The 111,662-nt window shown below is 65.5% G+C and carries 103 protein-coding genes and 4 pseudogenes (1 of these 107 running past the window's edge); 46 read left to right on the top strand and 61 right to left on the bottom strand.

Features of this window, described 5'->3' with window-relative positions; all coding sequences use genetic code 11:
- From ACSQ22_RS04090 to mnmG, 7 genes are all read right to left on the bottom strand, one after another.
- Positions 1-373, bottom strand: partial view of a ParB/RepB/Spo0J family partition protein gene (locus ACSQ22_RS04090; protein WP_010465109.1) — the beginning only. Its footprint begins 545 nt before the window's first position; the window shows 373 of its 918 coding nt (coding positions 1-373); its start codon is at positions 371-373; the stop codon falls past the left edge of the window.
- Positions 374-412: 39 nt separating this feature from the next.
- Positions 413-709, bottom strand: coding sequence for a cupin domain-containing protein (locus ACSQ22_RS04085; RefSeq protein ID WP_436129509.1), 297 nt, complete (start codon positions 707-709; stop codon positions 413-415).
- A 70-nt stretch (positions 710-779) separates the two neighbouring features.
- Positions 780-1,322 (bottom strand): RBBP9/YdeN family alpha/beta hydrolase, encoded by a 543-nt coding sequence (locus ACSQ22_RS04080; RefSeq protein ID WP_436129508.1) that lies wholly within the window; start codon positions 1,320-1,322, stop codon positions 780-782.
- Between the two features lie 34 nt (positions 1,323-1,356).
- Positions 1,357-2,169 (bottom strand): ParA family protein, encoded by an 813-nt coding sequence (locus tag ACSQ22_RS04075; RefSeq protein ID WP_121421778.1) that lies wholly within the window; start codon positions 2,167-2,169, stop codon positions 1,357-1,359.
- A gap of 36 nt (positions 2,170-2,205) precedes the next feature.
- Entirely contained in the window at positions 2,206-2,820 is a 615-nt protein-coding gene (locus ACSQ22_RS04070; protein ID WP_436129507.1) for a LysE family transporter, read from the bottom strand.
- A gap of 108 nt (positions 2,821-2,928) precedes the next feature.
- Positions 2,929-3,606, bottom strand: coding sequence for a 16S rRNA (guanine(527)-N(7))-methyltransferase RsmG (gene rsmG / locus ACSQ22_RS04065; RefSeq protein WP_436129506.1), 678 nt, complete (start codon positions 3,604-3,606; stop codon positions 2,929-2,931).
- The gene (gene mnmG, locus ACSQ22_RS04060; protein ID WP_436129505.1) at positions 3,603-5,582 is read right to left on the bottom strand and encodes a tRNA uridine-5-carboxymethylaminomethyl(34) synthesis enzyme MnmG; all 1,980 of its coding nucleotides are present in this window, start codon (positions 5,580-5,582) and stop codon (positions 3,603-3,605) included. Before mnmG ends, rsmG begins: the two co-directional genes overlap by 4 nt.
- A gap of 150 nt (positions 5,583-5,732) precedes the next feature.
- On the opposite strand from mnmG, the gene ACSQ22_RS04055 reads away from it, so the two are divergent.
- The 4 genes from ACSQ22_RS04055 (at position 5,733) to ACSQ22_RS04040 (ending at position 7,993) form a co-directional block, all read left to right on the top strand.
- The gene (locus tag ACSQ22_RS04055; RefSeq protein WP_436129504.1) at positions 5,733-6,332 is read left to right on the top strand and encodes a Crp/Fnr family transcriptional regulator; all 600 of its coding nucleotides are present in this window, start codon (positions 5,733-5,735) and stop codon (positions 6,330-6,332) included.
- Positions 6,333-6,385: 53 nt separating this feature from the next.
- Positions 6,386-6,913 (top strand): DUF1772 domain-containing protein, encoded by a 528-nt coding sequence (locus tag ACSQ22_RS04050; protein WP_055402218.1) that lies wholly within the window; start codon positions 6,386-6,388, stop codon positions 6,911-6,913.
- A 110-nt stretch (positions 6,914-7,023) separates the two neighbouring features.
- On the top strand, positions 7,024-7,635 hold the full coding sequence (locus tag ACSQ22_RS04045) for an NADPH-dependent FMN reductase (RefSeq protein WP_055402197.1): 612 nt from the start codon (positions 7,024-7,026) through the stop codon (positions 7,633-7,635).
- A gap of 79 nt (positions 7,636-7,714) precedes the next feature.
- The gene (locus ACSQ22_RS04040) at positions 7,715-7,993 is read left to right on the top strand and encodes a YkgJ family cysteine cluster protein (RefSeq protein ID WP_121421772.1); all 279 of its coding nucleotides are present in this window, start codon (positions 7,715-7,717) and stop codon (positions 7,991-7,993) included.
- 31 nt (positions 7,994-8,024) lie between these two features.
- Here ACSQ22_RS04040 and ACSQ22_RS04035 read toward each other — a convergent pair whose 3' ends face one another.
- The 11 genes from ACSQ22_RS04035 to ACSQ22_RS03985 all read right to left on the bottom strand — a co-directional run bounded on the left by ACSQ22_RS04035 (position 8,025) and on the right by ACSQ22_RS03985 (position 16,633).
- Positions 8,025-8,213, bottom strand: a complete 189-nt coding sequence (locus ACSQ22_RS04035) for a VOC family protein (protein WP_436129646.1) — start codon at positions 8,211-8,213, stop codon at positions 8,025-8,027.
- Positions 8,141-8,392: a hypothetical protein gene (locus tag ACSQ22_RS04030; protein ID WP_436129503.1), complete on the bottom strand. Its 252-nt coding sequence runs from the start codon at positions 8,390-8,392 to the stop codon at positions 8,141-8,143. Before ACSQ22_RS04030 ends, ACSQ22_RS04035 begins: the two co-directional genes overlap by 73 nt.
- 187 nt (positions 8,393-8,579) lie before the next feature.
- Entirely contained in the window at positions 8,580-8,987 is a 408-nt protein-coding gene (locus tag ACSQ22_RS04025; RefSeq protein ID WP_218301393.1) for a VOC family protein, read from the bottom strand.
- Positions 8,988-9,126: 139 nt separating this feature from the next.
- Positions 9,127-9,576 (bottom strand): DUF4087 domain-containing protein, encoded by a 450-nt coding sequence (locus ACSQ22_RS04020; RefSeq protein ID WP_436129502.1) that lies wholly within the window; start codon positions 9,574-9,576, stop codon positions 9,127-9,129.
- Positions 9,577-9,849: 273 nt separating this feature from the next.
- Positions 9,850-11,070, bottom strand: coding sequence for an FAD-dependent oxidoreductase (locus ACSQ22_RS04015; protein WP_436129501.1), 1,221 nt, complete (start codon positions 11,068-11,070; stop codon positions 9,850-9,852).
- A complete protein-coding gene (locus tag ACSQ22_RS04010; protein ID WP_436129500.1) occupies positions 11,067-12,014 on the bottom strand; it encodes an ornithine cyclodeaminase family protein in 948 nt (315 codons plus the stop codon). Before ACSQ22_RS04010 ends, ACSQ22_RS04015 begins: the two co-directional genes overlap by 4 nt.
- 66 nt (positions 12,015-12,080) lie before the next feature.
- On the bottom strand, positions 12,081-12,968 hold the full coding sequence (locus tag ACSQ22_RS04005; protein WP_431151403.1) for an amino acid ABC transporter substrate-binding protein: 888 nt from the start codon (positions 12,966-12,968) through the stop codon (positions 12,081-12,083).
- A 107-nt stretch (positions 12,969-13,075) separates the two neighbouring features.
- Positions 13,076-14,482 carry an amidase gene (locus tag ACSQ22_RS04000; RefSeq protein ID WP_436129499.1) on the bottom strand — a complete coding sequence of 469 codons (1,407 nt, stop codon included), beginning with the start codon at positions 14,480-14,482 and terminating at the stop codon, positions 13,076-13,078.
- 17 nt (positions 14,483-14,499) lie between these two features.
- Positions 14,500-15,186, bottom strand: a complete 687-nt coding sequence (locus ACSQ22_RS03995) for an amino acid ABC transporter permease (protein WP_436129498.1) — start codon at positions 15,184-15,186, stop codon at positions 14,500-14,502.
- On the bottom strand, positions 15,183-15,842 hold the full coding sequence (locus tag ACSQ22_RS03990) for an amino acid ABC transporter permease (RefSeq protein ID WP_436129497.1): 660 nt from the start codon (positions 15,840-15,842) through the stop codon (positions 15,183-15,185). The genes ACSQ22_RS03995 and ACSQ22_RS03990 overlap by 4 nt, the downstream gene beginning before the upstream one ends.
- A gap of 2 nt (positions 15,843-15,844) precedes the next feature.
- Positions 15,845-16,633, bottom strand: coding sequence for an amino acid ABC transporter ATP-binding protein (locus ACSQ22_RS03985; RefSeq protein ID WP_436129496.1), 789 nt, complete (start codon positions 16,631-16,633; stop codon positions 15,845-15,847).
- A gap of 153 nt (positions 16,634-16,786) precedes the next feature.
- Here ACSQ22_RS03985 and ACSQ22_RS03980 point away from each other — a divergent pair, with 153 nt between their 5' ends.
- Positions 16,787-17,932, top strand: a complete 1,146-nt coding sequence (locus ACSQ22_RS03980; RefSeq protein WP_436129495.1) for a GlxA family transcriptional regulator — start codon at positions 16,787-16,789, stop codon at positions 17,930-17,932.
- Here the strand turns inward: ACSQ22_RS03980 and ACSQ22_RS03975 are convergent.
- Both ACSQ22_RS03975 and ACSQ22_RS03970 read right to left on the bottom strand, forming a co-directional pair.
- On the bottom strand, positions 17,908-19,530 hold the full coding sequence (locus ACSQ22_RS03975) for a methyl-accepting chemotaxis protein (RefSeq protein ID WP_436129494.1): 1,623 nt from the start codon (positions 19,528-19,530) through the stop codon (positions 17,908-17,910). The two genes, ACSQ22_RS03980 and ACSQ22_RS03975, sit on opposite strands and share 25 nt — an antisense overlap.
- Before the next feature lie 133 nt (positions 19,531-19,663).
- Positions 19,664-20,539: an ABC transporter substrate-binding protein gene (locus tag ACSQ22_RS03970; protein ID WP_436129493.1), complete on the bottom strand. Its 876-nt coding sequence runs from the start codon at positions 20,537-20,539 to the stop codon at positions 19,664-19,666.
- Between the two features lie 386 nt (positions 20,540-20,925).
- Here ACSQ22_RS03970 and ACSQ22_RS03965 point away from each other — a divergent pair, with 386 nt between their 5' ends.
- The 6 genes from ACSQ22_RS03965 (at position 20,926) to ACSQ22_RS03940 (ending at position 27,998) form a co-directional block, all read left to right on the top strand.
- Positions 20,926-21,840 carry an RNA polymerase sigma-70 factor gene (locus ACSQ22_RS03965; RefSeq protein WP_436129492.1) on the top strand — a complete coding sequence of 305 codons (915 nt, stop codon included), beginning with the start codon at positions 20,926-20,928 and terminating at the stop codon, positions 21,838-21,840.
- Positions 21,841-21,986: 146 nt separating this feature from the next.
- Positions 21,987-22,451, top strand: a complete 465-nt coding sequence (locus tag ACSQ22_RS03960) for a carboxymuconolactone decarboxylase family protein (RefSeq protein WP_121508892.1) — start codon at positions 21,987-21,989, stop codon at positions 22,449-22,451.
- A 164-nt stretch (positions 22,452-22,615) separates the two neighbouring features.
- Positions 22,616-24,235, top strand: coding sequence for a tail fiber domain-containing protein (locus ACSQ22_RS03955; RefSeq protein WP_436129491.1), 1,620 nt, complete (start codon positions 22,616-22,618; stop codon positions 24,233-24,235).
- Positions 24,236-24,246: 11 nt separating this feature from the next.
- Positions 24,247-25,965 (top strand): tail fiber domain-containing protein, encoded by a 1,719-nt coding sequence (locus tag ACSQ22_RS03950; RefSeq protein ID WP_436129490.1) that lies wholly within the window; start codon positions 24,247-24,249, stop codon positions 25,963-25,965.
- Positions 25,962-26,666 (top strand): Ig domain-containing protein, encoded by a 705-nt coding sequence (locus ACSQ22_RS03945; protein ID WP_436129489.1) that lies wholly within the window; start codon positions 25,962-25,964, stop codon positions 26,664-26,666. The genes ACSQ22_RS03950 and ACSQ22_RS03945 overlap by 4 nt, the downstream gene beginning before the upstream one ends.
- 558 nt (positions 26,667-27,224) lie before the next feature.
- On the top strand, positions 27,225-27,998 hold the full coding sequence (locus tag ACSQ22_RS03940; RefSeq protein WP_436129488.1) for a class II aldolase/adducin family protein: 774 nt from the start codon (positions 27,225-27,227) through the stop codon (positions 27,996-27,998).
- A 219-nt stretch (positions 27,999-28,217) separates the two neighbouring features.
- Here ACSQ22_RS03940 and ACSQ22_RS03935 read toward each other — a convergent pair whose 3' ends face one another.
- Positions 28,218-28,619, bottom strand: coding sequence for a hypothetical protein (locus ACSQ22_RS03935; protein WP_436129487.1), 402 nt, complete (start codon positions 28,617-28,619; stop codon positions 28,218-28,220).
- A 9-nt stretch (positions 28,620-28,628) separates the two neighbouring features.
- Positions 28,629-31,343: a hypothetical protein gene (locus ACSQ22_RS03930; RefSeq protein WP_436129486.1), complete on the bottom strand. Its 2,715-nt coding sequence runs from the start codon at positions 31,341-31,343 to the stop codon at positions 28,629-28,631.
- Between the two features lie 355 nt (positions 31,344-31,698).
- On the opposite strand from ACSQ22_RS03930, the gene gstA reads away from it, so the two are divergent.
- Complete coding sequence (gene gstA / locus ACSQ22_RS03925; RefSeq protein ID WP_121421762.1) at positions 31,699-32,307, top strand: glutathione transferase GstA; 609 nt, start codon at positions 31,699-31,701, stop codon at positions 32,305-32,307.
- A gap of 165 nt (positions 32,308-32,472) precedes the next feature.
- On the opposite strand, the gene ACSQ22_RS03920 is transcribed toward gstA, so the two are convergent.
- The gene (locus ACSQ22_RS03920) at positions 32,473-33,699 is read right to left on the bottom strand and encodes a YbfB/YjiJ family MFS transporter (RefSeq protein WP_436129485.1); all 1,227 of its coding nucleotides are present in this window, start codon (positions 33,697-33,699) and stop codon (positions 32,473-32,475) included.
- Between the two features lie 170 nt (positions 33,700-33,869).
- Between ACSQ22_RS03920 and ACSQ22_RS03915 the strand changes: the two genes are divergently transcribed.
- A complete protein-coding gene (locus ACSQ22_RS03915; RefSeq protein WP_436129484.1) occupies positions 33,870-34,976 on the top strand; it encodes an alkene reductase in 1,107 nt (368 codons plus the stop codon).
- Positions 34,977-35,111: 135 nt separating this feature from the next.
- Here the strand turns inward: ACSQ22_RS03915 and ACSQ22_RS03910 are convergent, their stop codons facing one another.
- The 4 genes and pseudogenes from ACSQ22_RS03910 to ACSQ22_RS03895 form a co-directional block, all read right to left on the bottom strand.
- A complete protein-coding gene (locus ACSQ22_RS03910; RefSeq protein WP_218300695.1) occupies positions 35,112-35,699 on the bottom strand; it encodes a hemerythrin domain-containing protein in 588 nt (195 codons plus the stop codon).
- A 171-nt stretch (positions 35,700-35,870) separates the two neighbouring features.
- Positions 35,871-36,179 (bottom strand): annotated as a pseudogene (locus ACSQ22_RS03905) (CZB domain-containing protein); the annotation flags it as partial.
- A 123-nt stretch (positions 36,180-36,302) separates the two neighbouring features.
- A pseudogene (locus ACSQ22_RS03900) lies at positions 36,303-37,865 on the bottom strand (methyl-accepting chemotaxis protein); the annotation flags it as partial.
- Positions 37,866-37,985: 120 nt separating this feature from the next.
- Positions 37,986-40,247: a heavy metal translocating P-type ATPase gene (locus tag ACSQ22_RS03895; protein WP_228897040.1), complete on the bottom strand. Its 2,262-nt coding sequence runs from the start codon at positions 40,245-40,247 to the stop codon at positions 37,986-37,988.
- Positions 40,248-40,414: 167 nt separating this feature from the next.
- On the opposite strand from ACSQ22_RS03895, the gene ACSQ22_RS03890 reads away from it, so the two are divergent.
- Positions 40,415-40,618 carry a heavy-metal-associated domain-containing protein gene (locus ACSQ22_RS03890; RefSeq protein WP_436129483.1) on the top strand — a complete coding sequence of 68 codons (204 nt, stop codon included), beginning with the start codon at positions 40,415-40,417 and terminating at the stop codon, positions 40,616-40,618.
- 36 nt (positions 40,619-40,654) lie between these two features.
- Positions 40,655-41,182: a Cu(I)-responsive transcriptional regulator gene (cueR, locus tag ACSQ22_RS03885; RefSeq protein ID WP_436129482.1), complete on the top strand. Its 528-nt coding sequence runs from the start codon at positions 40,655-40,657 to the stop codon at positions 41,180-41,182.
- A 66-nt stretch (positions 41,183-41,248) separates the two neighbouring features.
- Here the strand turns inward: cueR and ACSQ22_RS03880 are convergent, their stop codons facing one another.
- Complete coding sequence (locus ACSQ22_RS03880) at positions 41,249-42,088, bottom strand: TetR/AcrR family transcriptional regulator (protein ID WP_121421755.1); 840 nt, start codon at positions 42,086-42,088, stop codon at positions 41,249-41,251.
- Between the two features lie 156 nt (positions 42,089-42,244).
- Here ACSQ22_RS03880 and ACSQ22_RS03875 point away from each other — a divergent pair, with 156 nt between their 5' ends.
- The 9 genes from ACSQ22_RS03875 (at position 42,245) to ACSQ22_RS03835 (ending at position 52,693) form a co-directional block, all read left to right on the top strand.
- The gene (locus ACSQ22_RS03875) at positions 42,245-43,087 is read left to right on the top strand and encodes an ABC transporter ATP-binding protein (protein ID WP_436129481.1); all 843 of its coding nucleotides are present in this window, start codon (positions 42,245-42,247) and stop codon (positions 43,085-43,087) included.
- The gene (locus ACSQ22_RS03870) at positions 43,084-43,974 is read left to right on the top strand and encodes a branched-chain amino acid ABC transporter permease (protein WP_056056932.1); all 891 of its coding nucleotides are present in this window, start codon (positions 43,084-43,086) and stop codon (positions 43,972-43,974) included. The genes ACSQ22_RS03875 and ACSQ22_RS03870 overlap by 4 nt, the downstream gene beginning before the upstream one ends.
- Complete coding sequence (locus ACSQ22_RS03865) at positions 43,974-45,011, top strand: branched-chain amino acid ABC transporter permease (protein WP_056056930.1); 1,038 nt, start codon at positions 43,974-43,976, stop codon at positions 45,009-45,011. Before ACSQ22_RS03870 ends, ACSQ22_RS03865 begins: the two co-directional genes overlap by 1 nt.
- A gap of 17 nt (positions 45,012-45,028) precedes the next feature.
- The gene (locus ACSQ22_RS03860; protein ID WP_056742495.1) at positions 45,029-46,207 is read left to right on the top strand and encodes an ABC transporter substrate-binding protein; all 1,179 of its coding nucleotides are present in this window, start codon (positions 45,029-45,031) and stop codon (positions 46,205-46,207) included.
- Between the two features lie 13 nt (positions 46,208-46,220).
- Complete coding sequence (locus tag ACSQ22_RS03855) at positions 46,221-47,039, top strand: ABC transporter ATP-binding protein (RefSeq protein WP_094289924.1); 819 nt, start codon at positions 46,221-46,223, stop codon at positions 47,037-47,039.
- The gene (locus ACSQ22_RS03850; RefSeq protein ID WP_436129480.1) at positions 47,036-48,838 is read left to right on the top strand and encodes an AMP-dependent synthetase/ligase; all 1,803 of its coding nucleotides are present in this window, start codon (positions 47,036-47,038) and stop codon (positions 48,836-48,838) included. The genes ACSQ22_RS03855 and ACSQ22_RS03850 overlap by 4 nt, the downstream gene beginning before the upstream one ends.
- Before the next feature lie 86 nt (positions 48,839-48,924).
- Positions 48,925-49,722, top strand: a complete 798-nt coding sequence (locus ACSQ22_RS03845) for an enoyl-CoA hydratase/isomerase family protein (RefSeq protein ID WP_436129479.1) — start codon at positions 48,925-48,927, stop codon at positions 49,720-49,722.
- Between the two features lie 173 nt (positions 49,723-49,895).
- Positions 49,896-50,630 (top strand): gamma-glutamylcyclotransferase, encoded by a 735-nt coding sequence (locus ACSQ22_RS03840; protein ID WP_436129478.1) that lies wholly within the window; start codon positions 49,896-49,898, stop codon positions 50,628-50,630.
- Between the two features lie 200 nt (positions 50,631-50,830).
- On the top strand, positions 50,831-52,693 hold the full coding sequence (locus tag ACSQ22_RS03835; RefSeq protein ID WP_436129477.1) for a beta-galactosidase: 1,863 nt from the start codon (positions 50,831-50,833) through the stop codon (positions 52,691-52,693).
- A gap of 43 nt (positions 52,694-52,736) precedes the next feature.
- Here ACSQ22_RS03835 and ACSQ22_RS03830 read toward each other — a convergent pair whose 3' ends face one another.
- From ACSQ22_RS03830 to ACSQ22_RS03820, 3 genes are all read right to left on the bottom strand, one after another.
- Positions 52,737-54,668 (bottom strand): acyltransferase family protein, encoded by a 1,932-nt coding sequence (locus ACSQ22_RS03830; RefSeq protein ID WP_228897053.1) that lies wholly within the window; start codon positions 54,666-54,668, stop codon positions 52,737-52,739.
- 17 nt (positions 54,669-54,685) lie between these two features.
- Positions 54,686-55,675: an acyltransferase family protein gene (locus ACSQ22_RS03825; RefSeq protein WP_228897054.1), complete on the bottom strand. Its 990-nt coding sequence runs from the start codon at positions 55,673-55,675 to the stop codon at positions 54,686-54,688.
- A 159-nt stretch (positions 55,676-55,834) separates the two neighbouring features.
- Positions 55,835-56,899, bottom strand: a complete 1,065-nt coding sequence (locus tag ACSQ22_RS03820; RefSeq protein ID WP_436129476.1) for a recombination-associated protein RdgC — start codon at positions 56,897-56,899, stop codon at positions 55,835-55,837.
- A 416-nt stretch (positions 56,900-57,315) separates the two neighbouring features.
- On the opposite strand from ACSQ22_RS03820, the gene ACSQ22_RS03815 reads away from it, so the two are divergent.
- A complete protein-coding gene (locus ACSQ22_RS03815) occupies positions 57,316-57,912 on the top strand; it encodes a Spy/CpxP family protein refolding chaperone (protein ID WP_436129475.1) in 597 nt (198 codons plus the stop codon).
- A gap of 1,012 nt (positions 57,913-58,924) precedes the next feature.
- Here ACSQ22_RS03815 and ACSQ22_RS03810 read toward each other — a convergent pair.
- A complete protein-coding gene (locus ACSQ22_RS03810) occupies positions 58,925-63,811 on the bottom strand; it encodes an EAL domain-containing protein (protein WP_436129474.1) in 4,887 nt (1,628 codons plus the stop codon).
- 333 nt (positions 63,812-64,144) lie between these two features.
- On the opposite strand from ACSQ22_RS03810, the gene ACSQ22_RS03805 reads away from it, so the two are divergent.
- Both ACSQ22_RS03805 and ACSQ22_RS03800 read left to right on the top strand, forming a co-directional pair.
- On the top strand, positions 64,145-64,588 hold the full coding sequence (locus tag ACSQ22_RS03805) for a MerR family DNA-binding transcriptional regulator (RefSeq protein WP_176887661.1): 444 nt from the start codon (positions 64,145-64,147) through the stop codon (positions 64,586-64,588).
- Positions 64,585-65,043 (top strand): PaaI family thioesterase, encoded by a 459-nt coding sequence (locus ACSQ22_RS03800; protein ID WP_176887660.1) that lies wholly within the window; start codon positions 64,585-64,587, stop codon positions 65,041-65,043. The genes ACSQ22_RS03805 and ACSQ22_RS03800 overlap by 4 nt, the downstream gene beginning before the upstream one ends.
- 29 nt (positions 65,044-65,072) lie before the next feature.
- Here the strand turns inward: ACSQ22_RS03800 and ACSQ22_RS03795 are convergent, their stop codons facing one another.
- From ACSQ22_RS03795 to leuA, 3 genes are all read right to left on the bottom strand, one after another.
- Entirely contained in the window at positions 65,073-66,173 is a 1,101-nt protein-coding gene (locus ACSQ22_RS03795) for a 3-deoxy-7-phosphoheptulonate synthase (protein WP_436129473.1), read from the bottom strand.
- Between the two features lie 142 nt (positions 66,174-66,315).
- Entirely contained in the window at positions 66,316-66,819 is a 504-nt protein-coding gene (locus ACSQ22_RS03790; protein ID WP_436129472.1) for a C40 family peptidase, read from the bottom strand.
- A gap of 132 nt (positions 66,820-66,951) precedes the next feature.
- Positions 66,952-68,631, bottom strand: coding sequence for a 2-isopropylmalate synthase (leuA, locus tag ACSQ22_RS03785; RefSeq protein WP_436129471.1), 1,680 nt, complete (start codon positions 68,629-68,631; stop codon positions 66,952-66,954).
- A 412-nt stretch (positions 68,632-69,043) separates the two neighbouring features.
- Here leuA and ACSQ22_RS03780 point away from each other — a divergent pair, with 412 nt between their 5' ends.
- Positions 69,044-69,406, top strand: a complete 363-nt coding sequence (locus tag ACSQ22_RS03780; RefSeq protein WP_055393669.1) for a YciI family protein — start codon at positions 69,044-69,046, stop codon at positions 69,404-69,406.
- Between the two features lie 19 nt (positions 69,407-69,425).
- Here the strand turns inward: ACSQ22_RS03780 and ACSQ22_RS03775 are convergent, their stop codons facing one another.
- The 4 genes from ACSQ22_RS03775 to ACSQ22_RS03760 form a co-directional block, all read right to left on the bottom strand.
- Entirely contained in the window at positions 69,426-71,351 is a 1,926-nt protein-coding gene (locus tag ACSQ22_RS03775) for a putative bifunctional diguanylate cyclase/phosphodiesterase (protein ID WP_436129470.1), read from the bottom strand.
- On the bottom strand, positions 71,348-71,893 hold the full coding sequence (locus ACSQ22_RS03770; protein WP_436129469.1) for a YfiR family protein: 546 nt from the start codon (positions 71,891-71,893) through the stop codon (positions 71,348-71,350). Before ACSQ22_RS03770 ends, ACSQ22_RS03775 begins: the two co-directional genes overlap by 4 nt.
- Before the next feature lie 3 nt (positions 71,894-71,896).
- Positions 71,897-73,921, bottom strand: a complete 2,025-nt coding sequence (locus ACSQ22_RS03765; RefSeq protein WP_436129468.1) for a TonB-dependent receptor plug domain-containing protein — start codon at positions 73,919-73,921, stop codon at positions 71,897-71,899.
- 178 nt (positions 73,922-74,099) lie between these two features.
- Positions 74,100-76,907, bottom strand: a complete 2,808-nt coding sequence (locus ACSQ22_RS03760) for a WG repeat-containing protein (RefSeq protein WP_436129467.1) — start codon at positions 76,905-76,907, stop codon at positions 74,100-74,102.
- 235 nt (positions 76,908-77,142) lie between these two features.
- Between ACSQ22_RS03760 and ACSQ22_RS03755 the strand changes: the two genes are divergently transcribed.
- The 4 genes from ACSQ22_RS03755 (at position 77,143) to ACSQ22_RS03740 (ending at position 80,053) form a co-directional block, all read left to right on the top strand.
- Positions 77,143-77,556, top strand: coding sequence for a YciI family protein (locus ACSQ22_RS03755; protein WP_055393698.1), 414 nt, complete (start codon positions 77,143-77,145; stop codon positions 77,554-77,556).
- A 24-nt stretch (positions 77,557-77,580) separates the two neighbouring features.
- Complete coding sequence (locus ACSQ22_RS03750; RefSeq protein WP_436129466.1) at positions 77,581-78,117, top strand: SRPBCC family protein; 537 nt, start codon at positions 77,581-77,583, stop codon at positions 78,115-78,117.
- 71 nt (positions 78,118-78,188) lie between these two features.
- The gene (locus ACSQ22_RS03745; protein ID WP_121421735.1) at positions 78,189-78,596 is read left to right on the top strand and encodes a VOC family protein; all 408 of its coding nucleotides are present in this window, start codon (positions 78,189-78,191) and stop codon (positions 78,594-78,596) included.
- A gap of 164 nt (positions 78,597-78,760) precedes the next feature.
- Complete coding sequence (locus ACSQ22_RS03740; protein WP_436129465.1) at positions 78,761-80,053, top strand: RNA polymerase sigma factor; 1,293 nt, start codon at positions 78,761-78,763, stop codon at positions 80,051-80,053.
- Positions 80,054-80,107: 54 nt separating this feature from the next.
- On the opposite strand, the gene ACSQ22_RS03735 is transcribed toward ACSQ22_RS03740, so the two are convergent.
- The 3 genes from ACSQ22_RS03735 to ACSQ22_RS03725 form a co-directional block, all read right to left on the bottom strand.
- Positions 80,108-80,578 (bottom strand): ribonuclease HI family protein, encoded by a 471-nt coding sequence (locus ACSQ22_RS03735; protein ID WP_255424244.1) that lies wholly within the window; start codon positions 80,576-80,578, stop codon positions 80,108-80,110.
- A gap of 3 nt (positions 80,579-80,581) precedes the next feature.
- Positions 80,582-80,839: a DUF3297 family protein gene (locus ACSQ22_RS03730; RefSeq protein WP_010464995.1), complete on the bottom strand. Its 258-nt coding sequence runs from the start codon at positions 80,837-80,839 to the stop codon at positions 80,582-80,584.
- Between the two features lie 103 nt (positions 80,840-80,942).
- The gene (locus ACSQ22_RS03725; RefSeq protein ID WP_436129641.1) at positions 80,943-81,524 is read right to left on the bottom strand and encodes an NnrU family protein; all 582 of its coding nucleotides are present in this window, start codon (positions 81,522-81,524) and stop codon (positions 80,943-80,945) included.
- 161 nt (positions 81,525-81,685) lie between these two features.
- On the opposite strand from ACSQ22_RS03725, the gene ACSQ22_RS03720 reads away from it, so the two are divergent.
- Positions 81,686-81,988, top strand: coding sequence for a TfoX/Sxy family protein (locus ACSQ22_RS03720; protein ID WP_436129464.1), 303 nt, complete (start codon positions 81,686-81,688; stop codon positions 81,986-81,988).
- Positions 81,989-82,066: 78 nt separating this feature from the next.
- On the opposite strand, the gene ACSQ22_RS03715 is transcribed toward ACSQ22_RS03720, so the two are convergent.
- On the bottom strand, positions 82,067-82,678 hold the full coding sequence (locus ACSQ22_RS03715; protein ID WP_055393684.1) for a 3'-5' exonuclease: 612 nt from the start codon (positions 82,676-82,678) through the stop codon (positions 82,067-82,069).
- A gap of 176 nt (positions 82,679-82,854) precedes the next feature.
- On the opposite strand from ACSQ22_RS03715, the gene ACSQ22_RS03710 reads away from it, so the two are divergent.
- The 3 genes from ACSQ22_RS03710 to ACSQ22_RS03700 all read left to right on the top strand — a co-directional run bounded on the left by ACSQ22_RS03710 (position 82,855) and on the right by ACSQ22_RS03700 (position 86,094).
- Positions 82,855-83,475, top strand: coding sequence for a LysE/ArgO family amino acid transporter (locus tag ACSQ22_RS03710; protein WP_436129463.1), 621 nt, complete (start codon positions 82,855-82,857; stop codon positions 83,473-83,475).
- Between the two features lie 169 nt (positions 83,476-83,644).
- Positions 83,645-85,072 (top strand): serine hydrolase domain-containing protein, encoded by a 1,428-nt coding sequence (locus ACSQ22_RS03705; RefSeq protein ID WP_436129462.1) that lies wholly within the window; start codon positions 83,645-83,647, stop codon positions 85,070-85,072.
- Positions 85,069-86,094 carry a M28 family peptidase gene (locus ACSQ22_RS03700; protein ID WP_436129461.1) on the top strand — a complete coding sequence of 342 codons (1,026 nt, stop codon included), beginning with the start codon at positions 85,069-85,071 and terminating at the stop codon, positions 86,092-86,094. Before ACSQ22_RS03705 ends, ACSQ22_RS03700 begins: the two co-directional genes overlap by 4 nt.
- Positions 86,095-86,131: 37 nt before the next feature.
- Here ACSQ22_RS03700 and ACSQ22_RS03695 read toward each other — a convergent pair whose 3' ends face one another.
- The 5 genes from ACSQ22_RS03695 to dinG all read right to left on the bottom strand — a co-directional run bounded on the left by ACSQ22_RS03695 (position 86,132) and on the right by dinG (position 91,520).
- Positions 86,132-87,403, bottom strand: a complete 1,272-nt coding sequence (locus ACSQ22_RS03695; protein WP_436129460.1) for an extracellular catalytic domain type 1 short-chain-length polyhydroxyalkanoate depolymerase — start codon at positions 87,401-87,403, stop codon at positions 86,132-86,134.
- A gap of 59 nt (positions 87,404-87,462) precedes the next feature.
- Positions 87,463-87,888, bottom strand: a complete 426-nt coding sequence (locus ACSQ22_RS03690) for a CopG family transcriptional regulator (RefSeq protein WP_436129459.1) — start codon at positions 87,886-87,888, stop codon at positions 87,463-87,465.
- 297 nt (positions 87,889-88,185) lie between these two features.
- The gene (locus ACSQ22_RS03685; protein ID WP_121421727.1) at positions 88,186-88,689 is read right to left on the bottom strand and encodes a pyridoxamine 5'-phosphate oxidase family protein; all 504 of its coding nucleotides are present in this window, start codon (positions 88,687-88,689) and stop codon (positions 88,186-88,188) included.
- Positions 88,690-88,935: 246 nt separating this feature from the next.
- Positions 88,936-89,295 carry a zinc ribbon domain-containing protein YjdM gene (locus tag ACSQ22_RS03680; RefSeq protein WP_121422966.1) on the bottom strand — a complete coding sequence of 120 codons (360 nt, stop codon included), beginning with the start codon at positions 89,293-89,295 and terminating at the stop codon, positions 88,936-88,938.
- 62 nt (positions 89,296-89,357) lie between these two features.
- On the bottom strand, positions 89,358-91,520 hold the full coding sequence (gene dinG / locus ACSQ22_RS03675; RefSeq protein WP_436129458.1) for an ATP-dependent DNA helicase DinG: 2,163 nt from the start codon (positions 91,518-91,520) through the stop codon (positions 89,358-89,360).
- Positions 91,521-91,748: 228 nt separating this feature from the next.
- Here dinG and ACSQ22_RS03670 point away from each other — a divergent pair, with 228 nt between their 5' ends.
- Complete coding sequence (locus tag ACSQ22_RS03670; RefSeq protein WP_436129457.1) at positions 91,749-93,119, top strand: hypothetical protein; 1,371 nt, start codon at positions 91,749-91,751, stop codon at positions 93,117-93,119.
- A 105-nt stretch (positions 93,120-93,224) separates the two neighbouring features.
- Positions 93,225-93,524: a hypothetical protein gene (locus ACSQ22_RS03665; protein WP_121421725.1), complete on the top strand. Its 300-nt coding sequence runs from the start codon at positions 93,225-93,227 to the stop codon at positions 93,522-93,524.
- A gap of 64 nt (positions 93,525-93,588) precedes the next feature.
- Here ACSQ22_RS03665 and ACSQ22_RS03660 read toward each other — a convergent pair whose 3' ends face one another.
- From ACSQ22_RS03660 to ACSQ22_RS03645, 4 genes and pseudogenes are all read right to left on the bottom strand, one after another.
- Positions 93,589-94,284 (bottom strand): HAD family hydrolase, encoded by a 696-nt coding sequence (locus ACSQ22_RS03660; protein WP_436129456.1) that lies wholly within the window; start codon positions 94,282-94,284, stop codon positions 93,589-93,591.
- Between the two features lie 87 nt (positions 94,285-94,371).
- The gene (locus ACSQ22_RS03655) at positions 94,372-96,252 is read right to left on the bottom strand and encodes a B12-binding domain-containing radical SAM protein (protein WP_436129640.1); all 1,881 of its coding nucleotides are present in this window, start codon (positions 96,250-96,252) and stop codon (positions 94,372-94,374) included.
- A gap of 189 nt (positions 96,253-96,441) precedes the next feature.
- A complete protein-coding gene (locus ACSQ22_RS03650) occupies positions 96,442-96,969 on the bottom strand; it encodes a gamma carbonic anhydrase family protein (RefSeq protein ID WP_055401191.1) in 528 nt (175 codons plus the stop codon).
- A 210-nt stretch (positions 96,970-97,179) separates the two neighbouring features.
- Positions 97,180-97,794, bottom strand: a pseudogene (locus ACSQ22_RS03645) (TetR/AcrR family transcriptional regulator); the annotation flags it as partial.
- A gap of 152 nt (positions 97,795-97,946) precedes the next feature.
- Between ACSQ22_RS03645 and ACSQ22_RS03640 the strand changes: the two are divergent.
- Positions 97,947-99,056, top strand: a complete 1,110-nt coding sequence (locus ACSQ22_RS03640; protein ID WP_436129639.1) for an MBL fold metallo-hydrolase — start codon at positions 97,947-97,949, stop codon at positions 99,054-99,056.
- A gap of 1 nt (position 99,057) precedes the next feature.
- On the opposite strand, the gene ACSQ22_RS03635 is transcribed toward ACSQ22_RS03640, so the two are convergent.
- Positions 99,058-100,518, bottom strand: coding sequence for a PLP-dependent aminotransferase family protein (locus ACSQ22_RS03635; RefSeq protein ID WP_436129455.1), 1,461 nt, complete (start codon positions 100,516-100,518; stop codon positions 99,058-99,060).
- A gap of 108 nt (positions 100,519-100,626) precedes the next feature.
- Between ACSQ22_RS03635 and ACSQ22_RS03630 the strand changes: the two genes are divergently transcribed.
- A complete protein-coding gene (locus ACSQ22_RS03630; protein ID WP_218300732.1) occupies positions 100,627-101,106 on the top strand; it encodes an OsmC family protein in 480 nt (159 codons plus the stop codon).
- 1 nt (position 101,107) lies between these two features.
- Positions 101,108-101,734 carry an FMN-binding negative transcriptional regulator gene (locus tag ACSQ22_RS03625; protein WP_436129454.1) on the top strand — a complete coding sequence of 209 codons (627 nt, stop codon included), beginning with the start codon at positions 101,108-101,110 and terminating at the stop codon, positions 101,732-101,734.
- Positions 101,735-101,913: 179 nt separating this feature from the next.
- Here ACSQ22_RS03625 and ACSQ22_RS03620 read toward each other — a convergent pair whose 3' ends face one another.
- The 3 genes from ACSQ22_RS03620 to ACSQ22_RS03610 all read right to left on the bottom strand — a co-directional run bounded on the left by ACSQ22_RS03620 (position 101,914) and on the right by ACSQ22_RS03610 (position 103,895).
- The gene (locus ACSQ22_RS03620; RefSeq protein WP_436129453.1) at positions 101,914-103,305 is read right to left on the bottom strand and encodes a homoserine dehydrogenase; all 1,392 of its coding nucleotides are present in this window, start codon (positions 103,303-103,305) and stop codon (positions 101,914-101,916) included.
- 126 nt (positions 103,306-103,431) lie between these two features.
- Positions 103,432-103,578 (bottom strand): hypothetical protein, encoded by a 147-nt coding sequence (locus tag ACSQ22_RS03615; protein ID WP_158603283.1) that lies wholly within the window; start codon positions 103,576-103,578, stop codon positions 103,432-103,434.
- A gap of 71 nt (positions 103,579-103,649) precedes the next feature.
- Positions 103,650-103,895 (bottom strand): ATP-binding protein, encoded by a 246-nt coding sequence (locus ACSQ22_RS03610; protein WP_121508072.1) that lies wholly within the window; start codon positions 103,893-103,895, stop codon positions 103,650-103,652.
- A 70-nt stretch (positions 103,896-103,965) separates the two neighbouring features.
- Here ACSQ22_RS03610 and ACSQ22_RS03605 point away from each other — a divergent pair, with 70 nt between their 5' ends.
- Positions 103,966-104,268 carry an acylphosphatase gene (locus tag ACSQ22_RS03605; RefSeq protein ID WP_121422963.1) on the top strand — a complete coding sequence of 101 codons (303 nt, stop codon included), beginning with the start codon at positions 103,966-103,968 and terminating at the stop codon, positions 104,266-104,268.
- 11 nt (positions 104,269-104,279) lie between these two features.
- On the opposite strand, the gene ACSQ22_RS03600 is transcribed toward ACSQ22_RS03605, so the two are convergent.
- From ACSQ22_RS03600 to ACSQ22_RS03590, 3 genes are all read right to left on the bottom strand, one after another.
- A complete protein-coding gene (locus ACSQ22_RS03600; RefSeq protein ID WP_436129452.1) occupies positions 104,280-105,077 on the bottom strand; it encodes a DUF72 domain-containing protein in 798 nt (265 codons plus the stop codon).
- A 76-nt stretch (positions 105,078-105,153) separates the two neighbouring features.
- Entirely contained in the window at positions 105,154-106,467 is a 1,314-nt protein-coding gene (locus ACSQ22_RS03595) for an ATP-binding protein (protein ID WP_436129451.1), read from the bottom strand.
- Positions 106,464-107,237 carry a response regulator gene (locus tag ACSQ22_RS03590; protein ID WP_436129450.1) on the bottom strand — a complete coding sequence of 258 codons (774 nt, stop codon included), beginning with the start codon at positions 107,235-107,237 and terminating at the stop codon, positions 106,464-106,466. The genes ACSQ22_RS03595 and ACSQ22_RS03590 overlap by 4 nt, the downstream gene beginning before the upstream one ends.
- Positions 107,238-107,415: 178 nt before the next feature.
- On the opposite strand from ACSQ22_RS03590, the gene ACSQ22_RS03585 reads away from it, so the two are divergent.
- The 4 genes from ACSQ22_RS03585 (at position 107,416) to ACSQ22_RS03570 (ending at position 110,672) form a co-directional block, all read left to right on the top strand.
- Positions 107,416-107,943, top strand: a complete 528-nt coding sequence (locus tag ACSQ22_RS03585) for a DUF2147 domain-containing protein (protein WP_436129449.1) — start codon at positions 107,416-107,418, stop codon at positions 107,941-107,943.
- Positions 107,944-107,945: 2 nt separating this feature from the next.
- Complete coding sequence (locus ACSQ22_RS03580; RefSeq protein WP_436129448.1) at positions 107,946-108,659, top strand: cytochrome c biogenesis CcdA family protein; 714 nt, start codon at positions 107,946-107,948, stop codon at positions 108,657-108,659.
- Positions 108,660-108,684: 25 nt separating this feature from the next.
- Entirely contained in the window at positions 108,685-109,266 is a 582-nt protein-coding gene (locus ACSQ22_RS03575) for a thioredoxin family protein (protein WP_218300740.1), read from the top strand.
- Between the two features lie 83 nt (positions 109,267-109,349).
- The gene (locus tag ACSQ22_RS03570) at positions 109,350-110,672 is read left to right on the top strand and encodes a serine hydrolase domain-containing protein (RefSeq protein ID WP_436129447.1); all 1,323 of its coding nucleotides are present in this window, start codon (positions 109,350-109,352) and stop codon (positions 110,670-110,672) included.
- 55 nt (positions 110,673-110,727) lie between these two features.
- On the opposite strand, the gene ACSQ22_RS03565 is transcribed toward ACSQ22_RS03570, so the two are convergent.
- Together ACSQ22_RS03565 and ACSQ22_RS03560 are read right to left on the bottom strand one after the other, a co-directional pair.
- Complete coding sequence (locus tag ACSQ22_RS03565; protein ID WP_436129446.1) at positions 110,728-111,165, bottom strand: OsmC family protein; 438 nt, start codon at positions 111,163-111,165, stop codon at positions 110,728-110,730.
- A gap of 152 nt (positions 111,166-111,317) precedes the next feature.
- Positions 111,318-111,413, bottom strand: a pseudogene (locus ACSQ22_RS03560) (4Fe-4S binding protein); the annotation flags it as partial.
- Positions 111,414-111,662: the final 249 nt, after the last annotated feature.

Raw genomic sequence — 111,662 nt, 5'->3', positions numbered from 1 at the left:
TGGCGGCCGCCGACTCGTCGGGCACGTCGCGCACCAGCACCGGCACCTCGGCCAGGCCCGCCAGGCGCGAGGCGCGGAACCGCCGCTCGCCCGCGATGATTTCGTACTTGCCCGCGTTGTCCCCACCCGTCAAGCGCCGCACCAGGATGGGCTGCATGATGCCCTGGGCCTTGATGGACTCGGCCAGCTCGTAAAGCGCACCCTCGTCCATGCGCGTGCGGGGCTGGTACACGCCGGGCACCAGCTCGGACAGCGGCAGGCTGCTGGGCAGCCCGGCTTCGGCCGCCTGGGCCTGCTCCACTTTTTCTTCGACCTTGGGGCCCAGCAGGGCTTCCAGGCCACGGCCGAGGCCCTTGGGTTTTTTGGTGACCATGAAATGCGTCTCGCGAAAGGGAAAAAGGAATGGGAAGAATCAGCGGTCGATGATGACCAGCATGCCATGGCTGCCGGGCGCGACGGCGTGGGGCACACCCGCGGGCACGATGAACACCTCGCCCGCATTCACCTCGGTGACCTGCCCTTGCAGGTCCAGGCGCATGCGGCCGTCGAGCACCAGCAGCGCCTCGTCAAAGTCGTGCGACTCGTCGGGGTAGGCGGCGGCGTCCATGCGCAGCACCTTGACGTTGGCGCCTGCGGCCTGGCCCACGATGGTGGAGTTCCAGGCGCGCGGCAATTGGTCGGCGATGGCGGACAGGTTGATTTTGGTCATAGATCGGATCACTGAGAAACTTGGTAGCTGACGGCTACAAGGCGCACCACGCGCCACAAGGCCCAGCGGCTCATGCCGGGTTGGCCAGCTGCATCAGCCAGCCGTGCCCCTCGTCCCAATCGCCCAGGCCCGATTCGGCATTGATGTGGCCGCGCTCGCCGTAGTCGATGAAGCGAGCGCCCCAAGCCTGCGCCAAACCCTCAGCGCGCTCCAGGCTGCAATACGGATCATTGCGGCTGCCCACCAGCAGCGCCGGGAACGGCAGGGGCTTGCGTGCAATGGGCGCCCAGCCGTGGATCTGCGCGGCCAGATCGGGCCGCTCCACATCGCCCGGTGCCACCAGCAACGCACCCAATACGCGGTGCGCGTTGGCCGAATGCGTAGCCCACCACGCGGTGAGAACGCAGCCCAGGCTGTGCGCCACCAGCACCACGGGGCCGTCGGCATCGACCACGGTTTCTTCCAGCCGCGCCGACCAGTCACCGCGCAGCGGGCGCATCCAGTCGTGCTGCTCCACGCGCTGGTAGCCGTGCACAGCCTCCCAGCGGCTTTGCCAGTGGTCGGGGCCGGAGTTCTGCCAGCCGGGCAGCAACAGGATGTTGGATGCCTTCATTACTATCAATTTAATAGCTGTTAGCGCTTTTCCATCAAGCGCCAGGTGCCATTTTTGCCATGGAAGATGCAGCAGCAGGCATGTTTTTCACGCGGTCCACCATCTCTTGCGCAAACTCGACGAAGGCCTGGCTGCCCTTGGCCGCCGGGTCAAACACCACGCCGGGCAAGCCGTAGCTGGGCGCTTCGGCCAGGCGCACGTTGCGCGGGATCACGCTGTTGAACACCTTCTCGCCAAAGTGGCCCTTGAGCTGGTCGCTGACCTGCTGCTGCAGGGTGATGCGCGGGTCGAACATCACGCGCAGCAGGCCGATGATCTGCAGGTCGGCATTGAGGTTGGCGTGCACCTGCTTGATGGTGTTGACCAGGTCGGTCAGCCCTTCGAGCGCGAAGTACTCGCACTGCATGGGCACGATCACGCCATGGGCGCTGCACAGGCCGTTGAGGGTGAGCATGCTCAAGCTGGGCGGACAGTCGATGAGCACGAAATCGAAGTCGGTATCGGCCTCGGCCAGCGCGGCCTTGAGGCGCTTTTCGCGGTGCTCCAGCGCCACCAGCTCCACCTCGGCACCCGCCAGTTCGCGGTTGGCGCCCAGCACCCAGTAGCCACATTTTTCCGACAACACGGCCGCCTCTTTCACCGAGGCGGATTCGAGCAGCACGTCATACACCGTGAGGTCGAGGCTCCGCTTGTCCACGCCCGAGCCCATGGTGGCGTTGCCCTGCGGGTCCAGGTCCACCATCAGCACGCGCTGGCCGATCTTGGCCAGACCCGCAGCAAGGTTGACGGTGGTGGTGGTCTTGCCAACGCCACCCTTTTGGTTGGCAACGCAGAAAATTTTGGCCATGTGGGTGTTGCAGTCCGTGTTGTTGTTGTCGTTGTTTTATTTGGAGATGGCGAGCTTGATGCCAAAGCCGATCAGAAAGACGCCCGCCACCTTTTCCAGCACGCGGCCGATGCGTGGGTTGGCGCGCATGCGCTCGGCCAGGTGGTGCGTGAGCAGCACGGCGACCAGTCCATAGATAAACGTCAGCACCGCCACCGTCGCCGCCATCACGCCAAAGGTCAGCACCCCTTGGTGCCGGGCCGGGTCCACAAACAGAGGGAAGAACGCCATGTAAAACACGATGGCCTTGGGGTTGAGCAAGGTGATCAGGCCGGCCTGTTTAAAGTAGTGGCGCGGCTGGATGTTGAGGATGGGTTGCGCGCCGGGCTTGGCCGTCAGCATCTTGAAGCCCAGCCAAGCCAGGTAGGCCGCGCCCAACCACTGCACTGCATTGAACGCTGTGGGGTACGTGGCCAGCAGCGCCGCCACACCGGCCACCGCGGCCCACATCAACACCTGGTCACCCGCGATCACCCCCATAGTGGCCGCCAGGCCGCCCCGCACGCCGCCCTTGCTGGTGGAGGTGATGAGCGCCAGATTGCCGGGGCCCGGAATGAGCAGGAACAACACAATGGCGGCGACAAAGGCGCCGTAGTCTGCGATGCCGAACATGATCTCTCCCGGTGTGCTGGACGGGTGCGCAGATGGATGCACCCGAAGTGAGGTGCCGAGTTTACGCGACCACCCCGCCCCGGCCGCTGACAAGCTAGCGGCCGACGGTCAGACCGGCTTCATCCAGATGATGCAGCGCTCGGCGTCGAGGCCTGGGACGGTGAGCTGTTCCACGTGAAACACCGACACATCGGTGGGCAGGGCCGTAATTTCATCCTCGGGGTGCTTGCCCTTCATGGCCAGCCAGACCCCGTGCGGCGCTACCAATGCAGCCCGCGACCAGGTCACAAAATCGGGTAGCGAGGCAAAGGCGCGGCAGCTGATGATGTCAAAGGGGGTCGTCAGCGTCTCGACCCGTGCGTGCACGCCATGCAGGTTGCGCAGCTTGAGGGCCACCGCCGCCTGCTGGATGAACGCAGCCTTTTTGCCCACGGTGTCTACGCAGCTCACATCCACATCCGGGCAGCAGATGGCAAACACCACACCGGGCAAACCTCCGCCCGAGCCGACGTCGAGCAAGCGCACAGCGTGGTGGCCCTCCCCTGCAAGCACAGCAACATGGCGGCGCAGCGGCGGCACAGCGGCCAAGCTGTCCAGCAGATGGTGCGTCATCATCTCCTGCGGATCGCGCACCGAGGTCAGGTTGTAGACCTTGTTCCACTTCTGCAGCAGGGCCAGAAAATCCATCAACAGGGTAATCTGGGCGTCGGTCAGACCCAGGGCCAAGGCATCGGCCCCTGCCTGCAGCTGTTGGCGCAAGCTGTCGTTTGTCACTGCCATCGTCATGCCGCCACTTCCCCTTCTGCCTTGGCAGCCGCAGCCACCGCAAACTCCTTGAACCCGCCCTTCTTGAGATGCACCATCAGCAGCGAGATCGCAGCCGGCGTGATGCCCGTGATGCGCGAGGCGTGGCCCAGGGTTTCGGGCCGGTGGCGGCTGAGCACCTGGCGGGCTTCGATGCTCAGGGCGGTGACTTGCATGTAGTCCAGCTCGGCAGGCAGGCGCAGCTTTTCAAAGTGCGCGGCGCGCCCCACCTCATCTCGCTGCCGGTCGATGTAGCCCGAATACTTGGCGGCAATCTCTACCTGCTCCACCACGGGTTCGCTCAAATCGCCCAGCGTTTCACGTGAAACATCGTTGGTCGCGTATTTGCCGCCATCCATGGACATCAGGTTGGTGTAGTTCACGTCCGGACGGCGCAGCAGTTCGAACAGGTTGTATTCATGCTCAATGCTCTTGCCGAGCACCCGTTCAGACTCTGCCGCAGGCAGGCTGCGCGGGTTCACCCAGGTGGCTTTCAGGCGTTCTGTTTCACGTGAAACAGCGTCCCGCTTGCGGCTGAACGCATCCCAGCGGGCGTCATCCACCAGGCCCATTTTGCGACCTGCTTCCGTCAGGCGCATGTCCGCGTTGTCCTCGCGCAGTTGCAGGCGGAACTCGGCCCGACTGGTGAACATGCGGTAGGGCTCGGTCACGCCCTTGGTGATGAGGTCGTCCACCAGCACGCCCAGGTAGGCCTCGTCGCGGCCAGGCAGCCAGGGCGCGTCGCCCCGGCACCGCAGGGCGGCGTTGATGCCAGCGAACAGGCCCTGGGCCGCCGCCTCTTCATAACCGGTGGTGCCGTTGATCTGCCCGGCAAAGAACAGGCCCTGGATCTGCCGCGTCTCGAAGCTGCTCTTGAGCGAGCGGGGGTCGAAGTAGTCGTACTCAATGGCGTAGCCGGGGCGCAGGATGTGCGCGTTCTCCAGCCCCTTCATGCTGCGCACCAGCTCGTACTGGATGTCGAACGGCAGGCTGGTGCTGATACCGTTGGGGTAGAACTCGTGCGTGGTCAGCCCCTCGGGCTCCAGGAAGATCTGGTGGCTGTCCTTGTCGGCAAAGCGGTTGATCTTGTCTTCCACACTCGGGCAGTAGCGCGGGCCCACGCCCTCGATCTTGCCGGTGAACATGGGGCTGCGGTCAAAGCCGCTGCGGATGATCTCGTGCGTGCGTTCGTTGGTGTGAGTCACCCAGCAAGGCATCTGGCGCGGGTGCATTTCTGCGTTGCCCATGAAGCTGAACACGGGCACCGTGCCCTCGTTCACACCACCGGGCATGCCGTCGCCGGGCTGCTCAGTGCACTTCGAGAAGTCGATGCTGCGCCCATCCAGCCGGGGCGGCGTGCCGGTCTTCAGGCGCCCCTGGGGCAGCTTTAGCTCCTTGAGGCGTGCCGACAGCGACACGGCAGGCGGGTCACCCGCCCTGCCCGCCGCGTAGTTGTTCAGCCCCACGTGGATCTTGCCGTCCAGGAACGTCCCGGCGGTGAGCACCACCGTGCGCGAGCGGAACCGGATACCCACCTGCGTGACGGCGCCCACCACGCGGTCGCCCTCCACCATCAGGTCGTCCACAGCCTGCTGGAACAGCCACAGGTTCGGCTGGTTCTCCAGCATCCGGCGGATGGCCGCCTTGTACAGAATGCGGTCGGCCTGCGCCCGCGTGGCCCGCACGGCGGGGCCCTTGGAGCTGTTGAGGATACGGAACTGAATGCCGCCCTCGTCCGTGGCCAAGGCCATGGCACCGCCCAGCGCATCCACTTCTTTCACCAGGTGGCCCTTGCCGATGCCGCCGATGCTGGGGTTGCAGCTCATCTGCCCCAGCGTCTCGATGTTGTGGGTCAGCAGCAGGGTTTTGCTGCCCATGCGCGCAGCGGCCAGCGCGGCCTCGGTGCCTGCATGGCCACCGCCGACAACGATCACATCAAATTCCTGGGGGTACAACATGGGGACACTCCGGGGCCCGGCGGGCCCGATAATCAAAACACCCGGTGCGCTAGGGTGCCCTGTCAAAGGCGCCGCATACCGGCCCTGCTGGTGGTGGGCGCACTTGGCGCCCCAGCAGGCAACCCGCGATTTTCCCACTTTGCGCAGACCGTGTCTGTTTCTACGCCCCTCACCCTCTTCCTGACCCAGGTGCTCGGCTCGCCACCGACAGCCGTAGAGACATGGTGGACCAGCGCTCAGTGCCTGCAACTGCAACGCGGCCAGCCCCTGCTGCGAGCCGGCGAGCAATGGCGGCACCTGTGGTGGGTGGAGCGCGGCGCGCTGCGGCTGTACTACCTGGACCGCGACGGGGCCGAATCCAACAAGAACTTCTTTCTGGACGGCGCCCTGTGCTGGCCCATCACCCTCACACTGCGCCAGCAACCCGTGATGTTTCACGTGGAACCAATGGAAGACAGCGTGGTGTGGGCGCTGCCCTTGCCCACCCATCCCAGTGACCCTCTGCCCAGCGCGGGCTGGGCACCGTGGACTGCGCTGGAGCACCGGGTGCTCTGCGCCCTGCTCGATGGCAAGATGCAGCGCGAACAGGAGTTCTTGCAACTCAGCGCCCGCCAGCGCTACGCCCGTTTGCTGGAGCAACACCCGCAATGGACCGAGCGCATCGCCCTCAAACACCTGGCCTCGTACCTCGGCGTGACCGACGTCTCGCTGTCGCGCCTGCGCAGCGAGATGGGGCTTATCAAAGGATAAGGCGCGGGGTGCGGGGCATCGGCAGACTGCGGGCATCGTTCTACATGCCCGCCATGACCACCATCCCACGCCCACACAACCCGCCGCCTGCCCTGCTCGTCCTCATCCCGCACGCCCTCGCCGTGTTGTGGCTCGGCCTCATGGCCGGGTTCTTCGGCACCTACAGCGCCAACGTCAACCTGGCCATGTTGCAGATGGACGGCGCCACCTACGCCACCGTGCAGTCCGCCTTCAACCGCAACGTCCGGCACGCCCTGTTCTTTGCGCTGTTCTTTGGCCCACCGCTGTGGTGCGCGCTGGCCGTGGCTACGGCCTGGCGTGAACACCGCGCACTGTGGTGGCGCCTGCTGGCCGTGGTCGGCGTGGCCTACCTGCTGGGCATTGTGTTCTTCACCCAGCAGGTCAACCTGCCCCTGAACTACACAACAGAAGCCTGGAACCCCCAGGCCCTGCCCGCCGACTGGGCCAAAGTGCGTGACCAGTGGAATGCCGCCAACCTGTGGCGTGCGCTGCTCAGCCTGGGTTGCTTTGCCACAGCGCTGGGGACGCTGGTGGGGCGGCTTGCCGGTCGCGGCACGTAGATCGCTACATCCGCCCCGAACACCGTGCAGCCACACCACGGAATAACCCTGCCCGGCCTGCCTCGCTTGCAGGATTCCTGCCGCACGCCTGTGATTCAATCGCAGGCACCATGCCACACACCACTCCCTCCCTCCTCATCTTTGCCGGCAGCACGCGCCAGCAATCCTTCAACCGCAAACTGGCCCACGCCACAGCCGCCATCGCACGCGACGCGGGCGCCACCGTCACGCTGCTGGAGCTGTCCGAGTTCGACATCCCGCTGTACAACGCCGACCTCGAAGCCCAGGGCACGCCCGCCAACGTGATCCGGCTCAAGGAAATCCTGTGGCAGCACCCCGCCTGGGTCATCTGCTCGCCCGAGTACAACGGCAGCTACACCGCCCTGCTCAAGAACACCATCGACTGGGCCTCCAGCCCGGTCAAGGGCAACCCTGACTGGCAGGACGGCGGCAAGAGCTTTCGCGGCAAGGTGGTGGGCATGCTCAGCGCGTCGCCGGGGGCACTGGGCGGCCTGCGCTCGCAAAGCCACCTGGCCCCCTTGCTCATCAACGCCGAATGCTGGCTGGCGCCCAAGGCGTTTGCGCTGGGCTCGGCGGGCAGCGCGTTTGACGACAGCGGCGCCCTCATCCAGCAAGCCCACCGCGACCGCGTGCGCGCCGTGGTCGACCAGGTGCTGTGGGCATCCAGCCGCCTGCACGGCGACGCTGCCGCTGGCCAGTGAACACCAAAATTTGAGTCAAATTGGCCTCTAGCGCTTGCCCGACAAGCACCAGAAGCTACAAAAACAATAGCAATCACCCATGAACTGCCGCCCCGGCTGCGGCGCCTGCTGCACCGCCCCCTCCATCAGCTCGCCCATCCCGGGCATGCCGCAGGGCAAACCTGCGGGGGTGCGGTGCGTTCAACTGGGGGACGATGCGCGCTGCCGCATTTTTGGGCAGCCTGAGCGACCGGCGGTGTGCGGCGGGTTGATGCCGTCGGTGGAAATGTGCGGAACCAGCAATGGGCAGGCGCTGGCGTATCTAACGCGGCTGGAGCGCCTCACGCAGCCGGGAAGTGTTGGCGAACGGGTGGCGTAGGCGGTCCTGTTTCCATCGGGCGGGGTACCCACTACTTCATCGAGTGCAGCCCAACCTTGTTGCCCTCGGTGTCCACAAAATGGGCAAAGAAGCCGAAGTCGTTGCCAATCTCCGTCTTGGGCACCACCACCGCCCCACCCGCCTGCGCTACGCGCGCCAGCATCGGGGCCAGGTCCTCTCCGCCATTGAGATACACCATCGTCCCGTTCTGCGACGGCATACCGCCTCGCCCTGCACGATGGCACCGCCCGCGGCAGTGGGGTCGGTGGACAACATACCCATTTTGGTCGGGCCCATTTCCATGGGCGCAATCGTGATGCCCAACACCGTCTCGTAGAAAGTCTTGGCGCGGGTGAAGTCGGTCACGGGAATCTCGAACCAGTTCAACGCGTGGGGCATGGTGCTCTCCTTGGAGTGAGTGAAATAGGAACCAGCACTGTGAACTCTTGCGCACTGCGAAGCAATGATGGGCTGCCAATTTACACCATTGGCTTTTGGTTTCAGTCTTGGGTAACGGCCCCTGCAGCCATCAGATTCGCAATACATTGCGAATCTGATTGATAGTTGGTCCCATAGCCTACGCAAGCTAACTCTGAGGAGTCAGCGGACTGCGCCATGCAGCTCGCTGAATCACCACCCGGTACCCGTCCGCATCCTCAAACGTGCAGCCCTGCTGGCTCCAGTACGGATTGAACGATTCGACCTCCTTGAAGCCAGCGCCACGCATCGCCTGGCAACGTTCCGTCCACGCCTGATGATCGGGAACATAGAAGACAAACAGATCTTCGGGCGTTGGCTGCGGCGTCACTGGGTGCCGGCGGCAGACGGTGAACTCAAAGTGGAAATCCGCGTCGCGGAAACCCAGCATGGTTCCATCGAAGCCATCGTGGTCCGCAAAGTGGGCGAGTTCTTCAAAGCCCAGGCCTTGCTGGTACTGGGCGACAGTGCGGCAAAGATCCAGCACGGGGCGCGCGATTCGCAGATGAATGCTCATAACTGGGGTGGTTGGTGGGAGCGGCCTCACTATAGCCACCGCAACAAGAAGACCCACGTGGAAGGACCGTGTTTTTTGGCCTGGAGTTTGGCTTGATGGCAATGCCACACCCACCGCCACCTGCCACTCCCTTCCTTCTTCAAGGCTTCGGCAGCGCCCGGTCCTCCCGGCACGCCTTCAACGGCTTCGCCGCCGCCGACGCAATGCGCACCACCCGCCTTTCGCTGCGGTCCACCACCACCTTCATGCACGCACACCCGTAGCCATAGTGGCCATTGGTTTTCTTCCACTGCGCGTCGGTGAACACAGGCCAGTCGCCTTCGGCACTGTCTCCACCCTGGATGGAGACCACCCACTCGCCATCACGGTCGGTCAGGGTGGCGTTGTTGGGGGTGGGGTTGTGAAACCAGCCGCAGCGGTTTTCCAGCGGCTGGGCAACTCCGGCAGCAGCTTGCTGTACTTGCGCCTGGGCTTGGGCCACCCACGACAGCAGCGCGAACAATAGCGTTGACACCACCGCGGCCCGGCTCTGTATCCCTACTCCACGCCGGGTTCCCTGCATGTCGGTGGTTGCGCACAACACTGCCATTTCTCGGTCCTTCGATTTAAGCTTCAAAACGGGCTTCCCGCTTTACTGACCATCATCTATAGCTATACAAACAATAGCACAACCTCAAGGACGACTACCCCTGCTGCAGTGACTGTTGCATCGGGCTCGCAGGAGCCCTTGGTACCCGTCTTTCTTGGCGGTCTGCTGCAGCAAGGGGGCGGGCAGCGTCCACGTCCGTTTGTTGCGCCCACTGCCCATTGCTCTCGCCCGGCCAGTGTTTGCGAAGGCTGGGCGCCCTGAAGTTGTTCGAACTCACGCACCATCAACGCGACCCATGTGCCGGCTCAGCGCCACCGCACTGCCCGCCGCCAGCGTCAACCCCAACGCGCCGTGCCCCACGTTGAGGTATACATTGCTGGACCGCCAGCGCCCCACGATGGGCACCGACGTTGGGGTAGCAGGCCTCAGCCCTGCCCAAGACTCTGGCGCACTGACGTCGCAAAGTCCCGGGTAGGTTTGGTCAACAGCCTCCACCATGGCCTGGACCCTGGCGGGCGCGATGTCCAGGCCCTTAGCGCCCACTTCTGCCATGGCGGCCACGCGCAGGCTGTTGTGCAGCGGTGCAAACACGGTCTTGCGCGCCAGATCCGTCACGCTCGCGCAGGGGCGCTGCACACCGGGGAGAAACGGCACCGTGATGCTGTAACCCTTGATGGGGTAGATGGGCAAATAGATGCCCAGCGCAGCGGCCAGCGTGATCGCGCGCGGTCCTGCTGCCAGCACGAAAGCATCGGCTTCGATCTCGCCCTGGTGGGTCATCACGGCGCTGATACGGCTGCGATGCCGCACAAAGCCGCTGGCTTGCACACCCAGCGACACGGTGCCGCCCAGGCGCTGCAGGCTGGCCACCATTTCCTGACACAAAAGGTGGGGGTCGGCCACGCATTCGCTGTGCGTCCACACGCCGCCGACAAAGCGCAGCGCACGCGCGCGGCGCAGGGCGGGTTCCGCTTCCAGGCATTCCTGCACGGTCAATATCTGCTGGTCACAGCCAAGTGCCGCCTGCAAACGCACTTGCCGCTCTTGCTGCCGCAACGCCTCCGCAGTGGGGCAGAGCACCAGCTTCCCGTTTTGCTCGAAACCGAAATTCCAGTCTTCTGCCTGCATCCAGTCGGCCAGCGTGGCCCGGCTGGCCTGCGCCATCTGCAGCAGCATCTCGGTGCCACGCACCGACTGCCGCACCGTGCAGGCCCTGAGGAATTGCAGGCCCCAGGCCCACTGCCGCCAGTCCCAGCGCGGATGAAACCGAACCGCCGACTCTCGCGACAGCAGCATCTTGGGCAGCGCCCAGAGCGTGGCGGGCGATGCAAAGGGCTCCACATAGCTGTAGCTCAGCTGCGCTCCGTTGGCATAACTGGTGGCCAAACCGGGGGCCGCTTCCGAGTCCAGCAGATGCACGTCAAAACCCTGCCGCGCCAGCTGGTAGGCCGTGGCACAACCGATCAGCCCGGCACCGATGACACAGACCTTCATGCCTGCCCTCGACCCGTTGGCGCCCGCCCAGGCAGGATGCGTGACACTGCGAGCTGCGCCACCGCCACATCGGCCAGCCCAACGCCCACCGACTTGAATACGGTGATGGCGGGCTCCACTGGACGCCAGGGTGCCTGGCCTGCGTAGAGTTCGGGCAGATCCACGAAGGGCGATGCGGCGCTGCGCCCTGCCCATAGCACCACCTCGCCTGCCTCAGCCAGGCTCTGCGGCTTCCACTCCACGATGATGCGGCCGGCACGGTCCATGGTGGTGTCGTCCAGTTCGCGCCCCTTGGGCGTGCTGGTTCCGATGGCCGAGACAAAAGCGCCCGGCGCGAGCCATGCGCCATCAAACACGGGCGTGGCCGAGCGCGTAGCCGTGACCACGATATCGGCGTCCCGCACGGCCGCCTCTGGCGTGGTGAAGGCCACGCGGCAGCCCGTGCTGCGGGCCAAGGCCTCGGCCCAGGCTGCGTCTCCCGCCGGGTCCACCAAGGCAATCTCCTCGAACTCAAACCATCCACACAGTGCGGCCACCTGCGCCCGGCCCTGCAACCCTGTGCCAAACAGTGCGAGCTTGCGCGGACGCGCCGCAGCCGCCTTGGATGCCACCAGCGTCGTGATGGCCGCCGTGCGCAGCCGCGTAATCTCGTTGCCGTCCAGCACCGCCAGCGGCTGGTTGCTGGCCAGATCGAACAGCAGGATGGAGAAACTGAACTGCCCCCGCACCGTGGGATAGACCTTGACACCACCCACGGTGCGGTCTGCCCACACGGCCCCCATGGTGCTCAGGCGCAGGTCATGGCAATCCGTGCGCTGGCGGCAGTGGACGGCGGCGCCACCGGTGGCCAGGCTTGCAAACGCTTCGCCCAGCACCGTGGCGACGGAGGGGAAATCAAGGGTTTCGGAAATCTGCTGATCGCTGATGAAGGGAATGCTGTTCATGTGGATAGGCTGGTACCGCCAGAAAAAGAGGGAAAGAAAGGAACAAGGCGTGCAGGGCGCGCGCCTTCAGGGAATGCCGTACTTGTTGGGGTAGCGGATGTTTTCGCGCATGTGCACGCTCATGGGAATGCGCAGCGATGCCGTGTCGAACCATTTGCGGTAGATGGCGGCCAGCTCGCCCGAGTGCATGAGGGAAAGCACCGTACGGTCCACGATCTCGCGCAGCGGCACATCGTCCTTGGGCAACATGAAGGCGTAGGGTTCCACCGTGAGATGTCTTCCCGTCACATGCAGGCGATCCTTTGCGGGTGATGCAGCGATCAGGCCGTACAGCAGAATGTCATCCTGCGCAAACGCGTCCACGCGCCCTTCTTCCACAAGGCGCACACCTTCGGCGTCGGTGGGCACCACCACCACATCCAGCGCCTGCTCCTGGCGCAGGCGCTGCAGCGTGTCCTGCGCCGTGGTGCCGTTGCTCACGGCAATACGCCGCCGCCACAGACTGGATACACCATCAAGCTGCACCGATGGGCGCGCCAGGAACCGCACGCCCGTGGTGAACAGCGTGTGCGAAAAGTCCACATCCCGCTGCCGGCCCACGGTATTGGTGTTGCCACCGCACTCGAGGTCGATGGCACCGGCCTTCAGCAGTGGGATACGCTGCGCCGCCTCCAGCGGCCGAAAATCCACGCGCAGGTCTGGCCGGCCAACGGCCTTGCGAATGCCCTCCACCACCTTCATGCAAACGTCGATCGAGTAACCCACCGTGTTGCCACTCGCATCGCGGAACGCAAACGTACCCGGCGTTGGGATGTAGCCCACATTCACCGTACCGCTGCGCACCATGCGTGCCAAGGCGCTGCCTGCCGTCTGGGCATGACAAGCCGCTGTCCCCCACAGCAATGCCGCAACGAGCGGGGTCAGCAGGGATTTCACATCCAGGATTGCAGACATGGACCACTCCTTAACAAATAGACGCTGCAGACGGACCGTGAGGCGCCGGTGAATCGCACGGACCCCGTCAACACACTGAGGGAAGAAAAACAAGGCTGGAAAGAGGCTTAAGCCTCCAGCCCAGGCGGCACAGCCCGGTGCCAGCGCGTCGCGCGCTCGAAGGCATCGCCTACCCGCAAAATGGTCGCCTCGTCAAACGGCCGCCCGATGACCTGCATGGACACCGGCATGCCCGCCCCCGTGAACCCCGCAGGCACCGCCACAGAGCAAAGATCCAGCAGGTTCACGAAGCGGCCAAAGCGCGACAGCGGCGTGGCCAACTCGTCCACCTCAGAGACCGGGATGGCGGCAATCGCGTTGGTGGGGAACACACAGACATCCACACCCTCCATGGCAATGAGCATGTCGGCCTTGGCCTGCTCCCGCAGCTTGAGCAGGTGGATGTACTGCGCCGAGCCGATATCACGCCCCAGCAGAATGCGCCGGCGCACATGGGGGTCAAATTCAAGCCCATCCTGCTCGAACAAGGGGCCCAGATTGGCGTACCCCTCGGCGCTCATCAGGCTTCCCGCCACGCGCATGGATTCGGAGCTGCTTTGCGGCAGCGCCCGGTTCACCCGCTGCATGCCCAGGGCGTCCAGCACCTCCAGCGCCCGGTCGTACGCAGCGAGCACCTCGGTATCGACATGCTCCCGCTCAGCCTCTGGCAAGGTCCACACCCGCATGCCCGCCACGGAGCGCTGCGCACCGAGCTGCGGCAAGACCTCGCGCACAGGCACCGACAGCGAGACGCCGTCGCGCGGATCCGGGCCGGAAAGAACATCGAGCAGAAGGGCACTGTCTCGCACCGTGCGGGTCAGTGGCCCCACGGTGTCGTGCGTGGGGCACAGCTCGATCAGCCCGTGGCGGCTGATCAGGCCGCGCGTGGTCTTGAGCCCCACCACCCCGCACAGCCCCGCCGGAATGCGCACCGAGCCGCCCGTGTCGGTGCCCACACTGGCCGAACACATGCCGGACGCCAGCGCCACGGCCGAGCCGCTGCTGCTGCCGCCGGGGGTGCGGTGGGTCTGCAGATCCCAGGGGTTCCATGGCGTGCCCATGGCCGAATTGGTGCCCCAGCCGCCAAAGGCGAACTCCACCGTGTGCGTCTTGCCGATCACCACGGCCCCGGCAGCACGCAAGCGCTCCACCACGGCAGCGCTGATCGCCGAAGTGCGCGGCGGGCGCGCTTTCGAGCCCGCCGAGATGGGCTTGTCCTGCACCTCGAACAGGTCCTTCACTGCCACGGTCACACCGTGCAACGGGCCCAGGCGCACACCAGCCCGTGCCATCTGGTCCAGGCCGCGTGCGGTGGCGCGGGCCTCGTCGGCATACACGTCGGTAAAGGCATGCAGCTGGCCGTCATAGCGCGCAATGCGCGCCAGCTGCGCCTCCAGCAGCGCCTCGCTTGAGAGTTCTCCGGCATGAATGGCGGCAGCCAGCCGTTCCAGCGGCGCGTAGGTTATGGATGTCATGGTGTTGTTGTCTCGGTTCATGCCGCACCCACCGTGCGGCGCCCATGGGCCAGGCGGCGTTCCAGCCACCGCGACAACATGGACAGGGGGAATGCGATCGCGAAATACAGCAGCCCTACCAGGATGAAGATGTGCAGCGGCAGGAAGTACTCGCTGGACATGGCCTTGGCCGTCAGCATCAGCTCGTTGGTGGCGATCAGCGCACACAACGAGCTGTCCTTGAGCAGCGCCACATAGCTGTTGAGCAACGGCGGCAGCATCACCCGCAGGGCCTGCGGCAGCGTGACGTAGAGGAATACCTTCCGTGGTGTCAGGCCCGCAGCCAGGCCCGCCTCGCGCTGCCCACCGTGCACCGATTTGAGCCCGCCGCGCAGAACCTCGGCCACGTAAGCCGCGCCATGTACACCGAGGCCAATAGCGCCAGCCCAGTAGCCTGACAACGTGACCCCCGCTGCTGGCAGCGCGAAATAGATGGCCAAGAGCAGCGCCAGCAGGGGCACCGCGCGCAGCAGCTGAATGAAGCCATTAGCCCCGTGCCGCAGCAAGGTCACACCGCTGCGCAGCATCCACACCAGCACGGCGCCCAGCACCAGTGCGATGACGAAGCCGATGGCCGAGAGTTCGGCCGTGACCACCGCCGCCTCCAGCAGCCGAGGCCACCAATCGACCATGTACTCGGCGTAGGTTGCAAAGAACGTTTTCATCGCGCACCCCCTGCCGTGCTGCGTTCGAGGCGCCCAAAAGCCCAGCTGATAGGCAGCACCATCGCCGCATAGAGCAGCATGGCGGTCAGGTAAATGATCGGCGTCTCGAACGTGGATGTGACCAGATTGCGCGCATAGAACATCACCTCAGGCGCCGCAATGGCCGAGGCAATCGAGGTGTCCTTGACCAGCTGGCTTGCGTAGTTGCCCAGCGAAGGCAAGGTCACGCGCAGCATTTGCGGCAGCAGCACATTGCGCAGCGCCTGGGCCGGTGTCAGGCCCACTGCCAGCGCCGCCTCGCGCTGGCCTGCGTGCAGGCAGCGCAGGCCCGCCGCGAACACCTCGCACAGGATGGCCGCGCCCACCAGGCCCAGGCCAATCACCGCAGCCGTGAGCGGCGACAGCCGCACCCCCACGGACGCCAGCCCAAAGTACAGCACGAACAGATGCGCCAGCGCCGGCACATTGCGCATCCACTCGATGTAGACCGCGATGACGGCCTGCAGCACACGGTTGTGCGCAAAGACCACCAGCAGCGCCAGCAAAAGGCCCAGGCTGGAAGCCAGCAGTCCCGCGCCCAGGGCCACCTGCGCTGCGGTCACCGCGCCACGCGCGAGCGTGAGCACAATGAGGATCAGGGTTTCGATGCCGGGCATGGTCACAGCTCCAGCCCGGCTTCCTTGCCAACCTGGCCAAGAAAGCTGCGTGTGCGCTCCGTGCGCGGCTGATTGATCACCTGCGCGGCCGGCCCCTCTTCCACGATGTGCCCGCCGTCCATGAAGATCACGCGATCGGCCACGTCACGCGCAAAGCGGATTTCGTGCGTGACCAGGATCATTGAGCGGCCCTCCTCGGCCAGCTCCCGAATCACGCCCAGCACCTCGCCCACCAGCTCAGGGTCCAACGCCGAAGTGGGCTCGTCGAAAAGAATCAGCTTGGGCTTTTGCGCCAGCGTACGCGCAATCGCCACGCGCTGCTGCTGCCCGCCCGAAAGCTGCTCGGGGTAGGCATCGGCCTTGTGGCGCAGGTGCACCTTGTCGAGCATTTCTTCAGCCAACGCATAGGCCGCATCACGCGGCATGCGCGCAGCCTTGATCGATGCCAGCGCCACGTTGTCGCGCACGGTGAGGTGCGGCCACAGGTAGAACAGCTGAAACACCATGCCGATCTCGCGGCGCTGCGGCGCCATCTCGGTGTCGGTCATAAAGCGCCAGGCGTCCTTCCCTGCAGGCACTTGCCCGATACGCTCGGATTCGAGCAGCACCTCTCCCGCCTGGGGTTTCTCCAGAAAGTTCAGGCAGCGCAGGCAGGTGGACTTGCCCGACCCGCTGGGGCCAATGAGCGAGAGCGTCTCGCCTTTTTGCAGGTTGAACGAAATGCCCTTGAGCACCTCGGCCGGGCCATAGCTCTTCTTGAGGCCGCTCACTTGAAGCAGGGGATGGTTCACATGGTTCTCCAGACAAAACTGCGGGTAGCGCGGCACGGTCTTTGCAACCGCACACGTCGATACCCAGTGCCTCCATGCTAGAAATTTCGTCCATCTGTTCATTGCAGGCCGTCGCCGCTATATTGAACGTATGCGACATACCGGGAAAACCCCATGCCCCCCACCAAAGCCCGTCCCAAAGAGCTTTCTGAAGAGATTGGTGCAAATTTGCACCAGGCCGGTGCACAGAACACAGGCGACATTGGTGCATTGATTGACCGGCTGGACGCCCCACCCCGGGCCACCCCTGCGCGGCGCAGGCCTGCGGCCACCGCGTCGGCGGCGGAGCTGCGCGTGGGCATCCTGCTGTGGCCGCAGTTCCCGCTGCTGTCGCTGGCCGGGCTGTGTGATGGCCTGCGCCATGCTGCCGACGTCGGCGACCAGAGTCGGCAGATCCGCTGCTCGTGGACCATCCTCGGGGTGCCGGGGCAATCGGTGCAGGCCAGTTGCGGAGTGGCGGTGCCGGTACAGGAATCGCTTTCTTCCGAGTGCGACTACGACTACATCGCGGTCATTGGAGGCCTTCTGTCCGCCATTCCCACCGCCAGCCCGCGTTACACCACTTTCCTGCATTTCGCGGCATCGCTGGGCAAGCCGCTGATCGGCATCTGCACAGGCTCATTCGCGCTCGCTCAGGCGGGGCTCATGGCGGGACGCCGCGCTTGCGTGCATCCTTTTCATGTGGAGGACTGGAAGGCCGCCTTCCCCGCACTGGACTACAGCACTGACTGCCACTATGTGTTCGACGGCGACCGCATCAGCTGCGCAGGTGGCATCTCCATCGTGGAGCTCACGGCCGAGCTGGTGCGCCTGCATTGCGGGCCCGACCGGGCGGCCAAGGTCATCCACCAGATGACGGTGAACCCCGCCGCCAGCAGCACCCATGTGGCGCGCCGCCATGCGCTGGGCTACGGCACCGCCGACCACGACAAGTTGCGCCAGGCCATCGTGCTGATGGAAAAGAACATTGGTACGCCGCTGGAGATCGCCGTCATCGCGCGGCTGGTGGATTCAAGCAGCCGCCAGCTCGAACGTGTCTTCCTGGCCGAGACGCGCACCACGCCGTCCGAGTACTACCGCAACGCACGGCTCAAGTACGCGCGCTGGATGCTCACCAGCACCGACCTGCCCATCATCACCATCGCCTACGAATGCGGCTTCTCGGACGCGTCGCATTTCATCCGACACTTCCAGCAGCTCTACGGCATGCCCCCGGGGCGCATGCGCAAGGCGCTTCAGGCGGCCACGGTGGAGGCCTGAAGCAGGCGGCGCCCGCCATCGCCCGGTTCTTCTTCGATGCAAAAACGCGCCACCACCGACACCAGCCGGCCAGACTGCGCATAGAGCGCTTCCGAGGCCCCGCGCGCTTCCTCCACCAGCGCAGCATTGCGCTGTGTGAACTGGTCGATGCGCGAAAGCACCTCAGTCAACTGGCGCACTCCCACATGCTGCTCGGCGCTGGCCGTCTGCACCGCAGCCATCAGTTGGGCAAACGAGTTGACGGCTTCGATCACACTCGCCGTCTGCACATGCGCGCGTTCCACCATGCTCCGGCACGCAGCGATCTGCTCGTTCGATTGCTGAATCAGCTGGCGGATCTCCTTGGCAGAACTCGCGGAGTGCAACGCCAGGCTGCGCACCTCGCTGGCCACCACGGCAAAGCCGCGCCCCTGCTCACCAGCACGGGCCGCTTCCACGGAGGCATTGAGCGCCAGGATGTTGGTCTGGAACGCAATGCCATCGATCACTGCAGTGGTCTCGGCAATGCGTGCACCATGCCCAGCCACCGCCAGCATGCTCTGCATGGCCCCATCGACGATGGACTGGCCCTCGCGCGCCACACTGCAGGCCGATGTGGCAAGCCGGTGCGCATCCAGCACCGATTGTTGCGTGTTGCCCATGGTCGCCGCAAACTGCTCCAGCGCCGCAGCCGCCTGCTGCAGCTCGGCCGACTGCATCTCGGTGCGCTCGGACAGATTCTTGGCCTCGCCAACCAGGCTGCGGCTTTGCGCAGCCACGTCCACCGATGCGCTGCGCACCTGCTGCACCGTGTCACCCAGGCCACCCACCATGGCGCGCAGCGAAGCAATCACCGAACCGGCGGGCGCCACCACGCCCGGTAGTGGTGCAGTCAACAGCCCGTCCGACACCCGGGCCATGGCCTGCGCCACGGCCCCGGGCTCTGCTCCCAGCCGGCGTGTCAGAGTGCGTACCAAGGCCACCGCCACAGCACAGCCCACCAACAACACCAGTGCGAATGACACGGCCATCTGCACCAGCATGCCCTGCAGCGCCGTGATGGATGCAGCGGCCGCCTGCTCCACCTGGCGCGCCTGGGCCTCTCGCAGTTGCGCCAGGGCCTGCAGATAGACCGCCTGCGACTGGCGCAAAGCCCCGGTCAGCATGCCGCGTGCAGGGCCGCGCGCACCGCCCTGCAGATGCGCCAGGAACTGGTCGCGGTCCTGCCGAAAGCGCGTGGCGGCCTGCCCGATCTGTGCCAGCAGCTCGCGCTCAGGGGCCAGCACCACCGCACCCTGCAGCGCAGCCATCCGGCTGTCAATGCGCCGCTGCGCCGCATCAATGCGCTCCACCTCGGTGGGCAGGTCTTCCTGCATCTCCACCAGAACCGCATCGCGCAGCGCACGGGATATAGACGACACCTCCAGCGACACCTCGTAGGCCGCACTCCACAGAGGCAGGCTCTCACTGGCAATCGACGCCACCCGCGCGTTTGCTGCCAGCCCTGCCTGCACGGCCAGCCCCAGCGCCAACGCAAGCAGCGCGCCAATGGCCGAAAAACCGAGGATCAGCGACGCGCGTATAGACAGCCCGCGCCCGGCCCGTTCAAGGAATGCCATGGTGGTTAAAAAGAAGAAAAAAGAAGATGAAGGGCCGGCGGGGCTGGCGGACCCGCAATAAAAAAGCCGCATGCTGCGCGTGGCGGGCATGCGGCGTGTCAAGGCCAGGGGGTCATGGCCTACCCAATTGGGCTCACTTGCAGGAAGGCAGCTTCCAGTCGGCAGAGCGGTCAACACCGGCACGGGCATTCTGGCCCACGGGGATGTACCAGACGTCCTGCACCAGGCCGTAGGTCTTGCCGATCTTGCGCAGGTCGCAGCTGCCCCAGAGCTTGGCGATCTCGGTGTTCACAGCCTTGACCAGCTCAGGGTTGTCCTTGTTCAGGCCAAACACCACCTGGCCCAGGCCTGTCAGTAGCGGGTAGTCGGGCGAGGAATCGGTGAAAGCATTGAATTTGACCTTCCACTGCGGGTTCTGCGAGATGGCGTACTGCATCACCGGCGGGTCGCCGATCACCGCGTCGATGCGGCCCGCCAGCAGGTCGCGCACAGCGGCGTCCGAGGTGTCGTACAGCGCCAGCTGCAGGCCGTTGATCTTGCGCAGCTCGGGGATGAACGAGAAGCCGGTGATGGTGCCGACCTTCTTGCCTTCAAGATCCTTGAGCTTGCTCCAGTCCGTCTTGTCCGACTGGGTGATGCCGTTCTTGAAGTAGTGGATGGGATCACTCAACGCCATGATCTTGGAGCGCTGCTCCGTCCATCCCATGGTGCCTGCCATCACATCCACGCGCTTCGATTGCACCGAGGCAATCGTGCCCGACCATTCCATCAGCGCGGGCTTGACCTTAAGCTTGAGTGCATCGGCAATGCGCTGCAGGATCTCGCCGTCGTAGCCGACCATCTTGCCGTCCTGGTAGCCTGTGCCAGGCATGTCGCCAGAGAAGGCGATGGTGAAGGCGCCTTTGTCCACCGTCTCCAGGGCATGGGCAGAAAGCCCCAGCGCCGACAGGCAGGTTACGGCAGCGAACGAGGCCAGAAGCCTCCTGATTTTCAAGCTTGGATTGAACATGGTGATCTCCAAAAATCCGGTTGTTCCCTCCCACCGACTGATGGGATGGAATGACTTTAGAGACGCTTTTCAGGCGGAGATTGGAGGTTCTCACAGCGCAATTGAACGGCCGCGACATCGAGGGAATTCACCAATCCCGCACCACCACCGACGATCTGTGCACCAGAGAGGGGGGCACCCCACAAGCCCGCCAGCCTGGGTCAGCCTCACCATCACGACCACCCAAGAAAATGCATCCAGATGGGCCCCACCGCTTTACCCATATGCATCAATAGCTATTTAATTTATAGCAGACGCAGCGCTGACACCCTTTCATCAACATGGGTGTCACAAACCCAAGCGCCCGGCCGTCTGGAGATCATCCTCGGACTATTCTTGAGCTGGCCATGACCGACCCTGCACCCACCGCCACCGACCCCTTCACCACCCTGCGCCCCCGCCTGTTCGGCATTGCCTACCGCATGCTCGGCCTGCGCGCCGATGCCGAGGATGTGCTGCAGGACGCCTGGCTGCGCTGGAGTCGCCAGGACCCGGCCGCGCTGCAGTCGGCCGAGGCCTGGCTGGTGACGGTGGTCACGCGCCTGGCCATCGACCGGCTGCGGGCGCTGAAAGCCGAGCGCGAGGCCTATGTGGGCTGGTGGCTGCCCGAGCCGCTGGTGGAGCTGCATGACCACACCACCGGTGATGCGCAACACCACAACACGCCGGAGGCGGCCGCCGAGCTGGCGGGTGAGCTGTCGGTGGCCTTCCTGTACGTGCTGGAGCGCCTGGGGCCCGAAGAGCGCGCGGCCTTTTTGCTGCGCCAGGTGTTCGACTACGACTACCCCGAGATTGCCGCGCAGCTGGGCAAAACCGAGGCCAGCTGTCGCCAGATGGTGCACCGCGCCAGCGAACGTGTGCAGCAGGCGCGCACACGCTTTGAGGTGCCACACGCCGTGCACCACCAGCTGCTCCAGCGTTTCATGCTGGCCGCCAAAAGCGGCGACCGCAACGCCATCGAGGCGCTGCTGAGCGAAGACGCGCAGCTGATTGGCGACGGCGGCGGCAAGGTACCGTCCTTCCCCAAGCCGCTGGTGGGGCCGTTTCGCATTGCCAATCTGTACTGGGCGCTGTTCCGCCGCCTGGGTGCGCAGGTGGCGTACCGCATGGCGCTCATCAATGGCGAGCCGGGGCTGCTGCGCTATGTGGATGGCCACCTTGAATCGGCGCAGGCATTTGTGACGGACGGGGAGCGGATTATGGCGATCTATGCAGTGCGCAACCCGGACAAGCTGGCGGGCATTCCAGCCACGCTGGGGTGAAATCCCTTGAGGATTTTTGGCGCCCAGTGTCACAACGGCAGACCTGGCAACGTCTAAGCAGTATGAAAGGCAGCAACACCACCGCCGCCTTCATGCCCAAGGTTTTTCTACCCCGAACCATTGCCACCTACATCCAAGGAACCGCCATGTCATCGACCACCCAACACACCGCCCGCCTGCCCTATCACAAGCTGTCTTCCAAAGCCTTCATGGGCCTGGTGAGCCTTTCCGAAACCATCAAGAAGGGCCCGCTGGGCGCGCGCCTGGCCGAGCTGGTGTTTCTGCGCGTGTCGCAGATCAACGGCTGCGCATACTGCATGGACATGCACTGGACCTACCTGGTCAAGGACGGCATGGACCCGCGCCACCTGAACGCCGTGGCGGGGTGGCGCGAGGCGCCGTTCTTCGGCGAGCGCGAACGCGCCGCCTTCCGCTGGGCCGAGATCATCACCGCCACGCCCCACAGCGATGCGAGCGACGAGGAATACGCCAAGCTGCAGGCGGTGTTCAACGAAGCGGAAATCTCCGAACTGGGCTTTGCCATTGGCGTGATCAACGCGTGGAACCTCATCAACGCGGGCATGCGGGCGCCGATTCCGCAAGCGGGCTGAGCACAGGCGCGGGGCTTTTCCGCAGCGCGACCCCTGGCATTACTCGATTGACGATCTGGCATCGCTCGGCCAGACTCGTCGCCACTGATGGGCCGCTGGTTCTGCGGGCGGCAATGGCCATATTGGCGCCCTGGGCAGCCCCTGCCCACCTTCGAGAAAGCCCCATGAAACCCCTGTACCGAGCCGCCATCGCCCTGATGGCAACCCTCGCGGCTGCCACCTGCGCTGCCCAATCCCCCGCCCAGGCCATCTCCACCACGCGCCAGGCTGACCGCATCACCTGGACGGCCGCGGCCCCCCACGGCGCTGCCAAGCTGCGGCTGGCGCGCCCGGATGGCACGGTCAGCGACCTGCCGTTTGCGCGCGGCCCCGTGGTGCTGGAGCCCCAGCGTGCAGGGCTGGCCGATGGCCGCTATTTTTATGAGTTGAGCCTGGAGCCCCCTGCGTCCATGGACCCTGCCCAGGCCCAGGCCACGATGCAGCAGCGCATCACAGCGGGCTCGTTCGTGGTCATTCAGGGCCAGTTGGTGGTGGATGCAGTCGAGCCAGGCGCCCCTGTGCTGCCCACCAAGACCGGCACCACCTTCACCACCAAGGACCAGGTGGTGCCCGACGACCTGATCGTGCAGGGCAGCCTGTGCGCGGGCTTAGATTGCGTCAACAACGAATCCTTTGGCTTTGACACGCTCCGGCTCAAGGAGAACAACCTCGGTATCCATTTCGACGACACCAGCGCTGGCGCCTTTCCGGCCAACGACTGGCGGATCCGGGTCAATGAGCCCATCTCGGGCGGGGCATCGTATTTCACGGTCGAGGATGCCACGGCCAACCGCCAGGTCTTCACCGTCAGTGCTGGCGCCCCCAGCAACAGCCTGTACGTCAGCTCGACGGGCCGGCTGGGCCTGCGCACTGCCACGCCGGTACTGGACGTGCACACGCTGACCGGCAACACCCCCGCCATTCGCCTGGAGCAGTCGTCGGCAGGCGGCTTCACGGCGCAGACCTGGGACATTGGGGCCAACGAGGCCAACTTCTTCGTGCGCGACGTCACCAACGGCTCGCGCCTGCCCTTGCGCATTCGCCCCGGCGCGCCCACCAGCAGCCTGGACATTGCGGCCTCGGGCGCAGTGGGCATAGGCACCGCTTCGCCCGGCGCGGCGCTGCACGTCCGGCGCACCGATGGCACGGCCCAGGTGCTGGTGCAGGAAACCAGCGGCACAATGGCCCCGCGCACGCTGCTGAACCTGGCCAACAACGGGCCAGCCGTCTTGCGCTTTACCACGGCACCGGCCACGGGCTGGGACATGACGTCAGGCACCGCGCTCACGCTGGCCACCCAGGGCGCTGGCACCCCCCAGTTCACGCTGGCGGCCAACGGCAACCTGGCAATCACCGGCACGCTGAGCACAGGCTCCAGCCGCACGCTCAAGACCGGCATCGAGCCGGTCAATGGCGCCGCCCTGCTGGAGAAGGTGCTGGCCCTGCCGCTCTACCACTGGCGCTACAAATCCAGCCCCACACAAGAGCGCCACGTCGGCCCCATGGCCGAGGACTTCCGCAAGATCTTCCAGCTGGGGCAGGACGACAAAAGCCTGGCCCCCGGCGATCTGGCCGGCGTGACCCTGGGCGCCGTGCAGGCGCTGGCCCGCAAGGTGAACGAGCGCGAGGCAGACATCGCCGCGATCCGGGCCCGCATCTCCCTGCTCGAAGCGCAGATGGCCCCAACGCGCGCTCCGGGCGCTTCGGGCGTGCCCACCAAGACCGCCACGCCCGCAGCACGCTAGGGATTGCCAACATGCCTGCCCACCATTGCTTGCCCCTCCTGACCAGGCTGCGGCCGCGCGCTGCCGCCCTGGTTGCCGCCACCCTGGCATCCCTGCTGAGCCCACCCCTCGTGCACGCACAAACCGGCAGCGAAGCGCAGCCCCCCGCCATTGCGGCACGGCTTCAGGCCACCCGGCTGGAGTGGACCCCCACCGCACCCCATGGCCGCGCCGTGCTGCGCATCGCCCGCGAGGGCGGCGCGCCCCAGGACCTGGAGCTGTCCGGCCCGCTGGTGTTGTCGCTGCAAGACCATCCCTTGCCCGACGGACGCTACACCTACGAGTTGACGCTGGCCCCCACCACCACCGCCGTGCGGCCCGACGATGCAACTCCCGTGGCGGCCAACCCCGTGGGCGCCTCCAGCGCTGCAGGGCCGAGGGGCGCCATGCTGGCCGGCAACGTGTCGGTGGCGGGCGGCGCGTTTGTGCTGCCACCCGCACTTTTGCCCCCGGGCGAAGGGGATACAGCCGATGGCCCCGCCGCGCAGTCCGCCCTATCTTCAAAGGCCGTCCGCACCCTCGGCCTCGCCACCAAAGACCAGTTGGTCGCCGACGACCAGATCGTGCAAGGCAGCATCTGCATGGGGTTTGACTGCGTCAACAACGAGAGCTTTGGCTTCGACACCCTGCGCCTGAAGGAAAACAACCTGCGCATCAAGTTTGAAGACACCAGTGCGGGCGCGTTTCCCGGTAACGACTGGCAGATCATCGCCAACGACAACGCCAGCGGCGGGGCCAGCTACCTCGGCATCGACGATGTCACAGGCAGCTTGACCCCCGTGCGCTGGCTGGCCGGAGCGCCCGCCAACAGCCTGGTTGTGGACCCGCAAGGGCGCGTGGGGGTGGGCACGGGCGTACCCGTGCTTGATCTGCATGTGCTGTCCTCCAACACCCCGGCGCTGCGGCAAGAGCAGAACAACACCAACGGCTTTACGGCCCAGACCTGGGATGTGGCGGGCAACGAAACCAATTTCTTCGTGCGCGATGTCACCGGGGGCTCCCTCCTTCCCCTGCGCATCCGGCCGGGGGCGCCACATGCCAGTGTTGATATTGCGGGCAACGGCAACGTCGGCCTGGGCACGCCGCGCCCTGCCGCCCCGCTGCACCTGCGGCGCGCGGACGGCAGCGGGGCCCTGCTGGTGGACAACACCGGCGCCGCCGCCCTGCCCCGCGTGCAGATGGAGCTGCAGAACAACGGTGCCATCGCTGCACGGCTTGCGCATGGCACAGGCACCGCGTACTGGACGCAACACGCTACGGCTTCGGCCTTCAGCCTGGCGCCCAGCGGCAGTGGCAGCAATGCGCTGTCGATGCAGGCAGGCGGCGGCCTGATGGTGGCCGGCACGCTCAGCCAGGGCTCCAGCCGCACGCTCAAACACGACATCAGCCCGGCCCCGATCCATGCTGTCCTCGGCGAAGTGTTGAACCTGCCGCTGTATGCCTGGCGCTACCTGAGCGATCTCAACGCCAGCCTGCACCTGGGGCCCATGGCCGAGGATGTACACCAGCGCTTTCAGGTGGGCGCCAGCCCCCGGACGCTTGCGCCCAGCGATGTTGCCGGCCTTGCGGCCGCCACGGTCCAGGCCCTCCACCAGAAGCTGGCCGCCAAGGATGCAGAACTCATGGCCCTGGCAGAACGCCTTTCGGCCCTGGAGCAGCAGCTCGCGCGCAAAAACGGGGGCGCGCGATGACGGCCCGCGCAGCGCAGGCACTGCGCACCGGCTTACGCCGCTTCACCACATGGATCGGCGTTGCCAGCCTGGTGCTGTGGGCCGCCGCCGCCGCCGCGCAGGACATCACCGTTACCCCGTCCAGCATTCCCACCCCCGCGCTGGGTGTGCCCTACAGCGTGACCTTTGTCGGCAACGATGGCGTGGCGCCCTACCAGTTCCTGGTGAGCGCAGGCCTTCTTCCGGCGGGCCTGAGCCTGTCGGGCACGGGCGATCTCACGGGCACGCCCACCAGCTCGGCGCCCTACAGCTTCACCATCACGGTGTCCGACGCCCTGGGGCGCGAGCTGGACCTGCTGGGTGCAGGCACCGTGACAGGTGCGCTGACCATCACCCCACCGCCCGTGCTGGTCGCGAACACCGCCTACAGCGGGCAGATCCAGGTCACCGGAGGCACCGGCCCCTACACCTTCACCGTGAACTCCGGCCCCCTGCCCCCGGGCATGACCTTGGGGCCCAACGGCCTGCTGAGCGGAACACCGACCATACCGGGGCTCTATGTCCTGGTCATCCAGGTCACGGACGCCAACGGCCTGTCCTCCACCATCACACTGAACCTCCAAGTGATGGCCCTCTCCACGGGGATTCCGGTGAACGATCCATGGATGCTGGTGCTGGCGGCGCTGGGAATGGCCTGCATAGCCCTCGCGAGGCGGAGGTAGTGCGGATCGGGATGGGCTACAAGGCGTCTTTTCTTGCCAATAGCCCGGCCATTGGCAAGAAAAGCAACGCAGCAGACCGCCCGAGACCGCGCTATCACCGACCGCAGGGAGTTATGCAGGACATTCCTGGAGGCTGTCGGACTTGGAGGGTCGAAGCGAAAATTGGCCCCAGCGAGGACAGTTTTTGCCGGATTTGCAGCCCCATAGCTCGGCTATGGGGCAAAAAGACGGTGTTCTCGAAGAGCGGCGAAGCCAAAAATGGACCGCTGTGGCCGATTTGCTGCCGACGATTTCCAAGTCCGACAGCCTCTGAGCTGGGCTGGCTGGGGCGGCGCCAGATGCGGCAGCAGCAAGGGCCCGGGCGCTGATGGCCGGGCAGGGCCAGGGCACGAAAATTCAACAAAATTCGGCCTTAGCGTTTTGTGGACGGGCGCAAACAGCTATATTTTTTATAGCAATCCGCAAAAATGCAGCACCTGTAGCCTGCCTGACAGACCAGGGCGCCCCATCGCCCTACAGTGGCGTTTCCCATTCCTCAAAAAACGGAGACACCACCCCATGCTCAACATCCCTTCGCTGCAAGAAAGCGTCAGCCCCGAAGAATGGCAACTGCGCTGCGACCTGGCCGCGTGCTACCGGCTCGTTGCGCTGTACGGCTGGAGCGACCTGGTCTTCACCCACATCAGCGCCAAACTGCCCGAATCGGTGTCGGGTCCGGGCGAGCACCAGTTCCTCATCAACCCCTACGGCCTCATGTTCGACGAGATCACGGCATCGAGCCTGATCAAGGTGGACATGCAGTGCAACAAGCTGCACGACTCGCCCTTCCCCGTGAACCCGGCCGGTTTTGTGATCCACAGCGCGGTGCACGAGGCCCGGCCGGAGGCGGGCTGCGTGCTGCACACCCACACGCGTGCCGGTGTGGCCGTCAGCGCGCAAAAAGGTGGCGTGTTGCCCATCAGCCAGCAAAGCACCTTCGTGCTGGGCTCGCTGGCGTACCACGAATACGAGGGCGTGGCCTTCCGCGACGAAGAAAAGCCACGCCTGCAGGCCGACCTGGGCGAGGCCAATTTCCTCATGCTGCGCAACCACGGCCTGCTCACCGTGGGCAAGACGATTGCCGATGCGTTCCTGTCGATGTACACCTTCGAGAACACCTGCCGCATTCAGATCGACGCGCAGGCAGGTGGCGAGTTGATCGCCGTAAACCCCCAGATCGTGAGCGGCGTGGCCCAGGCCATGCGCGTGCAGACGGGCGGCCTGGGCGGCGCCTTTGCCTGGCCAGCACTGCTGCGCAAGGTGCAGCGCGACCTGCCAGGCTGGAATACCTGAGACGTCCTACAGCCCCCGACAGCCGGTGCACCAGAAGGCCTTAACGGTGTCTACGCTGATGCCGAGGGTGACCACAAGGCCGATCTGGTTGTGCGCGTTGAGCGGGAGGGTGCCCGGAAAGATGGGCCACCCTTTGCCAGTTGGGCCGTTGTGCAGGAGCGACCATATGATCGTCCGGGACGCGACATTTATGCAACAGAGTCGCTCGGAACCGAATGCCTACTGTGCACTTAGTCGAAATACATAAAAGTCATCAGGAAAGTACTGCTTCTCAGGCGTGATATAGAGGATTAGTAACTTCGCAATCTCAGCCTGCTCCTCACGAGAGAGCCCAACAAGGCTTACGTGGCATATAAATCCACCGACATCACTTGACTTGGAAAGTCCAACATAAATGTCGTCATCACCTCGCCACCACTGCACGCCCAAAGGCAATTCAATATCTGCAATTGATTGCACTGCAGATGGATCAATTTCAATCTCTCCGTCACTCCATAAATGAATTTTTCCAGATCGATTGTTCGTTAGAGAGAAGTTCAATTGATCAAAGACAAACCGAAATTGATTAATCAACGCCGGCAAGGAGAGATTGGACCAAATTGTGTAGGTAAACGAAGCCATAACAAAATTTTAGGGAATAGGCTTTACAAAGCCGGGGCCGAGCACTTTGGTCGCCGCATCAATCACCGTCTGAGGCGTATTTGGCGCATAGTAAAAATACGCGCTAACACCCCGAGCGGTGGCGGTTTCAGAATACACCATTAGTCCTCGAACAAAGTTCCCGAGGTTATCTGCTTTGGCTGGCCCTCCCACCGCAATGAGGTTGCCAGCTGGGTCCGTCACATCAACATCTGTCTTTCCGCGTGTGGTTTTAATAATCTCCCCAGAACGAATCCCTCCAACGGCATCAGCTACAGCTTGTTCTCTTGTAGCGCCAAGTGTTTGGACGGCAGCGCCGCCACTTGGACGACCTTCAGCGCCCCCGACCACCTTGTCAACACTGCCCCCCAGCCTGTTGCCAATACCCCGGCCCAGCGCACCGCCTATCGCCACCCCTGTCTGTGCATGCAGCCCTTCTTCCGTTGCAAAGCCGGTGATGTCATTCATCACCTCTTGCCCCCACCCCCCGCCTGCAGCAGCGTCCAACGCTGCGGCTCGGGTCCACAGGCCGTTGTAGATGCTGTCCCGCCGGAAGTCCTCTCCCATGCTCGCTCGGTACTGCGCGGCGGCGTCCCGGTACTCCTGGGCACTGTAGCTGTCGGCGGGGCTGTGAGACATCTCCACCAGTTCCGTGAAGCTGTACTGTGGTGGTTGTACCTCTGTGCTGTTGCGATACTCGATCTCTTGTCTGCGAAAGTCCTCTGGCAGCATCGGCTGCGCAGTCTCCCGCACCTCGGTCTCTGGCAGCATGGGCTCGCCATCGTTGCTTTGTGCCAGCGTGCTGGTGGTGCCGTCAGGCCAGATCAGTTGGGCGGGCTCTATGTAAGCACCACTGTCATCAAAGTAACCCGCATCACCCACTGTTCCGATGGGGGCGGACGCGACCTGGATGCCTTGCGACGATGGCAATGTGGCGGGGTTGGCAAATGCCTCAACCCACTGCGCCGTCTGCGCATCCACCTCACTGGCCCCCAGGTTCCTCACCCAGTCGCTGGAAGGCCTGTCTCCCGGCTGTGCAGCTTGTCCCGGTTGTCCCTCATTCCCTACCTGGCTTTGGCCTTGCCCCTTTCCTTGCGCCCCCTGGAGCCCGTCGCCCAGCACTCCGCTCAGAAACTCGCTCGCAAACCCCGCCGCCGGGTCGTTGGTGCCCGCGATCTTCAAGGCGCTGCTGGCAGCTTTGCTCAGGAGCTTGAGCACGCTGGCCTGCTCGGGGCTGATGTCCTTGAGCTCGCCGATCTGCTGATTCAGATGATCTCCCACCCCTTGCGCGATGCTGGCCAGGGCGCTGTTGATGAAGCCGTCTTTGAATTTGCCGCCCGTGGCTTCTTGCAATAACCCCGTGAGGCCCGCCTTGCCCAGGTGTGCCAGGCTGCTCTTGGCCAGGTCGGCGCTGTCCAGCATGTCCTTCAGGCCTGTGTATTGCATGACGCTGCCTGCAATGCCTCCCGTCAGGGCCGAGCGCAGCAGGTTGCCGAAGTCGATTCCGCCAGTCATCACCGTCTGGGAGATCGCGCTGCCCATGGCCCCCATGGCAGCGCCTTGAACGAAGGTGCCAGCCCCTGCCTGTGACAGCAGGGTGCCCACAGGCGGCAAGGCCACCATGCACATCAGTGCGCTGAATGCGACGGGCAGGGCTTTGTCCAGAAAGCCCGTCGGGGCCTGGATGTTGTCTGCGCTGGTGCTCCAGCCGTTGACGGGGTCAAACCACAGGTATTCCTTGTTGATAAGGTCTGCGCTGTGTTCTGGGCTGAGTTGGGTGTAGTCCCGCAGCAGGCAGGCGTCGGGCAGGCTGGGGTCGCTGCCGTAGGGCTGGCCTTGGGCGAGCCTGAAGGGGCCTAGTGTGTGGTAGCTGGGTTCGCTGTGGGCGTCACCTTCCCTGCCCTCATGGAACACCAGGGGGTCTTGGCCGTGCATGTCGGCAAAGGCGCGTTGGGCCAGGCTGTCGCCATGGGCGTAGTGGCGCGAGAACGCTGCGGGGTCCAGTGTCCAGCGCCCAGGCTCGGCGGTCTCGCCTTGCCCGGTGCCAGGGACCCATTGTCTGCCCGGGGTGTCGGGGCCGGGGCTCTGGGTGGCTTGGTCGAGTGCGTGCAGGTATTGGTTGCGTACGCCATCTTGGGCTTCTTGCAGTTGGGTCAGCCGGGCGCCCAGGTCGGGGCCAAAGCGCGCGAGGATGCCTTGGCCGACGTCGGTGTCGGTGTTCAGGGGGCGCAGGGGCGGGCCGAACTGGGCCACCATCTCCTGGTTGGCGGGCTCGGCCAGCAGCAGTTCCAGGGCGGCGACCTCGGTGGGGCTGGCGTTGGGGGCTGCTGCCTGGGCGCCGGCAGTGCCAATGGCTGGGTTCTCGGGAGTGATCTGCAGGGGTTTGGTCTGCACCAGGTCGATACCGAGACCTGCTGCGTTCTCCGGGGTGACCAGCAGAGGTTTGGTCTGTGCCTGCACCATCAGGGCCAGTGTGGTGCTGGGGGTGTGGTCGGTGGGGGCGAAGAGGGAGGTGCTGGCCAGGGCGGGGTCAGCCTGGGGGTACTGAAGGTCGGGCTGGCCATAGCCGCCTGGGCCGCTGTCGGCAAAGGCGCCTGCGTGGTCCTGGGGCTGGTCTGGGAATAGCCCTGCGCTGCCAGGAGCGGACGGGCTGGCCAGATCGCCAGGGGCTGGCGCGTAGTTGGAGGCTGAGGGGGCGACTTGCATGGCGCGCGACTGTGCCTACAGGCATCAGCGCGCGAAACTGGGAAGGCTCCTAGCTAGGAGTGTTCCTAGCTAGGAATGACCCCTACATGGGACGGGCCGGTGTGGGCGGCGGTGAATGCAAGGAATCGGGTTACAGGGCAATCAGGGATTTCGCGATCAGCTATGAAATCAGGAGCATTCTGCGCGCGGGGAATGCAGGAGGTGGGCTGCGCGGGTTACAGATTTTTACCAGGGTGAGGGCCGCAGAGGAATGACCGAGGCCACCACGCACTGTCGGCCGACATAAAAACAGCGAAGCGCATAGCATCGACAGCTTCACCGTTTGTCACTCCTTCACGAATTCAAGGACCGATCCATGAAGCTCTACTACTCCCCCGGCGCCTGCTCCCTGTCTCCCCACATCGCCCTGCAAGAGGCCGGTTTGGCCTACACCCCCGTGCTGGCCAGCACCAAGAGCCACAAGCTGCAGGATGGCACCGACTACTACACCATCAATGCGCTGGGTTACGTGCCCGTGCTGGAGCTGGACAACGGCGAGCGCCTGCGCGAAGGCCCGGCCATCGTGCAGTACATCGCCGACCAGGTGCCCGACAAGCAACTGGCCCCCGCCAACGGCACCCTGGCGCGCTACCGCCTGCAGGAGTGGCTGACCTTCATCGGCACCGAGCTGCATAAGGGCTTCAGCCCCCTGTTCAACCCCGCCACTCCCGAGGACTACAAACCCATGGTGCGCGAGCGGCTGCTGCAACGCCTGCAGTGGGTGGATGGCCAACTCGCCGGCAAGCAGTACCTGATGGGCGACCAGTTCACCGTGGCCGACGGCTACTTGTTCACCGTGACCAACTGGACCCAACCCACCAAGCTCGACATCTCCGGCCTGGCGAATCTGGCGGCCTACCGCGAGCGTGTGGGTGCACGGCCTGCGGTGCAGGCGGCCATGAAGGCAGAAGGCCTGCTGAAATAGGGACACCCCCCTGAGGCGCTGCGCGCCTTCCCCCCGCTCTCGCTACGCGGGCAGCGGGACAACACCCTCGCTGCGGGGCGGCCCTTGCTCGGCGTTTCTGGCCTAGGCCGCGCCAGTATCGATTGGGAGCGCATAGCACGACACACGGCCAAAACTCCAGATGCGCTAGAGCGGCTTCTGCCGCCACGCCACCAGCGCCCCCACCCACAACGCGCAGGCCGAGAACACCAGCCCGCGCGCCAGGCCTCCAGGGCCATCGGCAATCCAGCCCACCACCGTGGGCCCCACGATCTGCCCCGCCGCAAACACGATGGTGAACGCGCTGATGCCGCTGGCCCACAGCGCCTGCGGCAGGTTGTGCCGCACCAGCGCCGTGGTCGATGCCACCACCGACAGGAACACCCCGCCAAACAGCAGTCCCGAGGCCAGCACCACCGGCCACGCGCCCGTGATGGCGGGCAGGATGGTGGCCACGCCCAGCAGCGCATTGAGCCGCGCCAGTGCCTCTCCGCCCCGGCTGCGGTCCAGCAGCCCGGCCCAGATGCGTGAGGACAGCACCACGGCCAGCCCCAGCAAGGCGTAGAACAGCGTCACCTCGCCCGCACCCCGGCCCTGCTCGCGCAGCAGCGCCACCACAAAGGTCATGTAGCCGATATAGCCCACGCCAAACAGGCCGTAACCCAGCAGCGCAGGGGCCAGCGCCCGCCAGCGCACGCGGTCGGGCACTGCAGCCTCCGGTGTGGTCCCGGGCGCGGCGGCCACGGGTGCAGCCAGCCCGTTCAACGCACGCGCAGGCCACAGCAGCACCGCCGTGGCCGCCATGCAGGCCAGCGCCAGCACCCACCACGCCCAGGTCCAGCTGTGCGGCGCAGGCGCCACGCCCAGCACCGCAGGCACCAGCAAGGCCGACAGGCTGATGCCCCAGCCCGTGCCGCCGTAGTACAGGCCCAGCAGCAAACCGCTGCGCCCCGGCACCTGGGCGCCCAGGCGTGCCGCCAGCAGGCCCCCCGCAATGAACACCAGCGCACTGGCACCACCGGCCAGCAGGCGCTGCACCAGCAGGGGCGCTGCCTGCGTGAAAAATCCGCTCAGGCCCATGAACACCGTGGCCATCACCGCACCTGCCACCAGCACCGTCCCCGGGGCCACGCGCCGCAACAGCAGCGGCGTGGCAAGAGCCCCCAGCAGATAGCCCAGCGCGTTCACCGTGTTCATGCCGCCCGCCAGCGTGTACGACCAGCCCAGGTCCTCCCGCATGGGCGGCAACAACAAGGCATAGGCAAACCGCGTGATACCCAGCGAGATGGCCGCACCCATCGACAAGGTCACGGCCAACCACAGACTGCGCAACGGGGAGACGAACAACGGTGCGGAAGGCGGTGGCAAGGGCATGGCAGTCCATTCTCGTGCAACGGCCCCCGCGCCGCTGGCACGACAGTCTGAGCGACCGGGCTAACACAAAACCTGTGCCCTTGTTGACGCAAGTGTGCTGCACGTTTTGCGCTGCAGCATTAAGCTGGAAGGCTGCTTTTCTTGCACACAGCCCTCAGGACACCCTCACCATGACCTCATTGTTTAAACCCACCCGCGCAGGCGACCTTCAGCTGGCCAACCGCATTGCCATGGCGCCGCTCACGCGCAACCGCTCGCCCGAGGCCATCCCCACCGACCTGGTTGCCACCTACTACGCGCAGCGCGCCAGTGCCGGCCTCATCATTTCCGAGGCCACGGCCATCAGCCCGCAAGCCCAGGGCTATGCCGATGTGCCCGGTCTGTACGGCACCGAGCAGCTGGATGGCTGGAAGAAGGTGACCCGCGCCGTGCATGACGCCGGCGGCAAGATCGTGGTGCAGCTGTGGCACGTGGGCCGTGTCTCGCACACCGACCTGCAACCCGGCAACGCAGCACCCGTGGCGCCCTCGGCCGTGCAGGCCAACACCAAGACCGTGCTCATCAAGGACGGCGTGCCCACCTTCACACCCACCTCCATGCCCCGCGCGCTCGATGCCGAAGAGATCCCCGGCATCGTGCAGGACTACCGCCACGCCGCGCGCAACGCCATTGCGTCGGGCTTTGACGGTGTGGAGATCCACGCGGCCAACGGCTACCTGATCGACCAGTTCCTCAAGACTGGTGCCAACCAGCGCACCGACGACTACGGCGGCAGCATTGCCAACCGCGCCCGTCTGCTGCTGGAAGTGACCCGCGCCATCGTCGAAGAAATCGGCGGTGGCCGCACCGGCATCCGCCTGTCGCCCGTCACCCCCGCCAACGACATCGTGGACGCCGACCCACAGCCCTTGTTCGACCACGTGGTGCGCCACCTCGGCCCGCTGGGCCTGGCCTACATCCACATCATCGAAGGCGCCACCGGCGGCCCGCGCGAGGTGGAAGGCCGCCCGTTTGACTACGCCGCCCTCAAGGCAGCCTACCGCGCCGCCGGTGGCAAGGGCGCCTGGATGGTCAACAACGCCTACACCCGCGAGCTGGCCGATGCCGCACTGGCCCACGGTGCCGACATTGTTGCCTTTGGCCGCCCCTTCATCGCCAACCCCGACCTGGTGGCGCGCCTGGAGAGCAACGCCCCGCTGAACGAAATCAACCGCGCGACGCTGTACGGAGGCGGTGCTGAGGGGTACACCGACTATCCAGCCTTGGCAGCGGGCTGAACAGCCCTGTCCACCAAGCGGCAGTCTCGCCACACAACGGTGGATACCGGCGCGCCCCAAGCCAGGGCCGCCGCGCAAGGGCCGCCCCGCCACGCTGGCGGCGTCCCCCTTGAGGGGGAAGGCGCCGCAGGCGACTCAGGGGGGGCTTCCAAGCCCTATCGGGCTGGGCGCCCGCATCACGATCCGGGTGAACAACCGGTCATACGCCGCATCGCGCGGCTTGCCCGGGGCCAGCGGGTTGGTGTTGCTGGCAAAGGCCGCATCAATGGCCACCCAATCACCGGGCTGCAGGCACTCCTGCGCCGCCGGCAGGACCACGGTTTCCTCGGTGCGCATGTGCTCCAGGTAAAAGCTCACATAGCGCTGCAGCGCGTCGGCAAAGGCCTCGCGGCGGCCATCACCCATCAGCTCCCAGCCCAGCAGCAGGTGCTGCAGCTCCCGCACCGCTGCCTCGCCACCTTCGTGGTCGCGCTCCAGCTGCGCAATGGCCTCAGCGGCCTGGGGCGCGCGCTCGGCCACCTTGGGGAAGAGCCACTGCGACTCTTTGGGGTGGTGCTGCCGTTCGGGAAACTCGTCGATGTAGAACAGCATGGCCCGCATCACGTCAAAGAACGCGGCAGGCGCATCGCCCGGGCCCTGGTCCAGCATCAGGCGCAAGGAATGGAGCACCGCCGCAAGCGACGCATGCTCTTCGCGAATGGTCCGCAGGCTGATCGACGGCATGGTGCACTCCCCAGGGTGATACGGGGTTTCAAGATTGCCACGATGCGCGCCTACACCGCCTGACGCAGATCAAGAGATACAGGGGCCACCCACGCCCCCGGCCCCAAGACGCCTCGCGCACCTGAAGCCAGGATCATCGGGGCCGTCAGCTGCGGCCCGGATACCCGATCCTCAAAGGCTGTTGCGCAACTGGATGATGGCGGCACCGACCGCGCTGGAGGCCTGCGAGAACGGGGTATTGCCCGCCAATGCCTGCTCGGCGTCCGCGTAGTTGCCCCGGTTGATGGTTTGGGCAATGGCGCCTGCCACTTCATGGAAGTCGCGGTGCTTGTCCACCAATGACTGGAAGGCAGGCAAGGCGCCATAAGACCCCTGTCCTTTGCCATGCAGCCAACGACCCAGCTCGCAGCAGTCATCGCGCCTGATCGTGTCGGCATCAAGCTGCTGATGCTTCTTGGCGGCATCGCGCAACTTGGTGCGCCACTGCGCATGGGCCTTGATGGCCGAATCAAGGTCAACACCCTGGACGGATGGAGCCGCCAGCGCCATGGATGTACCGTGCTGTAGGGCGACGGTCTGCCGCACGCCGACGGAGTGCTGGTCGTCGGCCAGATGGAACTGCTGCACCACCTGCGACAGCCGCGCGGCCTGCTCGCGAAGTGATTCGGCGGCAGCAGCGGACTCTTCCACCAACGCCGCGTTCTGCTGCGTCATGCGGTCGATCTCGCCCACCGAGCCATTCACCTGGCCGATGCCGGCCGACTGCTCGGACGCCGCTGCCGTGATCTCGCCAATGATGTCGCCCACGCGCTGCACACTGCTCACGATGTCCTTCATGGCCGTGCCCGCTTCTTCCACGTGGCGCACGCCACCGTCCACGGCCGTCACGCTGTTCTGGATCAACCCCTTGATGTCGCTGGCTGCTGCGGCAGAGCGCTGCGCCAGGCTGCGCACTTCGCTGGCCACCACCGCAAAGCCCCGGCCCTGTTCCCCCGCGCGGGCGGCCTCAACGGCAGCGTTCAGCGCGAGGATGTTGGTCTGGAACGCAATCGAGTCGATCAGGCCGATGATGTCGCCGATCTTGCGGCTGGAGGTGGAGATCTCGTGCATGCTGGCAACGGCCTGCTGCACCACGCCACCGCCGTGCGTGGCCATCTGCGAGGCCGAGGCCGCCAACTGGTTCGCCATCTGCGACGACGACGCCGTCTGCTGCACCGTGGCGGTCAGCTGCGACAGCGAAGACACGGCCTCCTGGGCGTTGCTGGCCGTTTGCTCGGTGCGCTGGGACAGGTCCTGGTTGCCCGTGGCAATCTCCTGGCTGGCTGTGGCGATGTTGCCGCTGGCATCGCGCACCTGCGCCACCAGCGCGCCCAAGCCCTGCTGCATGTCGCGCAGAGCGCGCTGCAGGTCGGCCACTTCGTCCTTGCCCTCGGCCGCAATGTGCTGCGAGAGGTCGCCCCCCGCAATCGCCTGCGCCATCCTGCGGGCGTCTTCCAACGGGCGGCAGATGGAGTTCATGTTCATCAGCGTGGTAGGCACCACCACCACCACGGTGATCAGCACGGCCAGCACAAACAGCCACTTGGTCTGGTCAGACACCTCGCCCTGCTGCTCCACCGACTTGGCCACCTCGGCGCGCAGTACGGAATCAAGCTCGGCCATCAACTTGTCGGCCTCGGCAAACTCGGCCACGGCCTTGCCGCTCATGCGGTTGGCAATCGTGGCCGTGTCATAGCCGCTGGCCTCCAGCTGGCGCGCCACGTGCGCGAACAGCTCGCGGTAGCTGTCCAGGCGCTTGACGATGTTGCGCACCACGGGGTTGTCAGAGTCTTCCTCGCCTTCCAGGAACTTGATGGCAATCTTCTTGGCCTTGTCCTGACTTTCCAGCCATTTGGCGTGCGCCGCTTTCACCGCCTCGGGCTTTTCGTAGCCAATGATCATGTCCTTCTCGAACTGGCGAATGGCCCCCATCTCGCCACGCAGCTCGGCCATGTAGCCCACCTCGGCAAACGAGTGGTCCATGAAGTCCTGACTCATGTTGTGGATGCGGAACATGCCCAGCATGCCCGCGCCCCCCAGCAGCCCCAGCAGCCCCAGCACCACGCCAATGGCCCCCAGCATGCGCAAACGTATGGTGAACTGCCGCATGAGCGAGAAGAGATTCATGATCTGTCGTCCTTCATATATTGGTATGCCTGTGCGCCCGTCGCACCTCCCCCGAGGCCACGGATTCGCAACAAATCGTTGCAGTTTGCCAGACATCGATGACCGTGTTGTACGTATTTATCACATGCGCCACCGCTTGAGTAAGAGGGCATTCGCCATCACGCTCACCGAACTCAGCGCCATCGCAGCCCCCGCCACCACCGGGCTCAGAAAGCCCAGGGCCGCCAGCGGGATGCCCGCCACGTTGTATGCAAACGCCCAGAACAGGTTCTGCCGGATCTTCATCACCGTGCGGTGCGAGATATCGAGCGCCGCTGCCACCAGCATCGGGTCGCCCCGCATCAGCGTGATGCCCGCCGCGTGCATGGCCACGTCGGTCCCATTGCCCATGGCCATGCCCACATCCGCAGCCGCGAGGGCTGGGGCATCGTTAACGCCGTCGCCCACCATCGCCACTTGATGGCGCTTGCCATCAGGCCCTTGTTGCAATGCCACCACCTTCGCGGCCTTGTCACCCGGCAGCACCTCGGCCATCACCTCGCCCGCGTCGGGGTCCAGCCCCAGGCGCCGGGCCATGGCCTCGGCCGCGCCGCGGTTGTCACCCGAAATCATCACGGTGCGGATGCCACGCGCCTTCAGTGCCGCCAGCGCCTCGCGCGCACCGGGCTTGGGTTCATCACCAAAAGCCATCAGGGCCCGAAGCGCTAACCCTTCCGTCACGCGCTGGGCCACAGCCGATACGGTGGCCCCCTCGTTCTGCAGCTGCTGTGCCCGCACCGCGAGCGCACCCAGGTCCACCCCCAGCTCCTGCATCCAGCGGAGGCTGCCCACCAGGTAGCTCTGGCCTTCCACCTCACCCTCAGTGCCGCGCCCAGGCACGGCGCGCACGTCCTGCGCGGTGGCCACGCGGATCTGCCGCTCGCCCGCAGCCGCCACCACTGCACGCGCCAGCGGGTGTTCGCTGCCGCTTTGCACCGCAGCCACCGCCGCCATCACGGCCGCATCGTCGAAGCCTGGGACCACCTCAAACGCCGTGAGCCGAGGCTGACCCACGGTCAGCGTGCCGGTCTTGTCAAAAGCCACCACATCCACCTTGTGCGCCAGTTCCAGCGCCTGCACATCCTTGATCAAAATGCCGTGTTTGGCCGCCACGCCCGTGCCCGCCATGATGGCCGCCGGCGTGGCCAATCCCAGCGCACAGGGGCAGGCAATCACCATCACGGCCACGGCGTGGATCAGCGCGGCCTCCATGCCCACGCCCATCCACAGCCAGCCCAGCAGCGTGACCACCGCCACCACCAGCACCACGGGCACAAACACGGCCGACACCTGGTCCACCAGCCTCTGAATCGGCGCCTTGGCCGCCTGCGCGTCTTCCACCAGCCGGATGATCTGGGCCAGCACCGTCTCGGCGCCCACGGCCGTCACCGCCATCACGATGCGGCCATCGCCGTTGATCGAGCCCCCCGTCAGCGCCGCGCCCACATCACGCGCCACGGGCAAGGGCTCGCCCGTCAGCATGGATTCGTCCACCTGCGTGTGGCCCTCGTGCACCGTGCCATCCACGGGGATGCGCTCCCCCGGCCGCACCACCAGCTGGTCGCCCACCAGCACCTCGGACACTGGCACATCCACCTCGCCCTGCTGGGTCAGCAAATGCACTACATCCGGCCGCAACGCATGCAGCGCACGGATGGCCGCCGTGGTCTGGCGCTTGGCGCGCGCCTCCAGCCACTTGCCCAGCAGCACCAGCGTGACCACCACGGCCGAGGCCTCGAAGTACAGGTGCGGCACATGCCCCGGGTGGTCCGTGGGGGCCGTGAGCCACAGCCACATCGACAGGCCCCAGCCCGCGCTGGTGCCCAGCGCCACCAGCAAATCCATGTTGCCGCTGAGCGCCTTGGCCGCATGCCAGCCCGCCTTGTAAAACCGCGCCCCCAGGATGAACTGCACCGGCGTGGCCAGCACAAACTGCACCCAGGCGGGCAGCATCCAGTGCTGGCCGAACAGGTCACCGATCATGGGCAGCACCAGCGGCGCCGACAGCAGCAGGCCAATGCCCACGGGTAAAAAGCCGGCCCAGGGCGACAAGTCCTCCGGAGCATCCTCCTGCCCCGCCGCACGCGGCTCGTAGCCCGCATTGCGCACCGCGCGGCGCAGCACGGCCTCCATGGCAGCGGCGTCGGCGCCCACCTGCGTGACAAAGGCAATGCGCGCAGACTCGGTCGCCAGGTTGACCGAGGCCTCCTGCACGCCCGGCACCTTGCGCAGTGCACGCTCCACACGGCCCACGCAGCTTGCGCAGGTCATGCCAGAAATGCCCAGGTCCAGCGAGTGCACAGACCCGGGCGCGGTGTTGGGGGGGGTGGTGATGGTGTTCATGGCCGGGATGCTGATCCTTGACGTGATGGCAAGGTCAAGCATTGATCTTGATCAACCCTCACACCATGAGTGTCTTGAGCGGTGTTTGACTCTGCCACGATGTCAAGCTTCAACATTCACTTGGGTCGCTTCAACGGCCCTCTTGAAAACCAACCCGAGGACACCCCATGACAACCACCACTACTTTCCAAGTTCAAGGCATGACCTGTGGCCACTGCGAACGCGCCGTCACCCAGGCCGTGCAGCAGGTAGACCCCGACGCCCAGGTCCGCATCGACCGCGCCAGCGGCAAGGTGGACGTGGACAGCAGCGCCCCACGCGAAGCCCTGGCCGCCGCCATTGCCGAAGAAGGCTACTCCGTCGCGGCCTGAGCGCCGCGCCACCATGCACCCAGCGAGGGCCACACCATGACCACGCCCCACTCCCCCCATGCCTCGCATGTGGCGCCGACCGCGCGCGCCAAGGCCGCGGCACCCCGCGCCACCACCTGGCCCGTGCCCATCGGTGTCGCTGCCCGGCGCGCAGGCATCTCGGCGCGCATGGTGCGGCACTACGAATCGCTGGGCCTCATCAACGGCGTGGCGCGCACCGACAGCGGCTACCGCCAGTACACCGAGGCCGACGTGCACGCCCTGCACTTCATCCGCCGCAGCCGCGACCTGGGCTTTTCGATGGAAGAGATCGCCGAGCTGCTGGGCCTGTGGCACGACCGCAGCCGCGCCAGCAGCCAGGTCAAGCGCATCGCGCAGCAGCACATCGACGACCTGAGCGAACGCATCGCCCAGATGCAGGCCATGCAGCGCAGTCTGAAAACCCTGGTGTCCTGCTGCAAGGGCAACGACCGGCCAGACTGCCCGATATTGGATGACCTGGCGGCAGGGCAGTCGGAACACCACGCCCCCAGGGCACCGCGCAAAACGCTACCAAATCAATAGCATTTAGCGCTTATCCATAAAGCGCTAGAGGCCAGTTTTGCTTAAAATCCGACCCACCGAGACACATCAGCCCCCGCTGGGCCGAACAGCGGTCTTGGCTTTGCTGCTCGCCGCCCTGCGTTTGGGGGTGGGCACGGCGGCGGTGTTCAGCGCAGTGCTGTCAGCTGGCCGCCGCAACACCCCGTCACACAGCGTCGCAATGCACTGCTGTGCCACCTGCTCGGCCGTGTACTCGCCGCCGGGCTGGTACCAGCGGCCGATCCAGCTGAGCGCACCTGCAATCACAAAGGCCGTGATCTTGGGGTCGCAGGGCTGGATCGAGCCCTCGGCCACGCCCTCAGCCACTAGGCGGCGGAACTCCTGGTCGATGGCGGACTTGAGGCGGCGCAGCTCCTTGCGGCTTTCGGGGGGCACCTGCTCGTCGCCCACGCGGATCAGGCACATGCCGAAGTCCATGGTGACGATGCGCGCATACACCTGCATGCAGGTCATGAGCTGGTCGATGGCCTTGCCGCCTGCGGCGCGGGATGCGTCGATGCCTTCGAGCATCATCGCCAGCCCCTTGCCCACGCACTGCAACAGGATCTCGTCCTTGTTCTTCACGTAGTAGTACAGCGTGGGCTTGGTCACGTTCAGGCGCGCGGCGATGTCGTCGAGCGAGGTGGCGTGAAAGCCGCGTTCATTGAACAGCTGGGCCGCCGCCTGCAGCACGGCGTTGCGCTTGGCCTCACGCTGTCGTTCGCGGTGCGAGACAGGAGCCCAGGGCGAAGCGGCGTCGGGCGCGTCTTCGGGCCCGGGGGCCGGGGCTGCGGATGAGGGCTTGGGGGCCGCGCGCTGGGGGCTGCTGCCGCTGCTCGTGCTGCTTTTGCTGCTGCGTCGGGTCGATGCCGCTTTGGCCTGGGGCATGGGGGGCGATTCCTCGGGAAAGTACGGATGCTGAACGGGGTGGCGGCTTCCAGAATCTACTCACGAGTAAACAGTTTACGCACAAGTAGGAAATTTCTGCAGGGGCTGCAAGAAATTTCTGTTCAGAAGCTGCGAACAACCCGTATTAGAAAGCCAATGGAGACAACCCCTTCCGGCCCCGCTGCTGCTACGCCCCTGCTCCAGGTGCAGGGGGTGACCCTGGCGTTCGGTGGCGTGAAGGCGCTGACCGGCGTAGGGTTCGATGTGCAGCCCGGCTCCATCACCGCCGTCATCGGCCCCAACGGCGCAGGCAAGACCTCGCTGTTCAACACCATCTCAGGCTTCTACCGGCCCAGCCAGGGCTCCATCCGGTTTCAGGGGCAGGACATCACGCGCATCCCGGCGCCGCAACGCGCCAAGCTGGGCCTGGGACGCAGCTTTCAGAACATTGCGCTGTTTCGGGGCATGACCGTGCTCGACAACATCAAGCTCGGCCGCCACGCGCACCTCCAAACCAACGTACTCGACGCACTGTTCTACCTGGGCCGCGCCCGCCGCGAAGAGGCCGAGCTGCGCCGCGACATCGAGGAGCGCATCATCGACTTCCTCGAAATCGACCACATACGCCACGCGCCTGTTTCCGCCCTGCCCTACGGCCTGCAAAAGCGTGTGGAAATGGCCCGGGCGCTGGCCATGCAGCCGCAGATCCTGATGCTGGACGAACCCGTCGCCGGCATGAACCGCGAAGAGACGGAAGACATGGCGCGCTTCATCCTGGACGTGCGCGAGGAGTGGGGCGTGACGGTGCTGATGGTCGAACACGACATGGGCATGGTGATGGACCTGTCGGACCACGTGGTGGTGCTCAACTTCGGCCAGGTCATCGCACAGGGCACGCCTGCGCAGGTGCAGGCAGACCCCGAGGTCATCCGCGCCTACCTGGGCGCGGGCGACGTGGGCGACCTGCGTGCCAAGCTGCAGGGAGTGACCACCGCATGACCGGCAACTTCGACTGGGCCTACCTGTTTGAGATCAGCCTCACCGGCATCGCCGGTGGCGGTCTCTACGCGCTGGCCGCACTGGCTTTCGTCATGGTCTACAAGGCCACCCGCGTGGTCAACATCGCCATTGGCGAACTGCTGATGGTGGGGGCCTACCTGTTCTTCACCTTTGCATCGATGTTCGCGCTGCCGCTGTGGCTGGCCATCCCCGCCGCGGTGCTGGGCACGGGCCTGCTGGGCGCGGTGATCGAGCGCACCATGATCCGCCCGCTGCTGGGCGAGCCGCCGATCTCCGTCTTCATGGTCACCGTGGGCCTGGCCTCGGTGCTCGTGGGCCTGGTGGAAATGATCTGGACGGCCGACCAGCGCCGCCTACCCGACTTCATGCCCACGCAGCCCATCATGGTGGGGGATGCCTTCCTCGCACCCAAGGTGTTCTGGGGCGCCGTGATTGCCATCGTGTTCATCGCGGCGGTGCTGGTGGTGTTCCGCTTCTGGCGCGGCGGCGTGGCCCTGCGCGCCACGGCCAGCGACCAGGCGGCCGCGTATTCGGTGGGCATCAATGTGCCGCGCGTTTTCTCGCTGGCCTGGGTGGCCTCGGCCATGCTGGCCGCCATCTCCGGGATCATTGTGGGGTCCATTGGTGGCATCTCGTCCAGCATGGGCGTGTTCGGTCTGTCGGTGCTGGTGGTCGTCATCGTGGGCGGGCTCGACAGCGTGCTGGGCGCACTCGTCGGCGGCATCCTCATCGGCCTGATCGAGGCGCTGGCCGGGGCCTACCTGGGTGGCGAATACAAGCTGCTGGCCACCTTCATCGTGCTGGTGGCGGTGCTGCTGGTGCGGCCGTACGGCCTGTTCGGCACCCATGAGATAGAGAGACTCTGATGCGCATCGGAACCCTCAAGGAAACCTACATCGCCGACGCGGCGCTGTTCGACTCGCGCACGCAAAAAGTGTGGCTGGCCGTGGGCGCTGCGCTGCTGGTGCTTTTCCCCTTCATGGCCAGCGACTACTGGCTCTACCTGGCCTGCCTGGTCAGCATCAATGTGGCCAGTGCCACGGGGCTCAACATCCTCACAGGCTACACGGGCCTCGTCAGCCTGGGGCAGGCGGCCTTCATGGGCCTGGGGGCTTACACGGTGGCCGTGCTGGAAACCAAGGTGGGCACGCCCTTTGTGCTCAACCTGCTGGCAGGTGGCTTTGTCGCCATGCTGGGCGGCATCGTGGTGGGCATTCCTTCGCTGCGCGTGAAAGGGCTGTACCTGGCGATTGCCACCATTGCCGCATCGTTCATCGCGCACTTCATCTTTGCCAACTGGAAGTTCACCGGCGGCACCGGTGGCCTGAGCGTGCCGCCCGCCAAGCTGTTCGGCATGGCGCTCGACACCTCGTTCCGGCTGTACTGGCTCATCGTGCCAGTCACCATCCTCATGCTCCTGGGCGCGGCCAACCTGTTTCGCACGCGCGTGGGCCGTGCCTTCATCGCGATTCGCGACCGCGACATCTCGGCCGAGGTGCTGGGCATACCGCTGCTGCGCTACAAGCTGCTGTCGTTTGGGCTGTCGTCGTTCTATGCGGGCGTGGCCGGGGGCCTGTGGGCGTATTTCTTTCGCGTGGTCACGCCCGAGAGCTTTCCTCTGCTCATGTCCATCTTCTTCCTCGCGGCCATCATCGTCGGCGGCATGGGCTCCATCCTGGGCGGCATCCTGGGCGCGGTGTTCATGACCATGGTGCCCGAGCTGCTCAAGCTCGTGGTGGACCTGATGCCCGGCGGCAGCGAACTCACCGTGTTCCTCTCGCCCGTGCGCACGGTCATCTTTGGCCTGCTCATCATCGGTTTTCTCGTCTTCGAGCCCCATGGCCTGGCCGAAGTGTGGCGGCGCGTCCGTCGTTTCTTCCATCTCTGGCCGTTCAGAAACTAACCCCCAAGGAGACACGCATGCAGCCCACCCCCACCTCCCCACGCCGTCGCACCCTACTGGCAGCCGCTGGCGCCGCCGCCCTCACCAGCCCGCTGTCGGTGCTGGCGCAAGGCGCTGAAGAGATCGTGATCGGCGGCTCCATCCCGCTCACCGGCGTGTTCGCGTTTGCGGGCGTGGGCATCAACGCGGGCATGGGCGACTACGTGAAGATGCTCAACGACGCGGGCGGCATCAAGGGCCGCAAGGTCAAGTACGTGCCCGAGGACACGGGCTACAAGGTCGATGTGTCGGTGGCTGCGTTCAAGAAGATCACCAGCCAGAACAAGGTCAACCTCTACTACGGCGACTCCACGGGCTTCTCCAAAACCATCAACCCCGAGCTGGACCGCAACGGCAACATCCTGATGGCCGGCGCATCGTTTGCCACCGAACTCAACGACCCCAAGAAATACCCCAACCAGTTCCTCGTGGGCCCCGACTACACCGAGATGTTCGGCATCCTGCTCAAGCACATCGCCAAGGAAAAGCCCGGTGCCAAGGTGGCCTTCGTGTACTCCGATTCGGAATTCGGCCGCGACCCCATCGAGTCCAGCGAAGCCATGGCCAAGCAGCTGGGCCTGTCGGTGCCCATCAAGATCATGACGCCCGCCGGCAGCGTGGACGTGTCCACCGAGGTCATCAAGCTGCGCCGCGCGGCGCCCGACTACACCATCTTTCACGGCTACATCCTCGCGCCCATCCCCGAGTTCATCACCCAGGGCAAGCAGCAGGGCATGACCAGCAAGTGGATGGGCACCTTCTGGACCATGGACAGCTCCACCGTCATGAAGATGGGCGAGGCCGCCGACGGCTTCATGGGTGTGATGCCCTACCGCTACTACTACGACACTGAGAAGGCGCCCATGCTGGAGAAGATCCGCGCGCTGCGGCCCGAGTACCAGAGCACGGCCTACATCCAGGGCTTCCTGGCCGCGATGCTGTTCACCGAGGCAGCCAAGCGCACGCTGGATGCGGGCAAGCCCCTCACAGGCCCCAACCTGAAGGCCGCGCTCAACTCCATCAAGGACTTCGACACCGGCGGGCTGATCGGCGTGCCGATCACCATCAGCGGCAATTCGATCCCCGTGGGCCGTGTGTACCGCGCCGATATGAAGGCGCAAAAAATGGTCGCGGCATCGGACTGGATCAAACTCTGAAACTGCCTGCGCCATGACCCAGCCAACCCCGGCCCACGTCCTCGAAGTCAACAACATCGAGGTCATCTACAACAAGGTGGTGCAGGCCCTGCGTGGCCTGTCGCTGGCCGTGCCACGTGGGCAGATCGTGGCGCTGCTGGGCAGCAATGGGGCGGGCAAGAGCACCACGCTCAAGGCCATCTCGGGCCTGCTGGCGCTGGAGGATGGTGTGGTGGAAAGCGGCAGCATCCACTTCAACGGCCAGCCCACGGCCGCCGTGGCCCCGCAGCAGCTGGTGCGCAACGGCCTGAGCCATGTGATGGAAGGCCGCCGCGTGTTTGAGGACCTCACGGTCGAAGAGAACCTGGTGGCGGCGACTTATGCGCTCACAGGGCGCAAGGATGCGACGCCGGACTTCGACCTGGTCTACAGCTACTTCCCGCGCCTGCATGAGCGGCGCAAGGGCCTGGCCGGGTACCTGTCGGGCGGCGAGCAGCAGATGCTGGCGATTGGCCGCGCGCTGATTGCGCAGCCCCAGCTCATCCTGCTCGACGAGCCCTCGCTGGGCTTATCTCCCAAGCTCGTCGAAGACATCTTCACCATCATTGCGCGCATCAACGCCGAGCGGGGCACCAGCATGCTGCTGGTGGAGCAGAACGCCACCGTGGCGCTGGCTGTAGCGCACCGGGGCTACATCATGGAGAACGGCAAGATCGTGATCGACGGCACGGCCGAGCGCCTGGCCAACGACCCGGATGTGCGCGAGTTCTATCTGGGCATGGGCGGTGGCGGCGAGGCCAAGAGCTTCAAGGACATCAAGCACTACAAGCGCCGCAAACGCTGGCTGTCATGAGCACACTTCCCGACCTCACTCTGCCCCAGATGCTGCGCGAGCGCGCACGCACCGACGCGCAGCGCATCGCCATCCGGCAAAAGGACTTCGGTATCTGGAAGCCCTTCACCTGGGCGCAGTACCACCAGCGTGCCAGCCACTTCGGCCTGGGCCTGCGGGCACTGGGCCTGCCTGCGGGTGGGCATGTGGGCGTGATCTCCGAAAACCGCATCGAATGGGTGCTGGCACAGATGGGCGCGGGCCTGGTGGGCGCGGTGACGGTGGGTGTGTACCCCACCAGCCCCACCAACGAGGTGGCCTATGTGGTGGGCCATGCCGACATCGAGATCATGGTCTGCGAGGACCAGGAACAGACCGACAAGCTGCTGGCCGCGCTGCCCGAGCTGCCACGCCTGAAAAAGATCGTGGTCATGGAGACCAAGGGCCTGCGCAGTTTTGCGCCCGAGGTGCGGCAGTTCATCACCACCTTTGACGAGGTCGAGCAGCTGGGCGCAGCGTCGGGCCAACAAGCCATTATCGACGAAGCCCTCGCACGCCAGCGGCTCGACGATGTGGGCCTGATGATCTACACCTCGGGCTCCACCGGCAAACCCAAGGGCGCGATGATTTCGTACCGCAACATCCGGGGCGTGGTGCCCGGCATCGTGGACCGGCTGGAGCTGTCGCGCGAGACCACCCACCTGTCGTACCTGCCGCTGTGCCATGTGGCCGAGCAGATGCTGACGAGCTTTGTGCCCGTGTACATCGGCTCGCAAGTGAACTTTGGCGAGTCCATCCGCACCGTGCAGGAGGACCTGCGCGAAGTCGCGCCCACCATGTTCCTGGGCGTGCCGCGCATCTGGGAAAAGCTGCACGCCGCCATCCACATCAAGCTGCAGGAAACGGGCAGCCTGCGCCGCGCGCTGTTCCACAAGGCCTACAACGCCTGCAAACCGCTGGCCGAGAAGCCGCGCAGCGCCTGGAGCGCTGCCGACAAGCTGAACTTTGCTGCCAGCTACTGGCTCGTCTTCCGAGCGCTGCAGAACTTCATCGGCCTGCGCAATGCCCATGTGGCGCTCACCGGCGCTGCGCCCATTCCGCCCGATGTGGTGCGCTTCTTCCGCGTGCTGGGCGTGCCACTCATCGAGGTGTACGGCCTGACCGAATCCACCGGCATGGTCACAGGCCACCGGTTGGACCACGTGGTGGTGGGCACCGTGGGCGTGCCCACGCAAGGCGTGGAACACCGCATTGCCGACAACGGCGAGCTGCATTTGCGGGGCGACATGGTGTTTGCGGGCTACTACAAGAACCCCGAGGTCACGGCCAGCAGCATCGTGGACGGTTGGTTGCACACCGGCGATGTGGTGCGCGAATCGCAAGGCCAGATCCAGATCGTGGACCGCCTCAAGGACATCATGATCACGGCCGGCGGCAAGAACCTCACGCCGTCCGAGATCGAGAACACGATGAAGGGCAGCCCCTTCATCAAGGAATGCATCATCGTGGCCGAGGCGCGCAAGTTTGTGGGCGCGCTGGTGATGATCGACTACGACACCGTGGGCAAATGGGCCGAGGCGCGGCGCATTCCGTTCACGCACTTTCGCTCGCTGGTGGAGCACCCCGAGGTGCGTGTCCTCATCGATGCCGAAATCAACCAGGGCAACCAGCGCCTCGCGCAGGTATCGCAGATCCGCAAGTTCCACCTGCTCACCAAGGAGCTGGACCACGACGACGGCGAGGTGACCGCAACCATGAAGGTGCGCCGCTCCAGCATCTACAAGACCTATGCGGCCGAGATCGAGGCGCTGTACCACTAGCCCGGGGCTCACCGCTTGCTGCCTAAATTACTATCAAAACAGGAGCTGTCAGCGCTTATCCATCAAGCGCTAGAGGCCAATTTGACATGAAAACCGCCGCCGCCGACCCGACCGCCCCCCTGCTGCTGGAACGCAACGGCGCCATCGCCACGCTGCGTTTCAACCGGCCCGATGCGCTCAACGCCATCGACGTGCCCATGGCCAACGCCGTCCTCGCCGCCGTGCAGACCATTGCCGCCGACCCTGGCGTGCGCGCCGTGGTGTTGTGTGGCAACGGCCGGGGTTTCATGGCCGGTGGCGACCTGGCCACGCTGCACGCCGACCCGGTGCAGGGTGCCATCGACATTCTCACGCCGCTCAACGCAGCACTGCTCCTGCTGGCGCAGATGAACGCGCCCGTCATTGCGCAAGTGCACGGTGTGGCCGCTGGCGCGGGCCTGAGCCTGCTGCTCATGGCCGACTACGTGATCGCCGCCGAAGGCACACGCCTGAACCTGGCCTACATCAACCTGGGCACCAGCTGCGACGTGGGCGCCTCGTGGGCGCTGCCGCGCACCGTCGGCCTGCGCAAGGCGCTGGAGATCGCGCTGCTGGGCGAAGCCTTCACCGCCGACGACGCGCTGCGCCTGGGCCTCATCAACCGCATCGTGCCTGCCGCTGAACTGGACAGTGCCACCACCAACCTTGCCCAGCGCCTGGCCGCCGGACCTACCGTGGCCTACGGCGCGATGAAGCGCCTCATGCGCGCATCGATGGACCGCACTCTGCCCGAACAACTGGCGGCCGAAAAAGACGCCTTTGTGCATTGCGCGGGCACCGAAGACTTCCGTGCGGGGGTGGAGGCTTTTCACCAACGCCAAAGCGCGCAATTTGTGGGCCGCTGACGGCCCTCGCCACGGCGGCGCCCCCTTCTTTCATGGCCTCTGCCGTAACACGTCACCGCGCGCCGCCATCAACACCATGGCTGGAACACTGAGTTGTCAGTCGGCCCATTGATCCAACCGTTCTCGGACCACTACAGTAGAGCTTGCCCCACGATCTCCTGCAGTCCCAGCACATGACGCCCCCTGCCTTTGTGCACCTTCCCGAACTTCAAGGACGGCTCATCCCCGCCCACGCCTGCGGACTGCGGTTGACCGACGAGGTCCTGGCGGAATGGGACGCGCAGGCGCGCAGCCAGGGCCTGCCCATCGATTGGCGCCTGCCCGACGGCGACGTCGAGCGCTCGCGCCGCCAGGTGCTGGCGGGCGTGTCCGAACGCCGGGACGACCTGTGGGTGTTTGCATATGGCTCGCTGATGTGGAACCCCGGCCTGGAGTTTGCCGAAGTCCGCAGGGCGCACCTGCCGGGATTCGCCCGGCGCTTTGCGCTGAGCACCACCATCGGCCGGGGCACACCGGATTGCCCCGGCCTCGTGCTCACGCTGCAGCGCGACGCAGCGCAGTCTTGCGACGGGCTGGTGTTCCGCATTCCGGCCTGTGCGGTTGAAGAGGAGTCACGCCTGCTCTGGCGTCGCGAGATGATCACCGGCGCCTACAGCCCCGCCCTGCTGCCGTTGCAGACGCCACAGGGTGCTGTCAACCAGGCGCTGGTGCTGACAGCCAATACAGCCCATCCACACTACCGGGGCGACCTGTCCATGCAGGCCACCGCCGCCACCATAGCCAACGCCTGTGGCCGCATCGGCAGCAACCGCGAATACCTTGATCAGCTGGTCGCACAATTCGGCGTGCTGGGCATCAAAGACCCGTATGTGCATGCGCTGGCGGAGATGGTGCAGACGGCCTGCTGAAAGGGCTTCCGAGCGGGTGGTGGCGCACTACTTACCCGTGCCGGTGTCGCGCAGCACAAGATCAAAGTACCCCTGTTGTTCATGGAACAATGGAATGGAAATCCCTCTTGTTGCCAGTGCTTCGACCGCCCAGCGAGGGGCGCATTTTGTGAATCCAGGCCGCCCAACGCCTCCTACGGAACCTTTCTTCCAGCGCTTTCATGAAAAAAATTCTTCGCATTGCCGCCGTTCTTGTTTCGCTGGTTGCGCTGGCCAGCCAAGCAGCCCCACCTCCACCCGCTCCCGTGTCCAGCATCATCGTCATGCCCTGGGATCTGAATCAGAACCAGAACCTGCCCCGTGAACTCAAGGCCCAGGGCTTCAGCCACGCCACCGTCTATCTCAACTGGTCCGATATCGAAAGTCGCAAGGGCCAGTACGAATTTGCCCAGTACCACCGCCATCTGGATGCCATCGTCAACGGCGGCCTGTCGCTGCTGCTGGTCATTGACATGGGTGGACGCCCCTACAAGGACGAGACGGGCCAGCTCGTGCCCAACATGTCCACCGTGCCGCAATGGATCACCACGGCACATCCAGACATGGCCATGCGCAATTTCTCGGGCGACCCCAGCTGGCAGCCCGACTTCACCGATGCGTCGATCAGGAAGTATGCAGACCCATTCATTGCACAGACGGTCGATCACTTCTCCAAGCGCTACCCCGGCAAGGTCCTGGGCTACGCCATCGGCCTGCAGGAAGAGCACGAAATCAAGTACGGGCAGATGGGCTACCAGTGGCGGGACTACAAGGAGTCCACCCAGGATGCGTTTGCCAAAAAGTACAACGCCAAACAGCCCATCATCAACTACAACAACCACATCGCAGCAGGTGTTCCTAAGGCAGAGCCCCTGCTGCACGCCCACAAGGAATTCCGGGAAACCCGGCTCCAGGAAGCCACCTGTGCCTACGCCAATGTGATCCGGAGCAAGGGGGCAGAGGCGATTGGCTACTTTGCAGAAACCTTTACCTCCCACGACGCCATCTACGCCACGGGTGTCGTCGAAAAGCTGGCCCCGTGCATTGACATCGCAGTCATCGACTTCAATTTCTACGATGGCTATGGGCTGGTGGCAGACCCCGATGTGTTGCCCACGCTGGCCAACTACATGGGTTCACTGGGCTACAAGAAAGTCATGGTGGGCGCATATGGTGAGCGGTGGGAAGCAGCCAAGAAGACGCCAGAGCTGATCCCCGTCATCCAGCAGGCGGTGGCCCAGTCGCTGGCCCAGCCCCATGTGATGGGCTACGAGATCGGAGGCTTCCACCACCAGGCAGGTGGGGGGCCGCTGGCTGGCCTGCAGCTGAACAAGCTTCACGCCCGCATTGCCAAGCCGGGCCCCGCCGTCACAGCGGGCACGGAACGCAGGGTCAGAATTGGCATCCTGGGCTCCACCACCAACTTCCACGTGTGGCACGGTGAGAAAAGCGCGGACAGGAACACCCACCGCGATGCGCTGTTCGCGTCTTACAAGATCCTGAGCAGCGAGCCCGGCATGCAGGTCCACGTCATCGGCGAAAAGAACCTTCTCGCGGACGACCCCATCATCGGGCAGCTGGATGCCATCCTGGTGCCCCACCAAGTGGCCATGCCGCAAGGCATCAAGACCAAGTTGACCGCCTACTGGAAAAACGGCGGCGCGCTCATTCAAGACATGCGCCTGGGTGAATTCGACGAAAACGGCAAACCCACCTTTGACTGGATGCACGAGGTATTCGGCATAGCCAATGTCGAGTGGAAGAAGAATGGCGGCATCTTCCTGATCGACGGCAAGGTCTACCGGCTCAAGCCTTCAAAACACTTGTACGCGGGCTACGCGTCGATCACGCCCCGCACCGGGTACCAGGTGCTGGCCACAGAACTGCTTCAACGGGAACAAGGCATCTTGGTGAAAGGCGAACGCACTTTGGCATTCGGGTTCATGCCGCAACTGGTCGCCGATTCAACCCAGGATGCGTGGAAGAAACTGTTTGTGCGCGAGATTGCAAAAGTGGCCACCAAACGGCCTGCATTGCAAAACTGAAAACCCGCCAGACTAGGGCCCGGAGGCCCTGGGACCACAGGCTTCATGGCGCCAGCGCGTCTTCAATCTTCCGAGCAAGAGCGGCCGCCATGAGCTGGCTCCCAGCCGTAGTGAAATGGCCTGGGTCGATGTACATCTGTACCCCCTTGTGGTTGATATAGCAGTACTGAGCATCGCAAAGCTCATCCAGCGTGTTCAACACATGCACGCCTTGCAGCCCGCCAATCACCCGTTCCACCATGGCGTCGTATTCCCGTCTTTCCGCATCGACAGCATCCCTGGCCCGCAAACATTCAGCGGGCTCGCGGCGCAAGGCGGGCCGGACATCACCAGCGCAGCCTGTCACATTCAGCAACACCGAATGAATAGGAATGGACTTCACCAACACCACTTTCTTCTGTTTGGCCACCAGCCGCTCCAGGGTGCGCCGCAGGCCGCGCTCATACGCCTGGGTCGATGTCTCGTCGGGCCCAGCACCCCGGATACTGCGCAGGCTATTGCCCGTGAAGTAAATCAAGTACACATTGGACAGGACAACCAAGCGGACGTCTGAATCTGACTCCAGGCGGCGCAATACCTGTTCCGTCATCTCCGGGGTACCCACATGTTCTGGATGCGGCATATAGCCCGGCCGGTATCTGACACCATCAAGATAAGGCCAACCCGGCGTGGACGCGACCTCCAGCCGATTCCCATACAGCAGCGAAAGGCCGTAGAACAAGTGCCCTGCATTGCTGTCACCCACCAAGGCTATCTTCCCCTGGCTTTTTATCTCTGGCTTGTCGTAGGCAGTCAGTGCCGCATTGGGGTAGGGCACGCCTGTCAACGGAACCTTGCCTGCAAGCCCAAGCCAAGCGATCCCCCCTGCCACCACCATCAGTGCCAAGAGCAGGACCGCAAGAAGCCTCTTGTTTTTCACATGTCTGGCCAACGGTCTTTCAATGCCGTGGTAGGTAAGCACGGCCAGAAGGATCGAAGCCAGAACCGCCAGATTTCGATGGGATGACGACCAACGCCCATCCCCCAGCAGGCGTACAAAAACCAACAGCGGCCAATGCCACAGGTACAGCGGGTAGCTCAGTTTGCCCACATAGACCAATGCGGGGTGCGAAAGCACCTTGCGATTGAACCAGGCGCCAGGCCCAGCTTGCACCAGCATTGCGGTGGCCATTACCACTGCCAGGGTGTAGAAGCCTGGAAACGCGTTGGCATCCATGAATACAACCTGGGTAGTGACCAGTAAAGCAATGCCGGACCATCCTGCAACATTCAAGACATCCTGCCGCAGCTTTTCACTAGAAGCACTTGCGGACACCCTGCTTCCAGCTTGCCATTGAATACAGGCCATCACTCCGCCGCAGGCCAACTCCCAAAGACGCCCGAACGGCAGGTAGAAACCCGCAGCCTGGCTTTTGTTGGTGAGGATCAGATTCACCGCCATCGAGCCAAAAACCACGGCAAGAGAGACCGTCACCATGGAACGCTTCGTACGATGCGCCCATAACAGAATCAATGGCCACAACAGGTAAAACTGCTCTTCCACCCCAAGCGACCAAAGATGCAGCAACGGTTTTAGCTTGCTGGCCACATCCCAGTAGCCAGACTCCAGATAAAAATGAATATTGGCTGAAAACAATGCACTGAACAGCGCCGACTTGCCCATTTGGGCATATTCGCCTGGATACATCAGCGCAGGGCCCAGAAGCAGGCAGCCCAGAAGCACCAGGATCAGAGCGGGGAAGATACGGTTGATCCGGCGAACGTAAAAATCCCGAATGGAAAAATCCCCCTGAGCCAACTCTCTGCACAGAATGGATGTAATGAGGTAACCCGAAATCACAAAAAATAGGTCCACTCCAACATACCCATTGGGAAGGCTGGCAGGCGATGCGTGAACCGCAAGGACCATCAATACGGCAATGGCGCGCAATCCATCGATATCAGGACGATATTCAATTTTTTTATCTGTATTCACTGAGCCGCCAAAATTAATTATGATTTTTGTCTAGCCATGTTCATGAACGGCTTTTCAATCAGCTTATAGCTCAAATAAGAAATTGCAACCGTTGCAAAGAAAGACAAAAACATTTGATGGTACTTGTTTTGAACAACAGAAGTTGTCAAAACAATGACTGGATAGTGAATCAAATAGAATGAATAAGAAATATCCGACATCAATTTCACCGATTTCGGATTTTCATACTCAGAATTTTTCAAAATAAGAAATAATGCCGCCACTCCAAGACCTGTGAGGAATATCGGTGACGGAAATATTGGCTCCCATGATTTAAAAAGAACCACGGTCGATACAAATACGGCTAACAATGCTGCTTTGTCATACCTTGGATTTTTGACCGCAATCCACGCACCAAAAAGAAAAAATGGCATCTGGGAAATCGCATTATTTTGAATAAAGAAATACACATATATTCCTTCCATGCTTTTTACCAACGGATGCCATTTGGTACCACCAAACACCCAAACGCATGCAGCGACTACAAAAATCGCTGTAATTTTGGTTGGGCTTTTAAAAAACTTGGCGGCGATGAGAAATGCAATCACATACCATACCACTTCGATGGTCAATGTCCAGCTCACGCTCAAGGCATTATATTTTAAATAAGCTTCTGGAAAAAAATGCTGAAGAAAAAACAAATGAATCAATAGACTTCCAAAGTCCATTGATTCCAATTGAAAATGACCAAAAACCAGAGAAAATAAAACAAACCAGAACAGGTATGCCGGATATATTCTAAAAAATCGATGTTTAATATATTCAATCGCAGAGTATCTAATTGCGCTTTGAATAATCAAATATCCGCTGATAACAAAAAAAATCTGTACCCCAATCCATCCCCCTACAATTCCAAAATATGGAATAGAAACAACCTTCAAGGTATGGAGATGATTCGCAAAAACAAGGAGCACGGCCAGTGCTCTCAAGGTTTCAATGGAGTGATTTTTTGAAGAAATAATACTCATCCAAATATTTTATAGCGAGACAATTAAATATTAACTACCAGAATTGGTAGGTAGGTGTCGCATGCCGGCCAAACCACGGGCAAAACAACCGGCATCTGTTAGGCCAGACACCTCGGCATTCAGGAGAAAGCACCTTCTCAGCTCTCTCACACTCTCCGCTCAAAACGGCGCCGACTCCGGATCCGTATCCACCGGGACTTGCGCAGGGCCCGTCACCACGCCACCAGCGCCACTCTTTCGCGCAGGCGCTGAATTCGTGGGGGCGCGTGATTCCACAGAAGGAGCTGGCATGCTGGCCCCCTCTGAAGCCACCGCAGCTGCCGCACTGGCCACGCCACTCTCCGCCTCTCCGCCCAGCGCCTCGATCAAGTCCGGGATCAGCTTGACCAGCTCGCCGGTGGCAATCGCCACATCGGTGTCAAAACCACCGTCATCGGCCTTGGTGCCCTCGAACACGGCGTCCAGGAACGACACTTTTTTGATCTGCAGCCCCTCTGTGAGCATGAAGGACACGCGGTCGTCCCAGGTCAGTGCCAGCTTGGTGGGCAGCTTGCCGGCGTCGATGTGGGCCTGCACCTCCTCGATATCCAGCGGGTGGCGGGCGTAGCGCACCACGGCTTTTTCCTCGTTGGCGCTTTTGAGTTCGCACTCGCGGTCCACCGTGAAGCCAACGGGCGGCTCCTGTTCCTTGAGCCAGTGGGCCATGGCGGCCTGCGGGCTGGTCTGGGTGTTCAGCAGCGACACCGACAGGCCGGGCAGCGCCTCGATCAGCAGGGTGACCACTTCGTCCGCGCGGCCCTGGCTGGAGGTGTCAAGCACCAGCAGGCGCGAGGTGGTGTCGATCCACACCCATATCGAGCCCTGCTTGGTGAAGGCCATGGGTAGCAGGTCCAGCTTGGCCTCGTCTTTGAGCTCCTTGCTTTCCTTCTTGCCGGGCTTGCGGCCGGTTTCCTGCTCGATGCGCTCGGCCTTTTCTTTTACGCGGCGGGCCAGCACGCTGCCGGGCAGCACTTTGGATTCGACCATGAAGCGCAGGATCCATTGGCCCCCGACCGACTCGGCCAGCGGGCCGTGTGCATCACCGCGCGGGGGCACCCATCCCAGGGACTTTTCCTGGGTGGCACCACATTCCATGAAGGGCGCCTTTGCCAGGGCTTCTTCTACTTGCGTCAATTCAACCTGCCATTGCGGGGCAATGCGGTACACGATCATGTTCTTGAACACAGATAACCTTTTGTTCGGGAGCGTTGGTGGTGAAGCGCTTTCAGCGAGAGCACTTTCTCTATCGGTGAAGCTATTGCCAACGGATGATCGAGCGATCGAACCCGTGAGCAAAAAAGCCCACCCGACACGGGACATGCCATTGTCGGTGGTCGTCGGCACGCAGCCTGCCGCCGGAGCGCACAAGCAACGATGGCCGCCTGAATTAGCTATAAATATAATAGCTATTAACGATTGATGGATAGCCGCTAGCGGCCAATTTTTATAAAAACCTTGATCGCGCAGGCCTGCAGCTTCTTGGCACAACTTTACACAGCGTCATCCAACGCGCACGGCCGCGATACATGCGGGGCGGACACTGACTCTCAATCGCCGGAACGGTCGTTCCAGCGAGCCACCCCCGTAAAAGGACCCACACCATGGCTTTCCGCTTCCAACACCGCCTTGCCACCACCGCTGTTCTGGCCGCGCTGGCCCTGCCTGTTCTGGCCCAGCCAGCCCCAGCCACCCCACCCGCTGCTGGCGCCCCCACAACCGAAGCCGCCCCGCGCTACAAGGCCGGAGAACGGCACGAACGCCACCATGGCGACCGTGCAGAAAAACGTGCCGAGCACCATGCCAAACGCCTGGCCGCCCTCAAGGGCCAGCTCAAGCTGACCGCCGCGCAAGAACCCGCGTGGACAACGTTCACTGCGGCCATGCAACCGGGCGAACGCCCTGCCCGTCTGGACCGCCAGAACATGGACAAACTGACCACCCCCGAGCGCATCGACCGCATGCGGGCCATGCGCGCCCAGCACGCCGCCGAGGCCGACCGCCGCGGCGAGGCCACCAAGGCCTTCTACGCGGCGCTGACGCCCGAGCAGCAAAAAACCTTTGACGCCCAGGCCCACCACGGCCACCGCATGGGAGGCATGGCAGGCATGAGGGGCGACGGCGAAGGTCGACACGGGCACCACGGCATGCGGGGTGGCGAAGGCCGCCATCAGCAACCTCAGGCAGTACCCGCGAAGTAAATCCCCCTGCTGGGACCGCCCTGACGCAGGGGGCGGCTCAGAGGTAGGCGGCGGTTCCCCTCTCTTCTTGCCTGACAAAGCCCGGAGTCCTCCACGGACCCCGGGCTTTGTGCTTTGTGGGATGGAAAAGATTGTCGACGGGCACCCGTTGTGGATAACACTGGGAACAGTTCTGGCACAACTGGACAGTTATCCACACAAAACGGCGATGGCCCGAAGTTGTTGTCTGCGAGCCCCGCCCTTTGTGCAGACCGCCACACAGACTTTGCAGCTGCGCAACCCCGCGCCAACATTGAACAAATTGGCCTTGTCCACAGAAAGTGGCTTGCTCTACTACTACTGCTATTTATATATAGAACTATAGAAGAATAACCAGAACCCTTCGAAATACCATTCCGCGGCGCACGCGCGTTCTGGTGGGCTGCCCCAGAAAGGGGGGATGAACAAGACCTGGGTGCGGACCTCCGTTTTTTGGGCACCGCTTTGCTGAGGTGGAGGTGGAGCGGCACTTGCTGCACGGCTCCTGCAATTCATGTTTGCTATCAATAAAATAGCTAATAGCGCTTATGCAGAATGCGCTAGAGCCAATTTTTTGCAAAAATTTATGACGAACCAGGGTCGGTGCGTAAGACTGGGGATAGTTCTGGCACAACCACGTGGTTATCCACAGAAAAAGACAGCCGCTGTGTTTTGTCCCCGTTCCCGTGACAACGGCAAGAGGGATCGGTGCACAGGGTTGGCGCACCTGCAAGTGCGCGCTGCCGTTGGGAAAAATGCGGTTGTCCACATTCCGTGCCGCCTTCTACTACTACGACTATGTATTTATAGACAACATAAGAAGAAGACAGAGGGACAACTTGGGGCACACCCGAGGGCAGGGGTGGTCATCTGGACGGGGCGATGTTTGGGGGCGCACGAGACACAATCCCAGGGAGAAAACCGCAGCCGACCACCGTGCACGGGGCCGGTTGCGGCAAGGCGATCGGGGAAAACGCGGGGCCGTGCAGGCCGTCTACGCAGCCGCAGGGCGCAGGAAGGCCCCCAGGAGGTCCGCAGACAGGGGGCGGCTGAAGAGGTAGCCCTGGTAGAGCTGGCAGCCCGCGCGGGCCAGCAGCTCGCGTTGCTCGGGGGTTTCCACGCCTTCGGCGATGACTTCCAGGCCCAGGCTGCGCGATAGGCCGATGATGGTGTCCACAATGGCGGCGTCGTTGGGGTCGGTCAGCAGGTCGCGCACAAAGCTCTGGTCGATCTTGAGCTGGTCCAGCGGCATCCGCTTCAAGTAGCTCAGCGACGAATACCCGGTGCCGAAGTCGTCCAGCGAGAAGCCCACGCCGTGCGAACGCAGCGCGGCCATGGTGGCGATGGTGGTCTCCATGTCTTCCACCAGCAGGCTTTCGGTCAGCTCCAGCTTGAGCAGGTGGGCCGGTGCCCCGGTGATGGCCAGCACCCGGGCCACGTCGTCCACAAAACTGGCGTGGCGGAACTGGCGCGAACTCACGTTCACCGCCATGGTCAGGTGGGCCAGCTGCGGGTCGGCCTGCCAGGTGGCCAGGAGCTTGCACGCCGTGTGCAGCACCCAGCGGCCCAGTGGCAGGATGAGCCCGGTTTCCTCGGCCAGCGGTATGAATACGGCAGGGGGCACCATGCCGCGCTGCGGGTGGGCCCAGCGCACCAGGGCCTCTACGCCCACACAGCGGCCCGACTGGTGCATCTGCGGCTGGAAGTGCAGCAAAAATTCCTCCTGCGCCAGTGCGGCACGCAGGTCGGTTTCCAGCCCGGCGCGGGCCGTCACCACGGCCTGCATGTCGGGGTCGAAAAAGCGCAAGGTGTTGCGCCCTGCCGTCTTGGCCTGGTACATGGCCAGGTCGGCCTGCTTGAGCAGCTCGCCCACGCTGGTCAACTCGCCGGTGAAGGGCGCGATGCCGATGCTCGGTGTGCTTCGGTATTGGTAGCCTGCCAGCGCGTAGGGCACGGCCAGCATGGCCAGGATCTTCTCGCCCACCCCCCGCGCGTGCAGGGCCAGTTCGTGGGATTTGGGGCTCAGCTCTTCCAGCATCACCACAAACTCGTCGCCGCCCAGCCGGGCCACCGTGTCCACGCTGCGCACGCAGGTGTTCAGGCGCTGCGCCACCTGCTGCAGCAGCAGGTCACCCTGGTCATGGCCCAGGGTGTCGTTCAGGGTCTTGAAGTTGTCGAGGTCGATGAACAGCAGCGCCCCGCCCTGCTGGCGCCGCTGGGCATTGGCCAGCGCATGGGCCATGCGGTCCATGAGCAGCATGCGGTTGGGCAGGCCGGTGAGCGCGTCGTAGAACGCCAGGCGCTGGATTTCGCGCTCGCTGGCCTTGCGTTGCCGGATGTCGGTGTTGATGGCCAGGATGGATTGCGGCTGGCCGTCATCACCGCGCACCAGGGTCCAGCGGCCCTCGACCTCGATGGTGCTGCCATCGCGGTGGCGCTGCACGATCTCGCCAGTCCACTCGCCTTGCTCCAGCACCGACTGGGTGGCATGGCGAAAGTGGGCGGGGTCGTCGTAAAGCAGGGTCTCGATGGACTGGCCCAGCGCCTGCAGCTGCGACCAGCCGTACAGGCGCTCGGCGCTTTTGTTCCAGAAGATGATGCGGTGTTCCAGGTCACGCACCAGGATGGCGTCCTGCGCCTTGTCCAGCAGCGAGGCCTGGTGGCGGATGCGGGCGTCGGCCAGTTGTCGGTCGATCTCGGACGAAGCGCGCGCGGCAAAGATCTGCAGCGTGGAGGCGATGAAATCCGTCTCCGCAATGGCCTGGCGGAACAGCACGAACACAATGCCCACCACCTCGCCGTCGGCATTGCACAGCTGTTGTCCTGCGTACGCCTGCGCGCCCACGTAACGGAGCACGGGCGCATCCGGATAGCGCTGCTGCACCTTGTCGGCCACCACGTACTCGCGCTGCGTCAGCAGCATGAGGCTGGGCGTGCCCTCGAGACTGTATTCGTCGTTGGGCAGCATCTGGCCGTCCAGCACCGCCGCCAGCGTGACCACCCGGGGTGGTTGCCCTTGCGCATGGGGCAGCAACCGCACCACGCAGCCGCCCTGGGCCCCCAGGGCATCGGCCATGTTGCGCACCAGCTGCACAAAAAACTCGGTGCCCGTGCTGGCCGACACGGCCGCCGCCACCTTGAGCACCGAGGCCTGCAGCCGCTGCTGCGCCTTGTGCGCGCGCAGGCTGGTGATGCCAAAGGCCAGGTCGTTGGAGAGTTCCTGCAGCAGGGCGGCCTCTTCAGGGCTGATCTGCAGAATGTCCGGCGCGTAGAGGTACAGCAGGCCAAAGGTACGGTCGCGGTTGCGATCACGGTCTTGCAAAGGCAGGCAGATCACACCGTGGAAGCCGTGGTCCAGCATGCGCTCGGTCCAGTCGGCAAAGTCGCCTTCGGTGCGGATGTCCTGCACGATCACGGGCTTGCCCGAACGCACGGCCATGCCCGCCGGCCCCCGGCCGTAGGGGTCATCGGCCGACCAGGAAAGCTGCAGGTTTTCGAGGTAGTTCTGGTTGTAGCCCGCGTGGGCTACAGGCTGGATGGACTTGCGTTCGTCGTCCAGCGCAAACCCCACCCAGCCCATGCGGTAGCCGCCAATGTCCACGGCAATCTGGCAGATGGCCTGCAGCAGCGCGGTTTCGGAGGTGGCGCGCACCAGGGTTTCGTTGCAGGCGCTCAGAAGGCGCTGCGCACGGCCCATGCGGGCCAGTTCGCGCTCGGTGCGCAGGCGTTCGGTCACGTCGGTGGCCAGCACCTGGCGTGCCGGGCGGCCATTGAAGCTGATGCTGCCAGCCGTGATCTCCACATCCATGAAGCTGCCGTCCTTCTTGACGTGGCGGCTGATCACTGGCTTGTTGCGCTGGTCGATCGCAATCGCATGCAGGGCCTCCCGGATGGTTGCGTGCCGCTCGGCGGGCCACAGTTCGGTCATGTCCATGGCCAGCAGCTCGGCCTCGGTGTAGCCGTAGTGGGTTTCCATCGACTGGTTCACAGCCTGCAGGCGCAGCGTTTCCTTGTCGTACACCCACATGGGATGGGGATGCTCGTTGAACAGCATGCGGTACTGCTGCTCCGACGCCTTGAGCTGCCCGGCCACATGCCGCAGCTGCACCATGGCCCCAAGGGATTCGGTAAGGATCTCCAGGTGCGCCACGTCGCGCCGCGAGAACGCGTTGGGCTTGTCAGACGTCACCTTGAGCGAGCCCACCACCCCCTGCGCCGTGCGCAGCGGCACCGCCATCACGGAGCGCACGCCATGGCGGTGGGGCAGCGAAGCCATGTCCCAGCCCTCGGCCTCGGTGTCGTTGCACACCACGGTGCGCCCTTCACGCAGTGCGGGCCAGAGCAGGCTCTGGTCCACGGCCAGCAGGTGCCCCACGGGCCGCACATGGTCGCCTGCCGAGGCCTGCGCCACCAGCTGGTGGCCCTGCAACAGCTCCACCAGCGCGCCCCGGGCCAGCGTCTGGCGCAGCACCGTGTCGGCCACCAGTTGCAGCACGTCGGGCAGGGGCATGTCCAGCGACGAGATGCGCTGCTGCACATGCAGCAGCTCGGCATGGTTCTGCGCATCACGCTGCGCGTCGAGCTCGGTCAGCTTCTGTACGCTGATGTCGGTCATGCCGCCCACCATGCGCACGGCCTTGCCGGAGGAGTCGCGGATCAGGAAGCCCCGGTCCAGCACCCAGGCATACGTGCCGTCCTTCCGAAGAAAGCGGTACTCGGCCGACCAGTGGTTGTCGGTGCCATCAATGGCTGCGTGGATGCTGTGGAGGATTTCCTGGCTGTCGTCGGGGTGCAGCCGCAGGGTCCAGGAGGTGCTGTCGGGGGGCAGCTCGTCCAGCGGCACGCCGAACAGGTTCTGCATGCCCTCGTTCCACCACATGGCATCGGTGTGCAGGTTCCAGTCCCACACAGCATCGGCCGTGGCACGCGAGACCAGGTGAAAGCGTTCTTCGCTCTCGCGGCGTGCCTGCCGCGCCTGGTGCTGGACCGAGATGTCCTGGAAGGCGCCCTGGATGCGGATGATCTGGCCATGGGCATCACGCGCCGCCTGTCCTGCTGTGCGCACCCAGAATCGCCCGCCGCCAGGCATGGCCACCTCAGCCTCGACGTCGAAGGGGGTGCCATGGTGCATGCATTCATCAAAGGCCTTTTGCAGGTGCACCCGGTAGGGCGGGGTGTACAGCTGCAGCACCTGGGCCAGGCTGCCTACGCGGTGGGTGAGCCCGTAGGCGGCAGCGATCTCCTGTGACCAGGTCAGTTGGAGGCTGGGGAGCTCTACCGTCCATCCCCCGATGCGCGCAATCTGTCCTGCCACGCGCAGCGCATCGCTCTGGGCCAGCATCTCCGCATGCATCTGGTCGCGCTCTTGCACCAGCTGGGCCAGCAGGCGCTTCTGGCGGCGCAGCTCCAGCTGTACCATGGCCTGGCCTGCCAGGATCTTCAGACCGTCGAGCTGCTCGTCCCCCAGCGTGCGGGGCACGGTGTCCAGCACCGCCAGCGTTCCCAGTGCAAAGCCCTCCGGAGTAACAAGGGGCACGCAGGCGTAAAAACGAACACGGGGTTCGCCCACCACCAGCGGATTGCCCGCAAATGCGGGGTGCTGGCGGGCGTCCGGCACCACCACGGCATCGCGGTTGCCATCCAGCGCATGGACGCAAAAGGCAATGGCACGGTCGGTCTGCGCGAAAGGCACGCCCACAGCTGCCTTGAACCACTGGCGCTCGCTGTCTACAAAGTTGACCACGGCCATGGGGCAGCCGCAGACGCGCGCGGCCAGTGTGGCCAACTGGTCAAACGCGTCTTCCGGGGGGGTATCCAGGATGGCGTAGGACTGCAGTGCGTGGAGCCGCGCGGCCTCTTGGGGTGCGTGCGCAGGCGGCATGGTGGTTACGCTGGGGCCAGGCCCAGGGGCACGCATCCGACCTCCAGGCGCCTTGCTGCCTGGGGAGGGTTGTAGGAGGGCCGGAGTTGCGTCAACAAGGAAGTGGGGCGGTAAGGCGGCACATGCCGGACGGCCCAGCCGCTGCAGGAAGTCGCAAACGCCGGGGCCACAACTTGTAATAAAGCAGCAATGCTACACCGCACAGACCCATGTTGACGCACCGCAGCATGCGGGTTTGCCCCAAAGGGGAAACCGGCCCAGCGTCCACGGGCAGCGCGGAAACAGTCGCCAAGGCAACCTTCGCGCAGCATCAGGCTTGCTAGCCTGTGTGCCATGCAGATCTCCGAACTTGCCCGCCAGGCCTCTGTGTCCGTCCACGCCCTGCGCCACTATGAACGGCTGGGGCTGATTCGCCCGCACCGCCGGGCCAACGGATACCGGGACTATCCCGCCAGCATCAAGCGCGAGGTGGTGTTCATCGCCATGTCCCGCCAGCTGGGCTTTGCGCTGCCGCACATTGCCCGGCGGCTTGACGACTACCGTGCCGGCACGCTGGGCATCGACGACATGGTGCTGGCCCTGCAGGAACGCGTGGCCGCGCTGGAGCAGCAGATCGGCCAGTTGCAGGCCCAAAAGCAAGTGGTGCTCGACCACCAGGCGTGGCTGCAGGCGCAACAGACACGCAAGCGAGAGACACCCCGCGCCTGGCCGCGCGTGCGGCCCAGCACATCCACCAAGTCCCCCTCCCAAACCCCAACCTCCAGGAAAACGCCATGACTTTGTCTTCGCCATCCCCTTTGCCCACGGCCTCCATCGCCGCATTGCAGGCCTTTGTGCTGGCCATGCCCATGGCCCGCACGCTCGGGCTGCGCTTCGTCCACGCCGAACCGGGCCGGGTCGAGATGGAGATTCCGGTGAGTGAGGCCTTCAGTTTTCGCCCCGGCCAGTTACAGGCCACGGCTGTGTTTGCCGTGGCCGACTTTGCGGCGGTGGCGGCAGCGGGCAGCGTGTTGCCGCCGGGGTGGACCAATGCCACGGTGGACGCGACCGTGAAACTCGTGGCGCCTGCCCGGGGCGTTTGCCTGCGCGCGCGCGGGCGTGTGGTGGATGCGGGGCGGTTACTCACCGTCTGCGCGTCCGACGTTTTTGCGGTGGACGGGAACGGCCAGGAAACCCTGTGCGCCACGCTCCTGGCCACGGCGCGCAATATCGATCCCGCCGCTGCGCGGTAGGTGGCGGGCCGTCCCGTTCTGCGGTGGGATTACGCCCGCGAGCGCCGCGCCCGCACGGCGGCCGCCAACCTTTCAAGCACCGGCACGGTCTGCGCCAGGCTGATGCAGGCGTCAGTCACCGACACACCGTGTTGCAGCGGCTGGCCGGGCACGATGTCCTGTCGGCCTTCGTTCAGATGGCTTTCGATCATCAGGCCGGTGATGCGCGCATCACCGGCTGCAATCTGCTCGGCCACTTCTGCCGCCACCGTGATCTGACGCTGGTGCTGCTTGCTGCTGTTGGCATGGCTCACGTCGATCATCACCTGCTCGCGCAGGCCCGCCGCCGTGAGCATGGCGCAGGCAGCATCCACATCGGCAGCGCTGTAGTTAGGCTGCTTGCCGCCGCGCAGGATCACATGGCAGTCCTGGTTGCCGCGCGTCTCAAAAATGGCGGCCTGGCCCATCTTGGTCATGCCCATGAACGCGTGCGATGCCTGCGCGGCCTGGATGGCGTCGCTGGCCACCTTCACGCCGCCATCCGTGCCGTTCTTGAAGCCCACGGGGCACGACAGGCCACTGGCCAGCTGGCGGTGGCTCTGGCTCTCGGTGGTGCGCGCGCCTATCGCGCCCCAGCTCACCAGGTCGCTGATGAACTGTGGCGAGAGCAGGTCCAGAAATTCGGTGCCCACCGGCAGGCCCGTGGCCAGCACATCGAGCAGCAACTGGCGCGCCAGCTCCAGCCCTTCGTTGATGGCAAAACTTCCATCCAAGTGCGGATCGTTGATGTAGCCCTTCCAACCCACCGTGGTGCGCGGCTTTTCAAAGTACACGCGCATGACGACGAGCAGATCGGCCTGCAGCGCATCCGCCTGTTGCTTGAGCTGGCGCGCGTAGTCCATGGCCTGGTCGTGGTCGTGGATGGAGCAGGGCCCCACCACCACGATGAGCCGGTCGTCCTGCCCGTGCAGGACGCGTGAGATGGCGGCGCGGCTCGATTCGACCAGCGCCTGAGCCGCATCGGGTGCGGGCAGCCACTCCTGCAGCAGCGCAGGCGTAATCAGCGGGCGCACGGCCTTGATGCGCGTGTCATCAATGCGGGTGGTGTCGTGGGTGGAAATGGGGTTGGCGGAGCGGTGTGCGTGGGTCATGGTGGCCCCGATTGTCGCGGAGCCGCCGTTGCCTACTGGTCAAGGAGGTGGTCACACGGCTCGGAACTGGCGCGGCCCAGGCCAGTGACGCAGAGCAAGGGCCGCCCCGCAGCGAGTGCGTCGTCCCCCTCAGGGGGAGCCTCTACGGCCTGCGGAACGCCGCATTCTGCCGCGCCCAATGGCGCGACTGCAGGTGATCCAGCCGCACCGTTCCGCCCGTGGAGGGCGCGTGCACAAAACGCCCTTCCCCCACATAGATGCCCGCATGGTTGGGCTGGCGGCCGGTGCCAAACACCACCAGGTCTCCGGCGCGCAACTCGCCACCGTCGATTCGGTATCCCCAGTTGTTGAGCTGCGCCACCGTGCGCGGCGGCGGTGTGCCGACCTGGTTGCGGTACACGTAACCAATCAGCCCGCTGCAGTCGAAACCCGAGTCGGGCGTGTTGCCGCCGTAACGGTACGGCGTGCCCACCAGGCCCAGTGCGTGGATGGCGATGTCGTGTGCCTGCTCGGCGGTCAGGGGCGGCGTGGTGCGGATCGGGGCGGACGAAGAAGAAGTCGAAGGCGGCCGTGAGGTGCCACAGCCGCCCAGGGCCAGCAGGGCGGCGGTGCAGGCGGCAAAGGCCAGACTGTGAAAAACGCGCATGGACCGAAGGGTAACGGATGGAGCCTGGCGCATGCGCTGACCCCGTTCCTGCCTTGGGGATATTGGTCAAAAATGCCGCCAACGCTTGTGCATCAAGCGTTGGCAGCTATCTTTTTTACAACACTTGGGAGCTCATGCCGTCGCAGTGATTTTGGCCGTCTGGCGCCGCAGCAGCAACCGGTTGGCTACGCTCACGATGGCCTGTACCGACGCCGTCACGATGTTGTGGCTGGCCCCCGCGCCAAAGGTGGAGCCCGCCACGCCGTCCATGGCCGCTTCCACAATCGCCAGCGCCTGGGCGTTAGCGCCCGTGCCGGTGGCGCGCTCTTCATAGTGGTCCACGCGCAGCGGCAGGCCGAGGGCATCCACCGTGGCGGCAATCGGCCCGTTGCCCTGGCCGCGCAAATGCTGGCGCGTGCCGTCGATGGTCACGTCCAGCTCGATGCCCTGCCCGTCTTCATCCAGCTTGTGGCTGTGGCAGGTGATGGTGGCGTGCGCAGGCGCTTTCAGGTACGTGGTCTGGAACAAGTCCCACAGCGCCTCGCCGCTCATTTCGCCCTCGCTCGCGTCCGTCTGCCGTTGCACTACCGCGCTGAATTCGACCTGCATGCGGCGCGGCATCACCACGCCGTGTTCGCGTTCGAGCAGGAAAGCAATGCCGCCCTTGCCCGATTGGCTGTTCACGCGGATCACGCTGTCGTAGGTGCGGCCGAGGTCCGCCGGGTCGATGGGCAGGTACGGCACTTCCCACAAGGCGTTCGGGTCCTGCGCGGCAAAGCCCTTTTTGATCGCATCCTGGTGCGAGCCCGAGAATGCGGTGAACACCAGGTCGCCAGCGTACGGGTGGCGCGGGTGCACGGGCAGCGAGGTGCATTCCTCGGCAATGCGCGCGACCGAGGTGATGTCCGAGAAGTCGAGGTTCGGGTGCACGCCCTGCGTGTACATGTTGAGCGCCAGCGTCACGATGTCCACGTTGCCGCAGCGCTCGCCGTTGCCGAAGAGGCAGCCTTCCACGCGGTCGGCGCCGGCCATCATCGCGAGTTCTGCCGCCGCCACGCCGGTGCCCCGGTCGTTGTGCGGGTGCACCGAGAGCGTGATGTGCTCGCGCGGGCTGAGGTGCCGGTCCATCCACTCGATCTGGTCGGCGAACACGTTGGGCGTGGCGTTCTCCACCGTGGTGGGCAGGTTGATGATGATGGGACGGCCGGGGCCCGCGTTCCATGCGGCAATCGCGGTCTGGCAGGCCTTGAGGGAAACGCTGAGCTCGGTGGCGCTGAAGGTTTCGGGTGAATACTGCAAGGTCCACTGCGTTTCGGGCTGTGCATCGGTAAGCTGCTTGAGGTAGCCCACGTGGTGCGCGATGAGCTGCATCACCTGCGTCACGTTCATGCCGAACACGATGCGCCGCCATGCGGGGGCCGTGGCGTTGTAGAGGTGCACGATGGCGCGGGGGGCTCCTTTCACGGCCTCCACGGTGCGCGCAATGAGGTCTTCGCGCGACTGGGTCATGACCATGATGGTCACGTCATCGGGGATGAGGTTCTCGTCGATGAGGCGGCGCACAAAGTCGAAGTCCGTCTGCGATGCTGCCGGAAAACCGACCTCGATCTCCTTGAAGCCGATGCGCACCAGCTCTTCAAAGAGCTTCATTTTGCGCTCGCCGTTCATGGGCTCGAACAAGGCCTGGTTGCCGTCGCGCAAATCGGTGGACAGCCACACGGGCGCGTGGGTGATGCTGCGAGTGGGCCACTGGCGGTCGGTCAACGCGACCGGGGCAATGGGCTGGTACTTGGTGGCGGGTTTGGAAATCATGACAAAGGCTCCACGAACGGTGTGTGCGGTGTGAAAGACACGGTGCACAGGTCAAACGAATCTAGAAACGAATGACATCCCCTGCAGCCCTTTGCATGTGCAAAGGCTGGTTCGCGGGCCGGGGTCAGGGGGAGATCAGGTGTTGCGCTGAGCGGATCAGGCAACGGTGGCGAACGCAGGCAGACCCCGGCCAGGCACTAGGCCTAGCGATAGGGTGGATAGGAGCATGCTGCGTTGCATAGGGGGCAAAGATAGCACAGGCTTGCTGCGGTGCGCAATAATTTTGATGAAAATTGCCGATAGCGCTTGATGGATAAGCGCTGATAGCTATCAAAATAATAGTGAATACTGCTGATAGGATGGCGCCTTTCGCTGCGTGCCCTCCCCATCTGTTTCGTCAGGAGATCTTTTTATGGCCTACATGCTGCTCATCATGGAACCCCACGGCCAACGGGCCGAGCGGGGGCTGGCGGGGGGCCAGGAGGCCTACGCGCGCATGCTGCGTTTTGGCGAAGGCCTGCAGGCCCGGGGCCTGCTGCGTGCCTCCGAATCGCTGGCCTCCACCGAGCAGGCCGTGCGCCTGCAGGTGCGCGAAGGCCAGGCCCGCATGGTCGATGGACCCTTTGCCGAGACGAAAGAAATGGTGGGTGGCTTTTACCTGCTCGACTGCGCCACGCGCGAGGAGGCTGTGGCCATTGCCCGCGAATGCCCGGCCGCCGAATGGGCCACTGTCGAGGTGCGCGAAGTGGCGCCGTGTTACCACGGGGCTTTGTGATCCGGGGCACTGACGCTTTTCACACTCCCCGGCGCGCAGTGCCTTCCTGCAGCTGTGCCTGAAACTCCCCCACCGGCATGGGCCGCGCAAACAGGTAGCCCTGCAGCACATCGCAGCCCTGGCGCACCAGGTAGTCGGCCTGCTCGGGCGTTTCCACCCCTTCGGCTGTGATCTGCAGCCCCAGCCCGTGGGCCAGCGCCACGATGGCGGTGACGATGGTGCGGCTGTGTTCCTGGCCGGGAAGGTCCTTGACAAAGCTGCGGTCGATCTTGAGGCGCCGCATCGGCAACTGCCGCAGGTAGGCCAGGGAGGAGTAGCCGGTGCCAAAGTCGTCAATGGCCAGGTGGATGCCCAGCTGGCTCAGGCGGTGAAGGGTGTGCGCACCGGCCTCCATGTTGTCCATCAGCACGGTTTCGGTGAGTTCGATTTCGAGCAGGTGGGCGGGCAGGCCCTCTTCGCGCAGGATGTCCATCACGCGCTCCAGAAACTGCGGGTCGCCCAACTGCCGTGCCGAGATGTTGACCGACACCCGGAGCGGCCCGCCCGCCTGCCACCGGGCGGCATCGCGGCAGGCCGTGCGCATCACCCAGTAGCCCAGCGGCACGATGAGGCCGCAGTCCTCGGCCACCATCACGGCCTCCAGCGGCGAAACGTTGCCCAGCTCCGCATGCGACCAGCGCAGCAGCGCCTCGGCGCCCACCAGCGCGCGGTCGGTGGCGGCAAAAAGCGGCTGGTAGTGCAGCGCGAGGCCCTCGCCCTGCTGGAGCGCGGCGCGCAGTGCATGCTCGATGGCCTGGCGCCGGACCACCGCCTGGTTCATCGACGCGTCAAACCGCACACAGCGGTTCTTGCCCATTTCCTTGGCGCGGTACATGGCCGTATCGGCATTGCTGACCAGGCCGTCCATGTCGGCCGCATCACCCGGAAAGGTGGCGATGCCCGCGCTGCAGGTCATGGTCATCTGCTGGCCGACTTCGGTGAACGAATGGTGGAAGGTGCCAACAATCCGCTGGCCATAGGTGTTGAGCGCTGCGTCGTCCATGTCCAGCGGCAGGATCACGGCGAACTCGTCGCCCCCCAGGCGCGAGATCGCATCGGTGCTGCGCACCACGGACTGCAGGCGCCGCGCCACCTGGCGCAGCAAACCGTCCCCGGCCGCATGCCCGAAGGTGTCGTTGAGCGTCTTGAAATTGTCGAGATCGATGTACACCAGGGCCACGCGGGTGCCCTGGTCCCGGGCGGCTTCGATCGCTGCGGCCAGGCGTTCATTGAAGGCGTGCCGGTTGCCCGTGCCCGTGACGGCATCGGTATGGGCGAGCGCGTGCAGCCGGTTCTCGGCGTTGCGCACGGCCGCCTGGCTGCGCAGCACCATGGCGGCGGCCATGGCCATCACACACCCGGCAATCAGCAACGCGCTGACAAAACGAATGGCCAGGCGCGAGTACACCGCGCGCATGGACTTGCGAAAGTACAGGGTTCCCTCTGCCACGCCCGACGTTTCAACCGGCCGGGCAATCTCCAGCACGCTCACCCCCGCACGCTCGGTCAACCCGCCCATGCCAGCGGCCGCCAGCGTGGCGGGGAAGCTGTCGCCAGGCCCGCGTGTGTAGTGCGCCAGCAGCAGGCCCTGCGCGTCGTACACCCCGGCGCCCAGCACCATGGGCGACGACTTCAGCGCCGCGAGCATCTCGTTGGCCGTGCGCGCATCTCGGAACATGACAGCGGCCGCCATGTTGTCCGCGACGATGGCGGCCTCCACGCGGCTGTCCTGCAGCATGGACTGGCGCGTGCTCCAGTAGTCCAACCCCGTGAGTGCCAGCACCACCGTCAAAAGCGCCAGGCCCGCCGCCAGGATGCCCGTTACCACCAGCCTGGACGACAGCAGCACGGGCGGCAGCGGTGGCGCCGGGATGGCAATCTGGGGTTCGGGGGCCTGGGTTCTCATCGGTACACCTTGGCCAGCCGCAGCAGTCGGGAGCTGATCGTGAGACCCGCCTTGGCGGCGGCGTCGGGGCTGATGCCGAACACGATACGCCCTTCCTGCTGGGTGAGAGCGATGACGATCTCCGGGTTGACGAAGGTCAGCTCATCCGAGACCGTCAGCACGCCATGGCCCTGAGACAGGGTTCGAAGCGCTCGCAATGCCTGCTCCACGTCTGCGTTTTGCAGGATGAGCACCCTGCAGTCGCGCAGGCTGGCCATCTCCAGCAGCCTGATCCGCACGGTACGGCCTTTGGCGGCCTGTTTGCCTTCCAGGGCGGTCAGGGGGCGCTTGAGTGGACTGAAGGGCGAGACGCAGACGGTCAGTTCGCTGCCCATGGCGCTGTCGTTGTCAGGCCATTCGATGAACTGGATGAAGTTGAAGATATAGGCGGCCTTGAGGTCGGGTTCTTCCACGGGGTTGGTGGCATGCGCCAGGCCGACCAACCCGCCCAGCAAACACAGGCCGAACCACAGTATCTTGCCCAGGTGGATGGCGTGGTACATGGCTCAGAACGCGTAGGTGAGCTTGAGCCGGTAGGTCCGTCCATCCTGCCGGATCGATTCTTCGCGGATCTCGTACGAGGCGGGGTCTGCATGCCGGTGGTTGAACAGGTTGTAGACGCCCATCGACACGTCCACATCCGCAAAGCGTTGTGTGTAGACGAGATTGGTGACGATGGTCCCCGGCAGGCGTGCGCCCGAACGGGTTGCACGCGCGCCCACGCCGATGGCCTCCACGGCATATTGGCCCGGCCTGCCAGCGCCTTGCGTTCCCCACGCGCCCAGCGCCAGGGTGTCCGACCACTGGACCTTGAGCAAGTGCCGGGGAGAGTTCGTCAGCGGCTGGGGGGTGCTGGTGTTGCGTGCCTTTTGCCAGCCATAGGCCACACGCAGGCGCGAGCCGCCTTGCCAGCGCTGTTCCACCTCGGCTTCCAGCCCGTGAACGCGCACGCTGCCGGTGTTGCCGAAGGTCAGTCTTTCCGCTGCGTTCGCATCGCCCAGCGCGATCAGGTCGGTCACCTGCGACCGGAACGCCGTCAGCAGCATGCGGGTGGCGCCGGTGGGGGCATGTTCGAGGGCCAGCTCTGTGGTGCGCACCTTTTCCGACCGAAGCCCCTCCGAGCTGACGATGCCGCCGGGCAGGTCCACGCGGTAGTCGCGTTCGTAGGCATTGGGGGGCCGGTAGGCCGTGCCGTGCAGCAGCTTGAGGGCGGTGGAGGGGTTCCACCAATACACCAGGCCCAGCCGGGGATGGAAGCTGCCCGCACTGCCGGACTGCTTGCCCCAGCGCAGCCCGGTGTGCAGCGTGAGTGTGGGCGCCAGCGCAAATTCATCCTGCATGTAGATGCCCAGCGCATCGCCCGAGCGGCGGGTGTCCAGGTACTGGGCGGGTGGGTCCAGATCGACGTTGAGCTGCTGGATGCGGGTGTCGCGCCGGTAGTCTATGCCCCAGGCGAGCTTGTGGCGTGCAAACGCCGTGCTGACCCACTGCCAGTCGGTGCCCCACCACTGCCCGGTGCCGACGTCGCGGTTGACCGTGAGGGGTGGGTAGTCGTACACATAGTCGCCCACGAAGCGGTAGCGCCCGGCGTGTACGCGGCCGGTGAGCGCCAGTGAGGACGAAATCTGGTGCGTGGTTTCGGCCGCCAGGCGGGTGGTGGTGTCGATGTAGCGCGAGCGTGGGTCGTTGAAGGCCTGCGAGAACGAAGCCGTGGGCGTGCCCTTGGTGCGCTCGCCATGGGCCAGGGTGAGCGTGAGCCCCTCCCGCTGCATGCGGGCAAACAGCTGCGTGTTGCGGTCGAAATCCAGGCGGTGCGCTACACCATGGTGGGTCTCGGGCGCGTCAAACGCCGAAAAGTACTGATCTGCCCCCCGGCTGCTGGAGCGCGTCACCGCGACGAGCCAGTCGCTGCCCTGGGCATCCACCGTGCCCAGCGAGAAGCGTGCCTTGGCGCTGCCTTGGCTGCCCGCCTCCACGCTGATCTGCGGCCCGGCCAGCTGGCGGCCGTTGCGCGTGATGACATTGACCACGCCAAAGAACGCATTGGCGCCATACACCGCAGAGCCCGGCCCGGGAACGAACTCCACGCGGTCCACCAGGTCCAGGTCGAGCGGGAAATCCGTGCCTATGGTGGCCTGGTCGTAGAGGTTGTCGTTAAAGCGCACGCCGTTGACCAGCAGCAGCACCCGGGTGTTGTAGTCGCCCGGTGTGGCAAAGCCGCGTGTGCCAAGGTAGTGGTAAGAGCGGTCGTACGAGACATACAGCCCGCGCATGCTGCCCAGCACTTCCGCCAGCGTGCGATAGCCAAAAAGCCGGATGTCGTCTGCGGTCACCACGCTCACCACGGCGGGCGCTTCCAGGGCGGTTTGCGCATACCGGCTGGCCGTCCGGACCTCCATCTGCATGAGCTGTTCCAGCGGCAGCTGGGCAATGTCCGCCTGCGCGGCAGCGTGGGATGCAAAGCCACACAGCAGCGCCAGCACCAGCTGCTGTGTCCGCTGGGTTGTATTGGGTTCCGATCCTCTTTGCATGGGTGGTGCACCCGCTGTGGTGAGGGCCCGCGCATGCAGGCCAGGTTCGTGAATCAGTGGGGCGAAAGGTTTACAAAGTGTATCCATCGCCGGGACCGAACAGTCCCTCCGGGGATCGGTGATGACCCCTAGAAAACTGTAAAAAGTGGAGCGGCCGCCCGTGAACCCTTGCCGGAGCTCACTCCACGGGCGTGATGCCCTCACGTGCCGCGTAGGCCAGCCCCACGCGGCGGTACAGGCGGCGCCAGCCGAACACGTACACCACCACCAGGGTGGCTGCAAGCGCCAGCCAGGGGCTCCAGGGGCTGGAGGCCACAAAACGCCACGCCCAGTACAGCTCCGCAAACCCCATCAGTGCGAAGGTGCCCAGCCCGATCCACGGGCCCTCGGCCCGCCAGGCCGCGACCGAGACGAATGCATGGCCCACCAAGGCTGCGAGGCCCAGCAGCAGGTGGGCCGCCAGCGCCAGCACTGGCCGCTGCTCGAACCACCCCGCCATCCCCCGGAGGGTGGGGGGCGTGTCTGACTTGGCGGTCAGTGCTGCCTGCATCACAAACGCTGCCAAAAATCCCTTGTGCTGGAGCCTGCGTGCCGTGGTGTCCTGGCCTCGCAGGGCCGAGCCCACCACGCGGCGCGACAACCAGTCGCCCAGGTCGCCACCCGCGCGTGGCGGGTCTTCTTCCTGTGCATCCGGGGGTAGCTGGGCCATCGCTTCGCGCGCCTGTGCACGCAGGGATTCGGGCACGTGTTCCAGCGCACTGGGGCTGCGGCGCAGCGCGTGCGCACAGACAGCGACGGTTCGCAAGGTCTCGGGCACCTGTTCCAGGCGCCAGCCACCGTCCTGCACGTGGGCGATGCAGGCGTCCTCGCTGAGCATCCCGGCCGGTATTTGCGCAAAGCTTTTCACACCCTGCCGCAGTGCGGTGGCGTAGCGTGCGGGTGTCATGAGCCGCCTGGGCACAAAGCGCACGGTGTCTTCATCGGTGGCCAGCGCGGCGTCCACCATGGCGTGGGTGATGTGTTCACGCGGCACATCGGCCAGCGTACGTGGGTGCGACTGCAGCTGTGCCATCAGCGTGGTCTCGTCGGCGGCTTGGGCCTGGGGTGCTGGCTGTGCAGAACGCGCACGTTGCGCAAGCTGCAGCGCATCCACGCTGGGCGCTGCCATCAGCCACAGCTCCCACCATGCGTCGCCATCGCCGGAATCCGCATGTTGGTACAGCGTGAGCCACTGCTCGCGCGATTCGCGCAGCACTCCGCCATCACCGGGCAGGGGTCTGGCCAGCGGCGAGGCCCAGGCCTGGGTGTGGTCGCCGCTGCGGTGCCAGGGGGCGGCGTGTTCGGGGTCCGGGTCGGCCGGGCCAAAGCGCGCTGACAGGCGCTGCACCATGGCCTCGCGGGCTTCGTTCACCGCGCGGTGGAGGTCGGCAGACAGGAATTCATACGGGCCGTTGTGCGACTCGCTCAGGTAGGCGCGCATGACCCGGCGCACGACCACGGTGCGGTCGGCCTGCACCTGGTCTGGGTCGTCCGCATCTTCCTCGTCGTCGGTGCCGTCATCGTCCTTTTCCGTGCCCGCGCGGTCAGCTTGCAGCATGTCGCCCGCAGCCAGTTGGTGCAGGCGTGTCTCGGCCTGGGCCAGCAGGCGGCTGGCCAGGGGCACGATGCCGTCGAGCGTGTCCAGGCCTTCCAGGTGGTCGGTCAGGGGGGCATGGAAAAAGGGCCGGGGCGGCCAGCAGTTCTCGCGCACGCCGCTGCGCCACAGGGGCGCACCTTCGGCGCCGAGCAAGGCCACCTGCTGGCCGTCATAGTGCGCGCGCCAGATCACAACCCCTTCGCCGTCGATGTACGCCAGCTGACCATCGCGGGTGAGGAACGGCACCAGCGCGGTATCGGGCGTGTTGCCCACCAGCCAGCCATCGCCGTTGGTCAGCGGCTCCAGCAGATGCGCTGGTGCCGGCACGAAACGGCCATCGGGATGCAGCAGGCCCCAGGTGGCGCAGGCCGACGGACCTTGCGCGGCGGTGCGCACCACGGCAAAGCCGCTCTCGGCAGAAAAGTCCGAGCCATAGCTCAGGCGCGGGCCGGGCAAGGGCTTGCCTTCGGCCGTGAGAAAGACCGTGCCGTCGTAGCTGTTGGCCACCACGCCGCAGACCATGCGCCGAGACAGGTGGCGGCCACCCTTGACCACCACCTTGCCCCGGGCGTCGAGATAGCCGTGGCCGTTGTCCCAGGCGTTGGGTTCGTCAAAATAGGCCAGGCCATCGCTGTTGAAAGCGTCGATGCTGGGGTAATGCGGCTTCAGCACCCAATCGCCCCGGGCATTGATCAGCCCGTAGCGTTCTCCATCGAGCGATGCGGCCGTGGTGGGGGACTCGCCAAACGGCTTGGCATCGCGAAAGCGGGGATCAATCACCCAGTGGCCCGCGCGGTCCACAAAGCCCTGGGTATGCTGGTTGCTATCCTTTTTCCACAGCGTGGCGCGGGCCAGGCCGTTCGCGCCGAACAGGCCCAGTTCATGAAAAACTTCGTCGCTGGTGGGCTGGCCCTGGCGGTCGATGGGGCGCCATGCATCCTGGCCCACCTGCACGGCGCTCACCCCGTTGCGGAATGGGTGGGCGTTGTCGAAGGTCGGGGGGATGACCACCGCACCCGCCAGGTCCACAAAGCCCCAGCGGCCCCCGTCGCAAAAGCGCGCCAGTCCGTCTTCTGAAAAGTTGCGTGCGTTCTGCAGCGTGGGCGGCACACGCCAGCAGCCTTCACCATCGATATAGCCCCACAGCGAGTTGTCGGCCTGGGCAGCGCTGACCCAGCCGCCGCGCCCATCGGCGTTGAAGCGCAATACCGCCTTCAAGCCTTCTGGTGGCACCACGGCCCGCCCGGGGTGGACGATGACCAGGGCCGGGCTCTGGCAGCTGGGTTCCAGCGGAATGCTGGCCAGCCAGGGAGGGGCCGGTTCGGTGGTGATGTCGCTGTCTTCGTTCATTGTGCTCGGGGGCTCTCCGCGCGGCATCCTACCGAGGGTGTCTGGCCGGGCGCGTAACCATTTGCACGCCTTGGCAAATGCCCCACACCTTGGGCTGCACCTGACACCTTGGCGACTTTTTTCTACGTAGTTACCCTGATTTTTGAACCGTCCTGTCGATCTGCCCGGCCTTCGTTCGTCGTGCAGGTGAAGGTCCACCCATGGGCCCTCAACCCATCACTTTCTGGAGAACCCCATGCGATTCATGATCATCGTCAAAGCCACTGCCGAATCCGAACAAGGCTGCATGCCCAGCGCTGCCCTGATGGCCGAGATGGCCCGCTACCACGAAGAACTGGCCCGTGCGGGCGTGCTGCTGGACGGCAGCGGCCTCAAGCCCAGCGCGCAGGGCTGGCGCGTGCGCTACACCGCCAGCGGCCGCACCGTGACCGACGGACCGTTCACCGAAACCAAGGAACTCATCGCCGGCTACACCCTGATCCAGGTGCGCAGCAAGGGCGAGGCGCTGGAATGGACGCGCCGCTTTCCCAATCCGCGGGGTGAGGGGCTCGATGCCGAGATCGAAGTGCGCCAGCTCTTTGAGATGGAGGACTTTGCCGGCGTCGAAGGCGTGGAGAAATTCCACGACCTCGAAGCGATGCGCGGCTGAAACCAACCGGGAGGACCCTCTACCATGATCAAGACCATTGCCCTTGTGCTGCTGGCGGCGCTGGGACTTTTCCTGGCGTTTGCTGCCACCCGCCCCGACACCTTCCGCGTGGAGCGCAGCCGCGTCATCTCCGCCCCGCCCGAGCGTGTGTACGGCCTCATCCACGACCTGCGCCAGTTCAACACCTGGAACCCGTACGAACGCAAGGACCCCGCCGCCAAGGGCGAGTACAGCGCCAACACCATCGGCCCCGGCGCGCGCTATGCGTGGCAGGGCGACAAGGTGGGCACCGGCAGCATGGAGATCGTCGATGCCACGGCCCCGGCGCGCGTGGCAATGAAGCTCGACTTTGTGGCCCCGTTCGAAGCCCACAACCAGGTCGAGTTCACGCTGCAGCCCGAAGGGGCAGGCACCACCCGCGTCACCTGGGCCATGCATGGCCCTGTGCCCTACCTGGCCAAGATTGCGCACCTGGTTTTCAACATGGACCGCATGGTGGGCCAGGACTTTGAAGACGGCCTGGTCAACCTGCAGGCTGTGGTGCAAAAGCCTGCCGGCTGAGCCCCATCCCCTGTTGCGCTTTGCAAAACCTTTCGTTTCGCTTTACCTTCCTTACTCCTCAGGAGCACCTCATGCACCAACAAATCTTCGTGAACCTGCCCATCGAGAACATGGCCCGCTCGCAGGCGTTCTTCCGCGCACTGGGCTATGACTTCAACCCCCAGTTCACCAACGACCAGGGCGCCTGCCTGGTGGTGGGCGAAAACCTCTTCGTGATGCTGCTGGTCAAGGACTTCTACCAGACCTTCACCAGCAAGACGATTGCCGATGCGCGCACCACCTCCGAGGTGCTGGTGTGCTTCTCTTGCCAAAGCCGTGCAGAAGTCGATGCGCTGGTGGACAAGGCCGTGGCTGCGGGCGGCACCACCCCCCGCCCTGCGCAGGACCTGGGCTTCATGTACTCGCGCAGCTTTGACGACCTGGATGGGCACACCTGGGAGTTTGTGCACATGGTGGACGCCAGCAAGGCGCTGGGATGAGAAGGTGTGAAGGAGCCTGCCATGCCCGCTCGTCCCGCAAAAACGCACCCCCTCGGCGTTGCAAATGCTCGCCATAGCCCGAGCTATGGCTGCGCTTTGCGCCTTGATGGCGCACGTTTGTGCGGCCCGCTCGGGTACGCCAGACTCTTTCACACCTTCATCGCGTGAAACCCTCTACCCTTCCCGACCGCGATGCCCTGCACCGCACCATCGACTCGGTGTGGCGTATCGAGGCCGCGCGCATCATCGCCAGCGTGGCGCGCATGACGCGGGACGTGGGCCGGGCCGAGGAGCTGGCGCAGGACGCCCTGGTGGCCGCGCTGGAGCACTGGCCTACCACCGGCCTGCCCGCCAATCCGGCGGCGTGGCTGATGACCACGGCCAAGCGCCGCGCCATCGACCACCTGCGCCAGCAGGCGCTGCACACGCGCGAGAACGAAGCCCTGGGCCACGACCTCGAAGCGCTCGAAGCGCAGTACGCGCCCGACGTGGTGGACACCCTGATGCACGTGCAGAAGGACGACATTGGTGACGACCTGCTGCGCCTCATCTTCACCGCCTGCCACCCCGTGCTGCCCACCGAGGCGCGTGTGGCGCTCACCTTGCGGCTGTTGGGCGGGCTCACCACGGCTGAGATCGCGCGCGCGTTTCTCGTGCCCGAGCCCACCGTGGCCCAGCGCATTGTTCGCGCCAAGCGAAGCCTGTCTGCGGCCCACGTTCCGTTTGAAGTGCCCGGCCCCGCGGAGCGCGCGCCGCGACTGGCCTCGGTGCTGGAGGTGATCTACCTCATCTTCAACGAAGGTTATGCCGCCACGGCGGGCGATGACTGGATGCGCCCCGCTTTGTGTGGCGAGGCGCAGCGACTGGTGCGCGTGCTGGCCAGCCTGGTGCCCGATGAGCCCGAGGTGCAGGGGCTGGTGGCACTGCTCGAAATCCAGGCCTCGCGCCTGCCCGCACGCACCAACGCACAGGGCCAGCCCGTGCTGCTGATGGACCAGGACCGTGCGCGCTGGGACCACCTGCTGGTGCGCCGGGGGCTGGCCGCCCTCGACAAGGCCGAGCAGCTGGCACGCGTGGGCCATGCCTGGGGGCCCTATGCGCTGCAGGGTGCGATTGCGGCCTGCCATGCGCGCGCGCACCGCGCCCAAGACACCGACTGGCACCACATCGTGGCGCTGTATGACGCACTGCTGCAGGTGGCGCCCTCGCCTGTGGTCGCTCTCAATCGCGCCGTGTCGGTGGGCATGGCCCTGGGTCCGGCCGCAGCACTGGCCCTGGTGGATGAACTGGCCGCAGAACCCAGCCTGCGCCACTACCACTGGCTGCCCAGTGTGCGGGGCGACCTGCTGGCCAAGCTGGGGCGCCAGACGGAAGCTTGTGCAGAGTTTGAACGGGCCGCCAGCCTGACGCGCAATGCGCAGGAGAAGGCACTGCTGCTGGCGCGAGCGCGAGCGTGATGGACATGCACTCCAGCCGGCGCGCTGCGTGAAGCAGGTCGGAGCAGGGCAGGATCAGCGTCGACGCTTCTGGGTGCGGCCGTGTGGCGTGGCCACCTTGGGCGCCAGACCCAGCGCGGCACGCGCCAGCGCATCGGCCGCCCCATTGCGGTGGCGGGGAACCCATTGCAGGTCCACCTGTGCAAACCGCTGCAGCACACGGCGCGCCTCGTCAAACAGCGGTGCCAGCCGCTCGATAGGCGCTACGGCCTGCTTGCCCAGTTGCTCCACCAGCACGCTGCTGTCGCTGAGCACCTGCACGGTGGTTGCCGTCGCCACCACCTGGGGTTCCAGCCACTGCAGCGCCCGCAGCAGCGCGCGCAGTTCGGCCTCGTTGTTGCAACCGGTGAAGGTCGTGGCTTCAGAAATGGTGTGTTGCGTGGCCCCACCGGGCCCCACCAGCACTGCCCCCAGCCCCATGCGCCCGGGGTTGGGCACGGCGCTGCCGTCGCAGTGCACCACCCAGTGGGCGGGTTCGGTGGCCACGGCCTATTTGTAGAACGCTTCTACCTTGCCCTTGAGCTTGATCATCAATGGCTGGCCCTTGCGGTCCACCGTCTTGCCTGCGGGCACTTTCACCCAGCCTTCGCTGACGCAGTATTCCTCGACATCGCTGCGGTCCTTGCCGTTGAAGCGGATGCCGATGTCGTGCTTGAACACCTCCGCCACATGGTGCGGGCTGCGGGGGTCCACCGACAGGTGATCGGGCAAGGGGGGTGGCGTGGTGGAGGTGGTTGCGTCGGTCATGCAGAAGGCTCAGTGTGAAAAGGCAGTGGGAAAGAAAACAAAAACGGAAAGCGCGGATTCTCCGGGATTTGGTCCTGCAGTGCTGCGCCAAGCCCCTGCCGCCCTACCGCGCGAGAGGCGCAACGCCGATCAGCCATGCATGCGCCCAGAACGCAAAGCCCACCCAGGCCACAGCGCCCACCACCACGGCCACGCCCGTGCCCGCCGCAGTGCCGGGCGCGTAGCCGGTGTTCATCGCCCGGTCGCGCTGCCGTGCGGCCCGAAAGCTCAGCACGGCCCACAGCAAAAAGCTGCCAAACAGCAATACATCGGCCAGGTTGCCGTTGGACAGCAAATGTGCCAGCGCCCACACCTTCACGCCCAGCACCATGGGGTGGTGCAGCCGGGCCTTGATGGCATTGCGCGGCACGTAGGTGGCGGCCAGCAGGATGAAGGCAATGAGCGTCAGCAGCGACGCAGCATGCCGTATGCCAATGGGCGGCACCCACAGCACCACCGGCTGCTGCCGCGCCAAGCCATAGCCCCACACGATGAGTGCCAGGCCCACGGCGGAGACCAGTGAATACAACCCCTTCCACGGCATCTCACCCATGCGTGCCAGGGTCTGCGTGCGCCAGCCATCGGCCACGATGCGCACCGAATGCACACCCAGAAACAGCACCAGTCCAAGTACCAGATACGCCATGGAAAAGCCTTTCATGTCATCGTGAATCTGCGTGCAGGGAGTGCGATGTCAGCAGGCTGCATCGCCCCCGCATTTGTTGCTGCGGATTATGGGCAGGGCGCCCGATGTACTCGCTGTGTGGGGGCTTGCGATGATTGCCACGCGCCGCCATCATGCCGCCCATGACCGCCAGCCCACCCGAAGATCCACCGCTGCGAGCCTTGCCCAACCTGGGCCCAGCGTCTGAGCGCATGCTCCACGCGGCGGGCATTTGCACCCCCGCAGCATTGCGTGCGCTGGGCGCCGTGCCCGCCTTTGTGGCCGTGCGCCAGGCCGGGCAGCAACCCAGCCTCAACCTGCTTTGGGCCCTGGAAGGTGCGCTCAGCGGACGCGACTGGAAAGCCGTGGCACTGCATGAACGCACCGCACTGCTCATGCAGCTGGACGACCTCAGCACACGGAATGTGCCCGGGGTTTACAAGTAAAAAGTGACCCTGTCGCTTTCCCATCAAGCGCTTGTAGCTATAAATTAAGTAGCAAATTGGTGCGCGGGCCGCGCCCCATCATTCCACCGCATGCTGCGCCAGCAGCGCCCCCACCTTGGGCTTGGCGCAGCGCTGCAGCGTTTGCAGCAGCGTGTAGCTGGGCTCCGCCACCCTCCAACGCGTGCGCAGGTCGTGCTGCATGCGCGCCAGCAGCGCAGCGGCCATCTCGGCATCGGCCAGCGCCCGGTGCGCCTGGCCCGTGCGCGGCAGGCCGTGGTAGTCCACCAGCGAGCCCAGCTTGTGGCTGGGCGCCTGCGGGTACAGCCGCCGCGACAGCAGCACCGTGCACGCAAACGGCTGCGGCGCGGGCAGCCCGGCCAGGGCCAGCTCGGCCTGCCAGAACTTGCTGTCAAACGAAGCGTTGTGCGCCACCATGGGCGCATCGCCCACAAAACGCGCCGCGTCCTGCATCACCCCCGCCGCATCGGGCGCGGCGTTCACCATCGCGTTGGTAATGCCGGTGAGCTGGGTGATGAACGACGGTATCCACACCCCCGTTTTCATCAGGCTTTGAAAACGGTCCACCACCTGCCCTTTTTCCAGCAGCACGATCGCCACCTCGGTCGCACGCGCGCCCTGGCCGGGCGAGATGCCGGTGGTTTCAAAGTCGATGACGGCGATGGGGGGCATGGGTGGGGCGGGTGGCGTGAGGGACATATTGTCCGTGGTGTGGGTTGGGCCGCCTCTCGTTGGCACCAGGGCACCAAGATACAGGACAGGCTCGGGGCCATTGCTGCGAGGACCTTATGATCAACGCTCTTCAAATCGTCCGGTTCAGCTTGAGAGGTTGTCGGTAAGGCGCCGACATGATTGACCTCTCTACCTGGTTACAGGGCTTTGTACTCGGCTTGGGCGTGTTCATTTGCCCAGGACCGAAGGATGTCCTGATCCTTCGCGAAGCACTGCGTGGACGCTCTCCGGCCCAGTTGATTGCTGTGGGCTGCGGCAGCGATGCGGTGCTGATTGCCTTGGGGCTTCTCGGGCTGTCTGCCGCGCTACAGGCGGAACCTGCATTGCGGTTGGCCGCGCAGGTGCTTGGCATTGCGCTTTTGGTCCTGCACGGCGGGTTGGCAGTGCGCAACGCCATGCGTGCCTGTCCTGCCGCGTCATTGAATGACGTTGCCGCAGCGGCCCCCGGATCGCACGGATTCCACCAGCTCCTGTTGGTGTCGTTGCTCAATCCAGCGGCTTGGCTGGACACGGTACTGATCATCGGAGCAGTGGGCGCAGCGCTGCCGGTCGATACCCGCTGGAGCTATGCCCTGGGCGCGGTGAATGCGTCGCTGATGTGGTTTTCGGTATGGGTTTTGGGTGCACGCCAAGCGCAGCGATTCATGGGAGCCTCCAGCGCATGCCGAGCGTTGGATGCCAGCATTGCCCTGGCGATGTGGGGGATGGCCCTCTGGATGTCCTGGGATCTGTGGTGAAACACCTGGGGATGGCCCGCATGATTCCCTGCGGTCTGTGATCGCGCGGCGTTGGGCATCTCGGCGTCGGCCGATGCCCGGTGGGCCTGGCCCGTGTGCGGCAGCCCTGCGGGAACGCGTGCCCTACACTGCCCATCCCTTTTTCTCGACGGATCGAGCGGAGCAACGCATGAAGAAGAACGGTACCGATTCAGCCTGGCTCAAGGCGGCACTGGACTATGTGCCGCAATGGCTGGGCCTGCAGCTGGAGCGCTTCCGCCAGCCCGGGTGTTCCGTGGCCATCGCACGCGGCGGCGAGACCCTGGCAGAGCTGGCGCTGGGCGTGGCCGATATGCGAACTGGCAAACCCCTCACGCCCCGGCACCGCCTGCGCATCGCGTCGCACTCCAAGAGCTTCACGGCCACTGGGGTCATGCTGCTGCGCGAGCAAGGAAAGATCGGCCTGGACGACCCCATTGGCCGCTATGTCGATGGCCTGCACAAAGACCTGGCCCGGGCGCGCGTTGGCGAGCTGCTGTCGCACGCCGCAGGCGTCACGCGCGACGGCCCCGATGCGGGCCAGTTCCTGGACCGGCGGGCCTTTCTCTCCCGTGCAGAACTGCTGGCGGACCTGCGCGACAAGCCACCGCTGGAGGCGGGGGTGCAGCTCAAATATTCCAACCACGGCTATGGCCTGCTCGGGCTGATGATGGAGCAGGTCACGGGCACGGAGTACGCGAGCTGGATGGTGCGCCATGTGATTGATGCTGCAGGCCTGCAGGAAACGGTGCCCGACATGCCGCGCCTTGCGCGGGGTGCCCCGATGGCTGTGGGCCACAGCAGTGAGTTTCCGTTCGGCCAGCGCCTGATCGTGCTTGGCGACAACGTGTGCGACGCCATGGCCCCGGCGGCCGGGTTTGTGTCTACCGCGTCGGATGTGGCCCGCTTCTTTTCGCAGCTGGCGCCAGACAGCAAGCACAGCATCCTTTCGCCCGCCAGCCGCCGCGAGATGGCGCAGCGCCGCTGGCGCGACCCCTGCAACGTGTTCGAGTCCCACTACGGGCTGGGCACCATGCTCAGCGCGCCGGGCCCGCGTGAATGGACGGGCCACACCGGCGGGCTGCAGGGGTTTCTGTCGCGCACGGCGCGCTACCCCGCGCTGGACCTGACGGTGACCGCGCTTACCAACGCGCAGGATGGCCTGTCCACCGAGTGGGTGGAAGGCATTGCCAGCATCCTGTTTGCGTTCCAGCAGCACGGCGCGCCTGCCAAGAAAGAGGCCGCCTGGGCGGGGCGCTGGTGGAGCCTGTGGGGCGCCACTGATCTGGTGCCCATGGGCAATGTGGTCTGCCAAGTGGTGCCTGCCATGTTCGTGCCCTTCAACGCAGCAACCACCGAGCTGGCCATCACCGGGCGCGACACCGGGGTGGTCCAGAAAGCCTCGGCCTACGCCAGCCCGGGCCAGGCGGTGCGCCGCGTGCGCGATGCCCACGGCGTGCCGACCGAACTGTGGGTGGGCGGCTCCAAGTTTCTGCCCAAGGACGCGATGCTGGCAGAGGCCACCCAGCGCTATCGCAAGAGCAAGACGCGCCCGGGCCGCAGCGCCACATCGGCGTGAGCGACGTAGCCCTGCGTGTGGGGCAAAGTCTCCTGCGCATCACAGGCGCCCTCGCCGCCGTGTTTGGCCTGATTCTGGCGGCCATACTGGTGTTCACTACCATGCCGGGCAGCTCGCACCGTGGCGCGCTCCCAGTCGCCAGTGCTGCGCAGCAGGCGCTGGCGCAGCAGTTGCAGCGGCATGTGGCCGTGATTGCAGCGCAGGAGCACAACGCCCAGCACCCTGCTGCGATGGAGGCCGTGGCGACTTACCTGGAGTCAGAGCTGGTCTCGTATGGTTACAAGGTTCGGCGCGACGAGTTCAAGGCGCGGGGCGTGGCGGTGCGCAACCTGGAGGTCACGGTGCCCAGCCAGAGCGCGCCGGGGCGGCGCCTGGTGGTGATCGGCGCGCACTACGATTCGGCGCACGAAACACCCGGCGCCAACGACAACGCCACGGGCACCGCCGCCGTGCTGGCCCTGGCCAAAAGCCTCAAGCACCTGGGCGCCACCGCGCAGGCGGACGTGATGTTTGTGCTCTACACCAACGAAGAGCCGCCTTTTTTCAAGACCCCGCAGATGGGCAGCCAGGTGCACGCCCAGGCCTTGCGGGCCCGTGGTGCGCCGGTGGTGGCGATGCTGTCGCTGGAGACCATGGGGTATTTTTCGAACGCCGAAGGGTCGCAGAAGTACCCCTGGCCGCTGAACCAGTTCTACCCCACGCAGGGTGATTTCATCGCCTTCGTAGCAACCACGCCTGATCTGGGGTTCGCGCGCCGGGTGGTCCGGTCTTTCCGTTCGCATGCGGCGTTCCCGTCCGAGGGCATCGCGGCGCCGCGTTTCATTCCTGGCGTGGACTATTCGGACCACGCGGCCTACATCGACGCGGGCTACCCCGCGCTGATGGTGACCGACACCGCCCCCTACCGCTACCCGCACTACCACACCCGCGAGGACACATCCGATAAGGTGGACTACGACCGATTGGCCCGCGTGGTTCAGGGGCTCGAAGGTGTTGTACGCGATCTTGCACACCGGCCTTAGCGCATCGAAGACCGAGTGAGGAGACGCGTGTGGGGAGTCAATGCCTCGGAGCGCGCGGATGTTCCAGAAAAAACCTCAGCATCTCCTGCGTGGCAGCCACGCCGCGTGGGTCGGTGTGGCTGCCGCCCGCGTGCCCACCAGCCCACGCGTGCCCTGCGCCGTGCAGCACCCATTGTTCTGCCACGACCGTGCTGTGCAGTGTGCTGGCCGACAGGGCGCTACCCGCCACGGTGTACACCTTGCGGGTATAGCTCTGGCCACCACGGGACTGGCCCTGGTGCACCGTCTCCACCGTCGTCTGGCCGCCATCTGGGGCCGTGGCCAGTGCTGACAGCGTTGCCTCGATGAGTTGTTCACCGTTGTGGGCGTGCACGGTGGTGTCGGCGTCGCCATGGAACACGATCATCGGCGGGGGCGCCAGGGCTGGTGCATCAGCGGCGTGGTGGGCTGCCGCACTGGGTTTGGCCCCGTTTTTCATCGCCGACAGCGCGCCCATCACGTTGTGCGCTGCACCCGCCTGCAGGCCGGAGTGCACGCCCACGGCGGCAAACAGCTCGGGGTATTCGCGGCCCAGCAGTGCGGCCATGGCGCCGCCAGCCGACAGGCCCGCCACGTAGACGCGTTGCGCATCCACCGGGTGGCGCGCCATCACGTCCTGCAGCATGGCGACGAGCAGCGCGGGCTCGCCGCTGCCCCGGTGCTGGTCGCCAGGGCGAAACCAGTTCCAGCAGCCGTTGGGGTTGGCGCTGTGGGGTTGCTCGGGATACAGCACCAGGGCGTTGGCGGGGGCGGCTGCGTCGTTCATGCCTGTGCCGGTGGCAAAGTCCACGGGGTTCTGCGTGCAGCCGTGCAGCATCAGCACCAGCGGCATGGGGGTGCCTGCCGTGGCGCCCGGGGGCACGTACAGGTGGTAGTGGTGCGGGTGGCGCCGTGCATCGGCGTGGGTGAAGACCACGCGGGTGAAGCTGCCGGGCGGCTCAGCCAGCGGGTGATTGTTGGCGGCGGGGCGTGGTGCTGTGGGGGCCTTTGGCTCGGCCTGGGGGGTGGGGGCGCTGCGGTCGATGACCACGGCGTCTTCCACATCTTGCGCGGCGGCGGCGCTGCGCCAGCGTGGGGCCTCGTCGCCTGCGGGTGATGGCGCTTGCAACGGCGTAGCCCCTGCGCTGGCAGGTGTCGGTTCGTTGCTGTGGCGCGCCACGGCTGCGCCCAGGGTCTGCTGGATGGCCCGCGTGGCGTCGGCCAGCTGGCCACTGCGCACCAGCTGGGTGGCTTCGCCCATCAGGCGCTTGAGATTGAGGTTCCAGTCCATGGGGACTCCTTGTGTGGGTGGGCGCGCCAGCGGTGCGCTGCGGTCCGGGTCGGTGGTGTTCAATGCATGCGCCCGGCCAGGGCGGTCTTGACGGCCGCACTGGCATGGAACGCGCCCAGTACCGTCACCGAGGCAACCGTGGCCTGCGCCAGGGCGGGCGGCACGTCGTCGTCGATGCTGGCCAGGCCCAGCACGCGGATCTCCAGCGTCTCGCCCGCCGCCAACACGGCCTCCAGCTCGGCCCGGCCAAAACGCTGCAGCCCCAGCACAAGCATCTTGCGGGCCACCACCTGGCGCACGGCGTCGTTCTGGGCGGTCAGCTGGTTGCGGATGGCGGTGCGGATGAAGTCGGTGCGGTTGGCGTAAAAGCCTTCGGAGACCAGCAGATCAATGTGGCCCAGGTCCACGAAGCCCAGGTTGATCGTGACCTTCTCGGACTCGGGCACCTTGCCGCGCGACGGGGCGATGGGAACGATATTGTTCATCGGGGGAACTCCATAAAACATCCAATGGGATGGTGTATGGATGGCATGTGGATGCCTTGGCGCGCTGTTTCAAGAGCCGTGGCCCAAAGAAAAAGGAGCCCGTGGGCTCCATGGCTCGGTGGTTTTGCTATGAAATATGTAGCTATTAGCGCTTGATAGAAAAGCGCTGGAGCCCGTTTTTTCTTGAATTTCTGTGCAAGACGCTGACGCTCTTCCTGGCATTGCGGCAGGGTGCGGCGTGCCTCCGGCCCCTGCCCCACCTTGGGGAAACAGCCGCCCGGGGGCCTGCCGCTCAGCTCAATACAAGGTCAGTTCCTTGTGCTCGCCCAGGCTGCGCGGTGGTTCGCCCGTGATGGCGGCCTTGGCCATCTTGAAGAGCTGCACCATCTTGCTTTCATCCACATCCCAGTATTCGGCATGGCGGATGCGCACGGCCAGCAACGCCAGGTTGGGGTCGGACACGCCACCCGGGAACCACGCCTGGGCCATGGGGGACCACAGGGCTTGTTTTTGCGCATGGTCGTCCACAGCGCGGGCCTGGCCCGACAGCGACACGTAGCTGTCGTCGTCAGGGTTGGCATACGAGACGTTGACTTCGCCATCGGTCAGCAGGCGTTCGTACAGCTCGCCCGACTTGGGAATGAAGAAATACAACTCGCCGTGTTCGTCAAACTGGCGGTTTTGCGTGGTGAGCGGGTGCGCGTGCAGCATGCCTGTGGAGGTGCGGTGCGTGAGCATGCCAAACCGAATGTCCTTGATGAGCTTCCACAAGGTTTCGTGGCCGGGGGTGTCGTGGTGCATGGGGGGCTTCCGTGAAATGGAGGGGGTGTTACGACTCTAGGCCGCCCGCGCCATGCGCCGCGTCGTCCCCCTGCCCGCCTGTGCGTGGGCGCTTGTCCGACATCCCGTCCGACCCGCCCAGACAGGATGGGTCAGGACCGGGCGTTACCTATGCTGCCCGTGCGGCTGCACCGGTGCCTCCGCCTTGCGCAGCACCTGCCGAGCTGTCACGGTAAAGCGTGGTGCGCCAGGTGGAGGGAAGGCGCTTCACGCCTTCTTCAAAAACTCCGACTTCAGCAGCATGCTGCCCAGGTCGGTCTTGCAGTCCACGTTGTGGCCATCGGCGCCATCCACCAGGCGGATGCTCTTGATCTTGGTGCCCTTCTTGAGGGTGGACGATGAGCCCTTGACCTTGAGGTCTTTCACGAGGATCACCGCGTCGCCATCGGCCAGCGGGTTGCCGTTGGCATCGCGCACCACGCCATCGCCTGCTTCTGCGGCATCGGACTCGGCAGTATCGGCCACCTGCGGCCATTCAAACGCGCAGTCGGGGCACACATAGTTGCTGCCATCGGGGTAAGTGTTCTCCAGGCCGCATTGGGGGCAGGCAGGGGTGGTGTGGGGCATGGTGGGGTCCTCTATGTCGTTGTTGTAGTGGTTGTGAAATCGGTGCGCAAAGTGTCGCCGCTTCACAGCGGCGCGCGTTGCTCCAGCGCAAACGGTGGCAGCCCTTTGAGCAGCCGCTGGCCGTAGCTGGTGCGCGTCAGGCGCTTGTCGTAGCAGTACACATGCGCCATGTCTTCTTCGGTGCGAATCGCGCGGCCCACCCATTGCGCCAAGCGGATGGCGGTGGCGGGCACCACCAGCTCGCTGAACGGGTCGCGCCCCACGGCGCGCAGCCACTCGGCGCGGGCCTCGCCCACGGGGTCGTCGGGCGGGGCGAAGGGCAGCTTGGTGATGAAGACCGACTCGCACAGCCGCCCCGGCAGGTCCAGCCCTTCGCCGAAGGACTGCATGCCGAAGATGACCGAGGGCTCGCCGTTCTCCACCCGCTCGCGGTGGCGGCGCAGCAGCTGCGTGCGCGGCAGTGCGTTCTGCACCAGCACCACGCTGCGCATGGCGGTGGGCAATGCGTCCACCGCCTGTCGCATCTGCTCGCGCGAGGTGAACAGAACCAGCGCGCCGTATTCCACGCGGGCAATGTCGTGCAGCAGCGCGTCCACCATCTCGGTGGTGAACTGCGCGGCGTTCTTGGGGTCGGCGCGGGTTTCGGCCGCAATCAACGTGCCCTGCGCGGCGTAGTTGAAGGGGCTGGGCACTTCGAGCGTGGTGGTGGCCTCGTCACCATGCAGGCCCGCCTCGCGCAGGAAGAAATCAAAGTGCCCGCAGCTGGTGAGCGTTGCCGAGGTCAGGACCGCACCGCGCACCGCGCTCCACAGGTGGTTGCGCAGCGTGGTGCCGGGCAGGATGGGGCTGGCGTGCGCCTTGACCACGATGAAGTCGCCATCCACCTCCAGCGTGAACCATTTGGCTGCCGGCACCGCGCCTTCGGGCGCATCCTGCAGCAGCAGTTGCGCGGTGGCATGCAGCTCTTCCAGGCGCGGGGCCAACATGCCGATCTGAGCGTACAGCGTGGACAGGCGCTTGGCCTCGTCGGGCTTGTCGCGCATCTCGGCGCGCAGGGCTTTGCTGATGGCGCGCAGGGCGTCGAGAAAGCCCTCGGCGCTGGCGGCCAGCAGGCCCAGTGGCGCAATGAGCTGTTCAGGCAGCTCGCCCCGTGGCACGCGCACGCGGGCCGGGCCCCAGGCACTGGGCTGGCTCTTGAGCTGGGCGCCATACACATCCATCACGATGCGCGCCAGGTCTTGCAGTGTCTGCCGCAGCTGGGCCGAGTGTTTGGGGATGTCGGCAATCTCTTCGACCTCCAGCAGCGCACCAATGCGCAGGCCCCGGCTGGACAGGCGCTCGATCCAGGTGATGCGCGACAGGTCCATGCTGCACGCGAATTGATCCAGTGCCGTGGCGGGCAGGTGGTGGGCTTCGTCCAGCACCAGCAGGCAGTTGTCCAGCTCAGGCAGCACGCGCGCGCCCAGCGATGACAGCAGCAAATCGTGGTTGGCCACGATCACCTGCGCACCCACCAGCTCCTTGCGCTTGTCGTAGTAGGTGCACTGGCTGAAGGCCGGGCAGTGTTTGCCGGTGCACGATGCGCCCTCGGCTGCCACGGGGCTCCACACCTCGGGCTCGGGGGGCGTGTCCAGGCTGTCGCGGTCGCCATCCCAGGCGCCTTTCGACAAGGTTTGCGCCATCGTCGAATAGAACTGGATGCGCGCCTCGGTCTCATGCCGGGGGCGCTTGGCGCGGGCGGCGGCTTCCTCTTCGGCAAACAGGTCGTCTTCGCCCTCTTCTTCCGCCTCGCCCGTGCCCGCCAGGCGGTCGAGTTTGAGCTTGCACACATAGCGGCCGCGCCCCTTGGCCAGCGCAAACTTGAAGGGCTGGGGCAGCAGCGCGGCCAGCGCGGGCAGGTCTTTGTTGACCAGCTGCTCTTGCAGCGCCACCGTGGCCGTGGATATCAACACCCGCGTACCGCGCGACAGCGCCAGCGCAATGGCCGGTGCGCAGTACGCCAGCGACTTGCCCACGCCCGTACCCGCCTGGATCACGGCGATGGACCGCGTGGGCGCGTCTTCACCGCTTTCTTCATCCACCTTGCCCAGCGTGGCGCTGCTGAACGTGCGCGCCACCTGCTCGGCCATCAGCCGCTGGCCGGCACGGCTGCGAAAACCCTCGGTGGCTGACACCACCGCATCGAAAGATTCAAGGGCCTGCGCGGCCCAAACCTGTTGAGACATACAGTAGTGTCGCATGCCGAAGACAGGTTGACGCTGGGCAGTGCCTTGTGGCGGATGGGCGGGCTGTCCCCCTGCTGCTGCCTTGAAAGAAAATCCCCGCACAGCTACAGGAGAGCAAAGATGCAGGGGGGAAATGCGTGGGGATTTGCGCTGAACTGCGGTTCGCTGCTGCGCTGCAGGCCATGGGCAATGGCAAGCGCAAGCTGTGTTCCGGGTGGGGCGAAAGGTGTGCAAGGCACCCTGCTTCGGACGCTGGGGTTCGTGCTGCTGCTGTGCATGGTGAGTGCATCGGGCGCATGGGCACAGCAACCCGCATCGTCGGCTGCCCAGGCAGGCAGCCCTGCGCGCCAGCGGTTGCTGGCGCAGGAGCTGGTGCCGCAGCAGCCCACCCGGTACGCATGGATGCGTGCGGCAGAGGCCCAGGGGCAAGTGGCCGATGCGCTCTATCTGCGGCTTGCATTGCTCGACGAATGGCTGCTCGCCCTGGAAGGGCGGCCGGCGCAGGCCAGTCGCACCATCGAAGTTGCCATCGCTCACGGGCGCGAGGTCGATGCGGACGATCTGCAGCGCCGAGCACGTGCGGTCTGGCCCTCCCTCCTCAAAGCCCAGCTGCGGCCGCTATGGGACATGAACGGCCCCGATGTTCCGCTGCCGTCCGAGCTGGATGCCCTGGGCGCGGACAGCATTGCCCAAGAAGGCCCTGGCCTCTGGGTGCACCGGGCCAAAGATGGCCGGCCTCGGGGCCTTTACCTTTGGCTGGGCGTGCGCAATGGGCTGGGCGAGCCCGTGCCTTTGCCGGAGTTTGCGCTGCGCCTGGGCCGCCCCGGCCAGCAGGCGGCTGCGCCGTTAATGCAATGCTATTTGCCCCGCTACAGCACGCGGCAGCTCATCCCGCCGCAAAGCACGCAGCATTACCTGTGCCGCGCGGGCGAGGGTGGCCTTGGGCTGCCGCCGCCCGGCGTCGGGTGGCTGGCGCAGATGGGTGAGTGGTTCAGCCAGGGGGCGTCCCTGCAAACCGAACTGCCCCAGCACGACCAGGCCTTGTCGCGCACGGGCCGGATCCTGGGCCAGGTGGACAACCCGGCGGTAGACGACTTCCTGCGTGGTGCCCGTGAATCCAACGAGAAGCAGCAACAACTGCAAAAAGAACGAGCCCAGGCTGCGGCCGCAGCGGCCGCAGCGACCAAGAAGGCCCGTGACGCCACGCCAGCGCGCCGCTCTGGCGAGTCGCTACCGCTCTGGCTCAAGCGGGTGGCGTTCTTGGGCGGGGTGGTGGGCGCATTGGTGCTTTATGTCCTGCTCGCGCACCACGTCAGCGTGGCAGTGGCGTCCGGGGTGCTGTGGTTGGGCCTGGCCATTCCGAGCGCGATCTACTTGCGTTCGATCTGGACCATGGGCGGGACCGACGGCTGGGGCAAGCTCGTGGCCATCGTCCTGTCAGGTGCAGCCATCGCGGCGCCTTTTGTGGGAACGCTCGCCGCGTACACGGTCTACAAGCTGGTGGTGAGCGCGCGGGCGCGCCGCAAGGCGATCCTCTTTTTGCTCGGCGTGATCGTGGTCATCGTGCTCCATGCGCTGGAGCGGTGGTTGTTCTGGTGACAGCAGGCTCCGCACGCCCGCAGCGGCGCAGGGCCTGGGCCTACAGAGCGGGGAGGCCAGCGGCGCTAGGGTGAAGGGACTCCACGTTGCATACCAAGGCCCCGCATGAAAACGACCCCCACAGCCCCCCGCAAGGAAGAGGAGATCATCCCCTCCGCTCCTGTGCCCGCCCGCACCGAGCGGCGCGTGAACACCACCCAGCCCCAGCCGCACCCCGGCAGCGGACCCGAAGACCTGAGCGGGCCCGAACCCCGCCTGCCCCACGAGCGCGACGAGGCGGTCAACATGACCGACGGCGAACCCGACGCCAAGATGGAGCAGGCCTACCGTGATGTGAAACGTGGCCTGCAGGACACCGACCGGGGGCCACCGGCCGACAAGGCGTACCAGAAGCAGAAACGGTAATGCTACAAATTTGATAGCTATTTACGCTTGATGGATAAGCGCTAGAGGCCAATTCTTGTCAGTTTTACTGCACCCGCGCCGCCCTGAACCAGCGCGGCAGGTGGTCATGGGCGTGCACCAGCGATTCGAGCACGCCGTGGCTGCGCTCCACCACCTCAGTGCCCGGCGCTTTGAGGTCCGGCACGATCACTACCGCGACCCCTGCGGCTTGCGCCGCGCGTGCGCCGTTCTCGCTGTCTTCAAACGCCAGGCACTGTGCGGGGTCCACGCCCAGGCGCACAGCCGCCAGCTGGTACAGGGCGGGGTCGGGTTTGCCGCGCGGCACCTCGTTGCCGCCAGCCCAGGCGTGAAAGTGCTGCAGCACGCCCGCCCTGCCCAGGCGGTGCTCGATCTCGTCGCGCCGCGACGATGAGGCCACCGCGCAGGGCACGCCTGCTTGCCCCAAGGCGTGCAGCAGCGAGGCGGCGCCGGGTTTGAGGGGAAACAGGGGCTCTGGCCCCGCGTCCCACAGGCGCGCAGCCACATCGGATTGCACCTGTTCGAACATCTGCGGACCACCCAGCAAAGCCGTGAGCATGGCATCAGAGTCGGCAGACGCACGCCCTACCACCTGCAGGTAGTCGACCTCTGCCAGCGCGATCCCCCGCGCCTGTGCGGCGTCAATCCAGGCGCGCTGGGTCACACGCTCGGAATCCACCAGCAGTCCGTCCATGTCGAAGATGGCGGCGGTGAAGCGAAACTGGCGGAGAGTCTTGGGCATGCAAATGCTCTGATATTGATAGCTTCTATCGCTTGATAATTTAGCGCTTGCAGGCAATTTCATTCAGTTGTTCGCCACCGCCAACGCTTACCCCCGCTCGCGCAGCGCGCGCTCGATCCGGTCACGTCGCACCGTCGTCTTGGGCACCTTGAACGGGAACCACGTGCGTACGTCCTCTTCGAGCCCGATGCCGTGCATGTAGTTGTAGATGGCCTTCTTGAGCGCGCCGCCCAGCGCGTCGTGGTCGACGCCCGTAGGGTCGATAAAGGCCACATCGTTCTTGGCAAAGTCACCGGGGGGCAGCGGCGCCAGCGTCACGCCGTATTCCTCGGGGTTCTGGCCGACGGGTGAGTGCACGGTGCAGGCAAAGCGGTGGAAGAACCCGCTCTGAATGCAGCCGTTGGCGAACAGCTGGCGCACGTATTCGAGTGCGTCCACGGTGTCCTGCACGGTCTGCGTGGGAAAGCCGTACATCAGGTACGCATGCACCAAGATGCCCGCGTCGGTGAACGCCCGCGTCACGCGCGCCACCTGGTCGACCGATACGCCTTTTTTCATGAGCTCCAGCAGCCTGTCCGATGCAACCTCCAGCCCGCCCGAGATCGCGATGCAGCCGCTGTCGGCCAGCAGCTCGGCCAGGTCGGGCGTGAAGGTTTTCTCGAACCGCACATTGCCCCACCAGCTGATGCCTGCGTTGCGCGCGATCAGCTCGGTGGCCAGTGCCTTGAGCGCCTTGGGCGGTGCGGCCTCGTCCACGAAATGAAAGCCGGTCTGCCCCGTCTCGCGCACGATCTGCTCGATGCGGTCGGCCAGCACGGCGGCGCTGGCGCCTTCGTAGCGGCTGATGTAGTCCAGGCTCACATCGCAAAAGCTGCACTTCTTCCAGTAGCAGCCGTGCGCCACGGTGAGCTTGTTCCAGCGCCCATCGCTCCACAGGCGGTGCATGGGGTTGAGCATGTCCAGGAGCGATAGATAGCGGTCCAGCGGCAGGCCGTCCCAGGTGGGCGTTCCCACCTCGGCAAAGGCGATGTCGGCTTCCATCATGTTGATGTACTGCACCGCGCCATCGCCGCCTTCTCCATCATTGCGCACAAAGGTCCGCACCAATCGCTGGCGGCTGCGCTCGCCGCGCAGGTGCTCCAGCAGCGCCAGCAGCGGGCGCTCGCCCGCGTCCAGCGTCACGTAATCAAAGAAGTCGAACACACGCGGGTCGGCCAGTTCGCGCAGCTCGGTGTTCACAAAGCCGCCGCCCAGCACGGTGGCGATGTGTGGGTAGCGCGCCTTGATGGCCTGGGCGATGCGGAACGCCGCATACACGGACCCCGGGAACGGCACGGACAGCAGCACCACGGTGGGCTGGTGCTTGGCAATCGCTTCGTGCGTGAGCTGCTCCAGCAGCGCGTCCACCAGCGTGGGCGGCGCAGCGAGTGCTTGGGCCAGCGGGTCAAACGTGGGCTGGCTGCCCGCCAGTGATTCGGCGTAGCGCACGAACTCAAAGCGCTCGTCCACCGCGTCGCGCAGCACGTCGGCCAGGTCGTTCAGGTACAGCGTGGCCAGGTGCTTGGCCTTGTCCGTCAGGCCGAGCGCGCCAAAAGCCCAGCCCAGCGGGTCGCCGCCTTCGTCATCCACATACACATCCAGTGTGGCAAAGCGCGGGCCCTCGGGCAGGTAGTTCCGTCCCACGATGCGGTGCGCCAGCGTGCTGTCGCGGCCTTGCAAGAAGGCAATGGCGGGGCCGATGGTGACGAGGTAGCGGTCCTTTTGCGCCGCAAAACTTTGCACGGCGGGGCTCTGCTTTTTGGCGGGCAGCGCATCCACCTGGGCGGCCACCGCGCGCAGCCCTTCGGGCGAGAGCAGGCGCAGCACCAGCGCCAATGCCAGGTCTTCCTGGAACGCCGTCACCCCCCGCGAGCGCAGAAAGCCCGTGAGGTAGGCGGTGGAGGGGTATGGCGTGTTCAGCTGCGTCATCGGGGGGATGACGGAGAGGACGCGCTGGGCGGGTGAGGCGGGGGCGACGGCAGACATGGTGGAAACAGGCAATGGGGCGATGCGGTGCCGCCGCAGGGGTCGTGGAACCCCCGATTATCCCGGCCCGGCTTTATCCCTGGTGGGCGGGGGGCGCCGGGGGCACCGCAGCCGCGTGGGGTGTGCCGCAGGTCATCCCTGGTAGTTGTTCTTCACCCGCACATAGTGCTCGGCCGAATATTTCAGGTACGCAATCTCTGCATCGGTGAGCGCGCGCTGGCGCACCGCCGGGCGGCCGATGTAGAGGTACCCGCTCTCCAGCACCTTGCCGGGCGAGACCAGGCTGCCTGCGCCCAGCATCACGCGGTCTTCGATGATGGCGTCATCCATCACGATGGAGCCCATGCCGATGAGGCATTCGTTGCCGATGCGGCAGCCGTGCAGGATCACCGAGTGGCCCACCGTGACGTAGTCGCCGATGACCAGCGGCGAGCCTTCGGGCTTGCTGGCGTTGCGGTGCGACACATGGCCCATGGTCAGGTCCTGCACGTTGCTGCACACGCCCACGGTGATGCGGTTCACATCGCCGCGCAGCACGGCGTTGCACCACACCGAGCTGTCGCGGCCCAGCGTGACGTCGCCGATGACCTGGGCAGAGTCGTGGATGAAAACGCCGGTGTCCAGGACCGGGGCGGTGTCGAGGTAGGGAGCGAGGGGCATCTTGGTGTCAGGCTGCGTGGAAAGAACGGGCGAGCGTAGTGCAAATCGCACCTCACGCTGGTTTGCTGGCCAGGGTGGTGGCGTGGGTCAGCGCGCTGGGGCGCGGCGAGGGGCAGGTTTCGCAGAGGTTGCAACAGGGGCTGCCGCTGCCTTGCCCGTGCTTCCAGCCTGGGATTTTTTTACGGGGGACTTGGCCTCCTGGGTGGGCGCGGCGTAGAACCCCAGAAACATGTCCACCGCATCCCCTACCACTTGCGCTTGCTGTGCGGCGCTCAAGGGCGGCTGGCCCATGGCCAGCTGGGGCCAGAACGCAAATGCCTTGACCATGCCCTGCAGTTGCTGCGCGGCGTAGGGAACATCCATGGTGGCGCGCAGGCGGCCATCCTGCTGGGCCGCGCGCAGCCAGCGCGGCAGGCCCTCTTCCTTGGCCGAGAGCTTGGCGGTGATGCCGCGCGCGCGCTCGGGGGTGTGCATCATGTCGGCCATGGCCACGCGGCTCAGGTCGATGAAGCTCGCGTCGTTGAGCAGGCGCATCTTTTGCGCCAGCAGCTCCAGCAGCTGGTCGCGCAGCGGGCGCGTGGGGGTGTAGGCCAGTTCGTCGGGTGACTGGCTGCGCTCCCACATCAGCAGCAGGATGGCTTCGAACAGTTCTTCCTTGCTTGGGAAGTGGTTGTACACCGTGCGTTTGGACACATCCGCCGCTGCGGCCACGCGGTCCATGCTGGTGCCGTTGAAGCCGTGTTCGCGGAACTCGCCGATGGCCGCCTGCACGATGGCATCGCGCTTGCGGTCGGTCAGGCGAGGGGTGGGCTGGGAGGCGATCATGCGCAAATTTTACACCGGGTAGTTTACTTTTCTAAAAAGTGAACTACACTGTGCAGTGTAATTTCTATGTCGCAGATCCGGTGTCACTCTCCATCGCCCGCCGCCGCCGTCTGCTCCCGGCACTTTGTGTCGCCTTCGTTGTACTGATCGCCATGGCCTACAGCCTCTTTTCCCGCGCCGCCCAGCCGGTGGCCGCCTATGAACAGTCGCCGCAGTTTGCGGGTGGCAAGTTTCGCAACGTGGCACCCCGCCATGCGCTGGGCGCCCTCAAGACGCTGCAGGTGATGTGGCGCTTTGCCACCGGCAAGCCCGACGACTCGGTGCCGCGCCAGCCCGTGCCGGTGTACGCGGTGATGCGGTCAGACCTGCTGGCCGCGCCCGACCTGAGCCTGTGGCGCCTGGGGCACTCCACCCTGCTCTTCAAGATCAACGGCCAGTTCTGGCTGACCGACCCGGTGTTTTCAGAGCGCGCCTCGCCGTTCCAGTTCCTGGGCCCCAAGCGCTTTCACGCGCCGCCCATCACGATTGACGAGCTGCCGCCCATCACCGGCGTGATCCTGTCGCACGACCATTACGACCACCTGGACTACGCTGCCATCCAGAAGCTTGCGCCCAAGGTGGAGCACTTCATCACGCCGCTGGGCGTGGGCGACCGGCTGATTGGCTGGGGCGTGCCTGCGGCCAAGGTGCAGCAGTTTGACTGGTGGCAGGGCACCACCATCGGCGGGCTGCAGCTGGTGGCCACGCCTGCGCAGCATTTCTCGGGTCGGGGTTTGCAAGACGGCAACAGCACCCTGTGGGCGTCATGGGTGCTGATGGCAGGGCACGGCGACGAGCAAACGCGCATCTTCTTCAGTGGCGACACGGGCTACTTCGACGGCTTCAAGGCCATTGGCGAGCGGTTCGGCCCGTTCGATCTGACGCTGATCGAAACGGGTGCCTACAACGCCGACTGGCCCGACATCCACATGCACCCCGAGGAGAGCCTGCAGGCCCATCTGGACGTGAAGGGGCGCCATCTGTTCCCCATCCACAACGGCACGTTCGACCTGTCGCTGCACCCCTGGGTAGAGCCGTTCGAGCGCATCACCGCGCTCGCAGCGGCAGCGCAGGTGCCGCTGGTGGCGCCCATCATGGGCGAGCGGCTGGACATCCGCGCGCCCGCGCTGTCCACGCACTGGTGGCGCAAGGTAGAGCCGCAGGCCGAGGCCACGGCAGTGGACCGCAGCGTGGCCCTGGCCCCGCAGCCCGGCGCGTGGTGATTTACCGCATGCGCGCCAGCCCGCCCACCACGCGCGCGGCGGCCACGATCTCGGCTTCGCTATAGCCTGCATACCCCAACAGCCAGCCACGCCGCGTGGACTGCATCGCATAGCGCGATAGTGGCGCCAGCATCACCCCGGCGGTGAGCGCCTTGCGGCTCAGGGTCTCGTCGTCACTGCCTGGGGCGGCTTCGTACAGCAGGTGCATGCCCCGGTCGCTGGGCGCCGGCTGAAGGGCCCCGCCGCTCGTATCGGCCAGCGCGTCAACCAGCACCCGCTGGCGCGCCTGGTACAGCTCGCGCATCTGCCGCAGGTGGCGCAGCAGGTGGCCTTCTGCAATGAAGCGCGCCAGCACCGCCTGGGTGTCGCCCGGTGCATGCCGGTCGGTGATGGCGCGGGCCATGGCAAAGGCCTCCACCAGTGCGGGCGGCACCACCACAAAGCCCAGGCGCAGGCCGGGGTGCAGTGTCTTGCTGAAGGTGCCCACGTACAACACCCGCTCCGAGCCCGGCAGGCTGCACAAGGCGGGTACGCGCTGGGCAGCGCCGCCGTACTGAAACTCGCCGTCGTAGTCGTCTTCCACCACCCAGGCGTCGTGCGTGCGCGCCCATTGCAGCAGCGCCTGCCGCCGCGCCAGGCCCATGCACACGCCGGTGGGGAACTGGTGCGTGGGCGTGACCACCGCCATGCGCGCGCCGGGCCACTGGGCCGCACCCTCGTCGATGCGAAGGCCCTGCGCATCCAGCGCCACGGGCCGCGCCAGCACGCCGTGGCCCAGCAGGCTGGCGCGGATGCCCGGGTAGCCGGGGTCTTCCACCAGCACCTCGTCGCCCACGTCCAGCAGCAGCCGCGCGATCAGGTCGATGCCCTGCTGCGAACCCGAGCACACCACCACCTGCGCCGCATCGCAGCGGATGCCGCGCGACGCCCACAGCCACAGGGCTACGGCCTGGCGCAGGTCGGGGTCGCCGGCAGGGTCCAGGTACTGCGCGCGGGCGCTGCGCTGACGGGGGCTGGCCTGGCGTGCCAGGCGGTCCCACAGGGCAAACGGAAACGTGTCCACTTCGGGCGCGCCGATGCGGAACGCGCGTGCCGCCACATGCGGCGGCCGCCAGCGGGCAGCCGTTTCGGCAATGAGCTGCCCGCGCCGCGAGAGCCCACGCGGCGGCGCCACCAGCCCTTGCGGAGGCGGTGCGCCTGCGGCCTGCGAGACATAGGTGCCGTCGCCCACACGCGCCTCCACATACCCTTCGGCCTGCAGGCGCTGCACGGCCCACAGCACGGTGTTGCGTGACACGCCCAGGCTGGCTGCGTGCTCGCGCGACGGCGGCAGGCGCGTGCCCGCCGGCAGGCGGCCCTGTTCGATGGCGCTGCGCAGCTGCTCGTACACCTGCTGGCGCAACTGGCCCAGGCGCCCGTCCCGGGGGGCTGTGGTCTTGGGATTGGCTCCGGCAACTGGCATGAATTGGCCCCTTGGTTGTGGTGATGCAACCATAAACTGAAGAGCCATTTTAGAAATCCCGGGCTTGTGTTTCCTCCAAGGCCCGGCCACCGCAAGAAAGACCTATCCATGGCCGAGCACACCGCCACTATCACCTGGTCCCGTGGCAACGATGACTTTCTGGACAAGCGCTACCACCGCACCCACACCTGGCAGTTCGATGGCGGCGCCACCGTGGCCGCGTCGTCGTCACCCCATGTCGTGCCGCTGCCGTATTCCGACGCGGCAGCGGTGGACCCGGAAGAAGCCTACGTCGCGGCCCTGTCGAGCTGCCACATGCTGTGGTTCATGGACTTCGCCAGCCGCGCGGGCTATCGGCTCAACAGCTACGCCGACGCCGCCGTGGGCACCATGGCCAAGAACGCGCAGGGGCAGCTTGTCGTCACCCACGTGCAGTTGCGCCCCGTCACGCGCTTTGATGGGGCCCACGCGCCCAGCGCTGCCCAGCTGGACGACCTGCACCACCGCGCCCACACATCGTGCTTTCTGGCCAACTCGGTCAAGACGCAGATCGACTGCGCGCCCGTGCTCGAAGTGGATGGAGCCTGACATGACCATTGCCAACCGCCAGTTTCAAGTCACCGACCCGGCCGCGCAGCAGGGACTGGTGCAGGCCCAGCCCCTGGCCACCCTGGTCGTGTCGCACGAGGGCACGCTGCACGTGAACCATGTGCCTTTGTATCTGGACCCCTCGCGCGGACCGCACGGCACGCTGGTGGGCCATGTGGGGCGCGGCAACGGCGTGTGGCCGCTGCTGCCGCAGCAGGCCGTGGCCGTGTTCCACGGCCCCCAGGCCTATGTGTCGCCCTCGTGGTATCCGTCCAAGGCCATCGACGGCAAGCAGGTGCCCACCTGGAACTACGCCACCGTGCACGCCCACGGCACGCTCAGCGCGGTGGACGATCCAGTGCAGTTGCGCGCCATCCTGCACATTCTGAGCGAGCGGCACGAGGCGCACCGCCCCGACCCTTGGCGCATTGACGATGCCCCGCCCGACTACATCCACAAGCTGCTGGGCGCCATCGTGGGCATCGAGCTGGCGGTGGAGCGTTGGGAAGGCGTCTGGAAGGTGAGCCAGAACCGCACCGACACCGACCGCGCGGGCGTGGTGCAGGGCCTGATGGCCGAGGGCACATCTGCAGCACAAGACATGGCCGCGCTGGTGCGGGTGGCTTGATGCCTTGAGTACACGCAATCATCAAAATTGATAGCTTGTGGCGCTTGATAGATAAGCGCTAGAGCCTGTTTTGACCATATTTTTTAGGTGGCTGAAATCGTTCATCACTGTTCGGGCTGAGCCTGGCGAAGCCGTGCGCGGCGCTTCGACAGCCTCAGTGTGAACGGGTTATGGACGAATCATCCCTCCAGCAGCTCCACCCGCAGCGCCACCACTGGCCCGGCCACCGCAGGGTGGGCGGCCAGTGCGTGCACGGCCAGGTCTACCGTGGCTTGGGCAACGGCATCGGTCAGCACCAGCACTTGGGGCTCGCTGCCCGTGGGCAGCGCTTTGTCGCAGGCCAGCTCCACACGCTGCACGGGCACGTGCTGCGCCGCCAGCCAGGCAGCCACGGCTTCGATCTGCTGGGCGCTGTGCACAGGCACGCGCAGGTAGTGGCGGGTGTGCACGGCTGCGCGGGGCAGCACGGCCAGTTGCTCGTCCACGGCCTCGGGATGAAACCCCAGGTGCGGCACGCGCTGCTGTGCACGGGTGCCATCCAGGCGCGCCACGTCCACCAGGTCGGCAATCACGGCCGATGCGGTTTGCTCGGACCCCGCACCCGCGCCGTAGAACATCGTCACACCCGACGCATCGCCCTTGACCATCACCGCGTTCATCGAGCCGTTCACTTGCGCCAGCAAATGTGCGGCAGGCACCAGCGCAGGTTGCACGCGCAGCTCCACGCCGTCCACATCGCTCTCTTTGCGCCGCTTGGCCACGCCCAGCAGCTTGATGCGAAAGCCCAGTTGCTCGGCGCAGGCCACGTCCAGCCCCTGCAAGCGGGTGATGCCCTCCACCTGCGCATCGGCAAAGCGCACCGGCATGCCGAACGCATTGGCCGCCAGCAGCGAGATCTTGTGCGCAGCGTCGACGCCCTCGATGTCAAACGTCGGATCGGCCTCGGCATAGCCCAGCGCCTGGGCCTGCGCCAGCGCTTCGGCAAAGCCAACACCCTCATCGCGCATCTTGCTCAGGATGAAGTTGGTGGTGCCGTTGATGATGCCCGCCACCCATTCGATGCGGTTGGCCGTGAGGCCCTCGCGCAGCGCCTTCACGATGGGGATGCTCACCGCCACCGCGCCTTCATAGGCCACGGCCACGCCGTGCTGGCGGGCGGCGGCAAAGATCTCGTTGCCGTGCGTGGCCAGCAGCGCCTTGTTGGCCGTGACCACATGCTTGCCCGCGCGGATGGCGGCCAGCACCCAGTCGCGCGCAGGGCCGGTGCCGCCAGCGGCTTCCACCAGCACATCCACATCGGGGTGTGTGGCCACCTGCATGGGGTCGTTGGTCAGGGCCACATCTTTGCCCACCACCCTCATGGCGCGGGCGAGGCTGCGGGCGCAGACCACCACCAGCTTGATGTCCCGCCCTGCGCGGCCTGCGATGAGCGCCTGGTTGCGTGCCAGCACGCGAAAGGTGCCCGCGCCCACGGTACCAATGCCGATCATGCCCACACGCAGGGGGCGCATGGCCGCAGTGGGCGACTGCAACGACGGGGCTTCGAGGGACTGGACGGGATCTCGGTACATGGACTTCTCCGGCTAACGAACGAACAAACAAAAAAACCCAGCTGCCAGAGCTGGGTTTCGTGCATTCGTCTTGGGGGAGAAGAGAGCGATCACCAGGTGGCTGCCGAAACGGCCACCTGCGCGTGCTCAGGTGGCCGCGGTGGTAATGGTGGTAATCATTCGTGCATCCAGTGCCCGCTGTTCACCATTGGCCCGCGTGAGTGCGGGCGGCATCATGCCCATGCCTTGGAAGGCAGCGGCGCGTGCGGTGAAGGGGATGGAGGTGTACGACATGAAGGGCGCAGTGTACCGGATGCGTGCCGGGGCCCGTCAACCCGTTTCTGTGGGCCTGTGGCGCGAAGGACTCACCGACCTTCGGTGGCTGCCACGCGCACCATGCGGATCGCATCGAACGGGCAGCGCACCGCACACAGCGCGCACCCGGTGCAGCCCGGCGCATCGTGCAGGGTGGAACACTTGGGACCCCAGGGCCCCGTGCCTTGCACCTGCAGCGACAGCACATGCGGCGGGCACACCGCAATGCACCAGCCGCAGCCGGTGCAGCGCTGGGGGTCGATGGTGGGCAGTGCCTTGGGGGTGGTCGTGGTCATGGGGTGCGGTGGTGCTGGCAGTGTGCCCCTGGAGCGGGCTCCCCACAAGGAGCGCGCTACAGTGCCCCCCATGAACGCAGAACCCCACTCCACCATCACCCGCCATCTGTTGATCACCGGCCATGTGCAGGGCGTGGGCTACCGCTGGTCCATGGTGCAGGCCGCCGAACGCCTGGGCGTAAAGGGCTGGGTGCGCAACCGCCAGGATGGCCGCGTGGAGGCCTGCGCATGGGGCACCGAGCAGGCCGTGCTGGCCCTCATCGACTGGGCGCATCAGGGGCCTGTGCATGCGCGGGTGGAACGTGTGGTGGTGGGCAATGTGCCCGATGGTGGCGAGGCCCCGCAGGGGTTTGTGCAGCGAGAGACGCTGTAGCTGCGCCGCTGCTAAGCGCGCAGGCCCAGTTGCCTCAGCAACTCCATCGCGCCCGCAGGCGCCCGCTCCTTCGCCCCGTTGATGAAGTAGACGAACACATCGCGCGGCCGCTCGCCGCCGGTCCAGGTGCGCACGCCATCGGCCCACTGTGCAATCGCCTCGGGCGTGTAGCCGGTGGGCACATCGGCCTGGCTGCGCATCAGCCGCAGGTAGGCAAAATCGGCCTCTGCATCTGCGATGGCGGGAAACTTTTCGGAGTCCGTGTAGACAGGCACGCAGCCGTATTGGCGGGCCAGCGCCACGAACTCTGGCGTGGCAAAACTCGGGTGGCGCACATCCAGGGCGTGGCGCAGCCGCAGGCCATCCACCTGTTGTGGCAGCAGGGCCAGAAAGGCCTCGAAGTCCCGTGGCTCAAACACCTTGGTCGGCATGAACTGCCACACGATGGGCCCGAGCTTGTGCTTGAGTTCCGAGATGCCGCTCTCCACAAACCGCGTGATCGACTCGCCTGCCTGCGCCAGCACGCGCCGGTGCGTGGCAAAACGGTTGGCTTTGAGCGAGAACAGGAAACCTTCGGGCGTTTCATCCCGCCACCTGGCGAAGGTGGGCGGCTTGAAGGTGCTGTAGTACGTGCCGTTGACCTCGATGGAGGTGAGCTGGCGGCTGGCGTACTGCAGCTCCTTGCTGTGCGCGAGGCCTGCGGGGTAGAAGTTGTCGCGCCAGGGCTCGAAGGTCCAGCCGCCGATGCCGATGCGGATGTTTTGGCTTCTGCTGCTACTGCCTGCGTTGGTGCTACCAGTGCTGTCCACGGTGTTCCCCTCATGAATCCACGGAAGGGCCACTGTAGCAGCGGCCTGCTGCGCCTGGAGAGCCTACAGAGCGGTGCTATGGCTGCGGGCCGGGCAGCTCGACCCGCGCCTCCAGCCCCGCACCATCCTCACGCGGCCCCAGCACTAGCCGGCCGCCCAGCGCCTGCGCCAGCTCGTTCGCAATGGCCAGGCCTAGCCCCGTGCCGCCTGTGCCGCGGTTGCGCGAGTCTTCCAGCCGCACATAGGGTTGGAGCACGGCGGCCAGGTCAGCTTCCGGTATACCCGGCCCACGGTCCAGCACGCGCAGCAGCCGCTGGCCGTGATCTCCAGCCTCCAGACTCACCTCAGCCGCGCCCGCGAACTTGAGCGCGTTGTCCACCAGGTTGCACACCAGGCGGCGCAGGGCCTGCGGGCGCGTGTCGCAGGCGCCCGGGTCTGCGTGCAGCAGCAATACCGGTAGGCCCGCATCGGCGTAGTCGAACGCAATGCTCTGCAGCAGCGCGCGCAGGTCCACGCGCTGCAGCGGCTCCTGCACGGCCTGGGACGAGCGCGCGTAGGCAATGCCCTCTTCCACCAGCGACTGCATCTCGGCCAGGTCTGCGTGCAGCTTGCCCTGCAGCGCGGTGTCGTCGAGCAGGTCCGCGCGCAGGCGCAAGCGGGTGATGGGCGTTTGCAGGTCGTGCGAGACGGCGGCCAGGATGCGCATGCGCTCCTCCAGGTGCGCCTGGATGCGGTGCTGCATGCGGTTGAAAGCTTGGGCAGCGCGCTGCACCTCGCGCGGGCCGTCCTCGGCCAGGGGCACGGCGGGGCGGTCGGCGCCCAGCGCATCGGCCGCGTCGGCCAGCGTTCGCAAGGGCCGCGTGGCCGCGCGTACGGCCCAGGCGCACAGGCCTACCAGCAGCGCCAGCTGTAGCGCCAGCGCGCCCAGCACCCAGGGCGAGACCTGCAGCCGGGGCTCGTCCATGTCCACGGCCAGCGGCGTGCCGTCGCTCAACTGGAGCTGCAGGCGCAGCTCGGTGCCGGGCACGAGGGGGTCGACCACCCGCACCGTCTGGCCGGGGGGCAGCGTCGCGCCCACGGCGCCTGCAATCAGGCGGGCCAGGTCGGACGGGTCTTCGGGTGCGTCCAGCGGCGCGGTCAGCGCAAACCGGTAGTTTCGACGCGCCAGCCGGTCCACCCACTGCGCACGCTCCGCGGCGGGCAGGCGGTCCAGCATGGCCATGGAGCTGGCCACGTCGCTCGCCAGGTACGACACCATGGCGCGGCGCATGGTCATGCTGCGCTCAGTGATCGCCAGCACGAAGGTCAGCGCATGCGCCAGCGCCAGGCCCAGTGCCAGCACCAGCAGGATGCGACCGAACAGCGAGCGGGGCCACCAGCGCAGCGTCATGCGGCGGCTCCTCCCGGCGCGGGTGCGGTTGCCGGTGCGGGCAATACGTCGGCGCAGAACACATAGCCCTCGTTGCGCACGGTCTTGATATAGCGTGAGCCGCGTACCCCGTCGCCCAGCCGCTGGCGCACGCGGCTGACCAAGAGGTCGATGGAGCGGTCGAACACATCGGCATCGCGACCCTGCGTGAGCTGCAGCAGCTGGTCGCGCGTGAGGATGCGCTGGGGGTGGTCCAGCAGCACGCGCAGCAGCCGGTATTCGGCGCCCGACAGCGCCACCACCGCGCCCGTGGCATCGAGCAGGTGGCGCGCCGTGGTGTCCAGCCGCCAGTCGCCGAACGCAAGGTGGCGCGCGGGCTCGGCCACGGCCAGGTTGGGCGGCAGCATGCGCGTGCGCCGCAGCACGGCGTGGATGCGCGCGAGCAGCTCGCGCGCGGCAAAGGGCTTGGTCAGGTAGTCGTCCGCGCCCAGCTCCAGGCCCAGGATGCGATCCGCCTCGTCGCTGCGCGCGGTGAGCATGATGATGGGCAGGGGCGGCGCGCCGGGGCTGCGCAGCTCGCGGCACAGCGCAATGCCGTCGGTGCCGGGGAGCATCAGGTCCAGCACCAAGAGGTCGATGCGTTGCGTGGCCAGCACCTCGCGCATCTGCCGGCCGTCGGCCGCCACGCTCACCTGCAGGCCCTGGCGCTGCAGGTACTCGGCCGCCAGTTCGCGGATGCCGGCGTCGTCATCGACGATGAGGATGTGGTCGGGCGGGGTCGTCGTCGTCATGGGCGCTGATTGTCCAGGCTTTGGCGCCTTGCGGTGAGGCCAGTACGGGCCCGCATGTATCTGAACTTGTCTGCCGGTGCCGCCGACACGCGCGCATACCAAAAGGCCTGTGCAGGACAAACCGCCGATACGTGCGCTGGCTTGAATGCAGTCTTCCTGAACTTCACGAGGACTTGCTATGAAACCATCCTTCGCCCTGGCCGCCGCTGCGCTGGCCCTGGGCCTGGCGCACACCGCCAGCGCGCAAGAGGCTGCCACCCAGCCCGCCACGGCGCCGCACCCCAAGGCCCCGCTGGGCCGCTGGATCACCGAAAGCGGAAACCTGGAGGTGGAGATTGCTCCCTGCCCCACTAACGCCAATGGCACTGCCAGTGCGAACACCGGTGGCAGCAGCGGCACCAACACCCTCTGCGGCAAGGTGGTGCGCGTGCTGGCCAACCGGTCGATGAGTGCACCCGGCACCGAGATGGCCGCGGCCGACGCGCGGCCCGCGCTGGGCATGACGATGCTGTCCGGCCTGCGCGACAGCGGCAGCGGCGAGTACCAAGGCGAGATTTACAACCGCGAGAACGCCAAGACCTACCGCTCCACCCTCACCCCCGCTGAGCCCGACCAGCTGCTGGTGCGCGCGTATGTAGGTATCCCGCTGTTCGGCAAGACGCAGGTGTGGCGTCGCCCGGCCGCAGAGCGTGGGGCCGTGCAATGAGCATGGCCACCACCTCGCCCTGGCTGGCTGTGGCCGCTGGCATGCTGACTGTGGGCGCGCCCTGCGTGCTGCCCATGTTGCCGGTGGTGCTGGGGGCGTCGGTGGCGGGCGGCCCAGCGCAGCGCACGCGTCCGCTGTTCATCGCGCTGGGGTTTGCGCTGTCGTTCGCAGCCGTGGCGCTGCTGTTCAGCAGCTTCACGCAGGTGCTGGGCGTGTCGCCCGAGGGCTTGCGCCGGTTCGCCGCCGTATTGCTGCTGGTGTTTGGCGTGCTCACGGTGTGGCCCAGGCCATTCCAGTGGCTGAGCCAACAGGCGGGTGGCGTGCTCAACCGAGCGGCCAGCCTGGGGATGGGCGCATCGGCGGGCAACTGGGGCGGGCTGCTGCTGGGTCTGAGCCTGGGTGCGGTGTGGACGCCCTGCGCCGGGCCGGTGCTGGCCTCCATCCTCGCGCTCATCGCCACGGAGCCGCCCGGGGTCAGCACGGCGGTGCTGTTGCTGGCCTATTCCACCGGCGCCGCGCTGCCCATGCTGGCCATCGCCTACGGCGGTCAGGCCGCGGCCAGTCATGTGCGCCGCATCTCGCGCCATGCACACCGCGTGCAGCAGGTTTTTGGGGTGGTGGTCATCGCCGTCGCGCTGGCCATGCTGCTGGAGGTGGATGGCCAGGTCACAGCGTGGCTGTCGCAGTTCTATCCCTCAAGTTTTGGAGGGCTGTAAGCGGCCCTCAGCAAGGAGTTTCACCATGACATCGCGCATTTCTTCACCCATCTCGTTTCAGCGCCGCACGTTCCTGGCGTCTGCAGCATCTGTGGCTGCCGCCGTAGCGGCACCCGCCCTCACCCACGCAGCAGGGCCCGCCGTCCAGGCGGCCACGCTGCCCGACTTTGGCGCGGCACCCGAGTTCACGGGCATCGAGCGCTGGCTCAACTCCGAGCCGCTCAGCCTGGCCCAGCTGCGCGGCCGCGTGGTGCTGGTGGACTTCTGGACGTATGCCTGCATCAACTGCATCCGCACGCTGCCCCACGTGAACCGCTGGGCCGAGCTGTACACGCCCCAGGGCCTCACCGTGGTGGGTGTGCACACGCCGGAGTTTCCGTTTGAGCGCACCACCAGCAACGTCGAGGTGGCCATGCGCCGCCATGGCGTGAAGCACCCCGTCGCGCAGGACAACCGCTACGGCACCTGGAAGGCCTACAGCAACCAGTACTGGCCCGCAGCCTACCTCATCGATGCGCAGGGCCGCATTCGCTACAAGCACTTTGGCGAAGGCGAATACGAGCGCACCGAGGCCGTGATCCGCGCGCTGCTCGCGGCGCGGAGCTAGGCGTTCTGGCTCCACCGTCCACTCATTTTTATCCCGTCATTTCTCTGCCCGCTCTCCACTCACCTTTGCAGGACTCTTGCACCATGCCGTACCCTCGCCTTCAATTTGCCCTGGTCACACTCGCCGCGGCCGCTGCTGCTCTCTGCATGGCCGCTACCAGCCATGCCCAGGCACCGCAACTGCCCCCGCCCGACGCCACCCACCCCGCCACGCTGCAGCTGATGCAGGGCTTTCCGCCGCCGCCCGACAAGGTCGTGCGCCTGGCCAACATCCTCAAATACCCCAACGTGCGCTGGGCCGCGCACCACCTGCGCGAGCTGGGGCCCACGGCGGCCGTGTGGCGCGGCGCAGGGGCACCCAGTGCGCTGCCCACCGCAGCCCGCGCGCTGGACGATGCACTGCCGGTACCCGACGGCAAGGGCGGCACCACCACGCTGGCTGACTGGCAAAAGGCCACCTACACCGATGGCCTGCTGGTGCTGCACCGAGGCCGTGTCGTGTACGAGCGCCACCACATCGGCATGCAGCCGCACCAGCCCCACGTGCTGTGGTCCATGAGCAAATCGCTCACCGGCCTGCTGGCCACTGAACTCATCCAGGAAGGCGTGATCGACCCGAAAGCGCTGATTCCCCGCTACCTGCCCGAGCTGACCACCAGCGCCTGGGCCGATGCCACCGTGCAGCAGACCCTGGACATGACGACCGGCGTGCAATACGCCGAGAACTTTGTCGACCCTGCGTCCGGCGTTTTCCAGTACCTGGCCGCCGCAGGCCTGCAGCCCGCGCCGCCCGGCAGCAACGCCGCCAAAAGCATGGCCGAGTTCCTGCCCACGTTGAAGAAAGAAGGGGAGCACGGCACCGCGTTTGCGTACAAGTCGGTGGACACGGAAGTACTGGGCTGGCTGCTGCAGCGCGTGACGGGCAAGAGCTACGCCACGCTGCTGTCTGAACGCATCTGGTCGCGCCTGGGCGCGCAGGATGATGGGTATGTGTTTGCCGATGCGAACGGTGGTCAGTCCACTAGCGTGGGCGTGAACGCCACGCTGCGCGACTTGGGGCGCTTTGGAGAAATGCTCCGTGCCAATGGCAGCTTCAACGGCCAGCAGATCATCTCGGCCGCCACCATTGCCGAGCTGCGCAAGGGTGCCGATCCCACGAAATTCAGCAAGGCCCCCGGCACGGCCATGCGCGCGGGCTACTCGTACCACAACCAGTGGTGGGTGCCGCACGATGCGGACGGTACGCTGGAAGCCAAGGGCCTGATGGGCCAGCACATCCACATCAACCCGGCGGCAGAACTGGTGGTGGTGAAGCTATCAACACACCCGGTGCCCAACACGGCCTTCACCCACGCGCTGGACCGGCAGGCGTTTGCTGCGCTGGCAGCGGCGGTGCGGGCTCGCTGAGGGTGAAGAAGAATCGGCCAAGGCGGCGCCCCCGGCGCTGCGCCTGTACCGTTAGCTACTTCACGAGCGTGGCGGTCAGCGTGATCTCTGGCACCGAGGCCAACGCCTTGGACAGCGGGCAGTTGGCCTTGGCATCGGCCGCTAGCTTCTGAAAGGCAGCATCGTCCATGCCCGGCACCTTGGCCGTGAGCGTGAGGGCGATGCGGTCAATCACAAAACCATCGCCTTCCTTGCTGAGCCGTACGCTGGCCGTGGTGTCGATGGTCTCGGTGGCGATGCCAGCCTTCTCGGCGGCAAAAGAAAACGCCATGGTGAAGCAGGCTGCATGGGCAGCGCCCACGATCTCCTCGGGATTGGTGCCCTTGCGGTCTTCGCCGAAGCGGCTGGCAAAGCCGTAGGGGTACTTGTCCAGCGCGCCGGTCTCGGTGCTGATCTGGCCCTGGCCGGACTTGCCGGCACCTTCCCAGTGAACGCTGGCTTTCTTTTCAGACATGGTGTGCTCCTTGTGGTGAATGGGGTGAACCGCCCATGTCACCACGCCCCGCCGCTCGGGCGTGTGGGACACCGTCGCGTCGTGCTGTCCATCTTGAACGTGCATCGCGGCGGGCATGGGTGCCCGTTGCAGTGCTAGCGTGCAACACCACACTAGACGTCTTCAATGAGGGGCTGGGTCCGCACCATGCGGATCGCATCAAACGGACACCGCACCGCGCACAAGGCGCACCCCGTGCAGGCCGCAGCAGCAGGATAGAGCTAGGAGCCAGGCGACCACGACAGCATTGCAGCTCAGCGCACGCAGCACCGCTGGTCAAGCGCTGCCGTGGTGGGCGGGCTTGTAAACAACACCGAAGGCGGGTGCGCTGGCGATACTGTGCGTGCACGCCCCCTGCAGCAGCAACAGTGCCTCCACCATCACCCGGCACCTTCTCATCCGTGGACACGTCCAGGGCGTCAGCTACCGCTGGTCCATGATGCATGGCTGCCCAGCAG

Origin of the sequence: Acidovorax sp. LjRoot38 (assembly GCF_964252975.1) — a bacterium.
GTDB lineage: Bacteria > Pseudomonadota > Gammaproteobacteria > Burkholderiales > Burkholderiaceae_C > Acidovorax > Acidovorax facilis.
The sequence above is the reverse complement of the archived record's forward strand: the minus strand, read 5'-3'. Positions and strand labels throughout refer to the sequence as shown.

What these genes read in the sequence shown, in the direction of transcription:
- ACSQ22_RS04085 (WP_436129509.1), bottom strand. Translation starts at nt 709, where the DNA reads ATGACCAAAATCAACCTGTCCGCCATCGCCGACCAATTGCCGCGCGCC.
- ACSQ22_RS04080 (WP_436129508.1), bottom strand. Translation starts at nt 1,322, where the DNA reads ATGAAGGCATCCAACATCCTGTTGCTGCCCGGCTGGCAGAACTCCGGC.
- ACSQ22_RS04075 (WP_121421778.1), bottom strand. Translation starts at nt 2,169, where the DNA reads ATGGCCAAAATTTTCTGCGTTGCCAACCAAAAGGGTGGCGTTGGCAAG.
- ACSQ22_RS04070 (WP_436129507.1), bottom strand. Translation starts at nt 2,820, where the DNA reads ATGTTCGGCATCGCAGACTACGGCGCCTTTGTCGCCGCCATTGTGTTG.
- rsmG (WP_436129506.1), bottom strand. Translation starts at nt 3,606, where the DNA reads ATGACGATGGCAGTGACAAACGACAGCTTGCGCCAACAGCTGCAGGCA.
- mnmG (WP_436129505.1), bottom strand. Translation starts at nt 5,582, where the DNA reads ATGTTGTACCCCCAGGAATTTGATGTGATCGTTGTCGGCGGTGGCCAT.
- ACSQ22_RS04050 (WP_055402218.1), top strand. Translation starts at nt 6,386, where the DNA reads ATGACCACCATCCCACGCCCACACAACCCGCCGCCTGCCCTGCTCGTC.
- ACSQ22_RS04045 (WP_055402197.1), top strand. Translation starts at nt 7,024, where the DNA reads ATGCCACACACCACTCCCTCCCTCCTCATCTTTGCCGGCAGCACGCGC.
- ACSQ22_RS04040 (WP_121421772.1), top strand. Translation starts at nt 7,715, where the DNA reads ATGAACTGCCGCCCCGGCTGCGGCGCCTGCTGCACCGCCCCCTCCATC.
- ACSQ22_RS04035 (WP_436129646.1), bottom strand. Translation starts at nt 8,213, where the DNA reads ATGCCGTCGCAGAACGGGACGATGGTGTATCTCAATGGCGGAGAGGAC.
- ACSQ22_RS04030 (WP_436129503.1), bottom strand. Translation starts at nt 8,392, where the DNA reads ATGCCCCACGCGTTGAACTGGTTCGAGATTCCCGTGACCGACTTCACC.
- ACSQ22_RS04025 (WP_218301393.1), bottom strand. Translation starts at nt 8,987, where the DNA reads ATGAGCATTCATCTGCGAATCGCGCGCCCCGTGCTGGATCTTTGCCGC.
- ACSQ22_RS04020 (WP_436129502.1), bottom strand. Translation starts at nt 9,576, where the DNA reads ATGGCAGTGTTGTGCGCAACCACCGACATGCAGGGAACCCGGCGTGGA.
- ACSQ22_RS04015 (WP_436129501.1), bottom strand. Translation starts at nt 11,070, where the DNA reads ATGAAGGTCTGTGTCATCGGTGCCGGGCTGATCGGTTGTGCCACGGCC.
- ACSQ22_RS04010 (WP_436129500.1), bottom strand. Translation starts at nt 12,014, where the DNA reads ATGAACAGCATTCCCTTCATCAGCGATCAGCAGATTTCCGAAACCCTT.
- ACSQ22_RS04005 (WP_431151403.1), bottom strand. Translation starts at nt 12,968, where the DNA reads ATGTCTGCAATCCTGGATGTGAAATCCCTGCTGACCCCGCTCGTTGCG.
- ACSQ22_RS04000 (WP_436129499.1), bottom strand. Translation starts at nt 14,482, where the DNA reads ATGACATCCATAACCTACGCGCCGCTGGAACGGCTGGCTGCCGCCATT.
- ACSQ22_RS03995 (WP_436129498.1), bottom strand. Translation starts at nt 15,186, where the DNA reads ATGAAAACGTTCTTTGCAACCTACGCCGAGTACATGGTCGATTGGTGG.
- ACSQ22_RS03990 (WP_436129497.1), bottom strand. Translation starts at nt 15,842, where the DNA reads ATGCCCGGCATCGAAACCCTGATCCTCATTGTGCTCACGCTCGCGCGT.
- ACSQ22_RS03980 (WP_436129495.1), top strand. Translation starts at nt 16,787, where the DNA reads ATGCCCCCCACCAAAGCCCGTCCCAAAGAGCTTTCTGAAGAGATTGGT.
- ACSQ22_RS03975 (WP_436129494.1), bottom strand. Translation starts at nt 19,530, where the DNA reads ATGGCATTCCTTGAACGGGCCGGGCGCGGGCTGTCTATACGCGCGTCG.
- ACSQ22_RS03970 (WP_436129493.1), bottom strand. Translation starts at nt 20,539, where the DNA reads ATGTTCAATCCAAGCTTGAAAATCAGGAGGCTTCTGGCCTCGTTCGCT.
- ACSQ22_RS03965 (WP_436129492.1), top strand. Translation starts at nt 20,926, where the DNA reads ATGACCGACCCTGCACCCACCGCCACCGACCCCTTCACCACCCTGCGC.
- ACSQ22_RS03960 (WP_121508892.1), top strand. Translation starts at nt 21,987, where the DNA reads ATGTCATCGACCACCCAACACACCGCCCGCCTGCCCTATCACAAGCTG.
- ACSQ22_RS03955 (WP_436129491.1), top strand. Translation starts at nt 22,616, where the DNA reads ATGAAACCCCTGTACCGAGCCGCCATCGCCCTGATGGCAACCCTCGCG.
- ACSQ22_RS03950 (WP_436129490.1), top strand. Translation starts at nt 24,247, where the DNA reads ATGCCTGCCCACCATTGCTTGCCCCTCCTGACCAGGCTGCGGCCGCGC.
- ACSQ22_RS03945 (WP_436129489.1), top strand. Translation starts at nt 25,962, where the DNA reads ATGACGGCCCGCGCAGCGCAGGCACTGCGCACCGGCTTACGCCGCTTC.
- ACSQ22_RS03940 (WP_436129488.1), top strand. Translation starts at nt 27,225, where the DNA reads ATGCTCAACATCCCTTCGCTGCAAGAAAGCGTCAGCCCCGAAGAATGG.
- ACSQ22_RS03935 (WP_436129487.1), bottom strand. Translation starts at nt 28,619, where the DNA reads ATGGCTTCGTTTACCTACACAATTTGGTCCAATCTCTCCTTGCCGGCG.
- ACSQ22_RS03930 (WP_436129486.1), bottom strand. Translation starts at nt 31,343, where the DNA reads ATGCAAGTCGCCCCCTCAGCCTCCAACTACGCGCCAGCCCCTGGCGAT.
- gstA (WP_121421762.1), top strand. Translation starts at nt 31,699, where the DNA reads ATGAAGCTCTACTACTCCCCCGGCGCCTGCTCCCTGTCTCCCCACATC.
- ACSQ22_RS03920 (WP_436129485.1), bottom strand. Translation starts at nt 33,699, where the DNA reads ATGCCCTTGCCACCGCCTTCCGCACCGTTGTTCGTCTCCCCGTTGCGC.
- ACSQ22_RS03915 (WP_436129484.1), top strand. Translation starts at nt 33,870, where the DNA reads ATGACCTCATTGTTTAAACCCACCCGCGCAGGCGACCTTCAGCTGGCC.
- ACSQ22_RS03910 (WP_218300695.1), bottom strand. Translation starts at nt 35,699, where the DNA reads ATGCCGTCGATCAGCCTGCGGACCATTCGCGAAGAGCATGCGTCGCTT.
- ACSQ22_RS03895 (WP_228897040.1), bottom strand. Translation starts at nt 40,247, where the DNA reads ATGAACACCATCACCACCCCCCCCAACACCGCGCCCGGGTCTGTGCAC.
- ACSQ22_RS03890 (WP_436129483.1), top strand. Translation starts at nt 40,415, where the DNA reads ATGACAACCACCACTACTTTCCAAGTTCAAGGCATGACCTGTGGCCAC.
- cueR (WP_436129482.1), top strand. Translation starts at nt 40,655, where the DNA reads ATGACCACGCCCCACTCCCCCCATGCCTCGCATGTGGCGCCGACCGCG.
- ACSQ22_RS03880 (WP_121421755.1), bottom strand. Translation starts at nt 42,088, where the DNA reads ATGCCCCAGGCCAAAGCGGCATCGACCCGACGCAGCAGCAAAAGCAGC.
- ACSQ22_RS03875 (WP_436129481.1), top strand. Translation starts at nt 42,245, where the DNA reads ATGGAGACAACCCCTTCCGGCCCCGCTGCTGCTACGCCCCTGCTCCAG.
- ACSQ22_RS03870 (WP_056056932.1), top strand. Translation starts at nt 43,084, where the DNA reads ATGACCGGCAACTTCGACTGGGCCTACCTGTTTGAGATCAGCCTCACC.
- ACSQ22_RS03865 (WP_056056930.1), top strand. Translation starts at nt 43,974, where the DNA reads ATGCGCATCGGAACCCTCAAGGAAACCTACATCGCCGACGCGGCGCTG.
- ACSQ22_RS03860 (WP_056742495.1), top strand. Translation starts at nt 45,029, where the DNA reads ATGCAGCCCACCCCCACCTCCCCACGCCGTCGCACCCTACTGGCAGCC.
- ACSQ22_RS03855 (WP_094289924.1), top strand. Translation starts at nt 46,221, where the DNA reads ATGACCCAGCCAACCCCGGCCCACGTCCTCGAAGTCAACAACATCGAG.
- ACSQ22_RS03850 (WP_436129480.1), top strand. Translation starts at nt 47,036, where the DNA reads ATGAGCACACTTCCCGACCTCACTCTGCCCCAGATGCTGCGCGAGCGC.
- ACSQ22_RS03845 (WP_436129479.1), top strand. Translation starts at nt 48,925, where the DNA reads ATGAAAACCGCCGCCGCCGACCCGACCGCCCCCCTGCTGCTGGAACGC.
- ACSQ22_RS03840 (WP_436129478.1), top strand. Translation starts at nt 49,896, where the DNA reads ATGACGCCCCCTGCCTTTGTGCACCTTCCCGAACTTCAAGGACGGCTC.
- ACSQ22_RS03835 (WP_436129477.1), top strand. Translation starts at nt 50,831, where the DNA reads ATGAAAAAAATTCTTCGCATTGCCGCCGTTCTTGTTTCGCTGGTTGCG.
- ACSQ22_RS03825 (WP_228897054.1), bottom strand. Translation starts at nt 55,675, where the DNA reads ATGAGTATTATTTCTTCAAAAAATCACTCCATTGAAACCTTGAGAGCA.
- ACSQ22_RS03815 (WP_436129475.1), top strand. Translation starts at nt 57,316, where the DNA reads ATGGCTTTCCGCTTCCAACACCGCCTTGCCACCACCGCTGTTCTGGCC.
- ACSQ22_RS03810 (WP_436129474.1), bottom strand. Translation starts at nt 63,811, where the DNA reads ATGCCGCCTGCGCACGCACCCCAAGAGGCCGCGCGGCTCCACGCACTG.
- ACSQ22_RS03805 (WP_176887661.1), top strand. Translation starts at nt 64,145, where the DNA reads ATGCAGATCTCCGAACTTGCCCGCCAGGCCTCTGTGTCCGTCCACGCC.
- ACSQ22_RS03800 (WP_176887660.1), top strand. Translation starts at nt 64,585, where the DNA reads ATGACTTTGTCTTCGCCATCCCCTTTGCCCACGGCCTCCATCGCCGCA.
- ACSQ22_RS03795 (WP_436129473.1), bottom strand. Translation starts at nt 66,173, where the DNA reads ATGACCCACGCACACCGCTCCGCCAACCCCATTTCCACCCACGACACC.
- ACSQ22_RS03790 (WP_436129472.1), bottom strand. Translation starts at nt 66,819, where the DNA reads ATGCGCGTTTTTCACAGTCTGGCCTTTGCCGCCTGCACCGCCGCCCTG.
- leuA (WP_436129471.1), bottom strand. Translation starts at nt 68,631, where the DNA reads ATGATTTCCAAACCCGCCACCAAGTACCAGCCCATTGCCCCGGTCGCG.
- ACSQ22_RS03780 (WP_055393669.1), top strand. Translation starts at nt 69,044, where the DNA reads ATGGCCTACATGCTGCTCATCATGGAACCCCACGGCCAACGGGCCGAG.
- ACSQ22_RS03775 (WP_436129470.1), bottom strand. Translation starts at nt 71,351, where the DNA reads ATGAGAACCCAGGCCCCCGAACCCCAGATTGCCATCCCGGCGCCACCG.
- ACSQ22_RS03770 (WP_436129469.1), bottom strand. Translation starts at nt 71,893, where the DNA reads ATGTACCACGCCATCCACCTGGGCAAGATACTGTGGTTCGGCCTGTGT.
- ACSQ22_RS03765 (WP_436129468.1), bottom strand. Translation starts at nt 73,921, where the DNA reads ATGCAAAGAGGATCGGAACCCAATACAACCCAGCGGACACAGCAGCTG.
- ACSQ22_RS03760 (WP_436129467.1), bottom strand. Translation starts at nt 76,907, where the DNA reads ATGAACGAAGACAGCGACATCACCACCGAACCGGCCCCTCCCTGGCTG.
- ACSQ22_RS03755 (WP_055393698.1), top strand. Translation starts at nt 77,143, where the DNA reads ATGCGATTCATGATCATCGTCAAAGCCACTGCCGAATCCGAACAAGGC.
- ACSQ22_RS03750 (WP_436129466.1), top strand. Translation starts at nt 77,581, where the DNA reads ATGATCAAGACCATTGCCCTTGTGCTGCTGGCGGCGCTGGGACTTTTC.
- ACSQ22_RS03745 (WP_121421735.1), top strand. Translation starts at nt 78,189, where the DNA reads ATGCACCAACAAATCTTCGTGAACCTGCCCATCGAGAACATGGCCCGC.
- ACSQ22_RS03730 (WP_010464995.1), bottom strand. Translation starts at nt 80,839, where the DNA reads ATGACCGACGCAACCACCTCCACCACGCCACCCCCCTTGCCCGATCAC.
- ACSQ22_RS03725 (WP_436129641.1), bottom strand. Translation starts at nt 81,524, where the DNA reads ATGGCGTATCTGGTACTTGGACTGGTGCTGTTTCTGGGTGTGCATTCG.
- ACSQ22_RS03720 (WP_436129464.1), top strand. Translation starts at nt 81,686, where the DNA reads ATGACCGCCAGCCCACCCGAAGATCCACCGCTGCGAGCCTTGCCCAAC.
- ACSQ22_RS03715 (WP_055393684.1), bottom strand. Translation starts at nt 82,678, where the DNA reads ATGCCCCCCATCGCCGTCATCGACTTTGAAACCACCGGCATCTCGCCC.
- ACSQ22_RS03710 (WP_436129463.1), top strand. Translation starts at nt 82,855, where the DNA reads ATGATTGACCTCTCTACCTGGTTACAGGGCTTTGTACTCGGCTTGGGC.
- ACSQ22_RS03705 (WP_436129462.1), top strand. Translation starts at nt 83,645, where the DNA reads ATGAAGAAGAACGGTACCGATTCAGCCTGGCTCAAGGCGGCACTGGAC.
- ACSQ22_RS03695 (WP_436129460.1), bottom strand. Translation starts at nt 87,403, where the DNA reads ATGGACTGGAACCTCAATCTCAAGCGCCTGATGGGCGAAGCCACCCAG.
- ACSQ22_RS03690 (WP_436129459.1), bottom strand. Translation starts at nt 87,888, where the DNA reads ATGAACAATATCGTTCCCATCGCCCCGTCGCGCGGCAAGGTGCCCGAG.
- ACSQ22_RS03685 (WP_121421727.1), bottom strand. Translation starts at nt 88,689, where the DNA reads ATGCACCACGACACCCCCGGCCACGAAACCTTGTGGAAGCTCATCAAG.
- ACSQ22_RS03680 (WP_121422966.1), bottom strand. Translation starts at nt 89,295, where the DNA reads ATGCCCCACACCACCCCTGCCTGCCCCCAATGCGGCCTGGAGAACACT.
- dinG (WP_436129458.1), bottom strand. Translation starts at nt 91,520, where the DNA reads ATGTCTCAACAGGTTTGGGCCGCGCAGGCCCTTGAATCTTTCGATGCG.
- ACSQ22_RS03665 (WP_121421725.1), top strand. Translation starts at nt 93,225, where the DNA reads ATGAAAACGACCCCCACAGCCCCCCGCAAGGAAGAGGAGATCATCCCC.
- ACSQ22_RS03660 (WP_436129456.1), bottom strand. Translation starts at nt 94,284, where the DNA reads ATGCCCAAGACTCTCCGCCAGTTTCGCTTCACCGCCGCCATCTTCGAC.
- ACSQ22_RS03655 (WP_436129640.1), bottom strand. Translation starts at nt 96,252, where the DNA reads ATGACGCAGCTGAACACGCCATACCCCTCCACCGCCTACCTCACGGGC.
- ACSQ22_RS03650 (WP_055401191.1), bottom strand. Translation starts at nt 96,969, where the DNA reads ATGCCCCTCGCTCCCTACCTCGACACCGCCCCGGTCCTGGACACCGGC.
- ACSQ22_RS03640 (WP_436129639.1), top strand. Translation starts at nt 97,947, where the DNA reads ATGGCCTACAGCCTCTTTTCCCGCGCCGCCCAGCCGGTGGCCGCCTAT.
- ACSQ22_RS03635 (WP_436129455.1), bottom strand. Translation starts at nt 100,518, where the DNA reads ATGCCAGTTGCCGGAGCCAATCCCAAGACCACAGCCCCCCGGGACGGG.
- ACSQ22_RS03630 (WP_218300732.1), top strand. Translation starts at nt 100,627, where the DNA reads ATGGCCGAGCACACCGCCACTATCACCTGGTCCCGTGGCAACGATGAC.
- ACSQ22_RS03625 (WP_436129454.1), top strand. Translation starts at nt 101,108, where the DNA reads ATGACCATTGCCAACCGCCAGTTTCAAGTCACCGACCCGGCCGCGCAG.
- ACSQ22_RS03620 (WP_436129453.1), bottom strand. Translation starts at nt 103,305, where the DNA reads ATGTACCGAGATCCCGTCCAGTCCCTCGAAGCCCCGTCGTTGCAGTCG.
- ACSQ22_RS03615 (WP_158603283.1), bottom strand. Translation starts at nt 103,578, where the DNA reads ATGTCGTACACCTCCATCCCCTTCACCGCACGCGCCGCTGCCTTCCAA.
- ACSQ22_RS03610 (WP_121508072.1), bottom strand. Translation starts at nt 103,895, where the DNA reads ATGACCACGACCACCCCCAAGGCACTGCCCACCATCGACCCCCAGCGC.
- ACSQ22_RS03605 (WP_121422963.1), top strand. Translation starts at nt 103,966, where the DNA reads ATGAACGCAGAACCCCACTCCACCATCACCCGCCATCTGTTGATCACC.
- ACSQ22_RS03595 (WP_436129451.1), bottom strand. Translation starts at nt 106,467, where the DNA reads ATGACGCTGCGCTGGTGGCCCCGCTCGCTGTTCGGTCGCATCCTGCTG.
- ACSQ22_RS03590 (WP_436129450.1), bottom strand. Translation starts at nt 107,237, where the DNA reads ATGACGACGACGACCCCGCCCGACCACATCCTCATCGTCGATGACGAC.
- ACSQ22_RS03585 (WP_436129449.1), top strand. Translation starts at nt 107,416, where the DNA reads ATGAAACCATCCTTCGCCCTGGCCGCCGCTGCGCTGGCCCTGGGCCTG.
- ACSQ22_RS03580 (WP_436129448.1), top strand. Translation starts at nt 107,946, where the DNA reads ATGGCCACCACCTCGCCCTGGCTGGCTGTGGCCGCTGGCATGCTGACT.
- ACSQ22_RS03575 (WP_218300740.1), top strand. Translation starts at nt 108,685, where the DNA reads ATGACATCGCGCATTTCTTCACCCATCTCGTTTCAGCGCCGCACGTTC.
- ACSQ22_RS03570 (WP_436129447.1), top strand. Translation starts at nt 109,350, where the DNA reads ATGCCGTACCCTCGCCTTCAATTTGCCCTGGTCACACTCGCCGCGGCC.
- ACSQ22_RS03565 (WP_436129446.1), bottom strand. Translation starts at nt 111,165, where the DNA reads ATGTCTGAAAAGAAAGCCAGCGTTCACTGGGAAGGTGCCGGCAAGTCC.